The following is a 102,517-nucleotide window of genomic DNA, read 5'->3' as shown; positions in this document are numbered from 1 at the left end:
CTCCGGGTCCTGGTGATAGCCCTGGGTGAGGAAGCGCAGGGCCTTCTCCACCCGGTCCGGCGTCTGCACGAGCCCCTCGCGGTCGGGGTCCTCACCCAGGCCGGCCAGGAGCGCGCGCACATGCCGTTTCATGTCATCGGGCTTTTCCATCTCGCTCCCAAACCTCCGGGCGGGATTATATGGTTGACTCGGGCCGCGAGGGGCGGGGGGGGCTCGCGCGGGTGGACTCTCGGGTGGGGCCGACGGCAGCCGAGGGTCGGTCTCTGGGAACCCGGGCCCCCCGGAGCCTCCCCCAAGGGGGCCACGATTACCCACCCTCCCGCCCGAGGGTCCCTGGCCACCTGGCTCTGGGGTCGCCCTGGCCCAGAGAAGGCGCCGAAGCCGCGGCCGAATGGACCTCCCCTGTCCCCCCCCTCCCCCATGATGCGGCATACCGGGAGAGGACCCTCCGTGGGGTCTCCACCGGGAACGCGGATTGGGAGGGGGAGGTCCTGTGAGTCAGCAGCTCGTCCTGCGCCGGGAGGACACCGAGGTGGCCCTGCGTGCCGCCCTCAAGGGCCTCGAACCCGGGCGGGGGGAGGACTCGCTGATCCGGGCCCTCGAGCACTTCCCGGCCCGGGCCGCCCGCCTGGCCGACTTTCCCCTCGACCTTCACCCCCGGCTCCGCACCGTCCTCCAGTCAAGGGGGTACCGGAGCCTTTATACCCATCAGCGGGAGGCCTACGACACCGTGCTGGCGGGACGGCACGCGGTCGTGGTCACCCCCACCGCCTCCGGCAAGACGCTCTGCTACAACCTGCCCGTCCTCGACCGGATCCTCAAAGACCCCGACGCCCGCGCCCTCTACCTCTTTCCCACCAAGGCGCTCGCCCAGGACCAGCTGGCCGAGCTGCACGGAGTGATCGAGGCCCTGGAGGCCGACATCGGGACCTTTACTTACGATGGGGACACCCCCGCCGATGCCCGCAAGGCCATCCGGGCCCGCGCCCACATCGTGGTCAGCAACCCGGACATGCTTCACAAGGGAATCCTGCCCCACCACACCAAGTGGGTGAAGCTCTTCGAGAACTTGAGGTACGTGGTGGTGGACGAGCTCCACAGCCACCGCGGAGTCTACGGCTCGCACGTGGCCAACATCTTCCGGCGTCTGCTCCGTCTCTGCCGGTTCTACGGCTCCGAGCCCCAGTTCCTCTGCTCCTCGGCCACCATCGGCAACCCCAAGGAGCTGGCGGAGGCGCTCACCGGCCAAGAGATGACGCTCATCGACGAGAGCGGGGCGCCCCAGGGCGAGAAGTACTTCGCGATCTACAACCCTCCCCTGGTGAACCGGCAGCTCGGCATCCGCCGCTCGGCCCTGGGCAGCGCGCGCGACGTGGCGGTCTCCTTCCTGTCCCGCGGCCTGCAGACGATCGTCTTCACCCCCTCGCGCCTGGCCACCGAGATCCTCGTCACCTACCTGAAGGAGGCGCTAGAGACCAGGCCCGGGAGCGAGGGCCTGATCCGCGGCTATCGGGGCGGCTATTTGCCCTTGAAGCGCCGCGAGATCGAGCGCGGCCTTCGCGAGGGGTCGGTGCGGGGGGTGGTCTCCACCAACGCCCTGGAGCTGGGAATCGACATCGGCAGCCTGGACTGCGCGGTCCTTCTCGGCTACCCGGGGAGCGTGGCCTCGGCCTGGCAGCAGGCGGGGCGGGCGGGCCGTCGCTCCGGCACCTCGGTGGCGGTCCTGGTCGCGAACTCGACCCCCCTCAACCAGTTCATCGCCAAGAACCCGGACTACTTCTTCGGGGCGCCCGTGGAGCAGGGTCGTATCAATCCGGACAACCTGCAGATCCTCGTCAACCACGTCAAGTGCGCGGCCTTCGAGCTGCCTTTCTCCGCGGAGGAGACCTTCGGGGGTGAGGACCTCGGGGAGATCCTGCGCTTCCTCGAGGAGGAGAGGCTGTTGCACCGGGCGGGGGACCGCTGGCATTGGACGAGCGAGAGCTATCCCGCAGACGCGATCAGCCTGCGCAGCGTCTCCTCCGACAACTTCGTGATCCAGGACGTCACCCCGGGGGAAGCCCCCCGGGTCATCGCGGAGGTGGACTACGACAGCGCCCCCGCCACCCTGCACGAGAAGGCGGTGTACATCCTGGAAGGCCGCACCTACCTGGTGGAGAAGTACGACCACCAAGAGCGGCGCGCCCAGGTGCGGGGGGCGGAGGTGGACTACTACACCGACGCCATCACCTACACGAAGGTGCGGATCCTGGACCGCTTCGCGGAGGAGGGGGCCGGCCGCGCCCTCCGCAGCCACGGCGAGGTGCACGTGACCTCGCAGGTAGTGGGCTTCAAGAAGATCAAGTTCCACACCAACGAGAACGTGGGGGCGGGGGACCTCCAGATGCCGGAGAACGAGATGCACACCACCTCGTACTGGCTGACCATCCCCAAGGAGGTCCTGATCGGGCTGCCCTTCCGGGGGGAGGACCGGCGGGACGGAGTGGTGGCCCTCTCCCACACGCTGGGGCAGATGGCCGCCCTCTTCCTGATGTGCGACCGCCACGACCTGGGGGTGGCGCTGGGCGACAACGGCCAGGGCGAGGCCCAGATACAGAAGGGGTGGAGGGAGAGACTCGCGGCGCCGCCCCCGCCCGACGACTACGAGCCCATCGTCTTTCTCTACGACAACTACCCGGGGGGCATAGGGCTCTCCGAGCCCCTCTACCGCCTGCACGACCGGCTCCTTCGGGAGAGCCGATCGCTTATTGCTTCCTGCCCCTGCCAAGACGGCTGCCCATCCTGCGTGGGCCCCCCGGGGGAGGTCGGCAACCGGGGCAAGGAGGTCGCTCTGGCCCTGCTCGGTGCCGTCCTCGGATGACGGCGAAGCCCGGCCCCGGGGCGGGAAGGTGAGGCCCTGAAGCCGCGGCGCCGCCTCGGGTCGAGCCCATCCTCCCCGAGATCGGGGAGGAGGGCGGTGGTGGGGTCTCTCCGCGCGAGAGGCACGCCTCGGGATCCCGCGCGGACCCGCGGGGAGGCGCGCGCTTGCTGAGCACGCCCTCCCTCCAGGACAGGCTGCGACGCCTGCGCCGCGACCCCGGCCCCGTCCCCCTCGAGGCCCTGGAGGAGACCCTGCTCGGAGAGGCCGGGGAGGGCTCCTTGAAGGCCCGCTTGGAGCGCCTGGTGGCCACCGCTTACCGGGCCCGTCCGCGCCCGCCGGCGGTGGCGGTGCCCCTCGAGGAGTTGGTCCAGGGGATGAGGATCGAGAACGAGCGGGGGGAGTTCTTTCTCATGGAGGCGGATGTCCACCTCGAGGCCCGACAGGGAGAGGTCCCCTTGAGCCGCTTCCGCTCCCTGGCTCCCGCCACGGTGGGCGTCCTCACCGCGGAGCCGGAGCTCACCTCCTTCGATCTCCCCTCCGCCGTGTTCCTGGACACCGAGACCACGGGCCTGGCGGGGGGAGCGGGCACGGCCGCCTTCCTGGTCGGAATCGGCTACGTGGAGGGGGACCGTTTCGTCGTCCGCCAGTACTTCATGCGCGACTACCACGAGGAAGCCTCCCTCCTGCATGCGCTGGCCAGTGACCTCCGCCGCTTCTCCCACCTGGTCACCTTCAACGGAAAGATGTTCGACCTCCCCCTCCTCGACGCCCGCTATCGCCTGAACCGGGGGCGATTCCCCCTGGCCGAGATGCCCCACCTGGACCTTCTGCACCCCGCCCGCCGGCTGTGGAAGGCTCGCCTAGAGTCGTGCCGCTTACAGTCCCTGGAGAGGGAGCTCCTGGGCCTGTACCGGGAGGACGACATCCCCGGGGAGGAGATTCCCCAGGTTTATTTCGATTACGTGCGCCGCCGGGACGCCCGCGCTTTGGCCCGCGTCTTTGCCCACAACCGCCAGGACATCGTTTCCCTGGCCGCGCTCTCCATCCTGGCCTGCCAATGGGTGGAGGGGGACCTGGCCGAGGACCCGCGCGATGTCTACAGCCTGGCCCGAGTGCTCGAGCGCGCGCGGCTCTACGAGCGCTCGGAGAGCGAGTACCGGCGCGCGGCCGCGCAGGGGACGGGCCCCCTGCGCACCGCCGCCCTGCTCGGGCTGGCCGCGCGGGCCAAGCGGGCCGGCGATCTCGAGGAGGCGGCCGGCCTCTGGGCGGCGGCCGCGGAAGCGGGGGAGCCCCTGGCCATGCACGAGCTGGCCATGCAACATGAGCACCGCCGGCGTGACCCCGAGGCGGCCCTTTCGGTGGTGGACCGCGCCCTCGACCTCCTGGAACGGCGGGAGGACCCGCGATCGCGGCGCCTGGCCAGGGCCTTCTGGCGCCGGCGGGAGCGTCTGCTGCGCAAGCAAGAGGCCGCCCATCGCCGGGGGAGCGATCGGCGGGCCGAGACCCCTAGGTGATCTCAGACCGGAGAAAGTCCACCAGGTCCTTGATGATGACGGGCTTGGTGAAGACGGCCACGCCGGAGCGCTCGGCGGTGGGGATCAGGGGAGAATTGGTGTAGCCGGTCAGGAGACCGATCGGCATGCCGGGGATCTTCCGGCGCAGGGCTGCTGCCAGGTCGGCCCCGTCGCGGCCGGGCATGACCAGATCCACCAAGGCCGCGTCGTAAACGGTGGTCTCCGTGCGCGCGAGGGCTTCTTCTGCCGAGCCCACGGCGTCGATCTGGAACCCGTGACGGGACAAAGAGCGCGTGAGCATCCCGCCGATCTCCGGGTCGTCGTCGACGATCAGGATGCGGGCCGCCTGCTTCATGGCTCCTATGGGGCTGTTGAGATCCGGGCTTCGATCCTAGCCGACGTCGCGGCTCGCGTAAAGACGCCGCCCCCGCCCGATCCGCGGGGCGGGGCGCGGGCATGGGTTAGACTCTCCCGCGAATGTCATTGCCCCGCTGGCGGGAGCGGACCGCGGACGCCCTCGGCCTCCTCGTTCTGCTCCTGGTGCTCCTGGACTACCTCCGACCCTCGCTGCTCTTCCTGCCCACCATCGCCGCGGGGGGTGATACGCCCTGCCACTATCCCACCGCGGTCTGGTTCCACGAGCGCCTCCTGCCGAGCCTGCGCCTCCACGGCTGGTATCCCGGGGCCTATCTTGGGCAGCCGCTCCTTCTCTACTACTTTCCCCTTCCCTTCCTCATCATCTCGGGCCTGGCCCCCCTGACGGGCATGCCCGTGGCCTTCAAGCTCGGCACCGTGCTCGGGGTGTTCCTCTTGCCTCTGCTGACCTACGCCGCGCTCCGGCTCCTGGGTTTCGGTTTTCCCGCCCCCCTTCTGGGAGCGGCGGGGGCCCTCGTGTTCCTCTTCCTGGAGGAGAACGCGATCTGGGGGGGCAGCCTGGCCAGCACCCTGACCGGAGAGTTCGCTTATACGTATGGCATCGGTCTCGCCGTCCTCTTCCTGGGATGCACGTATCGGTGCTTTGCCGATGGCCGTGGACCCTGGGTCCCGGCCCTCCTCCTTGCCCTCACCGCCCTCGCCCACGGGTACGCCGTGCTCTGGGCCGGCCTCTCCGCTTCCTATTTCCTTTACGCGGCCCGCCGCCCGGCGCGGACGCTGCGCTGGCTCCTGGCCCTGGCCGGGCTGGCCTTCGCCCTTGCCGGCGTCACCCTCGTGCCCCTCCTTTTCTATTGGCGCTGGACCACGCCCTACGATGACCCCTGGATCACGGTCACCACCCATGGGCTCTTCCCGTTTCTGCTCTGGCCCCTCTTCGTGGTCGCCTCAGCCGGCCTCCTGTCTACGCTCCTCTGGGCCCGTCGTACCGGGGGGCCCGACCACCGGCTGCTGTTCCTCATCCACGCGGCGGCGGTGGGGGCGGCCTTGGCCGCGGCGGGGCCGGCCCTCGGCATCATCGACGTCCGCTTCGTCCCCTTCACCCACCTCGCGCTTTGCCTGGCGGGGGGCGTCAGCCTCGGCCTCGGCCTCCGCCTCCTGTCCGCCCCGGACCTGGCCGCCCTGGGCCTGGTGCTCGTCGCCGTCTGCCACGTAGACGGGCAATCGAAGGTACTGCGCTCCTGGATCGACTGGAACTACACCGGCCTCGAGGCCAAGGAGCTGTGGCCCGCCTTCCGCGAGCTCTCCGACCGCCTCCAGGGCACGGTCGCCGATCCGCGGGTGGCCGTCGAATACAGCGCCACCCACGAAAAAGCGGGATCCATCCGGATGTACGAGACCCTGCCCTTCTTCACCGGCCGCTCCACCCTCGAGGGGGTCTACAACCAGGCCAGCCTCCAGACCCACGCCGTCTATTACCTGGCCTCCGAGCTCTTCGCGAGCTCTCCCAACCCCTTCCGAAGCCGTGAGTACTCGCACTTTGATCCCGAGAACGCCTTTCCCCGCCTGCGGCTCTTCAACGTCAACGAGGTCGTGGCCCTCTCGCCCCAGCTCATCTCCGCCCTGGACGCCCGGGCCGACGTGATGAGCGTGGCCAGCATCCCCCCCTACCGGATCTTCCATCTGGCCTCCTCCGGCTCCTCCTACGTGGAGCCGCTCCCCTTCGCGCCCGTGCGTTCCCCACCCGCCCATTGGCGGGACAAGGCCTACCGCTGGTTCACGCGCAAGCCGCTCAGCCCTGCCCCCCTCGTCTTCACCGATGACCCCCGCATCGGGGTCGTGGAGAAGGATGAGTGGCTGGCCCCGCCCCTCCTGCCCCTCCCCGGGGACGTGAAGGTGGAGGAGAGGGTGGAGGCGGAAGGCCTCACCATCACCACCGACCATCCGGGCCACCCCCTGCTGGTGAAGATCTCCTACCACCCGCGCTGGCGGGCGGAGGGAGCGGACGGCCCTTACCTGATCTCGCCCGCTCTCATGATGGTGATACCCCGGCAGAGCACGGTGCGGCTCATTTACCCCTCGCGCAACGCCGCCGACTGGCTGGGCCTCGGACTCTCCGGGATCGCCCTCGGAGTCGTGGCCGCGGCCTTGCGGCGCCGGCGGCGGGTCTCCGAGTCAAGCCCCACTCCGGGGCCAAACCCGGTGGAGGCGTGCGCCCTGCCCTCGCCCGGCCGCCGCTGGGGCGGTCTCGTCCCCGGCGGCCTCTTGCTCCTCCTGGTGGCCAGCCGGTTTGCGAGCGGGCCCCGTCATCCGGCGGGGGATCCGACGACCCTCTACGAACGCGCGTCGAGAGCGTACGCCGCCGAGCATTTCGAAGAGGCTGCGGAGTACGCCCGGCACGGCGCCAGTTTCGCGCCCGGGGGGTCGCCTCTGCGCGCGGAGATGCTCTGCTTGCGCGGGGAGAGCCTGGCCCGAGTCGGTCACCCGCGGGAAGCGGCGGAGGCCTTCTCCGCTCTGGTGCTCGAGGCCCCCACCAGCCCCTACGTGGCCCAGGCCCTGTTCGGAGGAGCGGCGGCGCGGGAGGCGGCCGGTGACGCCGAAGGCGCGGACGCCGATCGAAAGCGTTTGCGGGAGGAGTTTTCCGACACCCCCTGGGCCCGCCGCCTGGAGGCAGAGGAGAGCGCGAAAGAGCGCTAGCTCACGCGGGGGTTGCTCTCCCGGAGCCGCTCCGCGCCCCCACGCCCGCACCCTCCGCCCTCCCGAGCCGCGGATAGGGTTCCGGCCCCAAAATTCTCTTCGCAGTGGACAAGGAGAGAACAGAAAACGACGCCCTTTCCCCGCCGGGCACGCCACCGAGGCTTGACCTTCGTGCTAATATCGCCGGGAAATCCCTCCTACCGGTCCGGCCACCTGCTTCCTGTGTCCGGCACGCAAAGCCTCGGGAGGCTATTCATGTTTGAGCGGGCCGTGCGTCGCGGAGTCGCATTGCTGTGGGTGGTGCTTCCCGTCCCTCTTCTCGCCCAAGGGCTGAACATCGACCACAAACCGGTGGGATGCATCGTGGCCGAGAAGTATCCCAAGTTGAACGCGTGCTTTTCGCCCGCCAGCCAGCTGGCACGGGCCCGCGTCTATTTCCGGCAGGCGGACGGGCCGCCGAACTGGTACTACGTGGAGATGAAGTCGGAGGCCCCCTGCCACGCAGGGGTTCTTCCCAAGCCCAAGAAGCAGCTGATCGGGAAGAAGGTCCTCTACTACGTGAACGCGTTCGACCAGAAGTTCGCGGAGAACCGCACCGTGGACAACGAGGCCTTGGTCGTGAAGAGCGAGGGCGAGTGCCGGAAAGACCTGCCCGTCGCGCCCTTCGCGGCGGGCGCCCCCGCCGCCGTCTTCCCCGCCATGCCGGCCGGGTTTGCGGCGGCGGGAGTGGGGACGGCGACGGTGGCGGCGGTGGTGGGGGGAGCGGCGGTGGTGGGGGGCGGGGTGGCGCTCGCGTCGAGCGGGAACAACAACCCGACTCCTACCACTCAGGGTATTCCCGCCACCGTGCCCGTCACGACCCCGATCACCACGCCCACCACCACCCCGGCCACGACCCCCCCCGTACCCTTCAACGCCGTCTTCATCGTCCGGGTGAACGGGGCACCTCAGACGAGCCCCACGCTGAACACGTGCGCCTGCTCTACCCCCCCCATCGTCGAGTTCAACATGTGCCAGAGCACGGGCCCGGGCAAGCTCGCCTTCAACCTCGACATCGGGGCCAACCCGGCTCAGTTCTCCCCGCCCGTTTCTGGCTTCCCGGTCACGCTGGGAGGGACCTGCAGCATTCCCGTCGCCTTCACGGACCGGGGGTTCACATCCCCCCCCGGCCCGCCGCCCTTTCCCCCGCCTCCCTTCGTCATTGGCAGCTATGACATCCGCATGCGGGTGGAGACGGCCGGTACGGTGGGCAACAGCCCGAAAGCCCACCAGGACTTCCACATTCTCTTCAATACGAACTGCTGTTAGATGTCGGCCTGCGGCGTGCCCTTGAATCCGGTCCGTTCGCTCCCGCTTCTTTGTCGGGAACGACAACGCATTCGTGGTATCGGGGGCGTGCACACTAGGGAACAGATTCCTCCTGCCGGTCCGGCCAAGGCTTTCTTGTGTCCGGTCGCGGCGCAAAGCCTGGGGAGGCTATTCATGTTGGAGCGAGCCGTCCGTCGCGGAGTCGCGTCGCTATTGCTGGTGCTGCCGGTCCCTCTTCTGGCCCAAGGGCTGAACATCGACCACAAGCCGGTGGGATGCATCGTGGCCGAGAAGTATCCCAAGTTGAACGCGTGCTTTTCTCCCGCCAGCCAGCTGGCCCGGGCGCGCGTCTACTTCCGGCAGGAGGACGGGCCGCCGAACTGGTACTACGTGGAGATGAAGTCGGAGGCCCCCTGCCACGCAGGGGTTCTTCCCAAGCCCAAGAAGCAGCTGATCGGGAAGAAGGTCCTCTACTACGTGAACGCCTTCGACCAGAAGTTCGCGGAGAACCGCACCGTGGACAACGAGGCGCTGGTGGTGAAAAGCGAGTCCGAGTGCAAGAAGGACGTGCCCGTCGCGCCCTTCGCGACGAGCGCGCCGGCCGCGGTCTTCCCGGCCGTGCCGGCGGGGTTTGCGGCGGCGGGGGTGGGGACGGCGACGGTGGTGGCGGCGGTGGGGGGAGCGGCGGTGGTGGGGGGCGGAGTCGCCCTCGCCACCCGCAGCAACAACAACCCGCCGCCAACGACGCAGCCCTTAGTCACGACGCCCACGACGGTACCGGCGACCATACCGACCACAACCACCACGACCCAGCCCCAGGTGCCCTTCAATGCCGTCTTCATCGTCAAGGTGGGCGGGGTGGTGCAGACGAGCACGTCCCTGGATCTGAACCCCTTTGTTCCTCCCCAGGTCGAGTTCGATATGTGCCAGAGCACGGGGCCGGGCACGCTCACCTTCAACGTAGATGTCGGCGAGACCCCTGTCCCGGGGTTCCCTGGCCCCCCTGGTTTCCCGGTCACGCTTGGAGGACTCTGCAACATTCCAATGACCTTCACTGACCGGGGGATCTCATCACCCTTCCGGGGCTTCGGAGTCTCAGCTCTCAGACCTTCCGGCTCCCTCGGCTTCTTCCTCATCGGCAGCTATGATGTCCGTATGAGGGTGGAGACGGCGGGCACTCCCGGCAACAGCCCGAAGGCGCACCAGGACGTCCATATTCTGATGGACCGCGGCTTCGGCTTCGAGTCCAACTCGGGCCTGCAGTCTTCAACCGCGGGGCGTATTGTCTGGGCCAGCCAGCTAGACGTGCCGGAAGCCACGGGCCAAGTGGTGATCAACGGCGCGGCCGCGGTCTTCGCGGGCCCCGGCCGGTCGACTTCTCTCGCCACGGGCCGGGTGGGAGAAAACCGCGTCGAAGCCCAGCTCGTGCAGGGGGCGGGGAAGCCGGGCACCTGGCGCTTCGACTTGCCGACGACCGGTGTCATGCCGGGAAGCGTGCGCGTTCTCGCCGGCGACGTGGCCCTGCTGTCGGGTGAGTCGGTCGTCTTCCGGCTGAGCGGCCGGCCGGGCGAGCGCGTGGTATTCAGCTTCCGTACCGCAAACTAGTCAGAACTGGTCCGCGAGCGAGCGGCGTGCCCTGCGGGGCATGCCGCTCGCTCCTATTTCCTAGGGACCACCCTGCCTTTGTGCTATAACACCCGTATAAGACACAGTCCCTCGTGCCGGTCCGGCCACGCCGTACTCTGGCCGGTCGCGGCGAGATGCCTGGGGAGGCTAAACGATGAAGCGAGCCACCGTTAATGGAGTCGCGCTGCTCTTGATGCTGTTGCCGGGGTCACTGCGGGCGCAGGGCTTGACGATCGATCACAAAGCCATCGGGTGCATCGTGGCCGAAAAGTATCCGAAGATGAACGCCTGCTTTTCGCCCGCGGGCCAGGTGGCCCGGGCGAGGGTCTACTTCCGGGCGGAGGAGGGACCGCCGAACTGGTACTACGTGGAGATGAAGGCGGATGCGCCCTGCCACGCGGGGGTTCTTCCCAAGCCCAGGAAGGAGCTTATCGGGAAGAAGATTCAGTACTACGTGGACGCGTTCGACCAGAAGTTCCTGGAGAACCGGACGGTGGACAACGAGGCGCTGGTAGTGAAGAGCGAGAGCGAGTGCCAGAAGGACACCCCCGTGGCTCCCTTTGCCTCGAGCGCCCCGGGGGCGGTGTTTCCGGCCGTGCCCGCGGGGTTTGCGGCGGCGGGAATCGGGACGGCGACGGTGCTGGCGGCGGTGGGGGGAGCGGCGGTGGTGGGGGGCGGCGTCGCCCTGGCCACCCGCAGCAGCAATTCGCCCTCGCCGACGCAGACCGCGGGTTCGCCGCCGACCACCGCGCCCGCCGCGCTGCCCACGACCACCACGACCACCCTGCCCGCCGTGCCCTTCAACGCCTCCTTCCATGTCCGCTTGGGCGGCGTCGAGCAGGGCTCACCCATCAACCTGCCCTTCTTCAATCCCTTCCAGGCCCAGCAAGTCGAGTTCGACATGTGCCAGAGCACGGGACCAGGCAAGCTCGCCTACAACGTGGACGTGAACCTGCACGTGGAGACGAACTTTCCCGGTCCCATCCCGCCCCCGCCCAATTTTCCGACGACTCTGGGAGGCAAGTGCGACGTTCCCATCACCTTCACCCCCGTCACCGGGATCACGACACCCTTCGGCGGCCAGCATGCGAACGGAAACATCGGAGCGAGCGGAAACCTCGTGCCCGTCTTCACCATCACCTTCGTCTATGACGTGCGCATGAGGGTGGAGACGCAGAACACCCCCGGCAACGCCCCCAACGCCCACGAGGACTTCCAGGTCCGCATGCCGTTCCAGCCCTGCTTCTTCCCCGTGGCCGCAAGCGGCGTCTCGAAGGACACCCCCTGCCTGGCATCGGTTTCCCCGACCGCCCAACCCACGACCGCCCTCGCCCGCCGGATCGGTTGGGCGAGCCAGCTCGACGTCGAGGGAGCGAGCGGTCAGGTGATGGTCAACGGCGAGACCGCGGCGTTCGCGGGCCCGGGCGGGTCCACGGCGCTGGCCGCGGGCCGCCGGGGCGAGAACCGGGTCGAGGCCCAGCTCGTCCAGGGGGCGGGAAAGCCCGGGACGTGGCGCTTCGAGCTCGGAGCCACCGCCAACCTGGTTCCCGGCAGCCTGCGCGTCCTGGCCGGAAGCGTGGCCGAGATCTCGGGCGAGGCGGTCGTCTTCCGCCTGAGCGGCCGAGCCGGCGAGCGGGTGGTGTTCACCTTCCGCACCGACGAGTAGCGACCAAAAAGCCAGCGATGGCAAAGACGGCGTGCCCCCCTGGGGCACGCCGTCTTTTTTCCCTCAGGGGCGGCCGAAGCCGAGCTCCTGCAGCCGCCCGCGGAGCTCGGCCTCCGTCACGCGGTGCCGGACGACCTCCCGCTCTCCCCAAAGCAGCACCGGAATCTCCAGCCGGTAGAGCTTCTCGAGCTCGGGGTCCTCGCGGACGTCCCGCTCTACGACCCGGGCGGGCTCGAGGAGCACCCGCTCCGCCACCGCCCGCATCTCATGGCAGAGACGGCAGTCCGGTCTGCCGAGCAGGGTGAGGGTGGGCGGGGACACCGTCGGCTTCAGGCGGCGTGACCGCCGGACTGGGCCAGGGGCCGCCGCAGGAGGGTGAGGAGCCCCGCCCCCGCGATGATGAGGAGGATCGTGAGCTGAACGAGCAGGCCGGTCAGGTCGGGATGGATGCCCATCCAGGGCACCTCCGGGAAGGGCACCGGGCGCGGGGTCAGGTAGCCCGTCGCCACCAGCTGGTAGATGCCCGTCCCCGCGAAGGAGATGGCGAGGCCGCAGAGGAGGAGGCTGGAGACCGCGAAGAAGGGACCGAGGGGCAGACGCAGGACGGTGCGGTTCATGAGGACGGCCGCCACCACCACCGCCAGGAGGCCCAGAAGCGCCCCCGTCCAGACCTCGGCCCGATGGAGCTCCGACTCCAGGAGCAGGGCCTGAGTGAAGAGGATGGTCTCGGCGGCCTCCCGATAGACGGCTAGGAAAGCCAGGCCGGAGAGGACGAGGAGGCTGCGGCGGGAGAGCCCCGCCTCGAGCTTCTGCTTGAGGTAGCCCATCCAGTGGCGGGACTCCGCCTTGGAGATCATCCAGAAGCTCACCGAGAAGAGCACGGCCGCGGCCAGGAGGGCGACGAGCGCCTCCATCAGCTCGCGCTGGCTCGAGCCCAGGGAGATGGCGCGGTCGAAGACCCACCAGGTGACCACGCCCGCGGGCAGGGCCAGAAGCCAGCCCGCGTGGAGGTACCGCGCGGCCTCGGGGCGGCCGAGGCGCCTGAGGCCGGCCAGGAGAGCGCCCACGAGGAGCGCGGCCTCGACGCCCTCCCGGAAGTAGATCAGGAAGCCCGCGGCCAGGGGGACGAGGGGCCGCCGCCCTCCCTCCCCCAGCCAGGCCAGCCGGCCATCCAGGGCCTGGCCCCGGGCCCGCACACGATCGGCGGTCTCCCCCTGAACCATCGAGGCCCTAAGGTCGCGGAAGCCGGTCTCCACCTGGAGCGTGCCCGCGGCGTCCCGGGCCCGCAGGCGCATCTCCAGCGGCTCGAAGCCCTGCAGGTAGGCGTCGAGGGCCAGGCGGTCCGCCTCGCGCGCCCGCCCCTGGGTGTACAGGCGCACCGCCTGCCGGGCCATCTCCCGCGTGCGGTCGATCCCGACCCCCGCCGGCGCCTCCGTGAAGGCCGCCTCGCGCCGCAGGTAGACGAGCGCACCGTCGGGGTCGGGGTGCTTCTCGGCCTTAAGGCCGGCGGCGATCTCGAGGTCGGAGCGGCCGGCCATGTCGGCCAGGGTCATGGCCACGGGGGCTCCCGCCCTCTCGCCCTCGTGCCCCAGCCGGAAGACGTAGAAGGCCAGGCTCCAGCGGTCGGCGGGGGACAGGCTGTCGAAGGAGGCCATGGCCGTGCCGGGGACGCCGAAGGTGAGCGCGTTGTAGATCCGGTAGGGAGACATCTCGCCCAGGCGGGAGGGGTCGCGGAAGCGCGCGGGGGGAGGGTTGAAGGAACGGGCCCGCTCGGTGTCGGCGTTCCCCTGCGCGCCGTGGCAGGGGGTGCAGGACTCGGCGTAGAGGCGCTGGGCGCGGGGGAGGGAGGGCCGCTCGACGGGCATGGTGCGGAGGCTGAAGCGCGCCACCGCCTGCTCGCGCGCCGACCGGCAGACCTCCGCCACTGCTTCCGGCTCCGCCTTCGCCCGGACCTGGGCCTCCACCTCGGCGAGCCCGGTCAGGAGGGGATCGTCCGGGGAGGAGGAGGGGCCCAGGAGGCCGCGAGCCAGTCCGCGGGCCTCGCCCGCGAACCGGATCTGCTCCTCGTACTCGCTCACCACCAGGACCTGCCGGCCGCGGACCGCGCGCCGGTAGTCGCCGCTGATGTAGTCGAGGAGAGCGACCAGGCGCTGGCCGTCGCCCCCGTCCGCGGCGGGCGCTTGGGGGGCCGCGGGCGCCCCCGCGCAAGCGGCCAGGAGGCCGCTGGCCAGGAGGACGAGGGACATAATGAAATTGAATTTCAATTTCATTTTCAACTTCCAAGCGTACCAGAGCGGGGGGGAGGGGGTCAAACCGCTTCCATCTCCCGGACGATGGCCTCGAGCGCGGCGGACGGATCCGGGGCCTCGGTGATGGGCCGGCCCACCACGAGGTAGTCCGCTCCCGCGGCCAGGGCGGCGCCGGGGGTGGCGGCGCGCGCCTGGTCGCCGGCCCGCGCCCCCGCCGGCCGGATGCCCGGGGTCACGATCAGGAATTGGGGACCGCACGCCTCGCGGAGGAGAGCGGCCTCGTGGGGCGAGGCCACCACACCGTCCACTCCGGAGGCCTTGGCCAGCAGAGCGAGGCGCCGCACCGACTCCGTGAGCGGCCCCCCGATCCCGACCTGGTCCAGGTCCGGCTGGTCGTGGCTGGTCAGGATGGTCACGGCCAGAAGGCGCGTGCCGAGGGCGGGCAGAGCCCCCGCCGCCGCCTCGATCATGGCCGGGCCGCCGAGGGCGTGGACGTCCAGGAGCGACACCCCCAAGCGGGCGGCCTCGCCCACGGCGGCGCCCACGACGTCGGGGATGTCGTGGTACTTGAGGTCCAAAAAGACCTTCTCGCCCCGGGCCAAAAGCTCGCGCACGAGGTCCGGCCCCGCCGCGGTGAAGAGCCGGCTTCCGACCTTGAACATCCCCGCCCGGCCGGCCAGGCGGCCGACGAGGGCGAGCGCCTCCTCGCGGCCGGGCAGGTCCAGGGCCACGATCAGGCGCTCCCGGGGCGTCATTCGCTTCTCGGGGGCGCCGGGGCCGAATCGGGATAGGAGAGGGTGGCCACGACCTCATTGATGTCCGTCCGTCCGTGCCGCTCCAGGTAGTGGCCGAGGTCGGCGAGGATCCGATCGTAGATGCCCACGTTGACGAAGTTCGCGGTCCCCACCTGAACGGCCCGGCAGCCCGCGATCAGGAACTCGAGCGCGTCGCGGGCGGACGCGATCCCCCCCACGCCGATGACGGGGATCTTGACCGCGCGGGCCGCTTGCCAGGCCATCCGCACGGCCAGGGGCCGGATTGCGGGACCCGAGAGGCCCCCGGTGCCGAAGGCGAGGGCGGGCCTCGCGGTCTCCACGTCGATGGCCAGGCCCAGGAGGGTGTTGATGCAGGAGAGGGCATCCGCGCCCGCCTCCGCGGCCGCCCGCGCGAAGACGGTGATGTCGGCCACGTTGGGCGAGAGCTTCGGGATCACGGGCCGGAGGGTGGCTTTGCGCACCGCCGCCACCACCTCATGGGTCATGCGGGGATCGCCACCAAAGGCCATCCCCCCCTTCTTGACGTTGGGGCAGGAGATGTTGATCTCGAGCCCGGCCACCCCCGGCGCGTCTTCCAGGATACGCGCTACCTCCGCGTATTCCTCGACGGTGTCGCCGCAGACGTTCACGAAGATTGCGGTGTCGTGGACGAGGAGGCGGGGCAGGACGTCTCGCACGAAGGCCCGGACGCCCACCCCCTGGAGGCCGATCGCGTTCAGGAGCCCCGACGGCGTCTCCACGATGCGCGGGGGGGGGCAGCCGTCGCGGGGCTCGAGGTAGAGCCCCTTGGAGACGAGGCCGCCGAGACGGGACAAATCCAAGATCCCCTCGTACTCGACCCCGTACCCGAACGTGCCGGAGGCGGCGATCAAGGGGTTCTTGAGACGCAGGCCCGCGATCTCGACGGAGAGGTTCACGCGGGGGACCTCTCCGGCCGCCGCCGGGCGAGCGACGTCACCTCTCCCGGCCAGACCACGGTTTTGGCGTCGAAGACCGGGCCCTCGGTGCAGGCGCAGCGGTAGTGGGGCCGCGGCTCTTCCCGCTCCTGGGTCCAGACCACGCAGCTCAGGCAGGTGCCGAGGCCGCAGCCCATCCAGGGATCGAGGCTCACCGAGGCCTCGAGGCCCCGCTCGCCGGCCAAGCTCGCCACCGCCTGGAGCATCGCGGGGGGGCCGCAGGCGTAGAGCCGCACCGGGCCTGGCCGCCCGTCCAGGTAGGCCTCGAGCGCGGAGGTGACCCGCCCGCGGTGGCCGACGCTCCCGTCCTCGGTGGCGGGCAGGAGCGGCACCTTGAGGTCCGCGAAGCGGTCGCGCAGTTGCAGATCGTGACCGGTGCGGCCGCCGTAGAACACGCGGGCCCGGGGGCCGGTGCCGAGCTCTTCGCAGAAGAGGCGGAAGGGGGCGATCCCGTAGCCGCCGGCCACGAGCAAGGCCTCCTCCCCCGCGCCCGGGGGCGGGAACGATCGGCCCAGGGGTCCCAGGCACTGGGCCACCTCCCCCACGCGCAGGCCGGCCAGGGCCCGGCTCCCCGGCCCCACCGCCTTCAGGAAGAGGGTGAAGGTTTGCCGCGCGCGGTCCACGCTCATGACCGAGAAGGGCCTGCGGAGGGGAAGCTCGGGGCTCGTGCCCGCCTTGATCATCACGAACTGGCCAGCGCGGGCGGCGCGGGCCGTCTCCGCGTGCCGGAAGGTGAGGAGCACGTAGGCGCCCTCCAGCGGCTCGCGGGCGAGGAGAGGAGCGGGCTCGTCGGCGGGCATTCCCCCGATGATAACCGGCGGCGGCGCGGTTCGTCGACGGGGGCGAGGGCGCGCCAAATCGGGTAGGCTCTCCTGATGTTCCGGCGAACCCTGGGCAGCGCGGCCGCGGCGGCCGCGATCCTGGCCGCGGACCTGGTCGCGCTCACCCTCTTCCTGAACCCGGGGATCCGGCTGCGCGGGGAGGCCCTGGCCCTCCTGGTCTCCTTCTTCCTCCCCTACCTCGTGGTCGGCACCGCGGGCCTCGCGCTCCTCGCTCTCCTTTTCCACGCGCTCTTGGGGGGTTCCCGCCCCTCCCCACCCCTGCTCTCGGGGCTCCCCTTTTTCCCCGGGCTCGCTTTCCTGGCCCTCTCCGCCGCGGCCGCCCTCTATTGGATGAACCTGCTCAGCTACCGCCACTCGATCCCGGTGGAGTTCCTCCGTGGCCTCTTCGCGTCCGGCCTGGCCGTCTCCGCCGCCCTCCTGGTCCTTCTCGCGGTGGGCGTGGACCTGTTTCTCTTCCCCCGCCGGGGCCGCGGCTTCTCCGCCGCCCTCGTCGTCCTCGCCCCCTCCGCGGCCGTGATCCTTCCCCTGGCCCTGCGTCCCCTCCCCGCGGCCGAGGCCCGCCCCCTCCCCCTGGCCACGGAGACCATCACTCCCACGCGGCGGGTCCTCCTCGTGGGTGTGGACGGCCTCGGCCCGGACGTGGTCGCTTCGGGCGTGACCAAGGGCAACCTGCCCGCGTTCGCGCGCATCCTGAAGAGAGGGGCGGGGGGGCCCCTCGCCACCCTGCGCCCCACGGAAGGGCCGCCCGTCTGGACCACCATACTCACCGGGCGCCTGCCCCGCGACCATGGGGTGAAGAGCTTCGCCACCTACCGGGTGCTCGGCTCCACCACCACCTACGAGCTCCTGCCCAAGGGGGCTCTGGTCCGGCTCCTGGAGCGGGTGGGGCTCGTTTCCACCCGGCCCGTGACCTCCACCGCCCGCAAGCGGCGGGCCCTGTGGAACGCGCTCAACGCCTTCGGCATCCCCACCGGGATCGTTCGCATCTGGGGCACCTACCCGCCGGAGCGCGTGCAGGGGTTCATGCTCTCCCCCTACTTCCACCTGCTCCGCGACGATCCGGTCCGGGCCGCCGACACCCTCTACCCCCGCGACCTGATCGCGGAGGTCAAGTCCCGCTCCGTGCCCGCGGGGGACGTGGACGAGGCCCTGCTCTCCGAGTTCGTCGAGCCCCCCCTGCGTTCCGGGGGGGACGACCTTCCCTGGCGGCGGGACCTGGTGGAGCGGGCCCTGGCTCCGGACCTCACCTACCGGCGGGCGGGCTCCGTCCTCAGGGCCGCCTACGACCCCCCCTTCTTTGCCACCTACTTCTACGGCCTGGACGTGGTCGGCCACGCCTTCCTGCGCTATGCCCATCCCGAGAGCTTCGGCGACGTGCGTGCCCAAGAGACGCGGCGCTACGGGCGGGTCCTCGACCGCTATCAGGCCCTGCTCAGCCAATGGGTGGGGGAGACGGAGAAGCAGCTGCGCCCGGGGGAGATCCTGGTGGTCGTGTCCGGCTATGGCATGGAGCCCGTCCCCCTCTGGCGGCGGCTCCTGGATGGGGCGACCGGCGGCTCCGGCATGAGCGGGACCCACGCGGGCGCGCCGGACGGGTTCCTGATGGCGGTGGGGGACGGAGTGCGACCGGGCGCCGTGCTGGGCAGCGCCTCCGTCCTCGACGTGGCACCCACCCTCCTCTACTTGATCGGGTTGCCCGTGGCCCGCGACATGGAGGGGCGGGTCCTGACCGAGATCGTCGACGAGGACTTCGCCCAGGCCCACCCCGTCACCTTCATCCCCAGCTACGAGAGCCTCGCCATCACCCCCATCACGGCCGGGGGCAGCCTCGACGACCTTCCGCCCCTGCCCGAGGAGAGCCCCTGACCCCACGGCTCGTGCTCTTCGACATCGACGGCACGCTCCTCTCCGCGGGAGGGGTCTCCTCGCGGGCTCTGGAGGACGCGCTCCAGGAGACGTTCGGCGCCGTGGGCCCCGTCGCCGGATACGACTATTCCGGGAAGACCGATCCCCAGATCGTGCGCGAGCTCATGCGGGGGGCCGGCTTTCTGGACGAAGAGATCGTGGCCCTTCGCTCAACCGCCCTGGAGCGGTACCGCTCGCGGCTCCTGGAGCTCCTGCGCCCGGAGGACGTGGTGGCCAAGCCGGGCGTGGGCCCCCTCCTGGAGGCCCTGGCCGCGACGAGGGGGGTCACGCTTGGCCTCCTCACCGGCAACCTGGAGCCCTGTGCGCGGGCCAAGCTCGCGCCCCTCCGCGCCAACCGCCACTTCCCCTTCGGGGCCTTCGGCTCCGACCACGAGGACCGCTATCGCCTGCCCGCCCTGGCCGTGGCCCGCGCGCGCGACCTCACCGGGCTGGAGTTCGCGGGGAAGCGGGTGGTGGTCGTCGGGGACTCCATCCACGACGTGCTCTGCGGGCGTGGCCTGGGCGTGCGGGCGGTGGCGGTGGCCACGGGGCGGACGCCCCAAGAGCGCCTGGCCGCGGAGTCCCCCGACGCGCTCCTCGACGACTTCTCGCAAACCGAGGTGGCGCTGCGCGCGATCCTGGGGGAGCCCGCATGAGCAAGGCTTGTCCGTGGGAGCGGGGCGCGGTACCATCCGCCCGCCTTGGCCAGCCTCGACGACTTCCTGAGCTTGCAGATCCGGGTCGGCACGATCGTGTCCGCGCGGCTCCTGAAGGGGGCCCCCAAGACCGTCCTCCCCGAGCTTCCGGTGCCGGACGGGGCCCGGGTGGCTTGAATGGCCGGCCCCTCTCCCCAGATTGAGAAGGCAGTTCTCATGGACGCGGGCCGCGTGGCCCGCACCCTGGCCCGCATGGCCCACGAGATCCTGGAGCGCCACCCCGACATGCGGGGGGTGGTGCTGGTGGGGGTGCGCAGCCGCGGGGTGCCCCTCGCCCGCCGGCTGGCCGGTCTCCTCCGGGAGGCGAGCGGGGTCGAGCCCGCGGTGGGGGCCCTGGACATCTCCCTCTACCGCGACGATTTCACGATGATCGCGAGCCAGCCCATCACCAAGGGAACCGAGATCCCCTTCTCCATCGACGGCCGCACGGTGATCGTGGTGGACGACGTGCTCTTCACCGGGCGCACGGTGCGCGCCGCCCTCGACCAGCTCATCGACTTCGGCCGCCCCGACCGCATCGAGCTGGCCGTGCTCGTGGACCGGGGCCACCGCGAGCTCCCCATCCGCGCCGACTACGCGGGTCGGAGCCTGGCCACGGCGCGGCAGGAGATCGTGCAGGTGCTTCTCCGGGAGGAGGACGGAAGGGACGGGGTCCTGCTCCTGGAGCGCCGGGCCCGGCGGGCCCAGCGGGGGGGGGCCCGCCGCGGGCGGGCCCGGGGAAGGAGAGGGAAGTGAGCGCGTTCCCCCACCGCCATCTCCTGGGCATCGAGCCCCTGGAGCCGGCCGATATCCAGGTGGTCCTCGACACCGCGGACGGGCTGAAGGAGGTGCTGGACCGCCCCATCAAAAAGGTGCCCGTGCTCAGGGGCAAGACCGTGGTCAACCTCTTCTACGAGGCCTCCACGCGCACCCGCTCGTCGTTCGAGATCGCGGAGAAGGTCCTCTCCGCGGACAGCCTCAGCATCTCGACCGCCACCTCCAGCGTCCAGAAGGGAGAGACGCTGCTCGACACCGCCAAGAACCTCGAGGCCATGAACCCAGACATGATCGTGATCCGCCACGCCTCCTCCGGGGCCCCGCACTTCCTGGCCCGGCATTGCCGGTCCGCGATCGTGAACGCGGGGGACGGGGCCCACGAGCACCCCACCCAGGCCCTCCTCGACGCCCTCACCCTCCGCCAGCGCAAGGGGCGGCTCAAGGGTCTGCGGGTGGCCATCGTAGGGGACCTGCTGCACAGCCGGGTGGCCCGCTCGAACCTGTGGCTGCTCTCGAAGATGGGGGCCTCGGTCGTGCTGTGCGCCCCTCCCACCCTGGTGCCCCCCGGGATCGAGCGGCTGGCCCCCGTCACCTGGCGGATCGAGGAGGCGGTGGAGGGGGCGGACGCGATCATGGTGCTGCGGATCCAGCGGGAGCGGATGACGGGCGGCTACCTCCCCTCCCCCCGGGAGTTCTTCAACCGCTTCGGCCTCACCGAGGAGCGGGTCCGGCGGGCCAAGAAGGACGTGCTGATCCTTCACCCCGGCCCCATGAACCGCGGGGTGGAGATCGCGAGCGAGGTGGCCGACGGGCCCTACTCCGTGATCTTGGACCAGGTCACCAACGGGGTGGCCGTCCGCATGGCCGTGCTCTACCTCCTGCTCGGGGGCGGCGCGGGGGCGGCCTCGTGACCCCCCGGGTGCTGCTCAAGGGCGGGCGGGTCGTGGATCCCTCGCGGAAGGTCGACGCGCGGCTGGATGTCCGGCTCGCGGAGGGGGTGGTGGAGGAGGTGGGCCCTCGGCTGGCCGCGCGCGGGGCCACCGTGATCGACGTGAAGGGCCTCGTGGTCTGCCCGGGCTTCATCGATCTCCACACCCATCTGCGCGAGCCCGGTCGCGAGGACAAGGAGACGATCGCCACCGGCACCCGCGCCGCCGCCGCCGGCGGGTTCACCGCCGTCTGCGCGATGCCCAACACCGAGCCGGTGAACGACCAGGCCGGGATCACGCGCGCCATCCTGGAGCGGGCGCGCGCGGAGGGCGTCGTCCGCGTCTACCCGATCGGCGCCATCACCCGGGGCTCGGCGGGGGAGGAGCTGGCCGAATACGGCGACCTCCGGGAGGCCGGGTGCGTGGCGGTCTCGGACGACGGCCGGCCGGTGGCCAGCGCCCGGGTCATGCGGCGCGCCCTCGAGTACGCGCGGGCCTTTGGCCTGGTCGTGATCGACCACTGCGAGGAGCCCACCCTCAGCGCGGGGGCGACCATGAACGAGGGCCCGGTCTCCACCCTGCTCGGCCTGCGGGGCGCCCCCGCGGTGGGGGAGGCGGTCATGGTCGAGCGGGACATCCTCCTCGCCGAGCTGACGGAGGGCCGGGTCCACATCGCCCACCTCTCCGCGGCCGCCTCTCTGGAGGCGGTGCGCCGGGGCAAGGCCCGGGGCGTGTCCGTGACCGCGGAGGTCACCCCCCACCACCTGTTGCTGACCGACCAGGCGGTGAGGGACACGGAGTACGACACTTCCACCAAGATGAACCCGCCCCTGCGCGCGGAGGCGGACCGGCGGGCGCTCCTGGGGGGGCTCACGGATGGCACCATCGACTGCATCGCCACCGACCACGCTCCCCACACCGTGGACGACAAGAAGGTGGAGTTCGACCAGGCCGCCTTCGGCGTCGTCGGCCTGGAGACGGCGGTGGCCCTCTGCCTGGACCGACTGGTGGCGACCGAACTCATCGACCTGCGGCGGCTCGTGGCCCTCTTCTCCACCAACCCCGCGCGCGTCCTGGGCCTGCCCGGGGGGAGCCTCGCCCCCGGGTCCCCCGCGGACGTGACCGTGCTCGACCTCAAGCGCAAGCGGCAGGTGGACCCCGCCCGCTTCGAGAGCAAGGGGCGCAGCACCCCCTTTGCGGGCTGGATCCTGAAGGGCGGGCCGGTGATGACGATCGTGGCCGGAAAGGTGATGTGGAAGGAGCGCTAGCCGCCGCCCGCGCCTACAACCGTCGCCTGGAAGCCGATCCCGCCGCCGCGCGCGAACAGGCCGCTTGGCTTACTGAGGAGCTCTCGCGGGCGGGGGTCACTTTCGACCGGGCGCCCATGGCGAGCTTCCTTCGGCCCCAGTTCGTGGAGCGGACCGCCTGGGAGGCCCTGCGGGCGGAGGGGCGGCGCCTGCTCGAGCTGGCGGCGCGAGTGGCCCGGCGCGCGTTCTTGGGGGATGTGGGCCGGCTGTGCGCGTTCCTGGGCACCCCGGCCGCGGAGGCGCGCTGGCTGGCCGTGGACCCGGGGGAGCCCGACGTGGTGGTCTCGCGGCTCGACGCCTTCCTCACCCCCACCGGCCCCCGCTTCATCGAGATCAACAGCGACGCCCCCGCCGGTTTTGGCTACAGCGACCGCATGGCCAAGGTCTTCTCGGAGCTCCCGGTCTTCCGGGCGTTTGCCCTCGAGACGCCCCTCGCCTACCAGCCCTCGGAGGAGGGGCTCGTCCAGGCCGTGCTGGGGGCGCTGCGGGATCCCGGGGCGGGGCGGCCGGGAGTGGCCATCGCGGATTGGGCGGACGTGAAGACGAGGGCGGACCAGGAAATCCTGCGCGAGGCCTTTGCCGCCCGCGGCGTCGACTGTTTCCTCGCCGATCCCCGCGAGATGACGGTTCTCGGGGGGCGCCTCCGGGCCGGCTCCCGCCTCGTGGATGTCGTCTACCGCCGGGTGGTGCTCTCGGAGCTCCTCAAGCGCGAGGACGAGGTGCGCCCCTTCCTGAGCGCCTATCGCCTTGGCCTCGTCCCCTTCGTGAACTCCTTCCGTTGCCGGCTCTCCGAAGACAAGGCCTTCCTCGCCCTCCTCACCGACGAGGCCTTCGCCTCCCTTCTGAGCGAGGACGAGCGAGCGTTCGTGGCCCGGGTCACCCCCTGGACTCGAAAGGTGGAGGAGCGGCGCACGCTGAAGGACGGGCAAGAGATCGATCTGCTGCCCCATGTCCTCGCGAACCGCCGGAGCCTGGTCTTGAAGCCCGCCCATGGGTACGGAGGGCAGTCCGTGCTCGTGGGCGACGACACGGAGCCGGCCCTATGGGAAGGGGCGGTCCGGGCGGGCCTGGCCGAGCCCTGGGTGGTGCAAGAGCGGGTGACGATCCCCGAGGAGCCCTTCCCGGTGCTCACGGGCGGCGAGTTGAAGTTCGAGTTCCTCAAGGTCAATACCAACCCCTTCTACGTCACGGGGGCCGAGGTGGGGGCGGTCACGCGGGTGTCACGCAGCAGCGTGATCAACGTCAGCGCGGGGGGGGGAAGCGTCCCGATCTTCGTGGTGGGCTCCACCTGATTTACATTTTGTGACAGCTAGATAGGCTCAGTTGCTTAGGATGTTACTTCATGTCAATATCTGGGGGTTCCTAAGAGGTGCTGATGATCCGCAAGCTCGTCTGTCTCGGACTGGTCCTGGGACTGCTGGGGGGGCCGTTTGTCCTGGCCGCCCGGGCCGCCTCGCGTCGCTCCCCGTCTACCCGGAGCAACCGCACGCGCGCGACGCGGCGACACCGCTCGAGCAAGCACCGGGGGGCCCGAGCGCGCTCTCACCGTGCCCACCGCGCGCACCGACGGGCCGGCGTGGCCCCCCATCCCTGATCCCCGCCGCGGGCGGGGCGGTGTGGCCATCGCGGGGCGGAAGCGGGGGAGTCAGCGTATCCCCGGCTCGGCCCGTGCCTCCCGCGTGGCCTTGAACTCGTCGCTCCCCCGCCAGGTCGGTCGGGGGGTGGCGCTCCCGACCTTGACCCCCAGGTAGAAGAGGAGCTGGGCGTCCTCCACCGCTCCCGCGAAGTCCCCATCCTCTGCGAGCCGACGAGACGCCTCGGCCTTCCCGGTCTCGTCTGGTTTCTGACCCCCGCCCGCCGGCTGGCCGATGGCCTCCGTGCCCGAGCCGAGGGACGCCACCGGAACTCTGATGCGGGCGAAGCTGAAGGGGTCGGGAAGCGAGCATGCGTCCGGGGACGGAGGAGAGACCACGTGGCGATCCTGGACGGCGGCCAGGGCCTCGACCCAATCGTCGAGGGAGGACTGGCCCCGATCGATCTGCGTGACGTCCCGCGTTCTCCCCCCGATCGCGATGCCCTCCACGTTGATGTCCGCGGCCAATCGCCCCGCGGGCAGGGGAGGCCGCCCGGCGAGGTACCGCGAGCCGAGCCGGCCCCACTCCTCTCCTCCCACCGCCGCGAAGAACGTGGTGCGGGGCGGGGTCTGCGGCAACGCCTTCATGGCTTCGGCGATGGCCAGGAGGACGGCCACCCCGGAGGCGTGGTCGCAGGCGGCGCTCGCGCTCGCGTCTGGGCCGGGCTTAGCCCCGAGGTGGTCGTGGTGGGCGGTGTAGACGACCCCCTCCCGGGACAGGCCCAGGTCGCTGCCGGGCAGCCGGCCGATCACGTTGGCCGTCTGCCCGCGCCTCACCTCGCTCCGCAAGGCGAGGGTCAAGGCTACGCCCAGGGGCAGGGGGCGGAAGTCCCTCCTCTCGGCGCCCCGCCGGAGCGTGTCCAGGTCCTGGCCGGAGAGGCGAGCGATTCGTCTCGCGGCCTCCTCGGTGATCCAGGCCTTCACGCGGAGCTGGGGGCCGCCCTCGCTCGGCAAGCTGAACTGCTCTCCGCCCCAAGAGGACTCGACGAGCGACCAGGGGCAGCCGGCAGAGCGCGCGGTGTGGATGAGGATCGCCCCCGCGGCCCCCATTTTCGCGGCCAGGTCGTACTTCTCGTCCCCGCGCCCGCATTGGTGCCGCCCCCCGCCCGCGAAGCTCGAGGGGCCGCTCTCGGGCTCGCGGTTCATCATCAAGAGGACTTTGCCCCTGAGATCGGCTCCCTTGTCGTCGTCCCCGCCGAACTCCGGGGCCACGATGCCGTAGCCCCCGAACACGATCTCCGCCCCTTCGATCCGCGCTTCCGGAGACGGAACCCCCGCGGCGGCCACCACGTCCTCGAGCGGCCACAGCTCCTCCTTCACCGCCCCCCGCGCAAGGAGGATCCGCCCCGCGGGCCGGCTGCTCACACCCACGATGTCGAAGGGCTGGAACCAGGAGCCATCCGGAGCGCCGGGCTCGAGGCCGATGCCCTCCATCCGCGCGGCGATGAAGGCTTGGGCCAACCGGTCTCCGCGGCTCCCCGGACCACGACCGTCGAGGAGATCGCTCACCAGGAAGCGGACGTCCGCGCGCAGCTGCTCGGCGCGGATCGACTGGGCGGCCGCTCTCTCCAGGGGGGTCACCACGGCCGGCCGGAACGCGGCCAGACCGAGTGCGGTCAAGGTGGCCAGGGCGCAGACCAGAAGCAGTCTCATCTGGGGTCCTCGCTTGGTAGAACTGGAAACACCTAGAGTGTTATGTTATAGTATATGCCATAACTAGCGTCCACTATTAGTTATGATGACGGATCGAGGACACCCACAACCGAGACACTTCTAGAATAAGGGGTCGCCATGGCGATTGCCTCTCTGCCCCGGCCCGGTCGGTCTCCGCTCGCTCCCTCGACCGCCCTCGTCCCCGCCGGACGCTTCCGCATGGGCTCGGACGACGGCCGCGACGATGAGCGCCCCGTCCACGAAGTCGAGGTTCCCGCTTTCCACATCGGGCGGACCCCGGTCACGACGCTCGCCTACGCCCGGTTCCTGGCCGGGGGGCGGGTGGAGGCCCCGCCTTGGTGGTCCGATCCCGCATTCTGGGCCCCCGAGCAGCCGGTGGTCGGCGTCTCGTGGTTCGATGCCACGGGTTACTGCTCCTGGCTCTCGCGGACGGTGGGAGGGCGCTGGCGTCTCCCCACCGAGGCGGAGTGGGAGCGGGCCGCGCGCGGCGGCCTGGCCTCGGCGGCCACGGCCTGGGGCGCGGCGCTGCCGCCGGGAGAGGTGCCGGAGGGCGCCCTCTCCGGCCCCTGGCGGGTGGGACAGGGGACGCCGAACGGCTATGGCCTCTTCGACATGGGCACGATCGTCCACGAGTGGTGCCTGGACTGGTACCGGGCCGACTTCTACCGGGCGGGGCCGACGCGAAACCTCCGGGGGCCGGCGGAGGGCGAGCGGCGGTCGAGCCGGGGGGGATCGTGGCGCCACCGCGTCCGCTGGTCCTCCCCCGCCGCGCGCAGCAGCCTCCTTCCCAGCATGCGATACGCGGACTACGGGTTCCGCGTGCTGCGCGAGGTCTCTTGAGGCAGCGTGGAGCGTTCGGACCCGAGGGCCTGGAGAGGCGGCGTGCCCTCCGCATCCCCGCCCGGGATGGGGTCCCCCTCGTCTCCGTGGTGGGGGCCGAGCTCGTGCGCGTGAGCTCCTACGGAATGATGATCGAGTCGCCCCTCGCCCTGGAGATGGACTCCGTCCTGAAGCTGCGCCTGATCGTGGCCGGGGAGCAGGCGGACGTGGAGGCGCGCGTGGCCGCCTGCGCCCTGGGCACCACCGGCGATCGCCGGCGCTTCGGCGTGGGCCTGGAGTTCACCCGGATCGCGCCCAGGGTTCGGGCGCGGCTCGTCCAGGTTCTGGCCGAGGCCCGGGACGCCGTCTCCTCTACCTGAGCGTCTAGGCGGGTTCCCCGGGGCGCCGGGGACGCGGCCAGTGGGCGGGCCACGGCCGAGGCGGGGGGTCCGGGCGGGCCCGGGCGCGCTCGATCGCCGCCTCGTACCCCTCCAGAGAGCGGGCGAAGGAATGCTCGCGGCGCATGAAGGCGCGGGCGCGCCGCGAGAGCTCGCCCCGCGCCGCCGGGCTCCCGGCCAGCCGGAGGATGGCCCGCGTCACCTCGCCCTCTTCGTCGGTGACGTCGGCGCGAACCGCGGCCCCCGCGGGAACGTCGTCGAGATGCTCGAGGTCGGAGATCACGGTGGGGCGGCCCTGGGCCAGGACCCGCAGCAGGGCGGCCGAAGTCTCCCGCGCGGTGGGGTAGCGCAGGTGAACGACGAGATCGGCCGCCTCCATGTGGGCGGGTAGGGTCCAGAAGGGGACGGGGCCGGTCACGATCGTCCGCTCCCGCACCCCCCGCTCGAGCAGGAGGCGGGTGAGACGGCCGGGGTCGGGCACGGGTCCCACCAGCAGCAGCCACAGATGGGGGAGCGCGACCGCCGCCCGCGCCACCGCCCTCGCCAGGGTCTCGATCTGCTTCTCCCGGGTGAGGAGGCCGAAGGTTCCCACTACGAAGGCTCCGGCGGGGATGCCCAGGCGCGCGCGCAGCTCAAGGACCGCGCTGGGTGCCACCGCCGCCCTCTCCGCGGCCATGGGGATCCGGGCCACCTCCGCCTCCGGTACCTCCGACCGAACCGACTCCAGCACGAAGTCGTTGTGGGCGGCGGTGAGGCGGGAGGCCTCCACCGGGATGCGGAAGAGGGGAAAGGCGTAGGGGAGGAGGCGGCCCAGGGTGGAGAGGTGGGCCTCGTCCAGGCGGCCCGCCTGCCCGGGATACGAGTAGGCGACCTCGTCGCGGTAGGCCTGGAGGTGGGGTCGGGCGGCGTCGCGCCGCCCCGGGCTCGAGGGCTCGCGGCGATAGGCCACCACCTCCGGCGCGTCCAGGAACATCCGGGCCCGCGAGTGGTGCAGCACCAGGTCGTGCAGGACGAGCAGGCCCGGGACCCTCGCCAGCGGTTCGTAGAGAAAAGCGTGATCGAGACCGTTCCCCATCTGGTAGATCGCGAGGTCGAAGGGCCGTTGCGCGTGACGATTCAGGAAGCCGCTCGCGTGGTGGACGCGGCACGGCCCCGGGATGCGGGAGGGGTCCAAGCGGTCCTGCCCGTGGAACACGTCGATCTCGTGACGCTCCGCGAGCCGGGCCAGGACCTCGGCGCTGTAGTCGGCGACGCCGGTGGAGGCGGGGGGGAGGGGGGTCAGGAAGGCGAGGCGCATGAGAGTCGGCCCCGACCTTCCTCTACCGACGCGCCATGAGCGCGTACTCCAGGGGCCCGTAGAGCAGGCCGTTCAGCCGCTCCAGGTTTTCGTTCAGGAGCGTGGCCGCCCGCTCGGGCAAGCCCTCGGGGGGGATGGCTTGGAGGCGGGAGGAGGGGTCCACGGGAGAGCGCAGCTCCACGCGCACGTCGGTGAAGCCCGAGGCCGCGGCCAAGAAGCTCAGCGTGTCGGGATGCAGCGGCCGCTCGTGCGTGAGGTCGCGGTTGTAGACCTCGAGGAAGCCCACCACCGAGCGCGGATTCACGGTCTCCAGGAGGAGGAGCCCGCCCGGCCGGAGGGCGCGGTGGGCCTCCTTGAGCATCTGCCCCAGGACGGCGGGGGGGAGGTGCTCGGCCACCTGGGCCGCAAACACGCCCCCCAGGGCACCCGCGGGCTCGGCGTGGAGGAAGGCCAGAAGGTCGCCGAAGACCACCTCGAAGCCCCGGTCCCGGCAGTGCTGGACCGCGCTCGCGTTCCCCTCCACGCCGCGGGCGGCGATGCCCCGCTCCCGGAGCACGTCCAGGAACTCCCCGCGGCCGCAGCCCAGGTCCACGACGGGGGCGAGACCCTGGAAGAGGGCGGCGTAGCCGGCGAGCCGCTCCCGGATCTCTTCCCGGCTGCCGCGGAAGCGGTTTTCGAACGCGGTGTAGGCCGAGTCCTCCGCCGCGCGCAGCGCCGACATGGCCAGGGCCGGGGGCGGCGCCCCCGCTCCCAGCGCTCCCCGAATGGCGTCCACCTCCGCGGACACGGTCTCCAGGCGGTCGCGCAGGGCGAGCAGGCCCTGAAGCCGCCGGGCCTGGGACTCCTGTCGCCGGTCGAAGGCCTCGAGAATCAGCTCCGCGCGCGTGGTCGCGAGGGCGGAGGCCATGCGGTCGCGGAGGTCGACCAGAGGGAGGACGCGCTGCAGATAGTGGACGAGGGCGGAGGCGAGCTCGCGCAAGCGCGCGTGCAGCCGGCCCGTCTCCTCCAGGTAGCCGTTCAGGACTTGGACGAGGGCGGCGTTGAACTCGGTCTGACGGGCGCGGGCGGGGGCCAGCGCCTCCCAGACCCACCTCCTGGCCTTCCCTCCCAACCCCGACCCCGGGGGCGGGGGCGGGGCCTCCCAGAGCATGTTGAGGAGACCAACCCGGGCGGGCAGATCGGGCAGCGCCTCCGCAGGAAGGGGGAAGGAAGCCAGACGATCGACCGCGGCCAGCAGCTCGGCGTAGGCCGCCTCTTCCGCGTCGAGCCTCTGACGCAAGGCGTCCAGGCTCGGGTCGTCGCTCGCGCTTGGCAAGGGCAGCTAAGCCCCTCCGCCTTGGGGGGGCGCGCTGCCGCGAGAGCGGGGGCGCCTCTCCGCGGCGCCGCGCTCGTGGCCGGGGTAGCGGCGCCACGCCCGTGTCTTGAGGCTCCTGGTCACGAGCGCAGGGTCGACGGGGAGGGGAAGGGCGATGGGGGTCTCGGCCCGCGACTTCGTGGACCCCGAAGCCCACGGCCTCTTCGGGCCGGCGCGCCCGCGCTCATGCGGGGATGGTAACACGCAGGGTCCACGCCCCCTACCCACCCGCGGTCACGAAAGCCAGGGCTTCCGCAAAGACGCTTGTTCGGGGCGGGGGAGCGAGCGGGCTTACTTGGCGGCGGCCCGCCCCGCCAGGTAGGCGAGCACGATCTCGTCCAGGGAGAGGTCCTCGATTTCTGTCCGGTCCACTCCGGGGTCGAACTTCCCGCGCTTGACCTCCATGATCATGCCCTTGTGCTGATCTTCCATCAGCTTCGTGATGGCGGCCTCGTCGTCGCGGCTGCGGATCAGCTCCGCATAGGGCAGGCGGCGGGAAGCGAGGATCTCTCCGCCTTTGTAGATCAGGGTCTCGATCAGGGGGTTGGCCTCGCCTTTGTCCTCGGTCTGGACATGGTAGACAAGGCCCCGATACTTCACGTCGGTGTTAAACCCTGTGATCACCGTTCGAATTCTCGGTTCCGGGCCCGCGCATTGTCAAGAGGCGACGCGGAGGGGAGGGTCAGAATTCGCGGCCAATGATCTCCTGCAAGCGTTCGCGGTAGCCGCGGGAGAGCGTGAGCTCGGTGCCGTCGCGCAGCACCACCTGATACTCGCCGTGGAAGAGGGGCTGCAGCTCCTTGATGCGGTCGAGGTTGACGATGGCGGTGCGGTGGATGCGCACGAAGCGGCCCGGGTTCAACCGACCCTCGAGAGCGGTCATGGTCTCCCGCAGCAAGTGCGACTCCCCGCCCGCGTGCAGGGAAACGTAGTTGCCGGCCGACTCGATCCAGTCGATCTCCTCCGCGCGCAGGAAGAAGAGACGCCCGGCCGCTTTCACCACCAGCCGCTCGAGGTAGCCGGGGGGGGCCTTCAGGTCCCTCAGGAGCGAGATTAGCCTCTCGTCCACCCCCTCCCCGTCCCGGGTCAGCACGGCGGAGCGGGCCCGGACCAGCGCCTTCTGGAATCGCTCCTCGTCGAAGGGCTTCAACAGGTAATCCACGGCATGGACCTCGAAGGCCTGGAGAGCGTACTGATCGTAGGCGGTCACGAACACGACCACCGGCGCCTTGTCCGCCCCCACCTCCTCCAGGACCGCGAACCCGTCCGGCTCCGGGATCTGGACGTCGAGGAAGACGAGATCGGGGCTCTCGCGGCGGATGGCGCTGATGGCCTCCTGCCCGTCGCGGCACTCCGCGACGATCTTCACGTCGGGCTCTTTCAAGAGGAGCGAGCGCATGCGCTCGCGAGCGAGGGGCTCGTCGTCCACGATCAGCGTCCGGATCTTCAAGCTCCCCCTCGGGACGGGTGCCCCCACGACCTGCGGATGGACGGGTTCAAAAGAGGTACGTTTCCGCCATGCCCCAGGTTCCGCTTGCGTTCAAGAAGCTGCAGGGTGCGCCGGGGGCGGCCCGGGTCGATGGCCCGAAGCGGGGGGTCTAGTCGCGGGGAGAACTCGGGGGAGGCCCTTTTTCGGAGAGGGGAGCGACGCCCCCGCGGAAGACGTGAGGGTTATTCCCTTCCTCCAGGGCCTGGCCTTGAACGCGGAAGGGAAGGGACAGGACCACTTCCAGGCCGCCCTCGGGCCGGTTCAAGAGCTCGAAGCGGTGGGCCGAGCCATACAGCTGCTGCAGCCGGGCCTGGGTGTTTGCGAGGCCGACCCCCCCGCGCCGGGACATCTCGGCCTCCGAGGGCAAGCCGGGGCCGTCGTCGCGCACCCTGAGCTCGAGGCGGCCGTTCTCCCGTCTGGCCACGAGCTCGATCAGGCCCGCCTCCCGTCGGCGGGCGATGCCGTGCCGGAGCGCGTTTTCGACCAGGGGCTGCAGGAGAAGGTTGGGAACCTCGGCGTCCAGGGTCTCGGGGTCGATCTTGGTTTCCACCCGCAGCCGGTCCTGGAAGCGGGTCTTCTCAATCTCGAGATAGCGCTCCAGGAAGTCGAGCTCCTGCTTCAAGGTCACCTCCTGGGCTCCGATCTTGGCGAAGGAGTCGCGCAGCAGATCCCCCAGCAGGGCCAGCATGCGGTCGGCCGCTTTCAGGTCCTTATGCATGAGGGCGGATATGGTGTGCAGGGTGTTGAAGAGGAAGTGGGGGTGGAGCTGCATGCGCAGGACCTGGAGCTGGGCCTCGGCCAGGCGCGCCTCGAGCCTGGAGGCCCGGAGGTCCTTGGCCCTCGAGTCGCGGGCGTAGTGGAGGGCAAGGCCCACGGCCACGACATCGATATAGGTAAAGATATTGCCCACCAGATTGTGGAAGAGGAGGCCGGGGGAAAGGGGCTGGTAGAGGCCGGGGTCGGCCAGAGCGCGGCCCAGCCCGTAGTGCGCGAGGCTCGCGGGAGCTATTAACGCGGCGGGGAAGAGAAGGCCACCGAGAAGATGGAGGGGCAGGGTGGTTCGCCAGCGCCCGCCGGAGAGGGGCCACCGCCAGCAAAACCACAAGACGACCGGGGAGGCGAGGCCCCACATCAGGGCATCGCTCAGCGATCCCACAAACCGTACCCAGGGCACGGGCAGGTCCCGGCCTCGGTAGTAGGCGTAGGCCTGGCTCGACATGAGCACCCAGACCACGAACCAGACCGCGAGACTCCAGGCCCAGACGAGGGGCCAGGAGCGGGAGGCGGGAGCGGCGCCTTCGGCGGGTGGGGGCAGGTTCATGGATGGGAGCGGAGTCAAGCCATTCTGAAAGATCCCTGAGGGAGGGTAACGGAAAAGGGACCAACCGGCCAGGGGCTGACACGGACCCGTCCGAGGGCGGGACGAGCGGGACCAAGGCGCTCGCGCTCGCTCCCTCTCTCCCGAGCGCCGGGGCCTTAGGGGTGTGGAGGGGGGCCGGCTCCAGGGGGAGCGGGGATCATGCCGGGGTTCGACTCATCCCAAGAAACCATGGACTCACCACGCTTGGCGGCGGCCTTGTCCCAAAGCCCTTTCCCGGCGCGACGGCCTGGATACACTGGGCGGGAACGAGTTGGGGGTTCAGGCTGAGGCGAGGATGCAAGACATGGCGATGACCAGTCAGCCGGAAAACGGGGGAAACCCGACGCATCTGAAGTATCTCCTCGAAGCCTACGAGCGGCGCTTGATCGTGGACGCCCTGGCCGCTTCCGGAGGGCATCAGCGGCGGACTGCGGCCCGCCTCGGCATCCTGCCCACGACCCTGCACGAGAAGATGAAGCGGCTCGGGCTCCTGAGACGGCGCCCCCACACGCTCGAGACCTCAAGCGCGGAGGAGGCCGTCGCGCGCCCGGGCATGACCGAACTCGTCGTGAGCCGCGAAGGCCGAGAGGCCTGATCGCCTCCCCAAGCGAGGGCCCGTGTCCCGGACACGGGCTACGCCCCGCGAATCGGGATCGGGTGCCCTCCCTCTAACCGAGGATCCTGCCGGGGCGGGCCGCCCGGGCGGGCTCGGCCGTGTCGTGTGGTCCGCCCCCCCTCGCGGCCGGGCCTACCCCCGGCGTGGCCGTGACGCCGCCTTCTCCTCGTGGGCGAGCAGGGCTCGCTTGCGCTCGACGCCCCAGCGGTACCCGGCGAGGCGTCCGTCCTCGGCGATGACACGGTGGCAGGGGATCAGGATCGAGACCCGATTGGTCGCGCAGGCGCGGGCCACGGCCCGAGCCGCGGAGGGCTGGCCCAAAGCGCGGGCGACCTCACCGTAGGAGCGGGTCTCGCCGAAGGGGATCCGGCGCAGCTCGCTCCAAACCCGCCACTGGAAGGCGGTGGCCTGCACGTCCAGAGGCAGGTCCAGATGGGGCTCCCCACCCGCGAGGTGGCGCAGGAGGGCCTGGACCCAGGGCCCGAGGCCGACGTCATCGCGGCGGATTTCCGCCGCCGGGTACTCCTCGCGCAGCGCCCTCTCGAGCCGCGCGTCGTCGTCGGCCAGGGAGACGGCGGAGACGCCGCGCTCGGTTCCCGCGACCAGGAGGCGGCCGAGCGGGCAGTCGACGATCGCGTACCGGAGGCGCATCCCGCGGCCCCCGCGGCGATAGGTGGCGGGGGTCATGCCCAGTGTCTCCCGGGCGCGCTCGTAAACGCGGCTGCTGGAACCGTATCCGGCTTCGTAGGTGGCCTCGGTCACGGCGCGTCCTCCTTTGAGCTGCGCCTTCAACACCACCAGGCGCCGGGCCTCGGCGTACTGGCGGGGCGAGATGCCCATGAGGCGCTTGAATGTTCGCTGCAGGTGGTGGGGGCCCACCCCCGCCGGCCCGCTCAGGCCGGCCAGGGTCAGGGGCTCGTCCAGGTGGCGGTCGATGTGCCGGCACAGGCGGCGGACCCAGGCCGCCCGCGGGTCACCGTTGCGGGCGTCCCGCGGTTGGCAGCGGCGGCAGGCCCGGAAACCGGCGCCCTCCGCGGCCTCGGGCAGGGCGAAGAAGACCACTCGCTCTCGGCGGGGCCGGCGCGCGGGGCAGGACGGACGGCAGTAGATGCCGGTGGAGCGCACCCCGAAGACGAACGTGCCGTCCCGACGGGCATCGCGAGCGAGCACCGCTTGCCACCGGCCCTCGTCGTCGAGAGGCGGGCTTTTCTCCCCGCTCGGCCGAACTGGATTCAGCGCCACCACGCCTCGAAGCTAGGCCCCGTTTCGGACGGGGGCCATCCGGATCTTGCGCTCAAACCGACGAGATTCTAGACCGCGCCCGAAGGCACCGCCTTCCCGCCCCGGTCGCGCGATAATGACCCCGTGGCGGAGGGGAGCGGCCGGGCGCGCCTGGTCTGGGCCCGGACGAGGCTGCAGATCTGGCCCGAGACCTACCGCCTGGTGAGCCTGCCCAAATCGGCGCTGGCCGAAGCCGCGGGCCTGCTGGCGGAGAGCGGCGGGTCCTTCGCCGCCCTCGTCCTCACCTCCGACGAGGTCTCCCTGACCCTGCCCGAGGAGGTGTGGGGCCGGAGCCCCCTCCAAGGGCGCGCCCGGGCCAGCGCCGGCCCCTACCGCGTGGTCACGCTCGACGCGGAGATCGACCTCGACGTCTGCGGCTATCTCGCCCCCGTGGCGGCGCGCTTGGCGGAGGCGGGGGTCCCGATCGTGCCCCAGTGCGCCTACGCCAAAGACCACCTGCTCTTCCGGGGGCCGGACCTCGAAGGGGCGATCCGGGTGCTTCACGACTGGATCCGCGCCTGCCGAGCCTGACCCCGGCTCAGATCGAGCGCCCCCCCAGGGACAGAAGGTCGTCCACGGCCAGGGGCTCGCGCGTCAAGAAGCCCTCCCCGAACTCGACGTCGATGCGCTGGCCGTGGCGTCGGGCCGCGAGCTCGACGTGCGCCCGGAAGCGGTCGAAGGGAAGGGCCACGGCCTCCCCGGGGCCGGGCGAGAACTGGCTGGCAAAGGCGGCGATGGCCCGGAGCTTGGTTTCCCAGGTGGTCGTGATGTCCACCACAATGCTGGGCGGGACTTCCACCGCCTCGGTCAGGGTCACGGCATAGATCAGCTTCCGGGGACGGTGGGCCGGCCCCAGGTCCGAGCGGTAGTTCCGGAGGCCGGCCAGGAAGCACGCGTCGTAGACGATGCGGCTGGCCGCGGCGTGGTCCGGGTGGCGCTGCTCCCAGTGCTGCAGGAGCACTACCCGCGGGCGCAGGCGGCGCAGCGCCGCCACCAGCGCGTCCTTCTGCTCGGGCACGGCGGCCAGGCGCGCGTCGGGCAGGCCCAGGGATTCCCGGTGGGCCACGCCCAGGATCCGGGCCGCCTCCGTGGCCTCCGCGGCCCGCGTCTCCGGCGTGCCCCGGCTGCCGCTCTCCCCGCGGGTAAGGTCCACGAGGGCCACCCGCCGGCCACGCGCGGCCTCGCGGGCGATCGTCCCCCCCATGATCAGCTCGGCATCGTCGGGGTGGGCGCACACCGCGGCGAGATCGAAGTCGCTCACGGGCTCAGCACCCGCTCATAGTAGCGCTCGTACTGGCTGACCACCCGGTCGGCGTTGAAGAGGAACTCCACGCGGCGCCGGCCCGCTTGCCCCATCTCCCGCCGGCGCTCCTCGTCCTTCAGGATCTCCAGGGTGCGGGCGGCCATGCCCTCCACGTCCCCCACGGGCAGGAGGAAGCCGCTCTCGGTATGCTTCACGACCTCGGGCAGCCCGCCCGCGTCGGAGCCCACCACGGGGACGCCGCAGGCCATGGCCTCCAGGGCGGAGAGGCCGAACGATTCCAGCTCCGAAGGAAGCAGGAACACGTCGGCCAGGCCCGCGATCTCCTCGATGCTCTCCTGGGTGCCCAGGAAGCGCACGCGCTCCTCCAGGCCCAGGCGCCGGACGAGAGCCTGGGCGGAAGAGCGCTCCGGGCCCTCCCCCACCATGAGGAGCACCGCGTCCACTTCCCGGCTCACCCGCTCCAGGATGCGCACCACGTCCACCACCCGTTTGACGGGGCGAAAGTTGGAGATGTGAAGCAGGACCTTCTGGCCGGGGGCGGCGAAAGCCGAGCGGTCCCGATGGTTGCGTTCGGGGGAGTACAGGGAGAGGTCCACGAAGTTGGGGATGACCTCTATGGGGTTTTTCACCTGGAACAGCTCCGTCGTCATCCGCTTCAGGAACTCCGAGACCGCGGTCACGCCGTCCGAGCGCTCGATGCCAAAGCGCGTGATCTCGAAGAACGAACGGTCCTGGCCCACGAGGGTGATGTCGGTGCCGTGGAGGGTGGTCACCATTCGGGGCGCCGACGCCCCCAGCATCTGCTGGGCCAGGAAGCCGGCGATGGCATGGGGGATCGCGTAGTGGACGTGGAAGAGATCCAGGTGGTGCTCGCGGGCGGCCTCCGCCATCTTCACGGCCAGAGCCAGGTCGTGGGGGGGATACTCAAAGAGCGGGTAGGAGGAGATGTCCACTCCGTGGTAGGTGATGTTCTGCTGGAAGTCGCCCAGGCGAAAGGGGCGGCGGTAGGACACGAAGTGGATCTCGTGGCCGCGGCGGGCCAGCTGCTTCCCGAGCTCCGCCGCCACCGCTCCCGATCCCCCCACCGTCGGGTAGCACGTGATTCCCAGCCTCATGGCGCGGCACCCCTTCTCATCACAGTTGTATCACCTGATGTCCCCGTGCCCAGGGGTCGAGGCCGCGCTCGGTCTCCTCCACGAGGGGTTGGCCGTGGCGGGCCAGGGCGCTGACCAGGGCCAGGCCCCGCTCCTGGAGCGAGCCCCCCGGGAAGAGGGCGTCCCGCGTGCGGCGCAGGCGTTCGGCCCGGCTCTGGTCCCGCTTTTTCAGGGCCCGGGTGGACTTCTGGTGCAGGGTCTCGATCTGATGGATGGCACGCCCCCGGGCGGCGTTGGCGGCCGCGCGCAGCGTGGGATCGACGGCGGCCAGGGCCTCCTCGACACTCGCCATCTCTTGAAGGAGGGCTTCGCGGGCGCGGGCGAAGGCGGCCTCCACCTGCGGGTGGGCCTCCCGCGCCCAGCGCGTGAGCAGGCCTTCGGGGTCTCCTTCGAGGTCGGTGAGGCGTAGCCCTTCGGCTTCGAGAGCCCGGGCTTGCGCGGGCTCCAAGAGGGTGAGGCTGGGGCGGGGGAGCAGCAAGGGTCGGGGGATGCCGAAGTGGGCGTAGGCGGGGCCGATCTGCGCATGATAGGCAATCTCCGCCGGCCCCCCCACATAGGCGGCCGTAGGCAGCAGGTGGTCCTGGGCCAAGGGGCGGAGGAGCACCCCTGGGCTCCAGTCCTTGGGCGCGGCATTCAGGAGCCTCAGAGCCTCCTCCACGGGCATGCGGCGACCCAGCCCACGCACCTCTACGGTGCCGTTCTGGATGCCCAGTGCGCGCCGCTCGCCCTCCATCAGGACGAACAGGTTGAGGAAGCCGGGGCGCACCGGCACCTGCTGATGGTAGCCCGCGGCCAGAAGGGCGGCGCCGGTTTCGAGGGCCAGGCGGGAGGTGGGGGAGCCCTCCTGGATCTCGCGGGCCAGAAGGGGGGCCATCAGGGCTTTCAGGGCGGGGTCGGAGGGATCGAGCACCACCAGGTCGGGGAGGAGAGCGGAGAGAAAGCGGGCGAAAGCCCCGGCCAGCGTCTCCCCGGGCCGATAACACTCGCCCAGCCGCGCGAGCACCTCGTCGCGGTGAAGGCCCTCGGGCAGGCACTGCCGCAGCTCCTGCACGAGGGCGGCCACGGTGGCGTCCAGGACGATTTGGGAGGCGGGCTGGGCCACGGGCTCGCGGGGGGGACTATAGCGCAGGGTGCGGATCTGGCCGTTCTCGTCGAGAACAGTCGCGGAGCGCACCTCCGCAAAATCGTGGTCATCGGAGGCCACCCAGAACACGGGCACCACGGAACGACCGCGGCGCGCTTGGAGCAGCCGCGCCGCCTTGCGGGCGCCCAAGGCCTTGTAGAGCACATAGAGGGGGCCGCCGAAGAGACCCGCCTGCTGCCCGGTCACGATCGCGACCGTGCCCGGCTCCTTGAGCTCGGCCGCCCGCGCCGCCGCGTGAGCTGCTCCTCGCGACTCCTGCTGGCGCACGAGCGCGGCCGCCACCGCTTCCCGGGGCCGCTCGTGGGTGAGCGCGCGGTCGCTTGCTTCCGAGAGAGCATCGAGGTCCCAGCGCGCGCTGCCCAGGAAGCGCTCGACACCGTTGCGGCCGGCCAGGTAGTCGAGGAAGAGGGGACTGATGGGCTGCTGGAACACCCCGTAATCGAGAATGGCCGGGGGGCGTTCCGTCATTGCGCCTCCATTATAGGTGAGCCTCCGGCAGTCCATACGGCCGCGGACGCTCGGTTGTTCCCGAACCCGACACCGCAACCCCTTCCCTCTCCGTGACTTGAGCGCCTCTCGCGTTGACACCTTTTCACCTTGGTGCTAAAGTCCGAACGCCCAGGGGTGCGGTGCTTCGCCTCGCTTTTGCCACGCTCTTTCCGCGTTCGCAGAACGTATTAGAGGGGTAGGCAGGGCTCGGGGGATATGGACGACAACAGCCGATCAACCGAGCAGATGCCCCAGAGCATCGGCCGCTACAAGGTCCAGGAGAGCATCGGCTTCGGGGCCATGGGGGCCGTCTACAAGGCCTTCGACCCCCTGATCAAGCGCACCCTCGCCATCAAGACCATCCGGCTGGACATCCCGCGCCAGAGCCCGCAGTACAAGTCCTTCATCGAGCGGTTCTACCACGAGGCCCGAATCTCGGGGACGCTCTCCCATCCGAACATCGTGACCCTCTTCGACATTGGCGAGGAGGGGGGGGTGCCCTATCTGGCCATGGAGTTCGTGGAGGGCCAAACCCTCGCCTCCCTCATCGAGAAGGGCGTGCGCTTCAAGCCGGAGAAGGTGATCGGCCTGGCCAGCCAGATCGCCTCCGCCGTCGACTACGCCCACAGCAAAGGCGTGATCCACCGCGACATCAAGCCCTCGAACCTGATCCTGTTCGACGAGGATCGGGTGAAAGTGACCGACTTTGGGATCGCGAAGCTGGTGGATGCGGAGATGACGCAGTCGGGCACCCTCCTCGGCACGCCCTCCTACATGTCGCCCGAGCAGGCCATGGGCGACAAGCTCGACGGGCGGAGCGACATCTTCTCTCTGGGCGTGTGCTGCTTCGAGATGCTCTCCGGAGAGCAGCCGTTCCCGGGGAACAACGTGACCTCGATCCTCTACAAGCTGGTGCATGTCGACCCCATCGAGCCCGCGAACCTCGAGATGCACGGCCTCGTGCCCCAGAAATGGCACGAGGTGTTCGGCAAGGCCCTGGCCAAGAAGCCCGACGACCGCTACCAGACCGCGGGCGCGTTCGTCCAGGACTTGGAGTATTGCCTCGGCTCCTGGTTCGGCGGGCTGGGGGCGGACCAGACGATCGTGACCGCGAGCGCCACCGTCGAGACCACCACGACGCTCGCCCACATCCCTCTCCCCGAGATCCAGCCCCCGGCGCCGCCTCCGGCCCACCCCCGGGAGGAGCCGGCGGCCACCCGCGCCCCCGCGCCGCCCAAGGCGAAGCCGGTCGAACGACCCCTCGCACCCCTACCGATGGCCGAGGACGATTCTCCCGCGACCGTGCTCATAAAGGCCCAGCCCTCGGGATCCGACGCCCCGGCCACCGTCCTCATGAAGGCGCCCACCGCGCCGCCCCCGGCCAAGAAGAGACCCTCGGCCCCCGCTCCTCCCCCGGCGGAGACCGACGACTCGCCGGCCACCGTCCTCATAAAAGCTCCCCCCGCCGACGACGCGCCGGCCACCGTCCTCATGAAGGCAGGCGCCCTGCCCAAGAAGCCCGCGGCCCGGCCGTCCCCCCCGCCCCCCCTGGGATCCGAGGCGTCGGAGTCGACGATCCTCATGGATGCTTCCGTGCCCGCCGAAGAGGGGGCCACGGTAGTAATGGCCGCCCCCGGGCCCACGGCAAAGTCGCGCGGGCCCGCGGACAAGGGCGGCCCCACCCAGAAGCACCCCGTCCTCGAAGAGACCCGGTCTTTGGGGAGGACGGCCGCTCCACCCTTGCCCCGGCCGACGGCGCCCCCCCTGCCCGAGGCGCCCCCCGTGGCTGGCCCCCCCGCGGTGCGTTCCCGCATTCCCGTCGGCTTGATCCTGGGGGGAGCGGCCCTGCTCTTCCTGCTGGCCCTCGGCCTCGTCGGCATCGTGCTCTTCAGGAGCGCGGGCCGGACCGAGCCCGCGCCGCCCGTCCCCACCCCCAGCGTGGCCGTGACCCGCAAGACCCTTCCGACCCCGGAGCCCATGCCCCCCGCCATCGAGGAGAAGAAGGGCATGATCCGCGTGGTGAGCCAGCCCGGAGCGGCGGCGGTCACCGTGAATGGCCAGGCGCGCGGCGAGACCCCCCTCGATCTCCGGGATCTTCCCCTGGGAAGCTACGAGGTCAAGGTCGAGTTGAAGGGCTACGAGCCCAAGACCCAGACCGTGGTCCTGAGCCCGGAGCTGCCCGCGGCGGAGGCGGTCATCCCCTTGACCCGCTCCGCCCCTGCCACCAGTGTGGCGGACATCCTGTCGACTCCCTACGGGGCCTTGGTCTCGATCGACGGGGCCCGGGTTGGGCCCACTCCCCAGACCGACCTCAAGCTCCGGGTGGGGAGCCGCCGGGTCGAGATGACCAAGGATGGATATGAGCCGTGGGCGGGGACGCTCACCGTCCAGGCGGGGAAGAGGGGCAAGCTCGATGCCCAGCTCAAGGCCCTCGTCAAGGCCCCGCCCCCGCCCGCGGCCGACGTCGTGGACACCGCCCATATCTACGCGAACGCGGCCAGCGACGTGGACACCCTGGCCAAGAAGCTCTCCGGACTGTCCGTCTCCTACCCGGAGAGCGCGCCCAAGATGAAGTCGGGCGACTCCGTGTCGGTTTCCGTTTCCTTCGTGGTGACGGAAAATGGAGAGGTGACGGAGCCCAGGGTGCTAGAGTCGGGGGGCAACCGGGCGGTGGACGAAGCGGTCCTGGCCGCCATCCGCAGCTGGAAATACGCGCCCGCGATGAAGAAAGGGATCAAGGTCAAGGCGAGGGTCACGCTCAAGCAGACGTTCAGAGCCGGCTAGGGAGCGATGCCGAAGCTGATCGTGAACCCAACCTCGTCCTCCCGGAAGGAGATCCCCCTTCCCCGCACCCTCCTCTCCATCGGCCGCGATCCCTCTAACGACCTGGTCCTCCCCGACGCCATGGTGTCGCGTCGCCACGCCGTCATCGAGTACCGGGCAAACCAGTTCTACCTGCGGGATTGCAACTCCTCCAACGGCTCCGTGGTCAACGGCGATCGGGTCAGCGAGCGAAGCCTCCGCGACGGCGACCTGTTGGCCATCGGCACCGCGCGGTTGCTCTTCCGCGATGACCTGCAGATCGAGGACCCCGGCGCCAAGGTGGTCCAACACCCCTCGGTGCCGCACCTGCAGTGTCCGTCCTGCCAGACCGCGTACCGCAAAGGGGACCTCTTCTGCCGCGAGTGCGGGGTCCAGCTGGCCCAGCCCAGCGGCCCCCCCAAGGCGGTCTGCGCATCCTGCGGCACCGCCGTCGCCCTTCCCGCCCGCTTCTGCAACGCCTGCGGGAGCCCCCTCTCCACGGACGGGCAGCGCCTCGATTCGACCACCGGACACCAGCCGATCCCCGAAGCCCTGCGGGCCGAGGTGGCGCCAAGCCCGGAAGGAGCGCCGGGGCAGCCTCCCACCGACCCCGGCTCCCGAGTGGCCCCGGACAAGGAGCCGCGGGGGGATTCCTCTCCGGAGGCGACCCGCGAGCCCGCCCCCGCCGCCCCCCTCCCCGGTCAGGTCGCCGCGGGGGACCCCCTGCCCCGAGTGCCGCGGGCGGAGGCGCCCCGGGTAAGCTCGCTGGCTCCCTCTCCCGCCGCTTCCCTCGTCCCCTTGGCCGCCCCCGCCCGGTCTTTCCCGCCGCGGCCCGGCCCCGTGGGGAAGCCGTTGCGCACGGCCGAGCGCCGGGCCGGAATGGCGGCGGGCAAGGAAGCGGCCGGATTCGGGCCCCGCCTGGGGGCGGGTCTCATCGATGCCATCCTGGTGACCGCGCTGCAGGCCGTCCTGGTTACTCCCATCGGCTACTACTGGTGGACCCGCGACACGCGAGCGTCGGCCGACGTGTCGTTCCTCCCCATCCTGGTCTCCGTGAGCCTCGCCCTGGTCTCCGCCCTTTTCGGCCTCGCCTACTACATCTACTTCTGGGGGATCAAAGGGGCCACGCCCGGCAAGGAGTTCTTGGACCTCCGCGTCGAGGGAGAGGGCGGGGCCTTCCCCATCGGGATGCCCCGGGCCGCGCTGCGAGTCTTCGGCTACCTGCTCTCCGGCACCGTTCTGGGGCTCGGCTTCCTGATGATCGCCTTTCGGGGACATGGCCTGCACGACCGCATCGCGGGTACCCGGGTGGTGCGCCGGCGGCGGGGGGTCTGAGCCTGGAGCCCACGGGGATCGAGCCTCTGGCCGGGGAGCCCATTGCCCTCTCCGCCTCGGCGGGGGAGAGCCGGACGCGCGTCTGGCGCGCGGTCTGGGAACTCCTTCACGACCTCTCCGTGGCCGTGCTCTTCTGCTTCTTCCTGATTACCTTCGTGGCCCAGGCCTTCCGGGTTCAGGGGACGAGCATGCTCCCCCTCCTGGAGGACGGGGAGCGGATCATCGTCAACAAGTTCGGCTACCGTTTTCATCCCATCGAGCGGGGCGACGTAGTGGTGTTCTGGTACCCCCGGGACCCCACCGTCTCCTTCATCAAGAGGGTGGTGGGCCTGCCCGGGGACACGGTGGAGGTGAAAGGGGGCGACGTCTACATCAGCGGACACGCGGTCCGGGAGGACTACATCCCTCCCCGCTTCCGGGACGACGAGAGCTTCGCGCCCGTGGAGGTCAAGAAGGGCTACTACTATGTGATGGGCGACCACCGGAACAGCAGCAACGACAGTCGGAGTTGGGGTGAAGTCCCCGAGAAGTACATCTACGGCCGCGCCGTCTTTCGTTTCTGGCCCCTCGCCAAGATGGGCGCCATCCACTGACCGACTCCCCCGCGGTCGTCCGAGCGTGTCCTGCGGCTGAGTCCGCCAATGAGGTAGGGAAGCGATGAGGAGCCTGACCAAAAGGGGATGGAACCTCCCCCCGGCGTTGACCCTGCTCGTGCTGGGCGCGGGTTGCTCGCACGAGACGACGCCCGCGCGGGCGGCCCTGCCCGTGGCCCAGGCGCAGGCCCCGGAGCGACCGCGGCTTCCCCCCCTCCCTCCCGGGGGCGAGGATTTCGCGGCCGAGGTCCGCCTGCTCCACCGGGTGGCGGCTTGCGGGAGCGACGAGCCCCTGCCCCCCTCCCTGGACAAAGCCACCGTGGACGAGCACTGTGCCTGGCTCCTGCCCCGGCTCCAGACCTACCGCCAGACGTACCTGAAGGTGGTCACGCCCTTCCTGGCCGCGCGCCGCCCTCCCGACCTTCCCTTCGCCGTGGTCTATCCCTTCGGGGGCGGCGACCTGCTATCGGCCCTCACCACCTATCCCGACGGTCTCGAGTTCACAACCTTGTCTCTGGAGCACGCCGGCGATCCCCGGCGCATCCGGGACCTGGACAAGGTCCGGCTGGCCCGAAGCCTGGACCAGCTACGCCGGCGGATCCGGGGCCTCTTCGCCTACGCGGAGAGCACGAGCGAGAACCTGATGCAGATGCAGAGGGGGGACCTCCCCGGGCAGCTCTCCTTCTTCCTGGTGGGCCTCTCCGCGCACGGCTACGAACCGGTGGGGCTGCGCTATTTCCGCGTGCAGGAGGACGGGACCCTACAGTACTTCGATAGGCAGGAGATCGCGGCCGAGGAGGGGAAGATGGCCCCGCGCCTCAACCGGGTCTGGGTCTCCCCGGACTTCTCGGAGGTGTTCTCGAACGCGGAGATCGCTTTCCGCTCCCGGGAGGGCGGCCCGGAGGGGGGCCTGCGCGTGCACCGGCACATCGCGGCCAACCTTGCCGACGCCCACTTGAAGGCGGATCCGTCCGTGCTCCGGCACCTCGAAGCCAAGGGCAAGGTGGCGGCCATGACCAAGGCCGCCAGCTACCTCCTGTGCGGGGAGGGCTTCAGCCGCATCCGGAGCTACCTCCTCTCGCACATGGCCTTCATGATCTCGGACTCCACGGGCATCCTCCCCAGCTACGCCACCAAGGCGGGCTTTCGCCTCGAGACCTACGGGACCTTCAAGGGGCCGATGGTGACATCCAAGGGGCCGTTAGCTGTCAGCCCGGCCTGCTTGGACGAGTTCCTCCAGCTCTGGAGCTCGCAGCCCCACCGGGATCTGCCCTTCCGCTACGGCTATCCGGACTCCACCGGGGAGAACCACCTCGTAATCACCAAGCCGGGTCCCGTCCCCGCGTCCTCCGCGGGGACATAAGGGGACGCGAGGGCCAACCACGTAAGGGCGCGCCCCCCGGAGGGCGATGGCCGACCCTTGCCGTATCTCTTCTCGGCAAGATCCGGTTCTCAAGGATGGGAGCTCGAGTCGAAAGTCAGTATCACCCCTAGGCCCAGGAGATTCTGGGTTGGCGTGAGGCCGACGACTCCCGGCGACAGCTCTCCGTCATTGAAGAAGCCTCCGCCGGGTCCGCGTGAATCGTCGATGCGGTGCTCTAGCCGCAGGATGGCGCTGGCGCGGCGGAGCGGAATTCGGTACTCGAGCGTCGTCGTATTCGCCTTCACCGTCTGTTGGAATCCCGTGGTGCGGCCGTCGCGGTCCCAGTAGACCTCAGGGCGGATCGTGAGGCTGAGTCGAGGGTTGATCACGCGGTGCAGCGGCAGTTGGGCGGACATCCAGAGCGCTCGGGGATTTCCGGGAGCGGCGATTCTCTCCGTTCCGACGAAATAGTCGAAGGCCACGGTGAGTCGCTCCCCCTTCCATTCGGCGATGCTGTCGGATAGGAAACGCCAGAGCGCGAGCGAGGTGTCGGACTGGTGCGGCCCGTAAAGAACCGTTTCCTTCAAGGTCAGATGTTCGGTCGCCTTGTACGCAAGCTGGCCACCTGCACTGGGAACGTTGTTGGCGTGGGCCAGGTGCCAATAGCCGTTGAGCAGGAGCAGAGTTGCGGTCAGTTTTGCAGAGAACGGGTATTGAGCGTTCACGCCCAACATGAAGTAGGGCGTGAAATCTGCACCCCACGGGCGCGTGTAGTTGAGATTGTCCTTGGCGTAGAGGGAGTCGTACCCGATAAAGCTGCCGAAGATTCCGCCCTGAAGGGTGAGTCCCTTCCCGACCGGCACAAGGTAGGAGACGTTCGTTGGGCCCAGATGCCGGAGCCAATTGGAACCGGCGAGATTGGGTGCGGTTGCGGAAAATCCGAAGACCTCCGAATCTTTGCCGGCCTGCAGCGTCAGCTCCGTTCCCCAGCGCGAGGTCTCCGACGTCGATTTCCTCAAATAGAGCCCGGCCATGTTCAAGTCCACTTCGTTGACGTGAAACGTGGTGCCACGGCTCCGGAACAGGTGGTTGGAGGGATCGTTGAAATCGTGGAGGTAACCGACATCTGCAAAGCCGCCATATTGCCATTCGGGATTCGACGGGGAAGAGGGCGGTTCTGGCGGTCTTTCTGGGGGCGGCGGCTGAGCCTCGACGGCCGGCGTCGGAGGGTCGGCGGGCTCGCCGGCCTGACTCACCCCACGGGAAGACGTGGCGAGCAGGGTTATCGCTAGTACCCAGGGCCATTTGGTCGTCATGCTTCTCATTGCGTGGGGGAGTTCCACGCCTCTCGAGGGATGGTTGCAGGTGTAGCCGAAGGAGACCTCGACGCATTCGCCCAGGACAGGCCTGGGCGGCTCCGGGGTGCGCGCCGGCGTCGATGAGGGCGGCACCCCTCCTGCTGGACCAGGGCTTCGCCGGGGGCGAAGGCCATCGCCAGGGCCAGCAAGCGGAGGTGAGGCATGCGCTGCGAATCCTTCCAGAGGGGGGCGCAAAAGGCAAGCGTGAAGTTGAGCGGTTCGGTCCTTGGACGAGAAGCCGAGGCCGGATATCCTTAGTGCGACCGTGGGCGCGGGCCCCGCGGAGGAGAGGGACGGGAAGAGTGGAGCACCGATCGGCGACGCTAGCCTTGGAGGACGGCACCCTCTTCGAGGGACAGTCCTTCGGGCGCGCCGGAGAGGTCACGGGAGAGGTGGTGTTCAACACCGCCCTCTGTGGCTACCAGGAAGTCCTGACCGATCCCTCCTACGCGGGGCAGATCGTGACCATGACCTACCCCCACATCGGCAACTACGGCATCAACCGCGAGGACGTGGAGTCAGCGCGCCCCCAGGTCGCGGGTTTCGTGGTCCGGGAGGTCTCGACCATGGCCTCCTCCTGGCGGGCGTCGGGGGAGCTGCACCGCTACCTGGACGAGGCGGGGGTGGTGGGCATCAGCGAGATCGACACCCGCGCCCTCACCCGCCACCTGCGCACCCACGGGGCCAAGCGGGGCATCATCTCCACCCTCTCCCGGGACGGGGCCGCGCTCGTGGAGCGCGCGCGGGGCTCCCGCTCCATGATCGGCCTGGACCTGGCCCGGGAGGTCACCTGCCCGGAACCCTATCGATTGGAGGCGGGGTCGGGGCCGAAGAGCCTGCCTTACCGGGTGGTGGCCTACGACTTCGGCATGAAGCGGAACATCCTGCGCAGCCTGGCCGCCGGCGGCTGCCAGGTGACGGTGGTGCCGGCCACGACCTCCGCGCGGGATGCCTTGGCCCTCAAACCCGACGGCATCTTCCTCTCCAACGGCCCCGGAGACCCCGAGCCGTGCACCTACGCGGTGGAGGCGACCCGGGTCCTCATGGAGAAGGTGCCGGTGTTCGGGATTTGCCTCGGGCACCAGATCCTGGGCTTGGCCTGCGGGGGGAAGACCTTCAAGCTCAAGTTCGGCCACCGCGGGGCCAACCATCCGGTCAAGAACCTCAAGAGCGGGCAGGTCGAGATCACATCCCAGAACCACGGCTTCGCCGTGGATCCGTCCCTCTTCGCCCGACCCGAGTTCATCCAGACCCACGTGAACCTGAACGACGGCACTGTGGAGGGCTTCCGCCACCGGGACCTGCCCGTGATTTCCGTCCAGTACCATCCCGAGGCCAGCCCCGGCCCCCACGACAGCCACTACCTCTTTCAGGAGTTCATCGCGCTCATGGCGGCCCACCGGCCGGCCTGAGGCCGGAAGGGCCAGGCGGCCGCGCTCCCCGCGTCCGTCTGCGGGGGCGACTCCACCGTGAGATACTGATGGGTCGATGCCCAAGGACCCCACTCTCCACTCCGTCCTCGTAATTGGCTCCGGACCGATCGTGATCGGCCAGGCCTGCGAGTTCGACTACTCCGGCACCCAGGCCATCAAGGTCCTGCGCAAGGAGGGGCTCAGGGTCTCGCTCGTGAACTCCAACCCGGCCACGATCATGACCGACCCGGAGTACGCGGATCGCACCTATGTGGAGCCCCTGACCCCCGAGGTCTTGACCGCCATCCTGGAGCGGGAACGGCCGGACGCGCTCCTCCCCACCGTGGGCGGCCAGACCGCCCTCAACCTGGCCGTGGAGCTGTCGAAGCGCGGGGTCCTGGACCGGCTGGGCACCCGCCTGATCGGGGCCAGCCGGCGGGCGGTAGAGGTGGGGGAGGACCGGCGGCTTTTCAAGGAGGCCATGGGCCGCATCGGCCTGGAGGTGCCCCGGAGCGGCTTTGCCCGCCGGGTGGGGGAGGCCCGCTCCGTCCTGGAGTACACGGGCCTACCCGCGGTGATCCGGCCCTCCTTCACCCTGGGGGGAACGGGGGGCGGGATCGTCTACAACATGGAGGAGTTCGAGGACCTGGTCGAGCGGGGCCTCGATCTCTCCCCCGTGCACGAGATCCTCATCGAGGAGTCCGTGATCGGGTGGAAGGAGTACGAGCTGGAGGTCATGCGGGACCGCGCGGACAACTTCGTGGTCATCTGCTCGATCGAGAACTTCGATCCCATGGGGATCCACACCGGCGACTCCGTGACCGTGGCCCCCGCCCAGACCCTGACCGACCGCGAGTACCAGGCCATGCGCAACGCGTCCCGCGCCATCATCCGCGAGGTGGGGGTGGAGACGGGGGGCTCCAACATCCAGTTCGCGGTCGACCCCCGCACCGGCCGCATGGTCGTGATCGAGATGAATCCCCGGGTCTCGCGCTCGTCCGCCCTGGCCAGCAAGGCCACCGGCTTTCCCATCGCCAAGATCGCCGCCCTCCTCGCCATCGGCTATCACCTGGACGAGATCCGAAACGACATCACGCGCGTGACCCCCGCCTGCTTCGAGCCCGTGCTGGACTACGTGGTGGTGAAGATCCCCCGCTGGGCCTTCGAGAAGTTCCCGGACGCGAACCCCACCCTGGGCACGCAAATGAAGTCGGTGGGGGAGGTGATGGCCATCGGCCGCACCTTCAAGGAGGCCCTCCAGAAGGGGCTGCGGGGGCTGGAGATCAGCAGCTCCGGCTTCAACCGCGCCGACCTCGACGACCGCCGGATCAAGGAGAAGATCCTCTCTCCCGACCCCGACCGGATCTTCTACGTGAAGCGGGCCCTCGAGCTGGGCTGGCCGCACGCGGAGATCCACCGCATGACCGGGATCGATCCCTGGTTCCTGGACCAGGTTCAGCAGATCGTGGACATGCAGAGAGAGGTCGTGGCGCGGGCGGGCGGCCAGGCCCTCCCCCCCGACTCGGCCCCGGGGGGGGCGCCCCCTCCTGCCCCCGCGCCCCCCGGCCCCGGCCTCCCCGGGGTCGACGACAGGACCCTCCGCCAGGCCAAGCGCATGGGGTTCTCTGACCTCCACCTGGCCCAGCTCACGGGCGCGAGCGAAGCGGGGGTGCGGGCACGGCGGATCGGGGCCGGTATCGTCCCCGTCTACAAGCGCGTGGACACCTGCGCGGCGGAATTCGAGTCGCATACCCCCTACCTCTACTCGACCTACGAGCGGGAGTGCGAAGCCGAGCCCACGGACCGCAAGAAGGTGGTGATTCTGGGCAGCGGGCCCAACCGCATCGGGCAGGGGATCGAGTTCGACTACTGCTGCTGCCACGCCTCCTTCGCCTTCAAGGAGGAGGGGTACGAGACCATCATGATCAACTGCAACCCGGAGACGGTCTCCACCGACTACGATACCTCCGACCGCCTCTACTTCGAGCCCCTGACCTTCGAGGACGTGATGAACGTCCTGGAGCTGGAGAAGCCGGCGGGGGTGGTGATCCAGTTCGGGGGCCAGACCCCCCTCCGGCTGGCCGTGCCCCTGCACCAGGCGGGGGTGCGCATCCTGGGCACCAGCCCGGACGCGGTAGACCTCGCCGAGGACCGCCAGCGATTCAGCGCCCTCCTGAGCCAGCTCAAGATCCCCCAGCCCGACAACGGGAGCGCGACCTCGCTCGAGGAGGCCAAGGTCATCGCCCGCCACATCGGCTACCCCGTGCTCGTGCGGCCCTCCTACGTCCTGGGAGGCCGGGCCATGGCCATCGTCTACGACGAGGGGAGCCTGGAGGGCTACGTGCGGGAGGCGGTGAAAGCCTCTCCCGAGCACCCCATCCTGGTGGACCGCTTCCTGGAGGACGCCTTCGAGGTGGACGTGGACGCGCTGGGGGACGGCGAGCGGGTGGTGATCGGGGGCATCCTCCAGCACATCGAGGAGGCGGGGATCCACAGCGGCGACTCCGCCATGGTTCTGCCCACCTACCGCATCAGCGCCCCCCACCTGGAGACCATCCGCCGCTATACCCGCCAGCTCGGGCTTGCCCTGGGGGTGCGCGGGCTCATGAACGTGCAGTACGCCATCAAGAACGACGTGGTCTATGTCCTGGAGGTGAACCCCCGCGCCTCGCGCACCACCCCCTTCGTGAGCAAGGCCACCGGGGTGCCACTGGCCAAGGTGGCGGCGCGGATCATGGCCGGCAAGAGCCTGGCCGCCCAAGGCGTCACCGAAGACCTGACCGTCTCCCGCATCTTCGTCAAGGAGTCCGTCTTCCCCTTCCTCAAGCTCCCCGGCACCGACATCATCTTGGGGCCGGAGATGAAATCCACGGGGGAGGTCATGGGCATCTCCGAGGACTTCGGCATCGCCTTCGCGAAGGCCCAGATGGCCTCCGGCTTCCAGATCCCCACCTCCGGCACCGTCTTCATCAGCGTGAACAACCACGACAAAGCCGGGGTCCTGCCCCACGCGCGGGACCTCGCGGAGATGGGGTTTGCGATCCTGGCCACCCGGGGCACTGCGGAATACCTGAACGCGCACGGGGTGGCGGCGCAGATGGTCTACAAGGTCAACGAGGGTCGGCCCAACGTGGTGGATCTGATCAAGAGCCGGAAAATCGCCATCGTGTTCAATACCCCCCTCGGCCGCGAGTCCTTCTATGACGACGGGGCCATCCGCAAGAGCGCCACCCTGCACGGGGTGCTGGTCGTGACCACCTTGACCGCCACCGCCGCCACCGTCCACGCCATCCACGCCCTCCGGGAACGGGCCACGGACCTCGTCAGCCTGCAGGAGATCCACGCCCTGGCCCGCGCCTAGGCTCGAAGACTGGGAGCGTCCGCGGTCCGGGCCAAGCCCACCCCCGCCGGTCTTGACTCCCGAGGGCAGGGCATCTTCAATGACGAGAAGAGTGGGGGACGGGGACGAGGCGGGCGGGGGCCGGGGTTGACGCCATGAAGCCTCTTTATCTCGCGCTCTCGGGCGGGGGCGCCCACGGGGCGGCCCATGCCGGAGTGCTGCACGCCCTCGACCGCGAGGGAATGCCGGCGGCGGGCATTGCCGGCGTGAGCGGGGGGGCCCTGGTGGCGGCCGCCTGGGCGGGAGGGGCCGACCTCGAGAAGCTCGTGGAGCAGGCCTCCCGGCTTCATCCCTGGATGTGGGTGCGGGGCTGGGGGGGCGGGCTGCTTTCCGGCACCAAGCTCGGGGTCTTGATCGACGAGTTCCTGCCCGTCCCCACCTTCGAGGGCCTGCGGGTGCCCGTGCGCGTTCTCGCCACCGACGTCGACACCGGCGAGCCGGTGGTGCTGCGCGAGGGCGACCTGCGCGACGCGGTGCGAGCGTCGTGCAGCTTCCCCGGCGTCTTCCCGCCCATGGTCCTGAATGGCCGCCGGCTCTACGACGGCGGCATCTCGGAGGTGGTCCCCGTCCGCCTGGCCCGGGAGATGGCGGAGGAGACGGGGGTGGTGGTGGCGGTGGACGTGAACAGCGGGACCCGCTGGCCGGCCGCCGACTCCTTCGTGGCCCTGGCCCTCCGGGCGGGCCTCACCCTCCTGCGGGGCCGGACGCGCAGCGAGCTGCAGGGCGCGGACCTCGTGATCGCCCCCGCCATGGGCGACTCGGGCTGGATGCGCCCGCGGAAGATCCCGAGCTTCTTCGCGGCGGGGGAGGAGGCCGTCACCAAGGCCCTGCCCGAGCTCAGGCGCTTGCTCGGGGGTTGAGGCTCCACGAGATTCCGGGGTGACCGCGGTCGGGAGATCGTCTGGCGGGGTGGCCGAGTCGGGGGGCGTTCTGCCCCAGGTTGGTTCGATGGTACCGTCTCGTGTCGGTGGGCGCCCGGACGGTGACTCACCAGGGAGGACAAGATGGGCTCATTAGGGTCCGCTCGCGCTCGGGGGCTAGCCGTTCTGCCGCTCGCGCTCGTGGCCATGGCGCCTCGGTCTTGGGCGCAGATGACCGCCGGCCCGCCCCGACCCCACAAGAGTGTCTACGGGACGCTGGAGAGCGTCGACCCCGCTCTGAACCGCGTGGTGATGAAGTCCAACAGTGGCGAGAAGTTGGCCTGGAGCTTCGAGCCTGCGGTCGTGGCCGAGGTGGCGCGCTTCAAGCCGGGCAGCTCCATGGTCGTCATCTACCGTCCGATCGACGCCAACGATAAGAGGGTCACCGCGGTCGCTTTCCCGGGCAGCGCCTCGACCCCCCTCTACCTGAACATGACGGACTCGCGGGTGGTGCTGCGGACCGCTCCCGAGGTGGGTGGCGCCTGCGGCAAGCCCGACGCCGGTCCCGTCACGGACTCGGTGATCCCGAGCGGCGGCACGGGCGAGGCGATGGATGCCTGCTGGTGCTGCGCCGAATCGGGCAAGTCATGCCGCCCGGAGAACAAGACCGGGAGGGGCAAAGCGCTCCTCGTGGCCTGCTTCGAATAGCGGCCGACGCCAAGGCGGTGGATGGGGCGGCTCTGGTGGTGAGGAGAGAAGCGTGCGTCGCGCCCTCTTCGTGATCGGGGTCGTGACGGCCGCCCTCATCGGCCTCGTGCTGCGGGGCGAAGCTCCGCCGGGGCCGACCGGGGCCTGGCTGCAGAACTCCGGCCTCACCCCGCGCTACGAGACGGTGGAGGGTTTGCGCGTCCGCTACGTGCGTGCGGGCCGGGGCCCCGCGGTCGTGCTCCTGCACGGCTTTGCCTCCTCGATCTACACCTGGAAGGATGTCCTTCCCACCCTTAGTGAGGGCCATGACGTGGTGGCCCTCGACCTGCCCGGCTTCGGCGGTTCCGACCTGCCCGCCGACCTCTCGTTCGAGTTGTACCCCCGCGTGGTCCGGGCCCTCCTCGACCGTCTGGGGATTGCCCGGGCCGACCTCGTGGGCAACAGCATGGGGGGGGCGCTGGCGGTGGTGCTCGCGGCCACCGATCCCTCGCGGGTGGGCCGCCTCGTCCTCATCGACGCCGCGGGCTTCAACCTGGCCGCGCGGGACCGGCCCTTCCTGATCCGGGTCGCGGGCTTCCGGCCGATGGCGGCGCTCATCGACCACCTCCCGGTGCGGCGGCTCCTGGTAGGGGCGGCCCTCCGCCAGGTTTTCCACGACCGCGCCCTCGTGACCCCGGAGCGGCTGGAGGAGTACGCGGCCCCCATGCTGCGGCCGGGGGCCCCCGCCGCCACCCGGTCCCTCTTAGCCACGCTTCGCCTCCATCCGGGGGCGGTGGCCGAGCTCGCCCCCCGGGTCCAGGCCCCGACCCTCATTCTGTGGGGCCGGTACGACGCCTGGATCCCACCCCCGGACGCCGATCGGTTCGCGCGGGCCATCTCCGGCTCGCGTGTGGTGCTCCTTGAGGACTGTGGGCATCTTCCCCAGGAGGAGCGTCCGGCGGAGGTAGCGCGCCTCCTGGTGGAGTTCCTGGGCCGCTCCCCTCCTCTGGCACCCGGAGAATAGACCGGTCTACTTGGTGTGGTCGAGGGCGACTAAGGTGTCTCGGGCTTTCTGGGCCAGAGGGTTCTGGGCGTAGTCGTTGATGATCTGCTGCAGGGTCACGCGCGCATCCGCGGCGCGTCCCCAGGCCACATAGGTCCGGCCGAGAACGAAGAGCAGCTTGGCGCCGTCCTCTCCCGGGGGCCGGAAGGCGAGGGCTTCCTTGAGAAGAGTCTCGGCCTCGGCGTAGTGGTGCCGGTTGTTCTGGAGCATGGCCAGAAGCAGGCGGATCTTCCGGCGGTTGGCGACCGGCTGCTCCGCGTCCGCCCATCGGGCCCGCTCCAGAAGGTCCCCGCCCTCGTCGTAGAACTCCTGGTCGAACAGGTGGATGCCCAGGCTGGCGAGGGTGGCCGCGTCCTTGGGGTTCTCCTCGAGGGCGGCCTCCCAGGCCATCACCTTCTGGGCTTCCTGAAGGACCCGAGAGAGCGTGTGGGGGAACTCCCCCGGTCCCTGGAAGCCGTTGACGCGGGAGAGCTGGCGTCCGGCGGGAGTGAGAAAGACGACGGTGGGCAGAGAGGAGACGTCGTAGTGCAGGGCGACCGCGACCTCCTTCTTGCTGCCTTCGGTGTTCACCCGCACGGCCACGAAGTCCTCCGCGATGCGGGCGACCACGGGGTCCGCGTAGGTGGTCCTGTCGAGCCGGCGGCACCATCCGCACCACTCCGCCCAGAAGTTCACGATGACTGGCTTGCGCGCGGCCTTGGCCTTCTTGAGGGCCTCGTCGAACTGGCGCTCCCACTTGATGCCGGCGGGGGAGCCGGCGCCCGCGAGGAAGAGGCTCAGGGCCAGAGAGGAAATCATGCCGCCGCGGCCGTCCTCACCAGGGCCCCGAAGAGGGTCTGGAACCCGTCGTCCCGGTTCCAGAAGGCCTCGGGGTGCCACTGGACCCCGAGGACAAAGCGGTGGCCGGGGCTTTCGATGCCCTCCACTATCCTCTCGTCGCTCGTGAAGGCGGAGACCGTAAGGCCCTGTCCCAGCTGGTCGACGGCTTGATGGTGGAAGCTGTTCACCGAAATCGTCTCCCTGCCCAGGATCTCACGAAGCCGGGTCCCGTTGTGGATCCGCACATCGTGGGCCCGCTCCCAGCGCTCGCAGCGCGGGTCGTGGTCGAGCCCTCCTGTCAGCTCAGACGGGATGTCCTGGATCAGTGTTCCGCCCGTGGCAACGTTTAACACCTGGTGTCCCCGACAGATAGCGAGGAGGGGCAGGTCGCGGCGGAGGGCCTCCCGACACAGGGCCAGCTCGAAGTCGTCCCGCTCGCGGATGACGCGCCCGAGCTTGGGGTGGGGGGCCTGCCCGTAAAGGGCAGGATCCACGTCACTCCCCCCGGTCAGGATCAGGGCGTCTACGCGGTGGAGCAACTCGGAGGCGTCCTCCGGCCGGCCGGGGGCCAGGACCAGGGGCAGCCCCCCCGCCGCCTCCACCGATCGCAGGTAGTCCTGCCGCAGCAGGTACAAGCCCGAGCGCCGCTCGTCGTAGCCGATGGTGACGCCCACGGCCGGGCGGCTCACATCCGCTCCGGCACCGGGATCCCCAAGAGGTCCAGGAGCAGGTCCATCTGCCGGAGGAAGCAGTCGACGACCAGGGTCCGGAAGGCGCGCCGCTCCTCGCTCGCCGCGTAGAGCACGGAGTAGTTGGGGTTCTGGTAGTAGGAGTGAAAGGCCTGGGCCACGGCGAAGGTGTGCTTGGCCAGGAGGGCCACCTCCTCCGCCCGCACCGCCTGCTCGGCGACTTCCTCGCTGCGGGCCATGAGCAGGAGAAGGGACCACACCTCGTCTCCTTCCTCGCCCTCCAGGAGGGCCCCGAGATCGGAACCGGAGGCCCGCTCCAGGAGCGCCGCCACCGGGTGCCCCTCGCCCTCCATCTTGGCAAAGATGTTCCGCGCCCGCACCAGTGCGTTCTGGAGGTAGGGCCCGGTCTCACCCGCGAAGGCCAGCGCCTCCTCCATGTCGAAGGTGATGATTCGGGTCCGCCCGAACTTGAGCAAGAAGTAGCGGAGGGCGCCGATGGCGATGGCGGTGGCGGTGCGCTCCCGGGCCGCCGCCTCCCGGGCGGGATCCCGGGCGTCGATCTCGCTCCGGGCCTTGCCCAGGAGGGCGTCCAGGAGGTCGTCGGCCTTGACCCCGAGCCCTTTGCGCCCGGAGACCTTCACCGCCGCCTCCTCCTCCGACACCGCGTAGCCGAGGGCCTTCGCGGTGGCGGGGGAGAGCACGACCTTCTCGTAGGCCAGGTGGTGGCTCTCCTCCGCGTCCTGGGCGTGGCCGAGGGCCGCCACCCCCGCCTTCACCACCCGCTGGGGGTACGACTGGCCCACGTCGATCACGTTGTAGACCGCGCGCGCGTGGCCGAACACGGGCGCCCCCGGCTCGCCGGGCCCGCTGGTCGTAGTCCAGAGCACCTGGCCGTCGGGGTAGGTGCGGTGGCGTCGGTAATGGAAGTCCTGGTCCAGGCGGCCCAGCTTCCAGAGCTGGTAGGCGATGTCCTTTCCGGTGTAGGTCACGGTTCCGTTGGAGCGGACGATGATCTTGTCCTCATCGCTCACCCGGCGCGCCTCGGGGGAGGCAGGGCCCCCCCGGGGGGGCGTTCCCCCCGCGCTCTCGTCGGCTTCGCCCCCGCCCATGGTCAGCACCCAGCAGCCCTTGTTCTTGCCCTCGCTCTCGAAGCGGATCGCCCCCGCCTCCTTGAGGAGGGCGAAGGCCCGATCCCAGAAATGGAGGCGCAGGATGTCGCTCTCGTGGGCGAGGAGGTCGTAGCGGATGCCCAGCCTCTCCATGGTGGCCAGGTGGCAGTCCACGATGCGCGCGGCCACGGCCGCGGCCAGGCGCGCGGTGTCGTTGTCGCCGGCCTCCACCGCGTGGAGGGTCTCCACCTGCAGGGCCTTGCGCCGGGGATCGGCGGCGTAGAAGTCCCCCACCCGCGCGTAGAGATCCCAGCAGTAGTAGTCGAACCTCCCGGGAACCGTCTCGAGTCCGGCCAGGTTCCTCTGCTCGAGGTGGATGAGCCCCACCACCACGTCCGCCACCTGCACGCCGGTGTCGTCGATGTAGTTCTGGACCCCCACTGTGTGGCCACGGTGCCGCAAGACCCGCACGAAGGTGTCGCCCAGGGTGGCGTTCCGGAGGTGGCCGACATGGGCGGCCTTGTTGGGGTTGATGCTGGTGTGCTCCACGATCACCGTCCCCGGCCGGACGGCGGCAGGCCGGGGAGCGCGGAGGGCGGCGTAGAACCCGGCCGCGAAGGCCCCCCGCTCGAGGAAGACGTTGACATAGCCCCCCCCCGCCACCTCCGCCCGGCGCACGCCGGGGGCGGAGGAGAGCGCTGCGGCCAAGCGCTCCGCGATGTCGCGTGGCTTCCGCCTCAGCTTCTTGGCTAGGTCGAAGGGCGAGGTCAGGGCGAGGTCGCCCAGCTCGATCTGGGGAGGGTATTGGAAGGTGATCTCATCCAGGTCGACGCCAAAGGCCTTCCGGGCCGCCGCGCGGACGAGCTGGGCCAGCCGGGACTGGAGGTCAAGGATCATGGGCAAAGCCCGATTTTAACCCGCCGACGGCCGGGAGACCCGGGGGCCCTTGCCTGCCGCCTCTGGTAAGATCGTGGGTGCATGGCGAGCTCCGCCTCTCTCCTCTTCCTCTTGACCCTGGCCCCCGGGAACCAGTTCTTCGACCTAAGGGCCACCTTCGTGGCCCCGACCAAGGCCGGGACCACGCCATCGATAGAGGTGACGTTCGTGTCCAAGGACCCGGAGGTGCACATCAACGAGGAGCCGGCGCCGCGCCTCAAGTTGGACGTGGCTCAATCCGTGCTCGTGGATAAGCAGCTGCCCCTCCGTGTGCGCACGACCCCCTACGATCCCTCCGCCGCCCGTTACCTGGACCTGTCGCGGCCGCTCAAGTTCCCGGTCGGGTTCGCCCCTACCGCTCCCAAGGGGGCCCAGAGCGTGGGGGCGACCATCACCTTCTTCTACTGCTCGCGGCGCGAGGGCTGGTGCCGCCGGGGCAGCCTGGAGGTGGAGGTCCCGGTCACGGTGCCCTGAAGCGGCGGGCCGCCTCCTCGTAGTCCTCGGGCGTATTCAAGTTCCGGAACATGAGGCCGGGATCTCCGTAAGCCTGGAGCTCGGAGGGGCCCACCTCCCGCACGCGGACGTCCGGCCAGAAGGCGGTCATCTTGAGCTGCCCTTGCTGGAGCCGACGGAGGATCGGCTCCCGGCAGGCCGGCGCGTAGGCCGCGCACAGGGGCTCCGGTCCGCCGGGGGAGACGGGGACGACGGCATCCCAGCCGGGGGCCAGTTCCAGCAGCCGGGCCAGCAGGAGGACGGGGACGAAGGGCAGGTCCACCCCGAGGAAGAGGCCGGGGGTGCGCTCCAGCTGCAGCAGGCCGGTGTAGATGCCGCCCAGGGAGCCCCCCCCTTCGAGGGCGTCCGCGAGCACGGGCCGGCCGCGGTCGAGGTAGGCGGGCTGCGACCCGGCGAGAATGCGCACGTCGACCACGACCTGACCGAGACGGGCCAGGGCGTCGTCCAGGAGCGTCCCTGGTCCCCAGGCGAGCAGGGCCTTGTCCCTGCCCATCCGGCGGCTCTGGCCGCCGGCCACCACGAAGCCGATGGCGCCCTCTAGCCCCGGCGCTTGAAGGACCACGTGATCTCGAACTCCGCCGCCAAGGTCCCCTCCGGGGTGCGGCCGGTGGCGCGGGCCACGTAGGTCTCGCCCGCGCCCCCCCCGGCCGACCGTTCGATCGCCGTTCCCATGCCGGCCACGTCCGAGAACGTGAAGAGCGATCCCCCTACGATCTTCTGGGTGAAAACGGCGGAGATCCCGCGCACGAGCATGGAGACCGACGCGGACGCCCCCGCGACCAGGACGGCGGCGGGGGCGCCCGTGGACAACTCCGCGGCCATGGCCTGGGCGGCGAAATATGTGGACCGGAACGGGTTTTGGGTCCGCCAGCCCCCGGGCAGAAAGACCGTGCAGGAGGATCCGTCCAGCTCGCGCAGGCGCAGCCCCGCCCCCGCGGCCAGGGGGAGGGTCGTCCAGAGGTAGAAGCGGAAGCGCCAGGGCGTGAGCATTCGGCGACGCAGGGCCTCCGACTTCGGGTTGAAGCTCACGCGTCCTTTCCCGGACCCCGCTCCGGGCCCGCGCCCCCCCAGCCCCTCTTCAGCTCCACATAGGTGTAGACCACGCGTTGCACCGCGGTCAGGTTGGAGAGGATGGCGATGACCCAGAGGACGGCCGCGATGCGGTTGGTGAGGGCGCCGATGATCAGGAGCACGATCCGCTCCGGACGCTCGAGGAAACCCACCGTGCAGCGCGGGATCAGGCTCTCCGCGCGCGCCCGCGCGTAGGAGGTCATGAAGCTCCCGAAGGCGGCCACCCAGACGAGCACCATGAACGGCGTCCGGTTCAAGCGGGCGTAGAGGATCATGAGGCCCATGTAGAGCACCATGTCGGAGTAGCGGTCCATGGTGGAGTCGAGGTAGGCCCCGAACTTGGTTCCCCGGCCGCGGCGGCGGGCCACCCGCCCGTCGATCATGTCGAAGATGCTGGCCAGGAGGGCCACCAGCCCCCCCGTGCGCAGCAGGGCGGGGGTCGTGTACTCCTTTCCCCCCGCAAAGGCGAAGCAGGCGCAAGCCACCCCGTTTAGGGCCAGCCCCGTGATGGTGAGCACATCCGGGCTCACCCAGGCGAAGGCCCGCACCACGCCCTCCACCGGGCGCGCGAAGGTCGCTCCGATCCTCTCCGACAGCATGCAGGGGCTTTTCGGCCGCGCGCGGCCCTTGAGCCGACGCCGCGCAGGCGGAGTCTAAGCCCCCCCGCGGAGAGGTGTCAAACGTCGGGCCCCTCGTGTCAACGCCACGTAGAAGTGGCCCCTTTCGTGCCAAGTAGAAATGTCCCCCGGCAGGGGTGAACGGGATCCTCGTCCTCCGGGCGCGTACGCGCCCTGCGGTCCTTGGAGCACCGCCGCCCCCCGCTTGACGCTACAATCGGGCCGCCCGGTAACCCCCCGGAGGTCAGCGTGCTGAGGAAACCGGTCGTGCTCGTGACGGGCGCCAGTGGCGAGATCGGCCACGGCCTCATCGAGAGGCTGGCCGGGGCCGGGGCCCACGCCATCATCACCCTCGACTTGCGGGCCCTCGAGGCCCAGCCGGCCCGCCGGGTCCAGCATCAGTATCTGGGCTCGATCCTGGACGTGGACCTCTTGGAGCGGATCCTCTCCGAGTACGAGGTCGAGCTGGTCTTCCATCTGGCGGCCCTCCTCTCCACCCGTGCGGAGTTCACCCCCACCGCCGCCCACCAGGTGAACGTCGAGGGGACGCTGCGCCTCCTGGAATTCGCCCAGAAGGAGGGGGAGTCGCACGGCCGGCCGGTGGTCTTCATGTACCCGAGCTCCATCGCCGCCTATGGGCTGCCCGACCTCGAGACCAAAAACCGGGTGGGCCGGGTGGGGGAGGATGATTGGAACCGGCCCACCACCATGTACGGGTGCAACAAGCTCTACTGCGAGCACTTGGGCCGTTATTACGCCGAGCACTACAAGCAGCTGGCGGCCGAGACCCTTTCCGGCAAGGTGGACTTCCGCTGCGTCCGCTTCCCGGGCCTGATCTCCGCCGTCACCGTCCCCTCCGGAGGGACCTCCGACTACGCCCCCGAAATGCTCCACGCCGCCGCCGCGGGCGCGCCCTACGCCTGCTTCGTGCGGCCGGACACCCGGATCCCTTTCATGGCCATGCCCGACGGCGTGGACGCGCTCTTGAGTCTGGCCCAGGCCCCCAAGGAGCGACTCACCCGCACCGTCTACAACGTGGGGGCATTCAACCCTTCCGCAGAGGCGATCCGGAGGCGGGTGGCGCAGGCCTTCCCGGGCAGCCGGCTCACTTTCGAGCCGCACCTGAAGCGGCAGCGGATCCTGGACTCCTGGCCCGAGGACGTGGACGACTCTAGCGCCCGACGCGACTGGGGCTACGCCCCGCGCTACGACGAGGAGAGAGCCTTCGCGGAGTACCTGGTGCCCACGATCCGCGAGCGCTATCGCTAAGCGCCGGGGGCCGCGGCCTCACCCAGGGCCGTCCGCACGGTCACCACGTCCACCAGGCCGCGGCAGCCATAGAGGGCGGGGAGCACCGCCTGGGGGGGGTGCTTCGCCCTGAGCCGCGCCACCTCCTCCGTGCCCGCGCGATAGGCGGGCAGATACATGCGGCCCAGCAGGGGATGGCGTCCCCAGGCCCCGGAGAGCTTGTCCGCCCGCTCCTTAGAGCAGAGGAAGTCACGACGGAGCACAGCCGCTACGTCTTTCTGCGGCCAGGCCTCCTTCCAGGTCAGAAAGGAGGACTGATTCTTGGCGTCGTCCTGGAGGAGGGCCAGGAGCACGCCGATCTGGAGGTCCTCGTCGGGCAGTTCGTCCACCCCCGCCACGCCGTGAGCCATGAGGATGGCATTGTTGGCGATTCCCTCCGCGAGAGCGGCGGCCCGGCTGTTCATGGTCTGGACGGAGGCCTCGAATCCCACCTCCCCGCGCACGTAGAGGTGCTGGAGGAGGGCGGCATTGGTCACGTGGCCGGGCACCACCTCGTGGGTCACAAGCTGCTCGAACTCGGGGACCGAGATCTCCAAGGAAGCGTTGATCTCGTAGGTGGCGTCGTAGCGGGGGCTGCCGTCGGGGTTTCGGGAACGGCCCAGGTAGTTCATGGAGCCCGAGAACCAGGCGTCCTCGATGGGCAGGAACCGGATGTTCGCGCGGGGCACGGCGTGGAGGGTGGGGGGAAGGTGGGGGACCAGGTGGCGGACGGCGAGGGCGTCGAACTCCGCGATGAAGGCGGCGGCGAGGGCGGGGATCGACTTCCGGGGGACCATCCGCTCCCGCCGCCACGCATCCACCGCGGCCAAGAGGGCCTCCGCGCCCTCCCCGGGGTGGCCGGCCCGCGCGAGCAGGTCCGCCAAGCGCCGCCTCTTGGAGGTCGGGTCCGAGGCTTCGGGGCCGATGCCGGAGGAGGCGCGCACGCAGCGCTCGTAGGGGACGGGGTCGCCCTCTCCCCTCAGCTCCCGGGCGAGGTCCCACATGACCTCCAGGGAGACCACGAGACCGCGGAGATAAGCACCCCGCAAGCCGGCCATGGCCCGGCTCTCCTCGGCCAGGCCGTGGAGGGCACCGCGCACGTCCACCGCCGCCAAGTAGGCGGAGATGGCCGCCCGATCCGGTGGAGTGGCCCCGACGCCCCCCGCCCGACGCACCCGGCCCGCCGCCTCGTGGGTGTAGGCGAGCGTGGGCGGCTCGTCGGAGAACCAGGTGTCGGCGATGAAGCGACCGGTGCCCGAGGGGCACATGACGTCGCCTCCCCAGAGGGTGTCGATGCCGAGTATGGAATCGGCCAGGATGCGGTCGAGGCGCTCCATGCTTAGGCGTCCTTGGGCTCGCGCAGCGAATTAAACCAGATGTAGGCGCACAAGGCCGCGAACATCAGGGCGGAGAGGCTCTGGGCCACGGCCACATGGTCGTAGAAGGGGGTCTTGATGCCGTCCTCCGCGTACCACGGGAAGAGCCGCAACGCGGCCCCGAACACGCCCCCCAGCGCTCCCCCCGCCATGAGTCCGGAGGCGATGACCACGCCCCGCTCGCGGATGCTCTGGCCGTGCGGGCCCGGCGTCGCCTCCGCCCGCCGGTTCAGGAAATGGGCCAGGAACCCCCCCACCAGGGCGGGGGTGTTCAGCTCCAGGGGGAGGTACATGCCCAGCGCGAAGATGAGGGCGGGCGCCCCCAGCATCTCCATCACCAGCGCGATCATGGCCCCGCTGCCGAAGAGAAGGTAGGCCACCGGCTGGCGGCTCATGAACCCCTCCACGAGCGACTTCATGATCGCGGCCTGCGGGGAGGGGAGGACCACGCGCGCGTCCCCAGGGATGGCCTCGCCGAACTGGAAGGCCCGGGCCAGGAGCACGATCGTGAGCCCGACCGCGATCGCGGAGGCCACCACCCCCAGGAACTTGAGCTTCTCCTGGGCCGCGGGCGTAGAGCCCAGCCAGTAGCCCGTCTTGAGGTCGGTGATGGCCTGGCCGGACACGGAGAGGGCGGTGCAGACGATGCCCGCCAGGGCCATGACGAAGAACATGCCCGTGGTTCCCGAGAGTCCGAAGCGGAGCAGCACCACCGAGGACACGATGATCGTGAGCATGGTCATGCCGGAGACGGGGTTGCGGGCGGTGGTGGCGATGGCGTTGGCGGCCACGGAGGTGAAGAAGAAACAGAACACAAGGGTCAGGGCGAGGCCCAGGGCCACCACCCCCAAGGCCACCCCCAGGCTCAGGTAGAAGACCCCCGCCGCGAGCGCGCTCAGGATCACGCCCACCAGGAGCGAGGTCACCGGGATGTCGCGGTCGGTGCGCTCCCGGACCTCCCCCTCGCCGTGGCGGAAGGCGCGTCCGGCGATGGCGAAAGACCCGATCACGACCCGCAAGGACTTGAGGATGCCGAAGATCCCGGCCGTGGCGATGGCGCCCACGCCCATGTAGCGGACGTAGGCGCGGAAGATCTGGGCCGCGGTCATGCTCGCGATCGGGAGCGTGGCCGGGTAGACCGCGACCGCGGGGAAGGAGCGGCCCATCATCCAGATGAGGGGGACGAGCACGAAGTTGGAGAGAAAGCCGCCCGCGCAGAGGACCATCGAGGAGCGGAGGCCCATGACGTAGCCGAGCCCGAGGATGAAGGCCACGGCGTCGAAGTTGAAGACCACGCGGGCGCGCTCCGCCAGCGCTCTCACCGCGGGGATGAACTGGAAGTCCACGAACTCCCGCCACACCTGGAAGGTGCCCACGAAGAAGTCATAAACCCCGGCGATGGCGGTGGCCTCGAGGAGCAGCCGCGCCTGCGATCCCCCCTTCTCCCCCGTGACCAGGACCTCGGTGATCGCGGTGGCCTCGGGGTAGGGCAGCTGCCCGTGCATTTCCCGGACGAAGTAGCGGCGGAGGGGGATCAGGAAGAGCACGCCCAGGCAACCCCCGGCCATACAGATGAAGATGGTCTGCGCGGGGTGGGGGTCCAGGTTCAGCATGTAGAGGGCGGGGAGGGTGAAGATGGCGCCCGCCACTACCCCCCCCGCCACCCCCCCGATGCCGGTGATGATCACGTTCTCGAGCATGCTCGAACGTCGTGAGTAGGCGCGGGCGAGTCCGATGGCCAGGATGGAGATGGGGATGGCGGCCTCCATCACCTGCCCCACCTTCAATCCGGAGTAGGCGGAGGCGATGGTGAAGATCACGCAGAGCAAGAGGCCCCAGCCCACGGAGCGGGCGGTGGTCTCCGGGAGCGGAGCGGAGGCGGGCACCGCCGGCCGGTAGACCTCGCCCGGGGAAAGGAGGGTGTGGGCGTTGGCGGGAAGCGACTTGGACCCCTGAGCGTCCATCGATCCTCCAAGGGCGCACGAGCGCCGACCGGGCGGGCGGCTGTGTTCTTGAGGCGTGTCCGCCCGCCAAGTCTAGCCCGGCGTTGGCGGCGCGTGTTGGGATGGGATCGTCCAGCCTCCGGCGGGCGCTTCGCGGCCGGCCGCGGGGGGCGGGAGGGCCAGCCTTAGGCCCAGGTCAAGAACTCGGGCAGGACCCGCCCGCTCTGGCCCTCCACCACGTGCTCGAAGAGGAGCCGGTTCTCCGGGGGCTCCGCGTTGACGAGCCAGGTCTCCGCGCCCGCGCGGCGGGCGGCGGAGACGAGGCCCGCCGCGGGATAGACGAGACCGGAGGTGCCCACGGCCAGGAACACGAAGCGACCGGAGCGCGCCTCCTGCATGAAGGCCTCGATCCGCTGCAGATGGGCCGGGTCCAGCCACTCCCCGAACCAGACGATGTGCGGCCGCAGGAGGCCCGTCCCGCAGACCTCGCAGCGCGGAACGGAATCGTGTGCCCCCTCGTCGGGGAAGGGCGCCCGGTCGCAGCGGGCGCAGCGGGAGAGGAAGAGGTTCCCGTGCAGCTCCAGCAGGCGGCGGCTGCCCGCCCGACCATGGAGCCCGTCCACATTCTGCGTAGCCAGAAGGAAGCGGTCCCCCAGCCGCTCCTCCATCGCGACCAGGGCCCGGTGGCCGGGGTTGGGCTCGCAGGCCCGGGCCTTCCGCCGGCGCTCCGAGTAAAAGCGCCAGACCAGGGCGGGGTCGGCGGCGAAGCCCTCCGGGGAGGCCACCTGCTCCACGCGGTGCGACTCCCAGAGCCCGCCCGCTGCCCGAAAGGTGGGGATCCCGCTCTCCGCCGAGACGCCCGCCCCCGTCAGGACGAGGAGCCAGGTCCCTCCGTCAAGACGGAACCGGGCGGGGGGAGGAGCCACCCCTCCCTCAAACGATCCGGATCTGCGTGCTCTTGATGATGCGGTTGCCGTTTGCGTCGGTCAGGTAGCCGGTGATGACGACGGTGGCCAGCCGGGACCCGTTCCCGAAGCTGTAAGCGATGGTCTGGTTGAGCTGCAGGGTCCCCTTGGCCGCCACCTGGTTGCTCCCGCTCGTGGACTGGGCGTCGAGCGCGCCCGGCCCGAACTTGATGATGGCGCTGTCGATGACAGCGTCCACTTCGGTCAGAGTGGCCGCGACCCCTGCCGTCTCCTGGAGGGTCAGCACCCAGGAGATCTGATATTGGAAGTTGGGGTCGGCGGAGCTCACGCCGGGAACCAGGACGGGCACGGCGGTGATCGTGACCACGGCGATGGGGCCCAACGCACTCGAAGGGCCGGTCGGTGTTTTCGTGTTGTTGCCGCAGGCCCCGAGGAGAGCCACGAGGACGAGCGTGATCAAGGTCCGACGCATCAGCACCTCCCGCGAGGGAAGAACCAGCTTTTCCGGAGCAGACTTGAGGCCATACTATCAGCTATTGGGGGGGCCCCACCAGGGGTGGTGATGCCGCTCACACTTTCCTCCTGGGGGCGCTTCCGGAGACGCCATGGAGCGATTCTCGATGCGGCCGGTGGGCTACGTGCGCAGCCCGTTCACCGAGACGCGGCAAATTCCCAAGGGCCGCGGAGCGCGGCACGAGGAGGAGGGGACCATCGAGCTCCTCCCTGAATTCGAGAAGGGGCTCACCCACATCGAGGGCTTCTCCCACCTCTTTGTGATCTGGGCCTTCGATCGTGCCCAGGGCTACGAGCTCATGGGCAAGCCGCCCATCGACGACCGGCCCCACGGCGTCTTTGCCACCCGCTCCCCAAGGCGGCCCAACCCCATCGGGCTCACGGTGGTTGCGCTGCTGGGCCGGGAGGGCGCCCGGCTCCGGGTCCGCGGGGTGGACATGCTGGACGGCACGCCCGTCCTGGATCTGAAGCCCTATCTTTCCAGCATCCCCGAGGAGCAGCTTCGGCGCGGCTGGTTGGCGGAGGCGGAGGCCCGGGCCGATCGGGATCGCTCCTCCTAACCCCGTCCGGGGGCGAGCCTGCGGCGGCGGCGGCCCGTAGCGGCCCCTATAATCGGAGGGTGCCCCTGCGCGACAAGCTGGAGACCCTTCCTCTCCGGCCGGGCGTGTACCTCTTCAAGGACGCGGAGGGAACCATCCTCTACGTGGGCAAGGCGCGCGTGTTGCGCGACCGCGTCCGGTCTTACTTTCAGGCCTCGCGTCCCACCGACCCGCGCCTCGAGTCCTTGCGGGCGGAGATCGCCGACCTCGACCTCGTCCTCACCGACACCGAGATGGAGGCCCTGGCCCTCGAAAACAACCTCATCAAGCGTCATCGGCCACGCTACAACATTCTCCTCCGAGACGACAAGAATCATCCCTACCTGAAGCTGACCCTTTCCGAGGAGTACCCCCGGCTCTACGTGGTACGGCGGCCAGGGGAGGACGGCAACGCTTATGGCGGGCCCTACATTCCGGCCAGCTTGGGGCGGAAGACGGCTTCCCTGACCCGCAAGCTCTTCGGGGTCCGCTCCTGCCGGGAGGTCTTGAACGGGCGGCGGCCTCGGCCTTGCCTGCAATACCAGATCAAGCGCTGTCTCGCCCCCTGCGTGGCCGAGATCTGCTCCCTCGATCGCTACCGCAAAGCCTGCGACGACGCCCGGCTGTTCCTGGAGGGGCGCACGGAGGAGGTCGTGCGCCGGCTCCGGGGAGAGATGGAGGGGGCCGCGGGCGGGGACCGCTTCGAGGAGGCGGCCAGCCTGCGCGATCAGATCCGGGCCCTGGAGCGCCTGGAGACCCCCCAGAAGATCACCACCACCGAGCTCGAGGAGCGGGACCTCTTCGCGGCCTACGGGGAGGGGGAGCGGGCGGCGGTCCAGGTCTTTTCCGTCCGTGACGGGAAGGTGGTGGCCCGTGAGGGCTACCTCCTCGACCACCTCACCGAGCCCGAGTCCGTGCTCTCCTCTACCCTCCAGCAGTACTACGCGTCGGGCCGCTACGTCCCGCGCGAGATCCTCGTCCCCGTCGAGATCCCCGATCGGGAGCTACTCTCGTCCTGGCTCTCCGCCCGCCGGGGTACGCAGGTCCGGATCCGCGTCCCCCAGCGGGGCGAGAAGTTCCGGCTCTTGGACCTGGTCGTGCGCAATGCCCGCCTGGCCTTCGATCTGGAGTGGCGGCATCCCCGCCGGCAGTCCCAGGAGATCCTGCGCGCCCTCCGCGACCTTCTGGACCTGGAGATGGAGCCACGGCGCATCGAGTGCTTCGACATCTCGAACATCCAGGGCTCGGACATCGTGGCTTCCATGGTGGCCTTCGAGGACGGCCTGCCCAAGAAGGCCGACTACCGCAAGTTCCGGGTCAAGGGCGTGGCCGGCCACCCCGACGACTTCGCCTCCATGCGCGAGGTAGTGGGCCGGCGCTACAAGCGTTTGCTGGAGGAGGGCAAGGACCTGCCCGAGCTCATCCTCATCGACGGGGGCAAGGGCCAGCTGGGGGCGGCGGTCTCGGCCCTGGAGGAGCTCGGCATCGGCGACCAGCCGGTGGCCAGCCTGGCCAAGAAGGAGGAGCTCATCTACCTGCGCGGGCGCGAAGCCCCTTTCGTGCTCCCGCGCCACTCGCCCGTGCTCCAGCTCGTGCAGCGGGTCCGCGACGAGGCCCACCGGTTCGCGGTGGGCTTCCACCGCCAGGCCCGCCGCGCGCGCACGCTGCGCTCGGAGCTGGATGAGATCCAGGGGGTGGGACCGACCAAGCGCAAGAAGCTGCTCTCGCGCTTCGGCTCCGTGCGGGGCGTGCGGGGGGCGAGCGAAGCGGAGCTAAGGGCGGCGGTGGGCAGGGCCACGGCCGCAGCCATCCAGGCCCATTTCGCGAAGGGGGTCTGACCCCATGCTAGTATCTGGGGTTTCGCGGGGGGGGCTTGGAGGGGCTAACGCCGGAGAGGATCGCGATGGGGGTCACGTACTACGTGGTCCTGCTCTTCAGCCTCTCTGTCCACGAGTCGGCGCACGGCTTCATGGCCTGGCGGATGGGGGACGACACCGCCCTGCGCCAGGGCCGGGTGAGCCTGAACCCCTTCGTGCACATAGACCCCGTGGGAACCCTCCTCATCCCCCTCCTCCAGATCTTCGGACCCAGCGGCATCCCTCTCCTGGGCTGGGCCAAGCCCACGCCGGTCGGGGCCCAGAACTTCCGCCGCCTGGCCCAGGGGCACGTCCTGGTGGCGGGGGCGGGCCCGGTCTCGAACCTGATCCTGGCCGTGATCTTCACCGTGCTCCTGCTCGTCACCGTGCGCACGGGGCTGGTGCAGGGCCAGGACGCGTTGCCGGCCCTGATTCTTGCCGTCGGGATCCAGATGAACGTAGCCCTCGCCATCTTCAACCTCGTGCCCCTGCCTCCCCTCGACGGCTCCTGGGTGGCTTCCTGGGGCTTGCCCCGCAGCATCGCCGCCCGCTACGACCGCGTGGTGGAGCCCTACGGGATGTGGATCCTGCTCATCCTGTTCATGACCGGCCTCCTGGGCCGGGTCGTGCAACCCTTGGTTAGCCTGCTCACGGACTTCCTCTTCCGGCTCGCTCTCTAACATGCCCCGGCCCCGCATCCTTTCCGGCATGCGCCCCACCGGCCCCCTCCACCTGGGGAATTTGATGGGGGCGCTCGAGAACTGGGTGCGCCTCCAGGACGAGTATGAGTGCTTCTTCCCCATCGTGGACTGGCACTCGCTCACCACCGACTACGCCGACACCCGGGGCATCCGCGGGAACGTCCTCGAGGTAGCCACGGACTGGCTGGCGGCCGGCCTCGACCCCGCCCGCTCCGTCCTCTTCATTCAGAGCGCCGTGCCCGAGCACGCGGAGCTGCATCTCCTGCTTTCCATGGTGACGCCCGTGGCCTGGCTGGAGCGCGTTCCCTCCTACAAGGAGCAGCAGCAGCAGCTCCAGGACAGGGACCTCTCGACCTACGGCTTCCTCGGCTACCCCGTCCTGCAGACGGCCGACATCATCATCTACAAGGCGGACGCGGTGCCGGTGGGGGAAGACCAGGCTCCCCACCTCGAGCTGAGCCGGGAGATCGTGCGCCGCTTCAACCACCTCTACGGGCCGGTTTTTCCGGAGCCGAAAACCCTGCTCACCAAGACGGCCCGCATCCCGGGCACGGATGGACGCAAGATGTCGAAGTCCTACGCCAACGCGATCTACCTGCAGGATGCGCCCGAAGTCGTGCGGGAGAAGCTGCGCACCATGGTCACGGATCCGGCCCGGAAGCGTCGCACCGACCCCGGCAACCCCGACGTCTGCCCGGTCTTCGACCTGCACCGGGCCTTCTCCCCCCCGGAGAGCCAGGACTGGGCCGCCGCCGGCTGCCGGAGCGCGGGCATCGGCTGCCTGGACTGCAAGGCGCGCCTGGCCAACCATCTGTTGGAGCGCCTGTCCCCTATCCATGCCCGCCGTCCTGAGTTTGCGGCCCACCCTGAGCGTGTCTGGGACATCCTGCACGAGGGGTCGAAACGGGCCCGGTCGGTCGCGGAAGCGACCCTGGCCGAGGTCCGGTCGGCCATGAAGATCGACTATCAGCGGCCCCCGAGGTGAGCGACGAGCGGGAAAACCGGGAGCCCCCCCTCCTCCCCCCGGAGGGGGTGGAGTCGGTCCTCCCCGCGGACGCCCCCCGCATTCAGCTCCCCGTCTTCGAGGGGCCGTTGGACCTGCTGCTCTACCTGATCCGGCGGGACCGCATCGACATCCACGACATTCCCATCGCGCCCATCACCCGCCAGTACGTGGAGTACCTGGACCTCATGAAGGAGCTGAACCTGGACGTGGCAGGGGAGTTCATGGTGATGGCGGCCACCCTCATCCACATCAAGTCCAAGATGCTGGTCCCCGTCGATCCCACGGAGGCGCAGGGTGAGGAGGAGACCGAAGACCCCCGCGCGGAGCTGGTGCGGCGCCTGCTGGAGTTCCAGCGCTACAAGGAGGCGGCGGGGGTCCTCCACCAGCAGGCCCAGATCCGGGCCGCGACCTGGACCCGTCCCGACGGGGTGGTCCCCCGGTTCGACGACGCCGGGGAGGAGATGCTGGAGGCCGGGCTCTTCGACCTCATCACCGCCTTCCGGGAGGTGCTGGAGAGACGCAAGACCCTCCTCGCCCACGAGGTGGAGCCCGAGGGCAAGACGGTCGAGCAGCGGATGGAGGAGCTGCTATCCCTGCTTGGGGCGGGCGAGTCCCTGGAGTTCGGGGGACTGTTCGCGGCGCAGGAAACCAAGCGGGACATGATCTTGACTTTCCTCGCTCTCTTGGAGCTGATCCGGCTCAAGCAGGTGAAGGTCTACCAGCGCGGCCTCTTCGGGCCCATCCGCGTGTTCCGGCCCCTGGGACCGGAGAACGGCGCCCCGCGCCCGGTAGCCTAGAATCAGGGGCGGCACGAGAGGACCAGTGAAAGAGAACGAGGACGAGAACGACAAAGGCGCGGGCCCCGAGCCCGAGGAGGCCCCGGTCCTTCCCGCCGCGGAGGTGCGGGCGGTCCTCGAGGCCCTGATCTTCGCCTCTCCCCAGCCCCTCACCCCCCGCGAGATCACGGAGGTCATGGGGGGGGTGCCTCGGGAGGCCTGGCAGGCCGCGCTCGAGGAGCTGCGCCGAGACTACGCCCGGGACGGGCGGGGCCTCCAGCTTCTGGAGATCGCCGGTGGCTGGCAGATCACGACCCGGCCCGAGTACAACGACTGGGTGCGCGAGCTGCTCGACCCCAAGGCCCCGACCCGCCTATCCATCCAGGCCCTGGAGACACTCGCGGTCGTGGCCTACAAGCAGCCGGTCACGCTCCCCGAGATCATCGAGCTGAGGGGGGTCAAGTCCGGGGGAGTGATCAAGACCCTGCTCGAGAAGAGACTGATTCGGATCCTGGGGCGCAAAGAGGTGGTGGGCCGCCCCATCCTCTATGGCACCACCAAGCAGTTCCTGCTCCACTTCGGCCTCAAGGATCTGGGTGATCTCCCCCGGATCGAGGAGTTTGCCGAGGTCCTCGGGGAGGAGGTGGACGTGGCCGGGCTCAAGCGTGCGATCGAGGCTCCGCGGCCGGTGGAGATTCCCCTTGCGGAGGGGGAGGCCGGCGCCTCGGACAGCGACGCATCGCTCGAGTCCGAAACACCCGACGACAAGCCTTAAAGTAATACTTGATATTTGTTATCTAATTGATTATCATTGAATCAGATTTTTTGATGGAGAGACCTATGATACGACGCCGCTCGCTCTCCTTCCCGCTGGCCGTGCTCGTCGCGGTTGCCGCCGCCGCGACGCTGGGCTGCAGTGCGCTCGATGTCCTGAAGAACCTCACGGGGTCGGGCAACCTCGCCATCCAGAACTTCTCCGCGAATCCCAGCCAAGTCGTGGCCGGCTCCAACACCACCCTCAGCTGGAACGTTTCGGGAGCGGACTCCGTCACGATCGATCAGGGCGTCGGCACCGTGACCACGAGCGGGTCCAAGCTGGTGATGCCGGCCTCGACCCTCACCTACACGCTGCTCGCGACGGCGAACGGCTCCACCGCCACGTCCTCCGTGCAGGTGGTCGTTCTTCCTGCCCTGCACTGACCCCGCCTCCCCCAACCCCACCCCGGCTCCGGAGTATGATCCGCGCGTGGAGGAGCGTCTGCAGAAGATCCTCTCCCGCGCGGGGATCGCCTCGCGGCGGGGAGCGGAAACGGTCATGAGCCAGGGCCGCGTCACCGTGAACGGGACCGCGGCGACCCGGCTCGGCACTAAGGCGGACATCACGCGCGACGACATCCGCGTGGACGGCGTGCGCCTCCGCCCGCCGCCGGGGCCCGTCTACCTCATCCTCAACAAGCCCAGGGGGGTGGTCACCACCCGCCACGACCCCGAGGGACGCACGACGGTCATGGAGCTGGTGCCCGCGGTGCAGGGCCTGTTCCCGGTCGGACGCTTGGACGTGACCACGGAAGGCCTGCTCCTTCTCACCAACGACGGCGCCTTCGCGGAGCGGGTGGCCCACCCGCGCTACGAGGTGCCCCGGGTCTACCAGGCCAAGGTGCGGGGCGTGCCCGACGCTCGGGCTTTAGGCGCGCTGCGCACGGGGGTTCGCGTGGAAGGCGAACGCCTGCACGTGGACCGGGTCCGGGTGCTCGAAGCCGACAAGCATGCCTGGCTGGAGCTCACCCTGCACGAGGGCAAACAACACGAGGTCCGGCGGCTGCTGGAGGCGGTAGGCCACCCTGTCTCCAAGCTGCGGCGGGTAGCGTTCGGTTCCCTTACCACGCGAGGGCTCGAGCCCGGGGAGTTCCGGCACCTCACTCCGCAGGAGGTGAAGACCCTGCGCCGAGTCGGCGCCTCCGGCGGGGGCCGAGCCCGCCCTTCGGCCACCGCCCCTCCCCGCCGCCGGGCGAGCCGGCAGTGATCCCACGCCTGGCGGGGCCGCTGCCGTCACCAAAGCCTGGCGTGGACGGCCACCGGGGGGCGCCCCACGCATTCCCGCCGCGGCCGAGCCTTCACGTACGGCAAGAAGGCTCCGGCGCTGTCCCGCGTTCCCCCGCGCCTTGAGACCGCGCGGCCCCGTCCTCGCCATCGACGGACCCTCGGGGGCGGGCAAATCGACCGCCGGCCGCGCCTTGGCCGCGCGCCTGGGCTACCTGTACATCGACACCGGAGCCATGTACCGGGCCCTGGCCCTGAAGGCGCTGCGCGCGCGCGTGCCCTTGGACGAGGAAGAGGCGCTGGCCGGCCTCTGCCGGGCCAGCCGCATCGAGCTCGCGGAGGGCGGGAAGGTGCTCCTGGACGGGAAGGAAGTGACCGCGGACATCCGGGCCCCGGAGGTCAGCGGCGCCGCCTCCCGGGTCTCGGTGCATCCCTCGGTGCGACGGGAGATGGTGGCGCGCCAGCGGGAGCTGGGCCGCGACGGCGGCGCCGTGCTGGACGGCCGCGACATCGGCACCGTCGTTTTCCCCGACGCGGAGGTCAAGTTCTATCTGGACGCCGATCCCGCCCTGCGGGCCCGCCGCCGGCACGCGGAGCTGGCCCGCGCCGGGGTGGCCGTGCCCCTGGAGGCGGTGGAGCGCGAGGTGCGGGAGCGCGACCACATCGACACCCACCGGCCCGTATCGCCCCTGGCCACCGCCAAAGACGCCATCTACCTCGACACCTCGCGCCTCTCTCCGGAGGAGGTGGTCGAGGAGATGCTGGCCCGGTTCCCTTCCCGTCCCTAGGTCTGAGGACGGTCGGCCCTCAGAGCCGGAGGCGCGTGAACTCGTCGAAGGTGGTGACGCCCTGGCGCACGAGATCCAGGCACTGCTCGCGGATCGTCCGCATGCCGGTGGCTACCGCCGCCGTCTCCAGGTCGGAGCCGGAGCCGCCGGCCTGCACGGCGGCCCTTATTTCGGGGGCGGCGGGAAGCACCTCGAACACGGCCTGGCGCCCGCGGTAGCCCACGGTGTGACAGGTGGGACAACCCCGGCCGCGGAAGAAACGGAACGCGGCCGCCTCCTCCGGGTCGATGCCTTGCTGGGCGAGGGTCTGGGGGGCAGGAGGCTCCGCGGGCTGCCGGCAGATGGGGCATATGGTCCGCACGAGGCGCTGGCAGAGGACCGTGGCCAGGGAGCTGGCCAGAAGCGAGGGAGCTACGCCCGCCTGCAGGAAGGCCGCGAGCGCCTGCCCCGCGCTCTGGGCGGGCAGGGTCGCCACCACCAGCAGGTCGGAGGCGAGCTGCGCGGCGAGGAGCGCGGTGGCCCGGTCGGGGACCGCGGAGAGCATGAGCACGTTCGGGCGCGTCGCCATCAGCGAGCGGACCGTTTCCTCCATTCGCAAGCCCCGGGGGGAGTGCTCGACCTCCACCTGACGCGCTCCTTCTATCTTCCAGTGCACCGGCGCCTCCAGGGACAGCACCTCCTTCTGCCCCTGGACCAGGAAGTTCATGATCGCGTAAGAGGAGGTGTTGGCCCCGTTGAAGGGGGGGGAGGTGACGAGCACGAGGCCGAAGGTACCCTGCAGCACCTCGATCAGCAGCGCCCGGTCCTCGATTTCCATGCCCAGGGTGGTGAAGTCCTTGATGAAAGTGGCGCGGTTGACGAGCTTGATGGTGGCGCTCACGCCCAGGGGCGAGGGCGTGACCTGGGCCACGAGGTCGTATTCGGTCTCGCCCAGACGGGCCGTGAGGCGGCCCGTGCCCGGCTGCCCCGCCGCCCCCGGGTCGAGGCCGAAGGTCTCGAAGAGCTTCTGGGTGAGGGTTCCTTGGAAGCGCTTGGGGATGGGATCCACCCGGAAGTAGAGCCCGTCGATGCGGTATCGGACCGCGATCATGTCCTCCTTGGGCTCGATTTGGACGTCCGAGGCGCCCTTGCGCGCCGCCAATCCCAAGAGGTACTGGATGATGGCCTCCGGCTCGCTTTGGTCCCAGACCGGGCTGGTCACGTAGGCGACCCCCCGCGTGTCCGTGAGGGGGCTCACGCCCTGGGTCTTGAGGGCGATCTCGATGTCCTCGTTCGTCACCACGCCCCGCTCCACGAGCAGCTCTCCCAGGCGCTGACCGGTCGTCTTCTGCTGAACCAGCGCATCCAGGAGCTGTGGGGTCGTGATCTTCTTCGCGCGGATGAGGATGTCTCCCAGCCGGTCCTGGCTCCGGGTCAGAGTCTGCACCTCCTCGATCAGCCTGGAGGGGGCGTGCGTCCAGAAGTCCTGCTTGTATTCCTCGCTGGCATCGCAGAAGCATTGGAAGCAGAAGGGGCAGAGCTTGGTGGGCTTCTTGGGATCGTGGGAGCACCAAACCGCCGAGAGCGAGTCGAACTCGCCCAGGCAGTTCCAGCAGGTGACGAGATAGGTTTCGACACTCGGCATGGGGGTCCTTCTGACCGCGGCACCCTTTCGCGGCACGGTAACTCATAACTCCTTTTGGATCAAGGCCCTGCATTCGTTGACCGCCCTCAACCCGGCCGCCGGTTGCCACCGAGTGGAGGCTGCCCAGGTCATGGACCTGACTCGGTGTCGGTTCGTGGTAGGGTGGCGTCTTGACTCGCCCACCTGACGGGCGCTACGGCAGGAGGGCCGAAAGTAAGGCACGCCGAGCGTCGAGGCCTCGGCCGCGGTTTTGGCGGACGCCTCGGGAAGCGTCAACAGCACGTTGAGAACGCCGACTTCGACGTAGTACCATGGCTGATGACTCGCCCACATACGGGCGCTACGGCCAGGAGGGCCGAAAGTAAAGGCACGCGGAGCGGCTAGATCCCGCCGAAGGCTTGGCGGACGCCGCGGGAAGCGTGAACGGCACGTCGAGGACGCCGACTCCAATTATCGGGGGTCCCTCCCTTGGCAACCGCTACGGACCTGCTGCACAAGACGCCGCTGAACGCTGTTCACCGGGAGAGCGGGGCCAAAATGGTTCCCTTCGGGGGATGGGACATGCCCCTGGAGTATTCGGGGCTCATCGCCGAGCATTTGGCCGTGCGCCGGGCGGCCGGCCTCTTCGACGTATCCCACATGGGCGAGTTCGAGGTGGCCGGCGAGGGGGCGCTCTCCTTCCTGCAGCGGGTCACCGCGAACAATGTGGCCCGGCTGGTGGTCGGCCAGGCTCAATACTCGGCCCTGCCCCTGCCGAACGGGGCGCCGGTAGACGATGTGATCGTCTACCGACGCGCTTCCGACCGCTACCTGCTGGTGGTTAACGCGGGCAACATCGACAAGGACTGGTCCTGGTTGCAGTCGCAGGCTCCGGAAGGCTGCACCCTCGAGAACCGTAGCCAGGACTACGCGCTCCTCGCCCTGCAGGGTCCGGCGGCGGCCGAGATCCTCCAGGGTTCGACCGGCTTGGACCTGCCCGGCATCGCCTACTATCACTTCGCGGAGGGGGACGTGGCCGGCCATCCGGTCATCCTGTCCCGGACCGGCTACACGGGGGAGGATGGCTTCGAGATCTTCGTGGCCGCGGAGCGGGCGGAGGCGCTCTGGCGGCGCTTGATCGAGAGCGGGAAGGACAAGGGCCTGGTGCCGGCGGGTCTGGGGGCTCGGGACACGCTCCGCCTCGAGGCCCGGATGTGTCTTTACGGAAACGACATGGACGAGACGACCACCCTCATCGAGGCCGGGCTGGGCTGGATCGTTTCCTTGGAGGGTGCCAAGGGCGATTTCAACGGTCGGGCCGTCCTCGAAGCCCAGAAGAAGAACGGACCCCCGCGGAAGCTCGTGGGCTTCGAGGTGGTGGGGCGGGGTATCGCCCGCCACGGCTATCCGATCTCCCTGGGCGAGGCGGAGGTGGGCGCCGTGACCTCGGGCTCCTTCGCCCCCTTCCTCCAGAAGAGCATCGGTCTGTGCTACCTACCCGCGGCCAGCTCCGCGGTGGGGACCGATCTCCAGGTGGACATCCGCGGCCGGCCCGTCCCCGCCCGCGTGGTTCCCACGCCGTTTTACAAGAGGGGTCGCTAATGTATCCGCCAGATCGCCGTTACTCGAAGGATCACGAGTGGGTCCGGGTCCAGGGCGAGCGGGGCACCATCGGCATCACCGACTATGCCCAGAACCAGTTGGGGGATGTGGTGTTCCTGGAGCTGCCCGAGGTCGGCCGCAAGCTGCAGCCGGGCGAGGTGTTCGGCACCGTGGAATCCGTCAAGGCCGTGTCCGAGCTGTTCGCGCCCCTGGCGGGGGAGGTGCTGGAGGTGAACTCCGCCCTCGTCGACAAGCCCGAGGCCATCAACCAGGACCCCCACGGCGCGGCCTGGATGCTGGTCGTGAAGATCACCGACGCGAGCGCCCTCCAGGACCTGATGGATGCCCCAAGCTACCAGGCCTTCGTGGAGCGCGAGGCGAAGCAGTAGAAGAGGAGCCCGTGCCCGAAACATCCCAATCCGTCGCGTCCTCCTCCGTCCTCAACGGGGTGGAGACACCGCTCGCCCCCGGAGACACCTTCCCCCGGCGCCACTTCGGTCCGAGCGACGCCGACGTAGAGAAGATGCTTGCCCTCCTGAGGGTGGACTCCCTCTCCGCCCTCATCGAGGAGACGGTGCCCGCCGCCATCCGCCGGCACCGGCCCCTCGCCCTGCCCGCGGCGCGGGGGGAGCACCAAACACTCCTCGACCTCCGGGAACTGGCCTCGCGCAACCAGGTCTTCCGTTCCTTTCTGGGCATGGGCTACCACGACTGCATCACCCCGGGGGTGATCCAGCGGGGCATCCTGGAAAACCCCGGGTGGTACACCCAATACACGCCCTACCAGGCGGAGATCGCCCAGGGCCGCCTGGAGGCGCTGCTGACGTTCCAGACCATGGTGGCCGACCTCACCGGCCTGCCCCTGGCCAACGCCTCCCTGCTCGACGAGGCTACGGCCGCGGCCGAGGCCATGACCATGTGCCGGAGCCTGGCCCGGGGGAGGAGCCGCCGGGGCTTCTTCGTAGCCGAGGACGCGCACCCCCAGACCATCGCCGTGGTGCGCACCCGCGCCCTGCCCCTCGGCATTGACGTGCGGGTGGGCGCGGCCGAGGACGCGGACTTCGAGGATCTCTTCGGGGTGCTCGTGTCCTACCCCACCACGGACGGGCGGGTGCGCGACTACGCACCGCTCGCGGAGCGGGCCCACGCCGCGGGGGCCCTGGTCGTGGCGGCGGCCGACCTCTTGGCCCTCGCCCTCCTGCGTCCCCCCGGCGAGTTCGGGGCGGACATCGCCGTCGGCTCCACCCAGCGGTTCGGCGTCCCCCTCGGCTTTGGCGGGCCCCACGCCGCCTACCTTTCCACGCGGGACGAGCACAAGCGGCAGCTCCCGGGCCGCTTGGTCGGGGTCTCCCGGGACGCCGAGGGCCGTCCCGCCCTTCGGCTCGCCCTCCAGACTCGCGAGCAGCACATCCGCCGCGATAAGGCCACCAGCAACATCTGCACGGCCCAGGTCCTGCTCGCGGTCACGGCCGCGATGTACGCGGTGTACCACGGGCCTCTCGGCCTCGGCCAGATTGCGCGCCGGGTCCGGAGCTTGGCCCTGGTCCTGGCCGAGGGCCTGAAGCGGCTCGGCCTCTCCGTGGGGGGGGAGCCCTTCTTCGACACCCTACGCGTGCGCCTCCCTCGAGAGGCGGGGAGTCGGGTCCTGGCCCGGGCCGTCGAACGGCGGATCAACCTGCGCCCCTACGACGACGGCTCCGTGGGGGTGGCCCTCGACGAGACCGTGACCGCGGGGGAGCTGGACACGCTCCTGAGCATATTTGCGGGAGGGCCGGTCTCGTTTCGGTCGGAAGATCTCGCCCCCGGGGTGGCGCCGGACTTTCTGCCCCCCTTCCGCCGGAGCAGCCCCTTTCTCACCCACGAGGTTTTCAACCGCTACCACTCCGAGCACGAGATGCTCCGCTACCTCCACCGGCTGCAGGCGCGCGACCTCTCCCTCACCACCTCCATGATCCCCCTCGGCTCCTGCACCATGAAGCTGAACGGCACCACCGAGATGGTGCCGATGACCTGGCCGGAGATCGGCGGCCTGCATCCCTTCGCCCCCCCCGAGCAGACCCCGGGTTACGCGGAGCTCTTCCGCCAGCTGGAGGCGTGGCTGGCCGAGATCACGGGCCTGGCCGCGGTCTCGCTCCAACCCAACGCCGGCTCCCAGGGGGAGTACGCGGGCCTGCTCGCCATCCGGGCCTACCACCGCAGCCGGGGAGAGGCCGAACGCACGGTGTGCTTGATCCCCGTCTCCGCCCACGGCACGAACCCGGCGAGCGCGGTGACGGCGGGTTTCACGGTGGTGCCCGTGGCCTGCGACGACCAGGGCAACGTGGACCTCGACGACCTCGCGCAGAAGGCCGAACGGCACCGCGGCGCCCTGGGCGCGCTCATGGTCACCTACCCCTCCACACATGGTGTCTTCGAGGAGGGGATCAAGGATATCTGCGCGATCGTGCATACGCACGGGGGGCAGGTTTACATGGACGGGGCCAACATGAACGCCCAGGTCGGCCTCACCTCCCCGGGCGAGATCGGGGCCGACGTGTGCCACCTGAACCTGCACAAGACGTTTTGCATCCCCCACGGCGGGGGGGGGCCGGGCATGGGCCCGATCGCGGTGGCCGCACACTTGGCTCCCTTCCTGCCCGGACACCCCGTGACCGGCCTGGGCGGGAAGCAGTCTCTGGGCACGATCTCGGCCGCGCCCTACGGCAGCCCCAGCATCCTCACCATCCCCTGGGTCTACATCGCGCTCATGGGACCGGACGGCCTGCGCAAGGCCACGGAGGTGGCGATTCTGAACGCCAACTACATGGCCCGGCGCCTTCAGGATCACTATCCGATCCTCTACCGGGGTCGGAGGGGCCGGGTGGCGCACGAGTTCATTGTGGACGCGCGCCCCTTCAAGAAGAGCGCGGGGATCGAGGTGGAGGACATCGCGAAGCGGCTCATGGACTTCGGCTTCCACGCCCCCACTATGTCGTTCCCGGTGGCGGGAACCCTGATGATCGAGCCCACGGAGAGCGAGTCCCTCCCCGAGCTCGACCGGTTCTGCGAGGCCATGATCGCGATCCGCCAGGAGATCCGGGAGATCGAAGAGGGGCGGCTGAGCGCGGAGAGAAGCGCTCTCCGGAACGCCCCCCACACCGCCCGCGTCGTGACCGCCTCCGTCTGGGACCGGCCCTACAGCCGCGAGCAAGCGGCCTTTCCCGCCCCCTGGGTGCAGGAGAGCAAGTTCTGGCCCGCGGTGGCCCGCATCGACAACACCTACGGCGATCGCAACCTGGTCTGCACCTGCTCGAGCGTCCTGGAGCTCGCGGGTGAGGCGGGGGATCCCCCGCCCGCTCCCCCAAAGTGACCCCCCCTCCGGGGCTCCCGGGGTATACTCCGCCTTCCGCCAATCGAGACGGATGAAACTCCCCCTCCGGAGGCTCCGATGAGCGATGCCAATCGTGCCGGCGAGCTGCCCTTGCGGCAACTCATCCTCGTGCCCGCGCTGATCACCCTGGGCATCACGCTTCTGCGCCTGACGGGCGAGCTGCTCGAGTGGTCCCCCGCCCTCTTCAACCGGCAGGGGGGCGGTTTCCTGTCCATCGTGGGCATCGTGTGGCTGGTGCCGGTTTTCGGAATCTACTTCGCGGTCAAGCTGGTGCGGGCGGGTCACTCCCCGGACAGCCTCGGCCGGACGTTCGGCGTGGCCTTCTTGAGCCTGGCCATCATCCCCTTCTCGCTGTGGGTCGTCCGCACCCTCCATTTCGCCCCCGGAGGACGGCGGTTCCCGCTCCTTATCGGGGTCCTCGCCATCGTTTCCCTGCTCGTGGGCCTCCGGGCGTGGCCGGCTCTCGGCCGCGTGCTCTTTGCCTATGGGCTTTCGGCGCGCATCCCCGTGGCCGTGGTCATGCTGGTGGCCATTCTGGCCGGCTGGGGGACCCACTACGAGAAGGGGCCGCCCGGCTTCCCCCCCATGCACCCCCTCGCCACCTGGTTCTGGATCGGCCTCCTGCCCCAGCTGACGATCTGGATAGCCTTCACGGTGATCCTGGGGACGATCTTCGGGGCCCTGGCCGCGCTGGCGGTGGGACGGCGCGCGCAACCAGCCGCGGCCTAAGGGCGGGGGACGGGCGGCTCAGCTCTTGGGAGCGGCCGGGCTCGGCGGCACGTACTGGATGATCCAGCCCTTGATGACCGGGCTGTAGACGTAGTCGAAGCGCTTCTCGAACTGCTGGGTCGAGAGGGAGCCGTCCACCTCCTTCATCTTGCTCTCGATGCGGAAGCGGATCGTGCCCGTCCACGGCTGGGACTCGTTCCCCGGCTGCTCGTGGACCTCCACCGCCTCGATGTTCCAGGTGGCCTTCACGCCGAGGTCGGGGTTCATCTTCTCCCCATCCTGCTTCAGGCCCTGAGCCTGCTGCTGGAGGAGGGCCAGGACGGCCTCCTTCTGGCTTCCCTCCGGCTTGCCCAGCGAGCAAGCCGCGATCATAACGACGGCCCCAAACAGCACGCCATTTCCTATGCGCATTTCGGTGATGATGCTACCAGTGCCCCCCTCGGGGGGCAAGAGCTATAATAGGGTGTCGGCTGATGATCCCGCTCCTCCGCCCCCCGCTGTGCTGAGTATCCCCGAGGCCGCCTTGATTTACGCGCAGACCCCGCCCTACCGCGAACGCATCACGGAGCTGCGCGAGATGCTGGTGCAGCAGGGCAGTCTGGCCCTCCTCCTCATCGACGCCTCCGAGCTGGCCCAGGTGGAGCACGACTACGGCTCCAAGGCCTTCGAGAAGGTCCTCTCCATGACCACCGAGCTGGTGGTGGAGCTGCGGGGGATCGAGGTGCGGAGCACCGACATCCTGACCCTCAACGACAAGGGGGGCAATGCCTTCCTGGTCTTCCTCTCCCCCCGGCGGGGCGAGCGCGAGGGCAAGACGCGCGTGGCCGATCTGCAGTCGGCGTCGGCGCGGGTGGAAGAACACCTGAACCGCAAGCTGGCGCGCATGGTGTCCCCCTACGTGCGCGGCCGCCGGCGGGTCATCGTGGGCTTCTCCCTGGCCTTCTTCAACCCCTTGATCATGCCCGAGCGCTTGATCGCCCGCCTGGTGGAGGAGGCCTGGGAGTGCGCGCGCATCCAGAGGATGCAGCTCGAGTTCCAGAACCGTTGCCGCCTGCAGGAGATCCTCCTCGGCGACCAGGTCACCACCCTCTTCCAGCCCGTGATGGAGCTGCAGAAGCCGGGGATCCTCGGCTACGAGGCCCTCTCGCGGGGCCCCGCCGGCACCGCCCACCAGAACCCCCTCAACCTCTTCGAGGCGGCCGCCCGGGCCGACCTCTCCTTCGAGCTCGACCGCTACTGCCGGCGCCGCGCCCTCCAATCCAGCAAGGAGCTGCCCTCCCCGGCCAAGCTCTTCATCAACGTCTTTCCCGCCTCCATGTACGATCCCGACTTCCAGGGGGCGGCCCTCATCAAGCTTCTGGAGGGGCTCGGCCTCAGCCCCGACCGCATCGTCCTCGAGATCAGCGAGAAGTACGCGATCGAGAACTACACCCTCTTCGTGGAAGCCCTCCAGAACTTCACCCACATGGGCTTCTCGATCGCGGTCGACGACATCGGGGCCGGTTACTCGGGGCTGGAGAAAGTCGCCCACTTGAACCCCAAGTACCTGAAGTTCGACATGCAGCTCGTCCGCGACATCGACGCCAGCTACATCCGGCGGGAGATGGCGCGCGCCCTCAAGGCCTTCGCGGACAAGATGGACTCCCAGATCATCGCGGAAGGGATCGAACGGGAGGGTGAGCGACAGGTCCTGGTGGACCTGGGCATCGAGTACGGCCAAGGCTTTCTTCTGGGCCGGCCGGCGGAGGCCTTCGGCGCGCCCGTACGGGCCACCCCCGCCCGCGAGGGGGCTTAAGCCGCCTCAGGCCTGCCCGCCGCCTTTCTTCCTCTCCCGGATGAGCCGCGCCGCTTCCAGCCGCCGGCCCAGGTCCGCCTCCAGCCCCCGGTCCGTGGGCCGGTAGTAACGGCGGGCGGTGAGCGCTTCCGGCAGGCAGTCCATGCCCGCCACCCCTTCCTCCTCGTCGTGGGCGTAGAGATAGCCCTTGCCGTAGCCCAGGCCCTTCATGAGGCGGGTGGGAGCGTTTCGGATCCAGAGGGGCACGGGTTCGGCCCGGGTCTCGAGGGCGTCCCGGGCGGCTTCCGCGTAGGCGGTGTCGAGGGCGTTGCTCTTGGGGGCGGCGGCCAGGTAGACCACGAGCTCGGCGAGGGCGAGCGCCCCTTCGGGAAGGCCGATGAAATGGACGGCCTGCTGCGCGGCCATGGCCAGGACCAGGGCCTGGGGATCGGCCACCCCCACGTCCTCGGAGGCAAAGCGCACGAGCCGCCGCGCCACGTAGAGAGGGTCCTCCCCCGCCTCCAGCATGCGGGCCAGCCAGTAGAGGCCGGCGTCGGCGTCGGAATTCCGGATCGACTTGTGGAGGGCGCTGATGATGTTGAAGTGCTCCTCGCCGGCCCGATCGTAGAGGAGGGCCTTGCGGGCAAACGCCTGGCGCATGCCCTCCCTGTCCACAAGGAGGCGGCCGTCGGGCCCGAGGGGGGTGGTGGTCACTGCCATCTCCAGCACGTTCAGGGCGGTGCGTGCGTCTCCGTCGGCAGCCTGGGCGAGGAAGGCGAGGGCGTCTTCCGCCACCTCGGGGTTCGCGCCCCCCAGGCCCCGCTCCGCGTCGGCCAGGGCCCGGTGCATGATCTCGAGGAGCTGGGCCTCCCCCAGCGGCTTCAGGACCACGACCCGCGAGCGGGAGAGCAGGGCCGCGTTCACCTCGAAGGAGGGGTTCTCGGTGGTGGCCCCGATCAACACGATGTCCCCCGACTCCACGTGGGCGAGCAGGGCGTCCTGCTGCCCCTTGTGGAAGCGGTGGATCTCGTCGATGAAGACGATGGTGCGACGCCCCTCCCGGCGCCGGCGTATCTCCGCCTCCTTCAGGATCTCCCGCACCTCTTTCACGCCCGAGAGCACGGCGCTCATGGCCTCGAAGTGGGCGCGGGTCAGGCGGCGGATGACGTGGGCGAGGGTGGTCTTGCCCGAGCCGGGCGGACCCCAGAGGATGAGGGAGCGGAGCTCGTCCTTCTCGATGGCGCGGCGCAGGGGCCGTCCCGGCCCCAGCACCTCCTCTTGGCCGAGAATCTCGTCCAGGGTGCGGGGGCGTACGCGGTTGGCCAGGGGCGCGTCGGGCCGGGGGGCGTCCGCGGCCGGCTCCGGCTCCGGGAACAGCACGCCCGAGCCCTCCCCCCGCCGCTCGCCCATGTAAGGAAGCGTATCCGAAACGGGGTCGGCCCGCGCAGGCGCGCTAGCGCCGCCCCCGCTGGCGGGCGACCTCGAAGAGAAGGACCGCCGCGGCCACCCCCACGTTAAGGCTCTCCACCCGCCCGCGCAGGGGGATGGCCAGCCGAGAGTCCGCGCCCGCGGCCAGCTCGGGGGGAAGGCCGGTGCCTTCGCTGCCGAGCAGAAGAGCCAGGGGACCCTTGAGGTCGACCTGGTCGTAGGGCGTCTCTCCCTCCGCGGAGGCGGCGACGGCGAGGAGGCCCCGGGCCCGCACGCGCCGGAGCGCCTCCCCAGGGGGGAGACCCCGAACCTGGGGAAGCCGGAAGGCGCTTCCCATGGACCCCCGCAGCGCTTTCCACGAGAAGGCGTCGGCGGTGCCCGCCGTCAGATAGGCGCCGGTCGCGCCCGCGGCCTCCGCCGTTCGCAGCAGACCCCCCAGGTTGCCCGGATTCTGGACGCCCACCGCGACCAGCACCAGGGGCGCGCCGGTGAAAAACCGCTCCTCCGCGAAGGCCGGTCGCCGGGCCAGGGCAAGAATCCCCTGGCTCGTCTCCACCTCCGAGAGGGAGGCGAGGACGCCCTCCTCCACTCGGCGCACGGGAACGCGCCGCTCGGCTAGGGCTCGCAGGAGACCGGCCCCGCGATCGCTGGCCTCGAGACGGGTGACGACCGCGGCCTCCACCACCTCGATGTCCGCGTCCAGCGCCTCAAAGAGGAGCTTCGGCCCCTCGATCAGGCAGAGCTCGTCTGCGGCCGAGGTCTCTTTCAGCCGGCGCAGCCGCTGCACCAACGGGTGACGGCGGCTGCGGATGACCGGGTCGGGGGCGGCCATGGCGGGAGGAAGGCGTGATACTATCACGGGGTTCGGCGCCATCGGCGCGGGCGATCATGGTGGACGAGATCAAAAGGCGGCTCGAAGAGGAGATTCGTACCCTCGACCTCGAGCTGAAAGTGCACCTCCCGAAGGAGATCCTCCGGGCCCGGGAGCACGGCGACCTGCGCGAGAACGCCGAGTACAAGGCGGCCAAGGAGCGTCAGAGCTTCCTTCAGGCGCGCCTCGGCCAGCTCCACCGCCGGTTGGCCGCCCTCTCCCTCATGAACCTGGACCGGGTCCCGCACGACAAGGTGGGCCTCGGCTCCACCGTGAGCCTGCGCCAGACCGGGAACAGGGAGGAAGTGGTCTACGAGATCGTGACCCCGGAGGAAGCGGACCCGACGGTGGGACGGATCTCGCCCTCCTCTCCCATCGGCAAGTCCCTGCTCGGCCACGAGGAGGGGGACACGGTCCAGGTGGTGGTGCCCTCCGGGACCAAGGAGTACGAGATCACCAAGCTGGTCACGATGCACGACCAGATGAAGGACTCCGCGGCCGGAGCCTGACGGCCCCGTTCCGGTGCCCGCCGCTCCCCTCACGATCGTTCCCTTCGACGCCGACCTCGCCGCATTCCTGGCCCGGCTGCCGGGGGCGCCCGGGGTCGGCCAGATCTTGGGCCCTGACGGAAGCAACCTCGTGATCGGGCGCACGTCGAGCGTGAGACGCTGGGCCGCCTCCCACCTCGGGGCGGGGCCCCGCCGCCCCGGCCAGCGCCCGCCCACCGACCTCCGTTCATTGGCGACGGCGGTGGGCTACGCGCCTACCACCTCCGCCTTCCACCAGCGCCTGCGTTACGAGCGCCTCATGGCGATTCATGTGCCCCCGGCCGCCCGCCGCGACCTGAAGCCGCCCGCGTTCCTGCACCTGGATCCCGAGGTGCGCTTCCCCCGCGTCACGATCCGGGACGCCGAGGCCGGGGGTCGCGCTCTCTTCGGCCCCTTCCGCAATCGGCGGGCCGCGGAGCGGACCCGCGCCGCCCTCCACAAGGTCCACCCCCTCCGCCCCTGCGACTACACCTTCGAGCCCGATCCCGTCCTCCCCCTCGGGTTGGGCTGCCTCTACGCCCAGGTGCGCTCCTGCGCCGCCCCCTGTCTGGCCCGTGTCTCCGAGGAGGCCTACCGCCGCCTGGCCGGGGAGGCCGCGGCCCTGCTCGCGCAGCCGTGGCTACGGCCCCCGGAGTTCGCGGCCTGGCTGCCCCCCTGGGTATCGGCCGCGCCCGCCCGCGGCCTGGTGGTGGTGGCGGGGACGGCGGGGATCGAGTTGCACCCGCTGCAGGCGGGGCGGGTCCTGGACGAGCTCAGCCTCACCACGACCCGCGAAGACCTGGAGGCGAGCCTCGATCGGTTGCGATGGGAACCGCCGGCGACGCCCGGCCTCGACTGGCCCTGGCTCTCCGCCTGGCTGGCGAGCCCGCGGGGGAGGGGAAGCTACGTCCCCGTGCCCGACGGTCCCGACGCTTCTCTGCTCCTGGCCGGGATCCGGGCCGCCCTCAACGTGGACGTGGCCGCCACCCGCGCTCGGTGATAACGTAGGGCCCTCGCAGGAGCGATCGTCTGAAGGAGTACTCACCCAAGCGACGGACCGCCCTGATCCTGGTGGGGACGGGCACCGCCGGCGCCTATCACGCGGGCGTGCTGCGGGCCCTGGACGAGAGCGGGGTCAAGATCGACCTCCTGGTGGGCTCGGGCGTGGGCGCGGTGGCGGCGGCCTACGGCGCGGTGGCGGGCGGCTCCAAGCTGTATGGTCCCGGCGGCTTCTGGGACGGCGTGCGCGGGGGCTCCTTCTTCGCCCTGCGACCGCTGGCCCTCCTGGCCGTGGTCCTGCTGGGCTTGTCGTTCGCGATCTTCCTCCTGCCCTTGGCTCTGGCCCTGGTCGCGGGCCTCCTCTTTCCGCTCGTCCTGATCGCGGACCGGTTGGCTCCCGGCCTGCCCTCGCGCGCCCTGGGGCGGTTCTGGGTCGCGCCCGAAGTCCTGAGCGGTCCCTACCTGGCCGCCCTCGCCCTGCCCATCTTCGCCCTCGCGGCCGTGATGCTCGTCTTCCTGGTCCGCTCCTGGCTCCGGGACGGTCGTCGGTTCCCGGAGTCCTTCGAGTCATTCCTTTCCGTGCGCCCCGGGCAGGACCGCTTGCGGCGCGGGCTTTGGGAGATCGCCCGCGGCCCCGCCCTCTCCCGGAGGCCGCCCTCGGAAGCCGAGCTCGGCGAGCGCTTCGTGGCCCTGGCCGCCGAGAACCTCGGTCAGCCCGGTTTCCGCGAGCTCATCCTGCGCACCGCCGACCTGGACGGGGAGGGCGTGCTTCCCTTCGTCCTTTTGCAGGACCAGCACCGAACCGCGTTCGTGGCCGCCCGCGCGCAGCAACCGCGCTCGCGACTGGAGGGGATCCCGGGGGCGGTGGACCTGCGCGCCCCTGGCTACGGTGGGATGCTCTTCGAGGCGGTGATGACCGGCCTCCTCCCGCCCCTGGCCGCCCCCGTACGGCGGGTGGCTTTCCCCAAGGGGGGGCTCTTCGGAGGGGAGACCCACCGCCTGAGCGACGCCACCCTTGTCATGGGGGCCGGCATTTCCGAGGCCCTGGCTGCGGGCGCGGAGCAGGTGATCGTGGCTTCCGCCACCCCCGTCCCCGCCGCCCCGCTGACGCGTCGCCGCGGGGCCCGCGCGCAGCTCGAGAGCGTGCTCGCCGCCCTGGAGCGGCAAGCCCTGGAGCGCGACATCCACGGAGCGGAGAGGATCAACCGCATGGTGGAGACCCTGGGTCATCGAACCGAGGACGGGGGTCGGGCCTGGCAGGATCCCGCCACTTTGAGGGTCTACCGGGACTTCGCCCTCTATGTTGTTCGGCCGGAGCGGCGGTTCCTGGGTCCCCTGGAGTTGGGCGGAGCCCGCGATCCCGCCACCGAGGTGTGGCAGACGACCGCCGACCTCTTGGAGCAGGGTTACCGCGACGCCTACCGGGTGTTCGTGGAGCCGGTGGTGGGAGCGGCACCCCTGCCCGCCCGGGCTCCGAGCTTCGAGGCGGCGACCCAGCCCGTCCAGCTCTAAGAGGGGAGGGATCCATGAGCAAGCGAGGCATAGGGACGCGGGCGGTGCGCGGGGGGCGCGAGGCCCGCCCGGGCCCCCTCACCACCCCCATCGTCCAGTCGTCCACCTTCGCCTTCGCGTCTGCCGCCGAGATGCGACGCTACTTGGAGGGAGACGAGGAGCTCTATCTCTACACGCGCTATGAGAACCCCACCCTCCGGGAGCTGGAGCAGTCCCTGGCCACTCTGGAGGAGGGGGAAGCGGGCCTGGTCTTCGCATCCGGCATGGCCGCCATCACCACCGCCATCTTCTCGCTGGTGAAGGCGGGCGATGAGGTGCTGGCCAGCGCCTCCCTCTACGGCGGGACCACTCGGTTCGTGCGCGAGGTGCTCCCTACCCTGGGGGTGACGGGCCAGTTGATCCCGCCCTCCCGCCTGACCAACCTCGAGGGGCTGGCGGGCCCGCGCAGCCGCGTCCTCGTGATCGAGAGCCCCACCAATCCCTCCCTGGACGTGCTGGACATCGGGGCCGTGGCCAGCGCCGCCCATGACCGCGGGCTCGCCCTGATCGTGGACAACACCTTCGCCACCCCTTGCCTGCAACGCCCCCTCGCGCAGGGGGCGGACTTCGTCATGCACAGCCTGACCAAGGCCCTCGGCGGCCACAGCGACATCATCGGGGGCGCCCTCGTGGGGTCCCGGGCTCGGATCGAGGGCGCGCGCTCCCTGCTCAAGGTCCTGGGCGGCTGCCTGGATCCCCACGCCGCGTTCCTCGTTCTGCGCGGCCTGAAGACTCTGCACCTGCGCGTGGAGCGGCAGTGCGCGAACGCGCTGGCCCTGGCCCGCCGGCTGGAGGGCCATCCCAAGCTCTCCCGCGTCCGCTATCCCGGGCTGCCCTCGCACCCCGCACACGAGGTCGCGCGCCGGCAGATGTCGGCCTTCGGGGGAATGGTGTCGATCGTCCTCAAGGGCGGCCTGCCCGCCGCGGAGTGCTTCTACGATCACCTGCGTCTGGTGACCCGTGCGGCCAGCTTGGGCGGCGTGGAGTCCCTGGTGAGCTTGCCCGTCCACACCTCTCACCACGGCTACAGCGACGAGCAGCTCCGGTCCGCAGGCGTCGACCCCGGCAGCGCCCGCATCTCCTTGGGGGTCGAGGACGCGGAAGACATCATTGCCGACATCGAGCAGGCCCTGGACGCGGTTCCCTGAGGCGAGGACATGGGGGGCGCTTCGGAGGCGGCCAACCAGACGATCATCAGCCTCGGCCTCCTGGGCCTGGGCATCTACTTCTCGGTCCTGCTCATCCGAGGGTTCGCCGGCTACCTCCTCTTCCGCCGCGTGCGCCCCACCGCGCTCCTGACCTGGCCGGGGCGCCTGCCCCGCCACTTCCCGCTCCTGCTCGGGCTCGGGGTGGTGAGCGCGGCCCTGACCGTGATCCACGGCCGGCTGGCCCTCCCTTTCCACCACGTCTACAGCCAGGCGGTGATGGCGGTCTACTTCATCCTCATGGTGCCGCTCTCCGCGCGGATCCACCTTGGGCTGTACCGGGACGGGGTCTGGGCTGACACCGGCTTCCTCCTCTACGGAAGCATCGCGCGCATGGCTTTCCGCGAGGCCCCCGAGGGCAGGGAGGTGATCCTCGTCCTCCTCCCCCGCGGCCGCTCCGGCTCCTTCCGCCTGCCCGTCCCCCGCGAGGACTTGGGAGCGGTGCGGAAGGTCCTGGAGGAGAAGGTCCGCGCCCATGTCGTGAACGTGGACCAGGCGATCCTCGGGCTGTGAGCCCCTTCCCGGAGGCGAAATGGAAGCCGTGGTCACCTTGAGCACAGGTCGGGGCCGGGACACCGTGGACACCGAGGTGCGGGTGCGGAGCCTGGAGGAGCTGTTTGGGGCCTGTCGGGACGCCCCCCCTTCTCGGCTCGTCCGCATCTCCATCACCGGCCCGGAAGGCGAGGTCCGCCTCAATTTCGCGAGTTTCCGGCGCACGGAGGGCGGGCGTTGATGCCGGGTCCTCCCCTTCAGGTGTGGAAGTTCGGGGGCGCCTCCTTGGCCGACGCGGTCGCCTTTCGCCGTGCGGTGGCGCTCATCCGGGGGCATCGCGGCCCTCTGGTGGTGGTGGCTTCGGCGGTGGCCGGGGTCACGGACGCTCTCCTCGCGGGCGCGCGCCGGTCGGCGGGGGGGGAAGGGGGAGCGGGAGGCGAGGTGGCGGCGGCGTTCCTGCGCCGCCACCGCGACGTCGCGCTCGGTCTGCTGCGGGCGGGGGGGCCGCGGCGCCGGCTCCTGGCCGCCCTCGACGCCGCCGCCCGCGACTACCGGGAGATCGCACGGGCGGTAGCGGCCCTGGCCGAGCTCTCCCCGCGGGCCAGCGACACTCTTATTGCCAGGGGCGAGCGGGCCGCGAGCGCGATCCTCGCGGAGGCGCTGCGCGCCGCGGGCCGCCGCGCGGAATTGGTGGACGCCGTCCGGCTGGTGTCGACGGACGGTCGTCACGGGGCCGCCGCGCCCCACCTGGCGGCCACCCGCCGGCGGGCCCTACGCCTGCTGCCGCCCCTGCTGCGCCGGGGGGTCACCGTGGTCGTGCCCGGGTTCATCGGCTCTGCGCCGGATGGGGGTGTCACCACTCTCGGCCGGGGTGGTTCGGATCTCACGGCCACCCTGCTCGGGCGGGCCCTCCGGGCCGAGCGCGTGGTCCTGTGGAAGGACGTGGCCGGCATCCTGACCGCCGATCCCCGCCAGGTTCCCGACGCCCGCCTCATCCCCCAACTCCACCACCGCGAGGCGGCGGAGGTGGCCTACTTCGGGGCCAAGGTCCTCCACCCCCGCGCCCTCATCCCCCTCGAGGGGAGCCGGATCTCGCTCCACGTCCGCTCCTTCCACGATCCGGAGCGTCCGGGGACGGAGGTCTCGGGGCGGAGCACCCTGGAGGCCTACCCCGTCAAGGCCCTGGCCACGATCCAGGGACAGGCCCTGGTCACGGTGGCGGGTAAGGGGATGATGGGCGTGCCCGGCATCGCTGCCCGGACCTTCACCGCCGTCCATGCGGAGGGGCTCTCCGTTTCCACCATTTTCCAGGCCTCATCGGAGAGTTCGATCGGCTTCACCCTTCCGGAGGGGGAGGCGGCCCGCGCGGTCCAGGCTCTGCGCCGCGTGTTCCGGGAGGAGCTCGCCACCGGCCTCATCGACGGGGTGGTCGCCCGCAGCGGCGTGGCCGTGATCGCAGTGGTGGGAAGGGGCATGGCGGGGACGCCGGGGATCGCGGCCCGGGTCTTCTCCGCCCTGGCCGGGGGGGGCGTGAACGTCATCGCCATTGCCCAGGGCTCGTCCGAGCTGAACATCTCGTTCGTGGTGGCGGGGACGGATGCCGCGGAGGCGACCCGGCGGGTCCACGCTGCCTTCCAACTCTCCAAGATCGGGGGCGGCCGGCCCCCGGGGGCACCCCGCACCGACGTCGTCCTCCTCGGCTTCGGCCGGGTGGGACGCGCGCTCGCCGACCAGGTGGCGGCCCGCAACGGAGCTTCCCGGGTCCGCCTGGTCGGCCTCCTCGACCGCTCGGGCTACCTCTTCGACCCCCGCGGCCTCTCGCGGGTCCGCCTCCTGCGCCTGGCCCGGGGCAAGGACCGGGGCGAGCTCCTGGCCGCGTTGGGGGGAGAGCGGGCGGGGGCGGCGGCCGCGCTCTCCTTCATCGCCAGCCACGCCGTCTCCCGGCCGGTGCTGGTGGACGTCACGGCCGAGGAGACCGGCGATCTGCTGCGCGCCGCGCTCGGCCAGGGCTTCGACCTCGTGCTCGCCAACAAGAAACCGCTGGCCGGCTCGCCCGAAGCGTACTCCGGCCTGCTCGCGGCGGCGGAGGAGGCGGGACGGCGGCTTCGCTACGAGGCCACGGTGGGGGCGGGGCTGCCCGTCATCGACACCCACCGAAAGCTGGTGGAGAGCGGCGACCGCGTCCTGCGCATCGAGGGATGCGTGAGCGGCACGTTGGGGTTCGTGCTCTCCGCGGTGGGGGAGGGCCGGCCCTTCTCGGAGGCGGTGGCGGAAGCGGTGGCGCGCGGCTATGCGGAGCCCGATCCCCGCGAGGATCTGTCCGGCCGCGACGCAGCGCGCAAGGGGCTGATCCTGGCCCGACTCCTCGGCTACCGCGGGCTCCCTCCCGCCCCGGAGGACCTGGTCCCACCCCGGCTGCGGCGGCTCTCGCGGTCGGAGTTCATGAAGCGCCTGCCCTCGCTGGACGCGGCTTGGCGGGAGCGCGCGGCCCGCGCGGCCAGACAGGAGCGGACCCTCCGCTACGTCGTGACCGCCACCGCGGGTGCGGTTTTTGTCCGCCTCGTGGCCGTGCCCGCCTCCTCGCCCATCGGGGCCCTGCGCGGGACCCGGAACCTCATCTCGTTCACGACGCGCCGGTACCGCGACGAGCCCCTCGTGATCACCGGCCCCGGAGCGGGAGCCGAGGTCACCGCCGCCGGCATTCTGAACGATATCCAGTACCTGGCCGCGACCTAAGAGAGGTCGCCCCCGGGGGCTCGGGGCATTCTGCCCGGACCCCTAAGCCCGGGAAGCCACCGGTGACAACGTTTTACGCGGCTTCACGAACGGCCGTCGCCCGCTTCGGGGTATCGTTTCGTAATGGAGTGGGGAGGTCGAAAACTGCACGCCACGAGGAAGAAGCCCCCGGCAACAACCTTCGTCCTGGCCCTTCTCGCCTTGGCCGCGCCCGCGGTGGCGGGGACGCCCGCGGGCAAGCACGTTAAACCGAGCCTGCTGGCGGAGGTCGAGTCCATCCAGCCCGGGCGTCCCTTCTCGGTGGGCATCCGCCTCCAGATGGCCGAGGGCTGGCATACGTACTGGAAGAACCCCGCGGATTCAGGCCTGCCCACGCGGATGACCTGGCGGCTGCCCGAGGGTTTCCAGGCGGGGCCGCTGCAATGGCCCTTTCCGGGCCGCCTAGCCGCCCCGCCCCTGATGAGCTACGGATACGAGGGCGACGTGCTGCTTCCTGTCGCGATCACGCCTCCCCAGACTCTGTCCCCGGGGAGCGAGGTCCGGCTCGCAGGCCGGGTGGACTGGCTGGAGTGTCAGGAGGCATGCATTCCCGGGCGGGCGGAGCTGGAGCTGGTCCTGCCCGTGCGCGCGGAAGCGCCCAGACCCGCACCCGCGAACGCGCCCCTTTTCCAGGCGACCCGCGGCCATCTCCCTGTGCCTGCCCGGGGCTGGGAGGTGAAGGCGGCGGCCACGGCCGGCGTCCTTGCCCTCACCTTCCGCGCGCCCCAGGCCCCCTCCGGCGCCTACTTCTTCTCTGACCAGCCCCTGGTGGTGGAGTATCCGAACCCGCAGACCCTGCACCGAGTGGCGGGCGGCCACCGCCTCGACATCGCGCGGGCGGCCAACGGCCCCGCTCTCTATCACGTCACGGGTGTCCTCTTGGTCGAGGGGGGGGCGGCCCCCGTTGCCGTGGAGGTGGATGTGCCCGTCTCGCCCCTGACCGCCTCGCCGGGGGCCGGGATCGAAGGGCCTCCGCCCGGCCGGGGCCTGGCCGTGGTCCTCGCCTTTGCCTTCCTGGGCGGCCTCGCCCTCAACCTGATGCCCTGCGTGCTGCCGGTGCTCTCTCTGAAGGTGATGGGCTTTGTCCGACAGTCGGGCCAGGAGTCCCCAAGGGCCTGGCGGCACGGGGTCGCCTTCACGGTCGGGGTCCTCGTGTCTTTCTGGCTTCTGGCCGGTCTGATGCTCGCCCTGCGCGCGGGGGGGAGGAGCGTGGGCTGGGGATTCCAGCTCCAGTCCCCCACCTTCGTCGCGTTCCTGGCCGCCCTCTTCTTCGCCCTCGGGTTGAACCTCTTCGGCGTCTTCCCCCTGGGCGAGTCGCTCATCGCGGCCGCGAACCTGAACCGGGAGCGGACGGGCCTTTTGTCCTCCTTCGGGAACGGCGCCCTGGCCACGATCGTGGCCACGCCCTGCACGGCCCCCTTCATGGGCTCCGCGCTCGGTTACGGGCTGACCCAGCCGGGGGCGGTGTCCCTGCTCGTCTTCACCGCCCTCGCCCTGGGCATGGCCGCGCCCTACCTCGTGCTCTCGCTCAACCCCCGCCTGCTTCGGCTCGTGCCGCGGCCGGGTGCGTGGATGGAAGGCTTCCAGCAGTTCCTCGGCTTTCTCTTGATGGCCACGGTGGTGGCTCTGCTTTGGCTTCTCGGCCGGGAGGCGGGTGTCGAGGGTATGACCCGCGTGCTTCTGGCCCTGCTCGCCCTCGGCCTCGCGGCCTGGCTTTACGGGCGGACCCCTGCTACCGGGCTTGGCCCGCGCGCGCGCCATCTGGCTCCGGCGGCGGCGGCCCTCCTCCTCGCCGTGGGCCTCGTCCTGGGCGTACGCTCCGCGGAAGGGGGAGGGGGGCCGGGCGGGGGAGGAAGCGGGCTGGCCTGGGAGGCCTACTCGGCGGAGACCCTGGCCAGGGTGCGCGCCCAGGGGAAGCCGGTCTTCATCGATTTCACCGCCGCCTGGTGCCTCACCTGCCAGGTCAATGAACGGGTGGCCCTGGCCTCGAGCGAGGTCCAAGACCGCTTCCGACGCGAGGGTGTCGTGGCCTTGAGAGCGGATTGGACCAAGAGCGACCAAGACATCACGTCCGCCCTGGCCTCCTACGGCCGGCAGGGAGTGCCCCTCTACGTGGTCTACCCCCGCGACCCCGGCCGGCCCCCCCGCGTGCTCCCCGAGGTGATCACCCCGGGGATCGTGCTCGCCGCCCTCGACGACGCGCTCGGCGACGCGCGCGCGGCTCGTGGCTTGACGAGCGATATCACCTCCCCTCAATAATCTAGTAGTAAGGAGAACCGGCCATGAAGAAGATGAGAGACGCGATGACCGCCGCTGCTTCTTGCACGCTGTTTCTCGCCCATCCCGCCGCGAGCTTCGCGGGGGCCGTCGTGGGCCAGCCCGCTCCCGCCTTCAGCCTTCCCGATGCAAGCGGAGGGCAGGAGGCCCTGTCGTCCTTCAAGGGCAAGTACGTGGTCCTGGAATGGGTGAACTTCGACTGCCCCTTCGTAGGGAAGCACTACGGCAGCGGGAACATGCAGAAGCTGCAGAAGACCTACACCGGCAAGGGCGTGGTCTGGCTGTCGATCAACTCCTCGGCCGGGGGCAAGCAGGGAGCCCTGGACGCGACGAAGGCCAACGCCCTCGTTAAGGAAAAGGGCGCCGCCCCCACCGCCTTCCTCCTCGATTCCGAGGGAGCGGTGGGCCAGGCCTACGGCGCGAAGACGACGCCCCACATGTTCATCATCGACCCCAGCGGGAAGCTGATCTACAACGGCGCCATCGACGATCGGCCCTCCATCGACAAGGCCGACATCGCCACCGCCCGGAACTACGTACAGACGGCCCTGGACGAGGCCATGGCCGGCAAGCCGGTGACCACTACCTCCAGCCAGCCCTACGGCTGCTCGGTGAAATACCGCTAGTCTCCGACGAGCCCTGGCCGTCGCGCCCGACGGCCAGGGTTCCTCGGCGGTGCCCTCCCCCGGGGCGAGCTCGTGGGCCTCACGGTTGGCGACCTCCAGGAGGGGGACGGCCGGGCGGTCTTTGTCGACATCTCCGGCAAGGGCGGCCGGATCCGCACCGTGCCCGTCCCGGACTGGGTGGAGGCGGCCCTCCGGGCGTGGCTTGAGACGGCGGGCATCGCCCAGGGCCGGATCTTCCGGGCAGTCGGTGGGGGAGTGTTGTCGGGGAGAGGCTTTCCACGACAGCCGTCCTCGGCATCGTCGCCGAGTACGCGGTCCTTCTCTCCCTCCAACTCTCACCCCACGGTTTACGTCGCCCGTGCGCAAACTGTGCCCGGCTCTCCGGCGGGCCCTCGAGCAGATCCAGTTTTTGCTGGGCCAGGACGACGCGGCACGGGTTGAACAGCAGAAGAGAAGAGTGGACATTAAGGCAGCGTGGAGGGGCGAAAGATGCGAGGAGCTGCATGCCTAATCCTGCTGGCCGTTGCTGCCCTGGCGCAGGGCCAACCGCCCACCGATGCTCCGCTGCTCGTGGGCCACTGGATCGCCACGATGGAATTCAACGGAACGACCAGCGTCGCCCGGCTCGATCTTGTCGAGGCGAGCAACCCTCTCACCGGCAGCCTTGACGGCGTTCCCTTGTCCGGCACCATCGAACGCAAGATGCTGCGATTCCGCGCGGGTAGCCGAAGTGTCACGGCAACCGTCGCGGACGGCGTCATCATGGGGACCATGATCACGGAAGGCGACAAGGGCGTCCGCCCTTTCAGCTCCGCGTTCAGAGCCGCGCGGATTCCCGACCGAAGGCCGGGCCCGCCGCAGACGATCGAGTTCACGCCGACGAGCTTCCAGCGCTCCTATTCGCCTCAGGCGACACCCGTGCTACGAGTCTGGCCAGGCGATACGGTGCACACAACCACGATCGACGCCGGCGGAGTCGATGCGCAGGGCATCAAGCGCGCCGCGGGCGGCGATCCGCTGACGGGCCCGATCTACGTCGAAACGGCGATGCCGGGCGACACACTCGCCGTTCATATCGTGCGCCTGCGGCTGAACCGCGACTGGGCCGGTACCAACGACCATCTGGTCGACAGCGCGCTAACCGCCGGCCTGGCACGCCGGATGGACGGGATCAACAAGCCGGTCCGGTGGCGGCTGGATCTCGAGAAGAACGTCGGCACACCCGAGGGAGCAACGGGGAATCTCGCCAATTACGTCCTGCCCCTGCGCCCGATGATCGGCTCGATCGGCGTCGCAGCCCCACCCGGCGATGCTGCGCCGATGGCCAATGATTCGGGCTTCTACGGCGGCAATATGGACTTCAACCTCATCCGCGAGGCCGCGACCGTCTATCTGACCATCCAAGCCCCGGGCGCCCTGCTGTACCTGGGCGACGTGCATGCCGCGCAGGGCGACGGCGAGCTCAACGGCAGCGGGCTGGAGACCTCGGCCGACGTCACCTTCACGGTCGACGTGATCCCGGGCCGCCGCCCCTCCGCGCCGCGCGTCGAGAACGAGGGCCAGATCATGGCAACGGGATTCGGTGGATCGGTGGACGACGCGCTACGCATGGCGACGTCGAACATGGCCGGGTGGCTGGCGCAGGACTACGGCCTGGGTCCGTCGGAAGTCGCCCAGGTGCTGGGCACCGCCGCCCAATACCAGATCAGCGAGATCGCCGATCGCAATTCGGGCGTCGTCCTGAAGATCGACAAGCCGCTCCTGCGGGGGCTAGCTCCGGCCAGGTGATGGCCGAAGCGCCTGTCGCGGGGCCCGCTGCTTCACTCTTTCCTCCGCGTTGACGCGAGCAGTCTGAGCTTCGCTCCGGACCGGGAGTTCCTCGTAGCGCAGGGGGAGGCCCTGGGCGTTACCTTCGATGACGAAGGTCGAGTGTATCCGCTGCTCGACCGGGTCCCAGGGAGACGGCCGGGGCCAATCGATCGAGTGCTCACCTCAAGCCACCGGGAACGTGCAGGTTCAGAAGAACCGGCACTGACAGCCCGAATAGGTTCGCGCAGGCGTGGCCGGCGATCGTCCAGCGAAGGCTACCCGTCCGCCAGTAAGCCATGCCCCACACGCCCCCCGCCAGACCCAGACCGACCAGCACGGCCGGATGACGAAGCGCGGCGGAGTGCACTCCCCAGATCAGCGGATGGCTGAGGGCAAAGAACGCCGTCGAGTAGACGACCCCCAGCCCAAAGGGCCAGCTGCGGGTGGCATCGATGAGCAGTCCGCGCCAATATCCTTCCTCCAGCCACGGGTTGAGCAGGCCGAACCCCAGCCACAATGCGAGCAGGGTCGGAGACCGAAGGACATGCCAGCCCAGCACGAACTCGCGCACGGAGACGAGCCCCACCCCTAGCGCGAGAGCCGACCACACCCCTGACCCTCGTGGTCTTCGGAGCCAGAGCCTGGCCGGGTTCCCCTGTCGGCCCCACCAGATCAGGGTGGCCACCGCACCCCAGAAGACGAGCATGGTCGGGATCCAGGCCCAGGCCCCGATCACGAGCCCGGCCAGGCGCTGAACGGCGAAGCCCAGGGCGATGACGCCGATCGGCGACAGGATGACCGCCCACCGCCGCGACGATCCAAGAGGCGGCATCGGTGCCTGGACCGCCCTCTCCCCCTCCCCCAACCTGCACCTCCCGGACCCAAGCCTGCTCGGATGCTCCTACTTCAGGGTGCGGAGCAGCCTGGCCGCGAGGTCCCCGCGCTTCCCGACCTCGATCCCGTCGAGTTCGAGCCACGCCTGCAGCTGCCCGAGCTCGCCGGCCAGCCCCGCGGCCACCCGGCGCGCGTCCTTTCCCGGCTCCAAGAACGCGCTCTGCACCCTCAGGACCCTGCGGGCGCGGTCCGCCTTGAGGTCGCAGCGGGCGACGAGGGTGTCGCCGAGCAGAAACGGGCAGACGTAGTAGCCGTGGACCCGTCGCCGCGCGGGCACGTACATTTCGATCGTGTACTTCATCCCGAACAGCCGCGCCAGGCGTTGGCGGTCCCAGACCAGGGAGTCGAACGGGGTGACGATTCCGCGGGCGTGGAGGGTTCGGGGGACGCGCGCACCCGGATGCACGTAGGCCGGATCCTTCCAGCCGCGGACGCGCGCGGGCAGGAGACGGCCCTCCTCGACGAGCTCGGCCAAGAGCCGCTTGACGATGGGCTGGGCCCGCCGGCCCTGGGGACCCGGCGGTCGCTCCCAAAAGGGTCCCGGTGACAATCGATCGTGCCACCCGTCGATCTGGAAGTAGCCGGCGATGTCGGCGAAGGTCCCGACGCCGTAGGCCTTCGCGCCCAGGCAGAGCAACTGCTTCATCGCCTCCTCACGCGGCGGCGCGGGCGCGTCGAGCGCAGCTCGAGGGATGACGCGCTCGGTAAGGTCGTAGAGCCGCTCGAAGCCGCGGCGTCCCGCAATGGCGACCAGGCCCGAGTCGTACAGGTGCTCGAGGGCTGCCTTCCCGGCCCCCCAGCCCCACCAGTTCCCCGAACTCTTGCCGGGATTGGATAGCTCGGCGGCGGCGAGGGGTCCGCGCTCGGCCACCTCTTGATAGACCCTGGCCATGTAGGCGCCACGCTTCGACCGCATGTAGGCCTGCGTCCTCTCGATGTGCCTATTCATGCGGTACCGCAGGAGGGGGAAGAGCGAGACCGGTAGCAGGCAGGCGGCGTGCCCCCAGTATTCGAAGAGCTCGCGCTGGAGGTAGGCGAGCGAGTCGAGGGCCTTCATCGGATAGGGACCGAGGCGCGCGAAGGCGGGGACGTAGTGGGCCCGGGCGAGCACGTTCACGGAGTCGATCTGGAAGGCGTGCAGCCGCGTGGCCAGCCGGCGGACGTGGCCCAGGGAGGGCGTGGCCGGTCGGGGACCAAATCCCTGCGCGGCCACGGCCAGGCGGCGCGCCTCCGGCAGCGAGAGCGTGATCGGCATCGCGCGACCCCCGGACGGATGGGCGGCCAGGCTATATCAGGGGAGGGCCGGGCTCAAGAGCGAGGTCCGCGCACGACCGAGACCAGAAGCGCGGCTCCGCTCTGCCCTGCTCCGCCCCGCAGTTGGGTTGTTTGGCGGCCGGGGGTCATCGTTTCACCGCCTTCTTCGGGCTTTTCCGGCGGGGGCGGGGTCTCTTTTCTTGCTTCATCGGCTTCGGACGCGCGTGACGCGGCTGATACACGCCGAGCCTTCCCCCGCCGGGAAGGGTGAGGCGCGTGAGCAAACCCCAACCTTGGTTCTGAACCGCCTCGTAAGGCACATTGTGCTTCTTAAGGTTGGCCACGAACTCGTCGACGTCATCGCAAATGAGATAGAACTCGTGTACGTCGTTCTTGTCCGATGGATGGACGGCAACCTCCGCGGGCGGCAGGCCGAAGATGAGCCAGCCCTCTCCCACGTCCAGGCTGGGAAGCTTGAGCACATCGCGCAGGAAGGCCCGGTCGGCATCTGGTTTTCTGCTGTAGATGATCGAGTGTGCGCCGACGATCATGGTGGTTCACCTCCGCGTTGCCCTCAGAGCGTTGCCGCCCGCGGGGCCCGCTCGCTTTGGCCCGAAATCCGATCATACCTGAGGATCGCAGGCGAGAAGGCCGTCGCGGGCGATGCGCGACCGCGAGCGTTGATTTGCCGTCCCCTCCCGCCCCGGCTAAACTGGTCCTTTATGAACAGCGCGAAGGCCTCCGCCGCGGGCGTCAAGTCCTTCCTGGAGCGGATCGGGGATGGCGTGGTGGTGGGCGACGGCGCCATGGGCACGATGCTCTATGGGCGGGGCGTGTTCCTGAACCGCTGCTTCGACGAGCTGAACCTCTCGAACCCCGCTCTCGTGCGCGCGATCCATGAAGAGTACCTGGATGCGGGGGCGGACGTCGTCGAGACCAACACCTTCGGCGCCCACCGCTTCAAGCTGGGACCCCACGGGCTGGAGGCCCAGGTCCGCCGGATCAACCGGGAGGGAGCGCGCATCGCCCGCCAGGCGGCGGAGGGGCGGGGTCTGGTGGCGGGCTCCCTAGGCCCGATCGGCAAGCCGCTCGCGCCTCTCGGCAACATCCCGTTCGAGGAGGCGGTGGCCGCGTACCGCGAGCAGGCGGAGGGGCTGGGGGAAGGGGGGGTCGACCTCTTCATGATCGAGACCATGCCCTCCCTCGACCAGGCCCGGGCCGCTCTGGAGGCTGTCCGCGCCACGTCCTCCCTGCCCGTGGTCGTCTCCCTCACCTTCAACGAGGAGGGCACGACCTTCTACGGAGAGACCCCGGAGGACGTGGTGCGGAGCCTGGAGGCTTGGGGCGTCCCCGTCATCGGAGCGAACTGCAGCCAGGGTCCGCAGGCCATGCTGGAGACGGTGAAGCGCATGGCCGCGGTGGTGACGAAGGCTCGGCTGGCGGCCATGCCCAACGCGGGTGCGCCCGCGCTGGTGGACGGGCGGTACGTCTACCTGTGCACGCCGGAGTACATGGCTTCCTATTCCCGGCGCTTCCTGGCCGCGGGCGTGGACCTGGTGGGCGGCTGCTGCGGAACCACCCCCGACCACATACGAAACCTGGTCCGCTCGGTACGCATGGTTCAGCCTTCGCGCGAGGAGGTGCCGGTCATTCCGCCCTCCCGCCCCAAGGAGGCCCCCGCTCCCGTCCCCCGCGAGGAGAAAAGCGCGCTCGCCCGAAAGCTCGGAAAGAGGTTCGTGGTGTCGGTGGAGCTGGATCCGCCCAAAGGGGCGGACCCGGGGTTGATCCTGGAGCGAGCCCAGTACTGCAAGGAGAACGAGATCGACGCCATCAACGTGGCGGACGGTCCCCGCGCCTCGGCCCGCATGAGCGCCCAATCCCTGTGCGTGCTCCTGCAGAACAAGGTGGGGGTGGACACCATCCTCCACTACACCTGCCGGGACCGGAACCTGCTAGGCATCCAATCGGACCTGCTCGGGGCATACGCCCTCGGCCTGCGCAACATACTGGCCATCACCGGGGACCCCCCCAAGCTGGGCGACTACCCGGACGCCACCGCCGTCTACGACGTGGACTCCATCGGCCTCATCCGCATCATGGACCACCTGAACCACGGCTGCGACCTGGCCGGGAACCTGATCGGCCCCGCCCTCGGCATCCACATAGGCTGCGGGGCGGACCCCAGCAAACTGGACCGAGAGAAGGAGGTCCGGAGGCTGGAGCAGAAGGTGGAAGCGGGAGCCGAGTACATCATGACCCAGCCCGTCTACGACCCCCGTTCCCTGGAGTCCTTCCTGGGGTTGATCAAGCACATCCAGATCCCGATCCTGGTGGGCGTCCTGCCCCTCTACTCCCACCGTAACGCCGAGTTCCTGCACAACGAGGTGCCGGGGATGACCATCCCCGACGACATCCGGGAGCGCATGCGCAAGGCGGGTTCGGGGGAGAAGGCCCAGGCGGAAGGGGTGAGCATCGCCCGGGAGGCCGCCCGGGCCGCCCGCGACCTGGCCCAGGGGGTCTACGTCATGCCCCCCTTCAACAAGGTCGAGCTGGCGGTGAGAGTCGTCGAGGTGCTGCACTAACGCCGGCCCGAGGTTCACTCTTGTCACGCCTTTGGATCGCGGCTCCGCTCCTCATCGCGCTCCCCTGGGCCTTGGGTGCGGAACAGAGGACCCCCGTCTTCCCCGTCGGGGTCGATGTCGTCAACATCACGGTCACGGTGCGGGACTCCCAAGGCCGCCTGGTCACGGACCTCGACGCCCAGGACTTCTTGATCCGGGAGGACGGGCGGCCCCAGCTCGTTCAGCTGTTCGGCCGCGGCATCGAGCCCGGCCACGCGGACGCCCTGGCCCTGGACCTGGGGTTGCTCCTGGACACCAGCGAGAGCATGCAGGAGCAGATGCGCCTGACCCAGGAGTCGGCGGTCCGCTTCCTGGACGCGATCCCGCGGGCGCGGGACCTGATCATGATCTTCTTCGACCAGGACATCCGCGTCTCCCGCTACACGAGCGAGAACCAGCAGGGGCTCTTCGAGCGGATCCTGGAGTCGAAGGCGGCGGGCACGACCGCCCTCTACGACGCCATCAGCGTCTACATCTCCCGGGTTCAGGACGCCCCGGGCCGGAAGGTGCTCCTCGTCTTCACCGACGGCGAGGACACCACCAGCGCCCTCAGCCTCTTCGATCTCATCCAGCTCGTACGCTCCAGCTCCGTCACCATCTACCCCATCGCCTTCATGGGCAGCTTCGGCATGGGCAGCAAGAGCTACATAACGGCCAAGGCGTGCCTCAACCAGCTCGCGGACGTCAGCGGGGGCCAGGTCTTCAACCCCGTGACCTCCAAAGAACTAGCCGCGATCTACGACAGAATCCTAGACGAGCTGAAGGGCCAATACGTGGTGGGCTTCGTCTCCGACAATCCCCGCAAGGACGGCAAGTTCCGCCGGCTGAAGGTGGAAGTGAGCCGGAACAAGGAGACCTTCCGCGTGCGCCACCGAGTGGGCTACTACGCGGCGGGAGACGGCCCGCGGCCCTAGGAGGCTCCTCCGCGCTCGCGGAGGGCCTCCACCTTCTTCTCCAGCTCCCGCAGGCGCTTCTGTAGCTCCGGCAGCTTGGCGAACACCGCGCTGGACTTGAGCCAGGCCCGGTTGTCGATGGCTGGGTAGCCGGAGACGGTGGCCCCCGCCTCCACGGAGCTCGGGATGCCGGTCTGGGCGGTGGCGATCACCCCGTCCGCGATGGTCAGGTGGCCGGCCACCCCCACCTGCCCGGCCAGGGTCACGCGGCTCCCGATCTTGGAGCTGCCCGCCACCCCCACCTGCCCGGCGAGGACGGTGTCGTGGCCCACGGTGACGGAGTGGCCGA

The 102,517-nt window shown here is 70.2% G+C and carries 91 protein-coding genes (1 of these 91 only partly in view); 55 read left to right on the top strand and 36 right to left on the bottom strand.

Going from position 1 to position 102,517, the window contains the following annotated elements:
* A partial coding sequence (locus tag VN461_06735) for a GTP cyclohydrolase I (GenBank protein ID HXB54462.1) occupies positions 1-150 on the bottom strand: 150 nt, incomplete at its 3' end.
* A gap of 343 nt (positions 151-493) precedes the next feature.
* Here VN461_06735 and VN461_06730 point away from each other — a divergent pair.
* Both VN461_06730 and VN461_06725 read left to right on the top strand, forming a co-directional pair.
* Positions 494-2,860, top strand: a complete 2,367-nt coding sequence (locus tag VN461_06730; protein HXB54461.1) for a DEAD/DEAH box helicase — start codon at positions 494-496, stop codon at positions 2,858-2,860.
* A gap of 164 nt (positions 2,861-3,024) precedes the next feature.
* Complete coding sequence (locus tag VN461_06725; GenBank protein ID HXB54460.1) at positions 3,025-4,374, top strand: ribonuclease H-like domain-containing protein; 1,350 nt, start codon at positions 3,025-3,027, stop codon at positions 4,372-4,374.
* On the opposite strand, the gene VN461_06720 is transcribed toward VN461_06725, so the two are convergent.
* Complete coding sequence (locus VN461_06720; GenBank protein ID HXB54459.1) at positions 4,367-4,729, bottom strand: response regulator; 363 nt, start codon at positions 4,727-4,729, stop codon at positions 4,367-4,369. The two genes, VN461_06725 and VN461_06720, sit on opposite strands and share 8 nt — an antisense overlap.
* Positions 4,730-4,851: 122 nt before the next feature.
* Here VN461_06720 and VN461_06715 point away from each other — a divergent pair, with 122 nt between their 5' ends.
* From VN461_06715 to VN461_06700, 4 genes are all read left to right on the top strand, one after another.
* Positions 4,852-7,443, top strand: coding sequence for a 6-pyruvoyl-tetrahydropterin synthase-related protein (locus VN461_06715; protein ID HXB54458.1), 2,592 nt, complete (start codon positions 4,852-4,854; stop codon positions 7,441-7,443).
* A 255-nt stretch (positions 7,444-7,698) separates the two neighbouring features.
* The gene (locus VN461_06710; protein HXB54457.1) at positions 7,699-8,751 is read left to right on the top strand and encodes a hypothetical protein; all 1,053 of its coding nucleotides are present in this window, start codon (positions 7,699-7,701) and stop codon (positions 8,749-8,751) included.
* A gap of 174 nt (positions 8,752-8,925) precedes the next feature.
* Positions 8,926-10,356 (top strand): hypothetical protein, encoded by a 1,431-nt coding sequence (locus VN461_06705; protein ID HXB54456.1) that lies wholly within the window; start codon positions 8,926-8,928, stop codon positions 10,354-10,356.
* Between the two features lie 175 nt (positions 10,357-10,531).
* The gene (locus VN461_06700; protein HXB54455.1) at positions 10,532-12,043 is read left to right on the top strand and encodes a hypothetical protein; all 1,512 of its coding nucleotides are present in this window, start codon (positions 10,532-10,534) and stop codon (positions 12,041-12,043) included.
* A gap of 63 nt (positions 12,044-12,106) precedes the next feature.
* Here the strand turns inward: VN461_06700 and VN461_06695 are convergent, their stop codons facing one another.
* The 5 genes from VN461_06695 to VN461_06675 are packed head-to-tail and all read right to left on the bottom strand — an operon-like array spanning position 12,107 to position 16,824.
* Positions 12,107-12,364 (bottom strand): glutaredoxin family protein, encoded by a 258-nt coding sequence (locus VN461_06695; protein ID HXB54454.1) that lies wholly within the window; start codon positions 12,362-12,364, stop codon positions 12,107-12,109.
* 8 nt (positions 12,365-12,372) lie between these two features.
* Positions 12,373-14,313: an FTR1 family protein gene (locus VN461_06690; protein HXB54453.1), complete on the bottom strand. Its 1,941-nt coding sequence runs from the start codon at positions 14,311-14,313 to the stop codon at positions 12,373-12,375.
* A 38-nt stretch (positions 14,314-14,351) separates the two neighbouring features.
* On the bottom strand, positions 14,352-15,047 hold the full coding sequence (pyrF, locus tag VN461_06685; protein HXB54452.1) for an orotidine-5'-phosphate decarboxylase: 696 nt from the start codon (positions 15,045-15,047) through the stop codon (positions 14,352-14,354).
* The gene (locus VN461_06680) at positions 15,044-15,985 is read right to left on the bottom strand and encodes a dihydroorotate dehydrogenase (GenBank protein HXB54451.1); all 942 of its coding nucleotides are present in this window, start codon (positions 15,983-15,985) and stop codon (positions 15,044-15,046) included. The genes pyrF and VN461_06680 overlap by 4 nt, the downstream gene beginning before the upstream one ends.
* Complete coding sequence (locus VN461_06675; GenBank protein HXB54450.1) at positions 15,982-16,824, bottom strand: dihydroorotate dehydrogenase electron transfer subunit; 843 nt, start codon at positions 16,822-16,824, stop codon at positions 15,982-15,984. Before VN461_06675 ends, VN461_06680 begins: the two co-directional genes overlap by 4 nt.
* A gap of 75 nt (positions 16,825-16,899) precedes the next feature.
* Between VN461_06675 and VN461_06670 the strand changes: the two genes are divergently transcribed.
* From VN461_06670 to VN461_06635, 8 genes are all read left to right on the top strand, one after another.
* Positions 16,900-18,732, top strand: coding sequence for an alkaline phosphatase family protein (locus tag VN461_06670; GenBank protein ID HXB54449.1), 1,833 nt, complete (start codon positions 16,900-16,902; stop codon positions 18,730-18,732).
* 11 nt (positions 18,733-18,743) lie between these two features.
* Complete coding sequence (locus VN461_06665; protein HXB54448.1) at positions 18,744-19,427, top strand: HAD hydrolase-like protein; 684 nt, start codon at positions 18,744-18,746, stop codon at positions 19,425-19,427.
* A gap of 45 nt (positions 19,428-19,472) precedes the next feature.
* Positions 19,473-19,604, top strand: a complete 132-nt coding sequence (locus VN461_06660) for a hypothetical protein (protein HXB54447.1) — start codon at positions 19,473-19,475, stop codon at positions 19,602-19,604.
* Positions 19,605-20,222, top strand: a complete 618-nt coding sequence (gene pyrR / locus VN461_06655; GenBank protein HXB54446.1) for a bifunctional pyr operon transcriptional regulator/uracil phosphoribosyltransferase PyrR — start codon at positions 19,605-19,607, stop codon at positions 20,220-20,222.
* Positions 20,219-21,154 (top strand): aspartate carbamoyltransferase catalytic subunit, encoded by a 936-nt coding sequence (locus VN461_06650; protein ID HXB54445.1) that lies wholly within the window; start codon positions 20,219-20,221, stop codon positions 21,152-21,154. Before pyrR ends, VN461_06650 begins: the two co-directional genes overlap by 4 nt.
* Positions 21,151-22,440 carry a dihydroorotase gene (locus VN461_06645; protein ID HXB54444.1) on the top strand — a complete coding sequence of 430 codons (1,290 nt, stop codon included), beginning with the start codon at positions 21,151-21,153 and terminating at the stop codon, positions 22,438-22,440. Before VN461_06650 ends, VN461_06645 begins: the two co-directional genes overlap by 4 nt.
* Positions 22,425-23,771, top strand: coding sequence for a circularly permuted type 2 ATP-grasp protein (locus VN461_06640; GenBank protein HXB54443.1), 1,347 nt, complete (start codon positions 22,425-22,427; stop codon positions 23,769-23,771). The genes VN461_06645 and VN461_06640 overlap by 16 nt, the downstream gene beginning before the upstream one ends.
* 83 nt (positions 23,772-23,854) lie before the next feature.
* A complete protein-coding gene (locus VN461_06635; GenBank protein HXB54442.1) occupies positions 23,855-24,073 on the top strand; it encodes a hypothetical protein in 219 nt (72 codons plus the stop codon).
* Positions 24,074-24,124: 51 nt separating this feature from the next.
* Here VN461_06635 and VN461_06630 read toward each other — a convergent pair whose 3' ends face one another.
* Positions 24,125-25,765, bottom strand: coding sequence for a M20/M25/M40 family metallo-hydrolase (locus tag VN461_06630; GenBank protein HXB54441.1), 1,641 nt, complete (start codon positions 25,763-25,765; stop codon positions 24,125-24,127).
* A gap of 138 nt (positions 25,766-25,903) precedes the next feature.
* On the opposite strand from VN461_06630, the gene VN461_06625 reads away from it, so the two are divergent.
* Together VN461_06625 and VN461_06620 are read left to right on the top strand one after the other, a co-directional pair.
* The gene (locus VN461_06625; GenBank protein ID HXB54440.1) at positions 25,904-26,626 is read left to right on the top strand and encodes an SUMF1/EgtB/PvdO family nonheme iron enzyme; all 723 of its coding nucleotides are present in this window, start codon (positions 25,904-25,906) and stop codon (positions 26,624-26,626) included.
* A complete protein-coding gene (locus VN461_06620) occupies positions 26,623-26,985 on the top strand; it encodes a PilZ domain-containing protein (protein ID HXB54439.1) in 363 nt (120 codons plus the stop codon). Before VN461_06625 ends, VN461_06620 begins: the two co-directional genes overlap by 4 nt.
* 4 nt (positions 26,986-26,989) lie before the next feature.
* Here the strand turns inward: VN461_06620 and VN461_06615 are convergent, their stop codons facing one another.
* The 5 genes from VN461_06615 to VN461_06595 form a co-directional block, all read right to left on the bottom strand.
* On the bottom strand, positions 26,990-28,300 hold the full coding sequence (locus tag VN461_06615) for a glycosyltransferase (GenBank protein HXB54438.1): 1,311 nt from the start codon (positions 28,298-28,300) through the stop codon (positions 26,990-26,992).
* 22 nt (positions 28,301-28,322) lie between these two features.
* Positions 28,323-29,615 (bottom strand): class I SAM-dependent methyltransferase, encoded by a 1,293-nt coding sequence (locus VN461_06610; protein HXB54437.1) that lies wholly within the window; start codon positions 29,613-29,615, stop codon positions 28,323-28,325.
* 330 nt (positions 29,616-29,945) lie between these two features.
* The gene (locus VN461_06605) at positions 29,946-30,278 is read right to left on the bottom strand and encodes a hypothetical protein (GenBank protein ID HXB54436.1); all 333 of its coding nucleotides are present in this window, start codon (positions 30,276-30,278) and stop codon (positions 29,946-29,948) included.
* 58 nt (positions 30,279-30,336) lie between these two features.
* Entirely contained in the window at positions 30,337-31,104 is a 768-nt protein-coding gene (locus tag VN461_06600) for a LytTR family DNA-binding domain-containing protein (protein ID HXB54435.1), read from the bottom strand.
* A gap of 148 nt (positions 31,105-31,252) precedes the next feature.
* A complete protein-coding gene (locus tag VN461_06595; protein ID HXB54434.1) occupies positions 31,253-32,482 on the bottom strand; it encodes a histidine kinase in 1,230 nt (409 codons plus the stop codon).
* A 325-nt stretch (positions 32,483-32,807) separates the two neighbouring features.
* On the opposite strand from VN461_06595, the gene VN461_06590 reads away from it, so the two are divergent.
* Positions 32,808-33,098, top strand: a complete 291-nt coding sequence (locus tag VN461_06590; protein ID HXB54433.1) for a helix-turn-helix domain-containing protein — start codon at positions 32,808-32,810, stop codon at positions 33,096-33,098.
* 153 nt (positions 33,099-33,251) lie between these two features.
* On the opposite strand, the gene ada is transcribed toward VN461_06590, so the two are convergent.
* Positions 33,252-34,361 carry a bifunctional DNA-binding transcriptional regulator/O6-methylguanine-DNA methyltransferase Ada gene (gene ada, locus VN461_06585; protein HXB54432.1) on the bottom strand — a complete coding sequence of 370 codons (1,110 nt, stop codon included), beginning with the start codon at positions 34,359-34,361 and terminating at the stop codon, positions 33,252-33,254.
* 123 nt (positions 34,362-34,484) lie between these two features.
* Here ada and VN461_06580 point away from each other — a divergent pair, with 123 nt between their 5' ends.
* Complete coding sequence (locus VN461_06580) at positions 34,485-34,931, top strand: ACT domain-containing protein (GenBank protein HXB54431.1); 447 nt, start codon at positions 34,485-34,487, stop codon at positions 34,929-34,931.
* Between the two features lie 7 nt (positions 34,932-34,938).
* Here the strand turns inward: VN461_06580 and bshB1 are convergent, their stop codons facing one another.
* From bshB1 to bshC, 3 genes are read right to left on the bottom strand one after another with little or no spacing between them, the layout of a single operon-like run.
* Complete coding sequence (bshB1, locus tag VN461_06575; GenBank protein HXB54430.1) at positions 34,939-35,661, bottom strand: bacillithiol biosynthesis deacetylase BshB1; 723 nt, start codon at positions 35,659-35,661, stop codon at positions 34,939-34,941.
* Complete coding sequence (gene bshA / locus VN461_06570) at positions 35,658-36,779, bottom strand: N-acetyl-alpha-D-glucosaminyl L-malate synthase BshA (protein ID HXB54429.1); 1,122 nt, start codon at positions 36,777-36,779, stop codon at positions 35,658-35,660. The genes bshB1 and bshA overlap by 4 nt, the downstream gene beginning before the upstream one ends.
* Before the next feature lie 19 nt (positions 36,780-36,798).
* Positions 36,799-38,430, bottom strand: coding sequence for a bacillithiol biosynthesis cysteine-adding enzyme BshC (bshC, locus tag VN461_06565; GenBank protein HXB54428.1), 1,632 nt, complete (start codon positions 38,428-38,430; stop codon positions 36,799-36,801).
* Between the two features lie 237 nt (positions 38,431-38,667).
* Between bshC and VN461_06560 the strand changes: the two genes are divergently transcribed.
* The 4 genes from VN461_06560 to VN461_06545 all read left to right on the top strand — a co-directional run bounded on the left by VN461_06560 (position 38,668) and on the right by VN461_06545 (position 44,544).
* Positions 38,668-41,235 (top strand): TonB family protein, encoded by a 2,568-nt coding sequence (locus VN461_06560; GenBank protein ID HXB54427.1) that lies wholly within the window; start codon positions 38,668-38,670, stop codon positions 41,233-41,235.
* A 6-nt stretch (positions 41,236-41,241) separates the two neighbouring features.
* Positions 41,242-42,588, top strand: a complete 1,347-nt coding sequence (locus tag VN461_06555; GenBank protein HXB54426.1) for an FHA domain-containing protein — start codon at positions 41,242-41,244, stop codon at positions 42,586-42,588.
* Positions 42,585-43,181, top strand: coding sequence for a signal peptidase I (gene lepB, locus VN461_06550; protein HXB54425.1), 597 nt, complete (start codon positions 42,585-42,587; stop codon positions 43,179-43,181). Before VN461_06555 ends, lepB begins: the two co-directional genes overlap by 4 nt.
* 64 nt (positions 43,182-43,245) lie before the next feature.
* Positions 43,246-44,544, top strand: a complete 1,299-nt coding sequence (locus VN461_06545; GenBank protein ID HXB54424.1) for a hypothetical protein — start codon at positions 43,246-43,248, stop codon at positions 44,542-44,544.
* 89 nt (positions 44,545-44,633) lie between these two features.
* Here VN461_06545 and VN461_06540 read toward each other — a convergent pair whose 3' ends face one another.
* A complete protein-coding gene (locus VN461_06540) occupies positions 44,634-45,860 on the bottom strand; it encodes an outer membrane beta-barrel protein (GenBank protein HXB54423.1) in 1,227 nt (408 codons plus the stop codon).
* Positions 45,861-46,204: 344 nt separating this feature from the next.
* Here VN461_06540 and carA point away from each other — a divergent pair, with 344 nt between their 5' ends.
* The 5 genes from carA to VN461_06515 all read left to right on the top strand — a co-directional run bounded on the left by carA (position 46,205) and on the right by VN461_06515 (position 53,285).
* Positions 46,205-47,314 carry a glutamine-hydrolyzing carbamoyl-phosphate synthase small subunit gene (gene carA / locus VN461_06535; GenBank protein ID HXB54422.1) on the top strand — a complete coding sequence of 370 codons (1,110 nt, stop codon included), beginning with the start codon at positions 46,205-46,207 and terminating at the stop codon, positions 47,312-47,314.
* A 76-nt stretch (positions 47,315-47,390) separates the two neighbouring features.
* Positions 47,391-50,675 (top strand): carbamoyl-phosphate synthase large subunit, encoded by a 3,285-nt coding sequence (carB, locus tag VN461_06530; GenBank protein ID HXB54421.1) that lies wholly within the window; start codon positions 47,391-47,393, stop codon positions 50,673-50,675.
* 134 nt (positions 50,676-50,809) lie between these two features.
* The gene (locus tag VN461_06525; protein HXB54420.1) at positions 50,810-51,574 is read left to right on the top strand and encodes a patatin-like phospholipase family protein; all 765 of its coding nucleotides are present in this window, start codon (positions 50,810-50,812) and stop codon (positions 51,572-51,574) included.
* Between the two features lie 144 nt (positions 51,575-51,718).
* Positions 51,719-52,282, top strand: a complete 564-nt coding sequence (locus tag VN461_06520) for a hypothetical protein (protein HXB54419.1) — start codon at positions 51,719-51,721, stop codon at positions 52,280-52,282.
* Positions 52,283-52,334: 52 nt separating this feature from the next.
* Positions 52,335-53,285: an alpha/beta fold hydrolase gene (locus VN461_06515; GenBank protein HXB54418.1), complete on the top strand. Its 951-nt coding sequence runs from the start codon at positions 52,335-52,337 to the stop codon at positions 53,283-53,285.
* Between the two features lie 6 nt (positions 53,286-53,291).
* Here VN461_06515 and VN461_06510 read toward each other — a convergent pair whose 3' ends face one another.
* Genes VN461_06510 through argS form a run of 3 tightly spaced genes read right to left on the bottom strand, consistent with a single transcriptional unit; the run spans position 53,292 to position 56,838 of the window.
* Positions 53,292-54,122 (bottom strand): thioredoxin family protein, encoded by an 831-nt coding sequence (locus tag VN461_06510; protein ID HXB54417.1) that lies wholly within the window; start codon positions 54,120-54,122, stop codon positions 53,292-53,294.
* Positions 54,119-54,832 (bottom strand): gamma-glutamyl-gamma-aminobutyrate hydrolase family protein, encoded by a 714-nt coding sequence (locus VN461_06505; protein ID HXB54416.1) that lies wholly within the window; start codon positions 54,830-54,832, stop codon positions 54,119-54,121. Before VN461_06505 ends, VN461_06510 begins: the two co-directional genes overlap by 4 nt.
* Positions 54,829-56,838: an arginine--tRNA ligase gene (gene argS / locus VN461_06500; protein HXB54415.1), complete on the bottom strand. Its 2,010-nt coding sequence runs from the start codon at positions 56,836-56,838 to the stop codon at positions 54,829-54,831. The genes VN461_06505 and argS overlap by 4 nt, the downstream gene beginning before the upstream one ends.
* 81 nt (positions 56,839-56,919) lie before the next feature.
* Here argS and VN461_06495 point away from each other — a divergent pair, with 81 nt between their 5' ends.
* Positions 56,920-57,351, top strand: coding sequence for a hypothetical protein (locus VN461_06495; GenBank protein HXB54414.1), 432 nt, complete (start codon positions 56,920-56,922; stop codon positions 57,349-57,351).
* Here VN461_06495 and VN461_06490 read toward each other — a convergent pair.
* From VN461_06490 to VN461_06480, 3 genes are read right to left on the bottom strand one after another with little or no spacing between them, the layout of a single operon-like run.
* A complete protein-coding gene (locus tag VN461_06490; GenBank protein HXB54413.1) occupies positions 57,338-57,952 on the bottom strand; it encodes a molybdenum cofactor guanylyltransferase in 615 nt (204 codons plus the stop codon). The genes VN461_06495 and VN461_06490 overlap by 14 nt on opposite strands.
* The gene (locus VN461_06485; GenBank protein HXB54412.1) at positions 57,928-58,419 is read right to left on the bottom strand and encodes a DUF4442 domain-containing protein; all 492 of its coding nucleotides are present in this window, start codon (positions 58,417-58,419) and stop codon (positions 57,928-57,930) included. Before VN461_06485 ends, VN461_06490 begins: the two co-directional genes overlap by 25 nt.
* On the bottom strand, positions 58,416-59,060 hold the full coding sequence (locus tag VN461_06480) for a CDP-alcohol phosphatidyltransferase family protein (GenBank protein ID HXB54411.1): 645 nt from the start codon (positions 59,058-59,060) through the stop codon (positions 58,416-58,418). Before VN461_06480 ends, VN461_06485 begins: the two co-directional genes overlap by 4 nt.
* Before the next feature lie 267 nt (positions 59,061-59,327).
* On the opposite strand from VN461_06480, the gene VN461_06475 reads away from it, so the two are divergent.
* Positions 59,328-60,347 carry an NAD-dependent epimerase/dehydratase family protein gene (locus VN461_06475; GenBank protein ID HXB54410.1) on the top strand — a complete coding sequence of 340 codons (1,020 nt, stop codon included), beginning with the start codon at positions 59,328-59,330 and terminating at the stop codon, positions 60,345-60,347.
* Here VN461_06475 and VN461_06470 read toward each other — a convergent pair.
* From VN461_06470 to VN461_06455, 4 genes are all read right to left on the bottom strand, one after another.
* A complete protein-coding gene (locus VN461_06470) occupies positions 60,344-61,702 on the bottom strand; it encodes a hypothetical protein (GenBank protein ID HXB54409.1) in 1,359 nt (452 codons plus the stop codon). The two genes, VN461_06475 and VN461_06470, sit on opposite strands and share 4 nt — an antisense overlap.
* Positions 61,703-61,704: 2 nt before the next feature.
* Entirely contained in the window at positions 61,705-63,705 is a 2,001-nt protein-coding gene (locus VN461_06465; GenBank protein ID HXB54408.1) for an oligopeptide transporter, OPT family, read from the bottom strand.
* A 164-nt stretch (positions 63,706-63,869) separates the two neighbouring features.
* Positions 63,870-64,610 carry an NAD-dependent deacylase gene (locus tag VN461_06460; GenBank protein HXB54407.1) on the bottom strand — a complete coding sequence of 247 codons (741 nt, stop codon included), beginning with the start codon at positions 64,608-64,610 and terminating at the stop codon, positions 63,870-63,872.
* A 7-nt stretch (positions 64,611-64,617) separates the two neighbouring features.
* The gene (locus VN461_06455; GenBank protein HXB54406.1) at positions 64,618-65,082 is read right to left on the bottom strand and encodes a hypothetical protein; all 465 of its coding nucleotides are present in this window, start codon (positions 65,080-65,082) and stop codon (positions 64,618-64,620) included.
* 133 nt (positions 65,083-65,215) lie between these two features.
* On the opposite strand from VN461_06455, the gene tsaA reads away from it, so the two are divergent.
* From tsaA to cmk, 9 genes are all read left to right on the top strand, one after another.
* Complete coding sequence (tsaA, locus tag VN461_06450; protein ID HXB54405.1) at positions 65,216-65,683, top strand: tRNA (N6-threonylcarbamoyladenosine(37)-N6)-methyltransferase TrmO; 468 nt, start codon at positions 65,216-65,218, stop codon at positions 65,681-65,683.
* A 59-nt stretch (positions 65,684-65,742) separates the two neighbouring features.
* Complete coding sequence (gene uvrC, locus VN461_06445) at positions 65,743-67,539, top strand: excinuclease ABC subunit UvrC (protein HXB54404.1); 1,797 nt, start codon at positions 65,743-65,745, stop codon at positions 67,537-67,539.
* Between the two features lie 65 nt (positions 67,540-67,604).
* The gene (locus tag VN461_06440; GenBank protein ID HXB54403.1) at positions 67,605-68,237 is read left to right on the top strand and encodes a site-2 protease family protein; all 633 of its coding nucleotides are present in this window, start codon (positions 67,605-67,607) and stop codon (positions 68,235-68,237) included.
* A gap of 1 nt (position 68,238) precedes the next feature.
* Positions 68,239-69,243 carry a tryptophan--tRNA ligase gene (gene trpS, locus VN461_06435; protein HXB54402.1) on the top strand — a complete coding sequence of 335 codons (1,005 nt, stop codon included), beginning with the start codon at positions 68,239-68,241 and terminating at the stop codon, positions 69,241-69,243.
* Positions 69,240-70,061 (top strand): segregation/condensation protein A, encoded by an 822-nt coding sequence (locus tag VN461_06430; protein ID HXB54401.1) that lies wholly within the window; start codon positions 69,240-69,242, stop codon positions 70,059-70,061. The genes trpS and VN461_06430 overlap by 4 nt, the downstream gene beginning before the upstream one ends.
* A 25-nt stretch (positions 70,062-70,086) precedes the next feature.
* Complete coding sequence (scpB, locus tag VN461_06425; protein HXB54400.1) at positions 70,087-70,815, top strand: SMC-Scp complex subunit ScpB; 729 nt, start codon at positions 70,087-70,089, stop codon at positions 70,813-70,815.
* 65 nt (positions 70,816-70,880) lie between these two features.
* Positions 70,881-71,240 (top strand): hypothetical protein, encoded by a 360-nt coding sequence (locus VN461_06420; GenBank protein ID HXB54399.1) that lies wholly within the window; start codon positions 70,881-70,883, stop codon positions 71,238-71,240.
* A 46-nt stretch (positions 71,241-71,286) separates the two neighbouring features.
* A complete protein-coding gene (locus VN461_06415) occupies positions 71,287-72,063 on the top strand; it encodes a pseudouridine synthase (GenBank protein ID HXB54398.1) in 777 nt (258 codons plus the stop codon).
* Between the two features lie 139 nt (positions 72,064-72,202).
* A complete protein-coding gene (cmk, locus tag VN461_06410) occupies positions 72,203-72,868 on the top strand; it encodes a (d)CMP kinase (protein ID HXB54397.1) in 666 nt (221 codons plus the stop codon).
* A 19-nt stretch (positions 72,869-72,887) separates the two neighbouring features.
* Here the strand turns inward: cmk and VN461_06405 are convergent, their stop codons facing one another.
* On the bottom strand, positions 72,888-74,492 hold the full coding sequence (locus VN461_06405; protein HXB54396.1) for an ATPase, T2SS/T4P/T4SS family: 1,605 nt from the start codon (positions 74,490-74,492) through the stop codon (positions 72,888-72,890).
* A 468-nt stretch (positions 74,493-74,960) separates the two neighbouring features.
* Here VN461_06405 and gcvT point away from each other — a divergent pair, with 468 nt between their 5' ends.
* From gcvT to VN461_06385, 4 genes are all read left to right on the top strand, one after another.
* Positions 74,961-76,073, top strand: a complete 1,113-nt coding sequence (gcvT, locus tag VN461_06400; GenBank protein HXB54395.1) for a glycine cleavage system aminomethyltransferase GcvT — start codon at positions 74,961-74,963, stop codon at positions 76,071-76,073.
* On the top strand, positions 76,073-76,462 hold the full coding sequence (gene gcvH / locus VN461_06395) for a glycine cleavage system protein GcvH (protein HXB54394.1): 390 nt from the start codon (positions 76,073-76,075) through the stop codon (positions 76,460-76,462). The genes gcvT and gcvH overlap by 1 nt, the downstream gene beginning before the upstream one ends.
* 11 nt (positions 76,463-76,473) lie before the next feature.
* Positions 76,474-79,422, top strand: coding sequence for an aminomethyl-transferring glycine dehydrogenase (gene gcvP / locus VN461_06390; GenBank protein ID HXB54393.1), 2,949 nt, complete (start codon positions 76,474-76,476; stop codon positions 79,420-79,422).
* A 78-nt stretch (positions 79,423-79,500) separates the two neighbouring features.
* A complete protein-coding gene (locus VN461_06385) occupies positions 79,501-80,172 on the top strand; it encodes a hypothetical protein (GenBank protein HXB54392.1) in 672 nt (223 codons plus the stop codon).
* 18 nt (positions 80,173-80,190) lie between these two features.
* Here the strand turns inward: VN461_06385 and VN461_06380 are convergent, their stop codons facing one another.
* Positions 80,191-80,565, bottom strand: coding sequence for a hypothetical protein (locus VN461_06380; protein HXB54391.1), 375 nt, complete (start codon positions 80,563-80,565; stop codon positions 80,191-80,193).
* A gap of 130 nt (positions 80,566-80,695) precedes the next feature.
* Here VN461_06380 and VN461_06375 point away from each other — a divergent pair, with 130 nt between their 5' ends.
* A complete protein-coding gene (locus VN461_06375; protein ID HXB54390.1) occupies positions 80,696-81,967 on the top strand; it encodes an EAL domain-containing protein in 1,272 nt (423 codons plus the stop codon).
* A gap of 6 nt (positions 81,968-81,973) precedes the next feature.
* Here the strand turns inward: VN461_06375 and VN461_06370 are convergent, their stop codons facing one another.
* The gene (locus VN461_06370; protein ID HXB54389.1) at positions 81,974-83,356 is read right to left on the bottom strand and encodes a replication-associated recombination protein A; all 1,383 of its coding nucleotides are present in this window, start codon (positions 83,354-83,356) and stop codon (positions 81,974-81,976) included.
* Between the two features lie 43 nt (positions 83,357-83,399).
* Positions 83,400-84,233: an RNA methyltransferase gene (locus VN461_06365; GenBank protein ID HXB54388.1), complete on the bottom strand. Its 834-nt coding sequence runs from the start codon at positions 84,231-84,233 to the stop codon at positions 83,400-83,402.
* Here VN461_06365 and greA point away from each other — a divergent pair.
* From greA to VN461_06315, 10 genes are all read left to right on the top strand, one after another.
* Positions 84,221-84,754: a transcription elongation factor GreA gene (greA, locus tag VN461_06360; GenBank protein ID HXB54387.1), complete on the top strand. Its 534-nt coding sequence runs from the start codon at positions 84,221-84,223 to the stop codon at positions 84,752-84,754. The genes VN461_06365 and greA overlap by 13 nt on opposite strands.
* A 13-nt stretch (positions 84,755-84,767) precedes the next feature.
* A complete protein-coding gene (locus VN461_06355) occupies positions 84,768-85,772 on the top strand; it encodes a hypothetical protein (GenBank protein ID HXB54386.1) in 1,005 nt (334 codons plus the stop codon).
* A 71-nt stretch (positions 85,773-85,843) separates the two neighbouring features.
* Entirely contained in the window at positions 85,844-87,283 is a 1,440-nt protein-coding gene (locus VN461_06350; GenBank protein HXB54385.1) for a hypothetical protein, read from the top strand.
* Positions 87,284-87,297: 14 nt separating this feature from the next.
* Positions 87,298-88,470, top strand: coding sequence for an aminotransferase class I/II-fold pyridoxal phosphate-dependent enzyme (locus VN461_06345; protein HXB54384.1), 1,173 nt, complete (start codon positions 87,298-87,300; stop codon positions 88,468-88,470).
* Between the two features lie 9 nt (positions 88,471-88,479).
* The gene (locus VN461_06340; protein ID HXB54383.1) at positions 88,480-89,040 is read left to right on the top strand and encodes a hypothetical protein; all 561 of its coding nucleotides are present in this window, start codon (positions 88,480-88,482) and stop codon (positions 89,038-89,040) included.
* Between the two features lie 19 nt (positions 89,041-89,059).
* The gene (locus tag VN461_06335) at positions 89,060-89,260 is read left to right on the top strand and encodes a hypothetical protein (protein ID HXB54382.1); all 201 of its coding nucleotides are present in this window, start codon (positions 89,060-89,062) and stop codon (positions 89,258-89,260) included.
* Entirely contained in the window at positions 89,260-91,755 is a 2,496-nt protein-coding gene (locus VN461_06330; protein HXB54381.1) for an aspartate kinase, read from the top strand. The genes VN461_06335 and VN461_06330 overlap by 1 nt, the downstream gene beginning before the upstream one ends.
* A 123-nt stretch (positions 91,756-91,878) precedes the next feature.
* Positions 91,879-94,053 carry a thioredoxin family protein gene (locus VN461_06325; GenBank protein ID HXB54380.1) on the top strand — a complete coding sequence of 725 codons (2,175 nt, stop codon included), beginning with the start codon at positions 91,879-91,881 and terminating at the stop codon, positions 94,051-94,053.
* Between the two features lie 23 nt (positions 94,054-94,076).
* Complete coding sequence (locus tag VN461_06320) at positions 94,077-94,697, top strand: thioredoxin family protein (protein HXB54379.1); 621 nt, start codon at positions 94,077-94,079, stop codon at positions 94,695-94,697.
* A 489-nt stretch (positions 94,698-95,186) separates the two neighbouring features.
* The gene (locus VN461_06315) at positions 95,187-96,485 is read left to right on the top strand and encodes an acetamidase/formamidase family protein (protein HXB54378.1); all 1,299 of its coding nucleotides are present in this window, start codon (positions 95,187-95,189) and stop codon (positions 96,483-96,485) included.
* Positions 96,486-96,684: 199 nt separating this feature from the next.
* Here VN461_06315 and VN461_06310 read toward each other — a convergent pair whose 3' ends face one another.
* From VN461_06310 to VN461_06300, 3 genes are all read right to left on the bottom strand, one after another.
* Entirely contained in the window at positions 96,685-97,338 is a 654-nt protein-coding gene (locus VN461_06310) for a CPBP family intramembrane glutamic endopeptidase (protein ID HXB54377.1), read from the bottom strand.
* A 69-nt stretch (positions 97,339-97,407) separates the two neighbouring features.
* On the bottom strand, positions 97,408-98,655 hold the full coding sequence (locus VN461_06305) for a crosslink repair DNA glycosylase YcaQ family protein (GenBank protein ID HXB54376.1): 1,248 nt from the start codon (positions 98,653-98,655) through the stop codon (positions 97,408-97,410).
* A gap of 145 nt (positions 98,656-98,800) precedes the next feature.
* Positions 98,801-99,205, bottom strand: coding sequence for an extradiol dioxygenase (locus tag VN461_06300; protein HXB54375.1), 405 nt, complete (start codon positions 99,203-99,205; stop codon positions 98,801-98,803).
* 171 nt (positions 99,206-99,376) lie between these two features.
* Here VN461_06300 and VN461_06295 point away from each other — a divergent pair, with 171 nt between their 5' ends.
* Together VN461_06295 and VN461_06290 are read left to right on the top strand one after the other, a co-directional pair.
* Complete coding sequence (locus tag VN461_06295; protein ID HXB54374.1) at positions 99,377-101,236, top strand: bifunctional homocysteine S-methyltransferase/methylenetetrahydrofolate reductase; 1,860 nt, start codon at positions 99,377-99,379, stop codon at positions 101,234-101,236.
* A 20-nt stretch (positions 101,237-101,256) separates the two neighbouring features.
* A complete protein-coding gene (locus tag VN461_06290; GenBank protein ID HXB54373.1) occupies positions 101,257-102,189 on the top strand; it encodes a VWA domain-containing protein in 933 nt (310 codons plus the stop codon).
* Here VN461_06290 and lpxD read toward each other — a convergent pair.
* Positions 102,186-102,517, bottom strand: partial view of a UDP-3-O-(3-hydroxymyristoyl)glucosamine N-acyltransferase gene (gene lpxD, locus VN461_06285; protein HXB54372.1) — the end only. 697 nt of this gene lie beyond the right edge of the window; only the last 332 of its 1,029 coding nucleotides appear in the window; its start codon lies beyond the right edge, outside the window — the gene reads right to left on this strand; its stop codon occupies positions 102,186-102,188. The genes VN461_06290 and lpxD overlap by 4 nt on opposite strands.

The organism is Vicinamibacteria bacterium, assembly GCA_035570235.1.
Classification (GTDB): domain Bacteria; phylum Acidobacteriota; class Vicinamibacteria; order Fen-336; family Fen-336; genus DATMML01.
Note: the sequence above shows the minus strand (reverse complement) of the source record. Positions and strands in the feature narration are given on the sequence as shown.

What these genes read in the sequence shown, in the direction of transcription:
- tsaA (HXB54405.1), top strand. Translation starts at nt 65,216, where the DNA reads ATGGAGCGATTCTCGATGCGGCCGGTGGGCTACGTGCGCAGCCCGTTC.
- VN461_06370 (HXB54389.1), bottom strand. Translation starts at nt 83,356, where the DNA reads ATGGGCGAGCGGCGGGGGGAGGGCTCGGGCGTGCTGTTCCCGGAGCCG.
- VN461_06670 (HXB54449.1), top strand. Translation starts at nt 16,900, where the DNA reads ATGTTCCGGCGAACCCTGGGCAGCGCGGCCGCGGCGGCCGCGATCCTG.
- trpS (HXB54402.1), top strand. Translation starts at nt 68,239, where the DNA reads ATGCCCCGGCCCCGCATCCTTTCCGGCATGCGCCCCACCGGCCCCCTC.
- VN461_06305 (HXB54376.1), bottom strand. Translation starts at nt 98,655, where the DNA reads ATGCCGATCACGCTCTCGCTGCCGGAGGCGCGCCGCCTGGCCGTGGCC.
- VN461_06295 (HXB54374.1), top strand. Translation starts at nt 99,377, where the DNA reads ATGAACAGCGCGAAGGCCTCCGCCGCGGGCGTCAAGTCCTTCCTGGAG.
- VN461_06455 (HXB54406.1), bottom strand. Translation starts at nt 65,082, where the DNA reads ATGCGTCGGACCTTGATCACGCTCGTCCTCGTGGCTCTCCTCGGGGCC.
- pyrR (HXB54446.1), top strand. Translation starts at nt 19,605, where the DNA reads ATGGCCGGCCCCTCTCCCCAGATTGAGAAGGCAGTTCTCATGGACGCG.
- VN461_06540 (HXB54423.1), bottom strand. Translation starts at nt 45,860, where the DNA reads ATGACGACCAAATGGCCCTGGGTACTAGCGATAACCCTGCTCGCCACG.
- VN461_06420 (HXB54399.1), top strand. Translation starts at nt 70,881, where the DNA reads ATGATACGACGCCGCTCGCTCTCCTTCCCGCTGGCCGTGCTCGTCGCG.
- VN461_06560 (HXB54427.1), top strand. Translation starts at nt 38,668, where the DNA reads ATGGACGACAACAGCCGATCAACCGAGCAGATGCCCCAGAGCATCGGC.
- VN461_06690 (HXB54453.1), bottom strand. Translation starts at nt 14,313, where the DNA reads ATGAAATTGAAATTCAATTTCATTATGTCCCTCGTCCTCCTGGCCAGC.
- argS (HXB54415.1), bottom strand. Translation starts at nt 56,838, where the DNA reads ATGATCCTTGACCTCCAGTCCCGGCTGGCCCAGCTCGTCCGCGCGGCG.
- VN461_06615 (HXB54438.1), bottom strand. Translation starts at nt 28,300, where the DNA reads ATGCGCCTCGCCTTCCTGACCCCCCTCCCCCCCGCCTCCACCGGCGTC.
- VN461_06720 (HXB54459.1), bottom strand. Translation starts at nt 4,729, where the DNA reads ATGAAGCAGGCGGCCCGCATCCTGATCGTCGACGACGACCCGGAGATC.
- VN461_06700 (HXB54455.1), top strand. Translation starts at nt 10,532, where the DNA reads ATGAAGCGAGCCACCGTTAATGGAGTCGCGCTGCTCTTGATGCTGTTG.
- VN461_06715 (HXB54458.1), top strand. Translation starts at nt 4,852, where the DNA reads ATGTCATTGCCCCGCTGGCGGGAGCGGACCGCGGACGCCCTCGGCCTC.
- VN461_06630 (HXB54441.1), bottom strand. Translation starts at nt 25,765, where the DNA reads ATGAGACTGCTTCTGGTCTGCGCCCTGGCCACCTTGACCGCACTCGGT.
- VN461_06705 (HXB54456.1), top strand. Translation starts at nt 8,926, where the DNA reads ATGTTGGAGCGAGCCGTCCGTCGCGGAGTCGCGTCGCTATTGCTGGTG.
- VN461_06340 (HXB54383.1), top strand. Translation starts at nt 88,480, where the DNA reads ATGGGGGGCGCTTCGGAGGCGGCCAACCAGACGATCATCAGCCTCGGC.
- VN461_06330 (HXB54381.1), top strand. Translation starts at nt 89,260, where the DNA reads ATGCCGGGTCCTCCCCTTCAGGTGTGGAAGTTCGGGGGCGCCTCCTTG.
- VN461_06300 (HXB54375.1), bottom strand. Translation starts at nt 99,205, where the DNA reads ATGATCGTCGGCGCACACTCGATCATCTACAGCAGAAAACCAGATGCC.
- VN461_06675 (HXB54450.1), bottom strand. Translation starts at nt 16,824, where the DNA reads ATGCCCGCCGACGAGCCCGCTCCTCTCCTCGCCCGCGAGCCGCTGGAG.
- VN461_06465 (HXB54408.1), bottom strand. Translation starts at nt 63,705, where the DNA reads ATGGACGCTCAGGGGTCCAAGTCGCTTCCCGCCAACGCCCACACCCTC.
- VN461_06320 (HXB54379.1), top strand. Translation starts at nt 94,077, where the DNA reads ATGAAGAAGATGAGAGACGCGATGACCGCCGCTGCTTCTTGCACGCTG.
- VN461_06555 (HXB54426.1), top strand. Translation starts at nt 41,242, where the DNA reads ATGCCGAAGCTGATCGTGAACCCAACCTCGTCCTCCCGGAAGGAGATC.
- VN461_06335 (HXB54382.1), top strand. Translation starts at nt 89,060, where the DNA reads ATGGAAGCCGTGGTCACCTTGAGCACAGGTCGGGGCCGGGACACCGTG.
- VN461_06495 (HXB54414.1), top strand. Translation starts at nt 56,920, where the DNA reads ATGGCGAGCTCCGCCTCTCTCCTCTTCCTCTTGACCCTGGCCCCCGGG.
- VN461_06405 (HXB54396.1), bottom strand. Translation starts at nt 74,492, where the DNA reads ATGCCGAGTGTCGAAACCTATCTCGTCACCTGCTGGAACTGCCTGGGC.
- VN461_06325 (HXB54380.1), top strand. Translation starts at nt 91,879, where the DNA reads ATGGAGTGGGGAGGTCGAAAACTGCACGCCACGAGGAAGAAGCCCCCG.
- VN461_06470 (HXB54409.1), bottom strand. Translation starts at nt 61,702, where the DNA reads ATGGAGCGCCTCGACCGCATCCTGGCCGATTCCATACTCGGCATCGAC.
- VN461_06315 (HXB54378.1), top strand. Translation starts at nt 95,187, where the DNA reads ATGCGAGGAGCTGCATGCCTAATCCTGCTGGCCGTTGCTGCCCTGGCG.
- VN461_06625 (HXB54440.1), top strand. Translation starts at nt 25,904, where the DNA reads ATGGCGATTGCCTCTCTGCCCCGGCCCGGTCGGTCTCCGCTCGCTCCC.
- pyrF (HXB54452.1), bottom strand. Translation starts at nt 15,047, where the DNA reads ATGACGCCCCGGGAGCGCCTGATCGTGGCCCTGGACCTGCCCGGCCGC.
- carB (HXB54421.1), top strand. Translation starts at nt 47,391, where the DNA reads ATGCCCAAGGACCCCACTCTCCACTCCGTCCTCGTAATTGGCTCCGGA.
- VN461_06525 (HXB54420.1), top strand. Translation starts at nt 50,810, where the DNA reads ATGAAGCCTCTTTATCTCGCGCTCTCGGGCGGGGGCGCCCACGGGGCG.
- VN461_06635 (HXB54442.1), top strand. Translation starts at nt 23,855, where the DNA reads ATGATCCGCAAGCTCGTCTGTCTCGGACTGGTCCTGGGACTGCTGGGG.
- VN461_06385 (HXB54392.1), top strand. Translation starts at nt 79,501, where the DNA reads ATGAGCGATGCCAATCGTGCCGGCGAGCTGCCCTTGCGGCAACTCATC.
- VN461_06590 (HXB54433.1), top strand. Translation starts at nt 32,808, where the DNA reads ATGGCGATGACCAGTCAGCCGGAAAACGGGGGAAACCCGACGCATCTG.
- bshC (HXB54428.1), bottom strand. Translation starts at nt 38,430, where the DNA reads ATGACGGAACGCCCCCCGGCCATTCTCGATTACGGGGTGTTCCAGCAG.
- VN461_06440 (HXB54403.1), top strand. Translation starts at nt 67,605, where the DNA reads ATGGGGGTCACGTACTACGTGGTCCTGCTCTTCAGCCTCTCTGTCCAC.
- VN461_06480 (HXB54411.1), bottom strand. Translation starts at nt 59,060, where the DNA reads ATGCTGTCGGAGAGGATCGGAGCGACCTTCGCGCGCCCGGTGGAGGGC.
- VN461_06510 (HXB54417.1), bottom strand. Translation starts at nt 54,122, where the DNA reads ATGATTTCCTCTCTGGCCCTGAGCCTCTTCCTCGCGGGCGCCGGCTCC.
- VN461_06345 (HXB54384.1), top strand. Translation starts at nt 87,298, where the DNA reads ATGAGCAAGCGAGGCATAGGGACGCGGGCGGTGCGCGGGGGGCGCGAG.
- gcvH (HXB54394.1), top strand. Translation starts at nt 76,073, where the DNA reads ATGTATCCGCCAGATCGCCGTTACTCGAAGGATCACGAGTGGGTCCGG.
- VN461_06310 (HXB54377.1), bottom strand. Translation starts at nt 97,338, where the DNA reads ATGCCGCCTCTTGGATCGTCGCGGCGGTGGGCGGTCATCCTGTCGCCG.
- VN461_06545 (HXB54424.1), top strand. Translation starts at nt 43,246, where the DNA reads ATGAGGAGCCTGACCAAAAGGGGATGGAACCTCCCCCCGGCGTTGACC.
- VN461_06710 (HXB54457.1), top strand. Translation starts at nt 7,699, where the DNA reads ATGTTTGAGCGGGCCGTGCGTCGCGGAGTCGCATTGCTGTGGGTGGTG.
- bshA (HXB54429.1), bottom strand. Translation starts at nt 36,779, where the DNA reads ATGAGGCTGGGAATCACGTGCTACCCGACGGTGGGGGGATCGGGAGCG.
- VN461_06520 (HXB54419.1), top strand. Translation starts at nt 51,719, where the DNA reads ATGGGCTCATTAGGGTCCGCTCGCGCTCGGGGGCTAGCCGTTCTGCCG.